91 protein-coding genes and 2 tRNA genes (1 of these 93 running past the window's edge) are annotated in these 115,343 nt (G+C 44.9%); 39 read left to right on the top strand and 54 right to left on the bottom strand.

Features of this window, described 5'->3' with window-relative positions; all coding sequences use genetic code 11:
* Positions 1 to 27, top strand: the 3' end of a protein-coding gene (locus QQ041_RS14150) for a YtjB family periplasmic protein (RefSeq protein ID WP_081090108.1). The gene continues 585 nt to the left of window position 1, outside the view; 27 of the gene's 612 nt are visible here — the last part of the coding sequence; the start codon falls outside the window, past its left edge; its stop codon occupies positions 25 to 27.
* A 190-nt stretch (positions 28 to 217) separates the two neighbouring features.
* Here QQ041_RS14150 and deoD read toward each other — a convergent pair whose 3' ends face one another.
* The 12 genes from deoD to QQ041_RS14090 all read right to left on the bottom strand — a co-directional run bounded on the left by deoD (position 218) and on the right by QQ041_RS14090 (position 11,543).
* The gene (gene deoD, locus QQ041_RS14145) at positions 218 to 937 is read right to left on the bottom strand and encodes a purine-nucleoside phosphorylase (RefSeq protein WP_017066980.1); all 720 of its coding nucleotides are present in this window, start codon (positions 935 to 937) and stop codon (positions 218 to 220) included.
* 65 nt (positions 938 to 1,002) lie between these two features.
* The gene (locus QQ041_RS14140; protein WP_285954268.1) at positions 1,003 to 2,223 is read right to left on the bottom strand and encodes a phosphopentomutase; all 1,221 of its coding nucleotides are present in this window, start codon (positions 2,221 to 2,223) and stop codon (positions 1,003 to 1,005) included.
* Between the two features lie 76 nt (positions 2,224 to 2,299).
* Complete coding sequence (gene deoA / locus QQ041_RS14135) at positions 2,300 to 3,628, bottom strand: thymidine phosphorylase (protein WP_285954267.1); 1,329 nt, start codon at positions 3,626 to 3,628, stop codon at positions 2,300 to 2,302.
* 254 nt (positions 3,629 to 3,882) lie between these two features.
* Positions 3,883 to 4,659: a deoxyribose-phosphate aldolase gene (gene deoC, locus QQ041_RS14130; RefSeq protein WP_010436196.1), complete on the bottom strand. Its 777-nt coding sequence runs from the start codon at positions 4,657 to 4,659 to the stop codon at positions 3,883 to 3,885.
* 529 nt (positions 4,660 to 5,188) lie between these two features.
* Positions 5,189 to 6,451, bottom strand: coding sequence for a NupC/NupG family nucleoside CNT transporter (locus QQ041_RS14125; protein ID WP_060982613.1), 1,263 nt, complete (start codon positions 6,449 to 6,451; stop codon positions 5,189 to 5,191).
* A 204-nt stretch (positions 6,452 to 6,655) separates the two neighbouring features.
* The gene (locus tag QQ041_RS14120) at positions 6,656 to 7,486 is read right to left on the bottom strand and encodes a TatD family hydrolase (protein ID WP_285954266.1); all 831 of its coding nucleotides are present in this window, start codon (positions 7,484 to 7,486) and stop codon (positions 6,656 to 6,658) included.
* Positions 7,467 to 7,622 (bottom strand): DUF5363 family protein, encoded by a 156-nt coding sequence (locus tag QQ041_RS14115; protein ID WP_285954336.1) that lies wholly within the window; start codon positions 7,620 to 7,622, stop codon positions 7,467 to 7,469. Before QQ041_RS14115 ends, QQ041_RS14120 begins: the two co-directional genes overlap by 20 nt.
* Before the next feature lie 105 nt (positions 7,623 to 7,727).
* Entirely contained in the window at positions 7,728 to 9,308 is a 1,581-nt protein-coding gene (gene prfC / locus QQ041_RS14110) for a peptide chain release factor 3 (RefSeq protein ID WP_061018717.1), read from the bottom strand.
* A 171-nt stretch (positions 9,309 to 9,479) separates the two neighbouring features.
* The gene (gene rimI, locus QQ041_RS14105) at positions 9,480 to 9,935 is read right to left on the bottom strand and encodes a ribosomal protein S18-alanine N-acetyltransferase (protein ID WP_285954265.1); all 456 of its coding nucleotides are present in this window, start codon (positions 9,933 to 9,935) and stop codon (positions 9,480 to 9,482) included.
* Positions 9,928 to 10,326, bottom strand: coding sequence for a DNA polymerase III subunit psi (locus QQ041_RS14100; protein ID WP_146490665.1), 399 nt, complete (start codon positions 10,324 to 10,326; stop codon positions 9,928 to 9,930). The genes rimI and QQ041_RS14100 overlap by 8 nt, the downstream gene beginning before the upstream one ends.
* A gap of 160 nt (positions 10,327 to 10,486) precedes the next feature.
* Positions 10,487 to 10,990 (bottom strand): GNAT family N-acetyltransferase, encoded by a 504-nt coding sequence (locus QQ041_RS14095; protein ID WP_285954264.1) that lies wholly within the window; start codon positions 10,988 to 10,990, stop codon positions 10,487 to 10,489.
* Complete coding sequence (locus QQ041_RS14090; protein WP_285954263.1) at positions 10,974 to 11,543, bottom strand: SCP2 domain-containing protein; 570 nt, start codon at positions 11,541 to 11,543, stop codon at positions 10,974 to 10,976. The genes QQ041_RS14095 and QQ041_RS14090 overlap by 17 nt, the downstream gene beginning before the upstream one ends.
* A gap of 216 nt (positions 11,544 to 11,759) precedes the next feature.
* Between QQ041_RS14090 and QQ041_RS14085 the strand changes: the two genes are divergently transcribed.
* From QQ041_RS14085 to QQ041_RS14075, 3 genes are all read left to right on the top strand, one after another.
* Positions 11,760 to 13,799, top strand: a complete 2,040-nt coding sequence (locus QQ041_RS14085) for a bifunctional diguanylate cyclase/phosphodiesterase (RefSeq protein WP_146490662.1) — start codon at positions 11,760 to 11,762, stop codon at positions 13,797 to 13,799.
* Positions 13,800 to 13,976: 177 nt separating this feature from the next.
* A complete protein-coding gene (locus tag QQ041_RS14080; protein WP_285954262.1) occupies positions 13,977 to 14,990 on the top strand; it encodes a peptidase U32 family protein in 1,014 nt (337 codons plus the stop codon).
* 18 nt (positions 14,991 to 15,008) lie between these two features.
* Positions 15,009 to 15,887: a U32 family peptidase gene (locus QQ041_RS14075; RefSeq protein WP_285954261.1), complete on the top strand. Its 879-nt coding sequence runs from the start codon at positions 15,009 to 15,011 to the stop codon at positions 15,885 to 15,887.
* 85 nt (positions 15,888 to 15,972) lie between these two features.
* Here the strand turns inward: QQ041_RS14075 and QQ041_RS14070 are convergent, their stop codons facing one another.
* The 17 genes from QQ041_RS14070 to rlmE form a co-directional block, all read right to left on the bottom strand.
* Complete coding sequence (locus QQ041_RS14070) at positions 15,973 to 17,310, bottom strand: MATE family efflux transporter (protein ID WP_146490661.1); 1,338 nt, start codon at positions 17,308 to 17,310, stop codon at positions 15,973 to 15,975.
* An 89-nt stretch (positions 17,311 to 17,399) separates the two neighbouring features.
* Complete coding sequence (locus QQ041_RS14065) at positions 17,400 to 17,807, bottom strand: MarR family winged helix-turn-helix transcriptional regulator (RefSeq protein WP_146490660.1); 408 nt, start codon at positions 17,805 to 17,807, stop codon at positions 17,400 to 17,402.
* A gap of 168 nt (positions 17,808 to 17,975) precedes the next feature.
* A complete protein-coding gene (gene nlpI / locus QQ041_RS14060; protein WP_061018730.1) occupies positions 17,976 to 18,899 on the bottom strand; it encodes a lipoprotein NlpI in 924 nt (307 codons plus the stop codon).
* A gap of 124 nt (positions 18,900 to 19,023) precedes the next feature.
* Positions 19,024 to 21,144: a polyribonucleotide nucleotidyltransferase gene (gene pnp / locus QQ041_RS14055; RefSeq protein WP_060982624.1), complete on the bottom strand. Its 2,121-nt coding sequence runs from the start codon at positions 21,142 to 21,144 to the stop codon at positions 19,024 to 19,026.
* Positions 21,145 to 21,522: 378 nt separating this feature from the next.
* On the bottom strand, positions 21,523 to 21,792 hold the full coding sequence (gene rpsO, locus QQ041_RS14050) for a 30S ribosomal protein S15 (RefSeq protein WP_010436144.1): 270 nt from the start codon (positions 21,790 to 21,792) through the stop codon (positions 21,523 to 21,525).
* Between the two features lie 218 nt (positions 21,793 to 22,010).
* Positions 22,011 to 22,964 (bottom strand): tRNA pseudouridine(55) synthase TruB, encoded by a 954-nt coding sequence (gene truB / locus QQ041_RS14045; protein ID WP_017059233.1) that lies wholly within the window; start codon positions 22,962 to 22,964, stop codon positions 22,011 to 22,013.
* Positions 22,964 to 23,377 carry a 30S ribosome-binding factor RbfA gene (gene rbfA / locus QQ041_RS14040; protein WP_017065964.1) on the bottom strand — a complete coding sequence of 138 codons (414 nt, stop codon included), beginning with the start codon at positions 23,375 to 23,377 and terminating at the stop codon, positions 22,964 to 22,966. Before rbfA ends, truB begins: the two co-directional genes overlap by 1 nt.
* Positions 23,378 to 23,511: 134 nt before the next feature.
* Positions 23,512 to 26,202, bottom strand: a complete 2,691-nt coding sequence (infB, locus tag QQ041_RS14035; RefSeq protein WP_146490658.1) for a translation initiation factor IF-2 — start codon at positions 26,200 to 26,202, stop codon at positions 23,512 to 23,514.
* A gap of 22 nt (positions 26,203 to 26,224) precedes the next feature.
* Positions 26,225 to 27,712, bottom strand: a complete 1,488-nt coding sequence (gene nusA, locus QQ041_RS14030) for a transcription termination factor NusA (RefSeq protein WP_017059230.1) — start codon at positions 27,710 to 27,712, stop codon at positions 26,225 to 26,227.
* Between the two features lie 35 nt (positions 27,713 to 27,747).
* The gene (rimP, locus tag QQ041_RS14025) at positions 27,748 to 28,203 is read right to left on the bottom strand and encodes a ribosome maturation factor RimP (RefSeq protein WP_004738265.1); all 456 of its coding nucleotides are present in this window, start codon (positions 28,201 to 28,203) and stop codon (positions 27,748 to 27,750) included.
* Between the two features lie 234 nt (positions 28,204 to 28,437).
* Positions 28,438 to 28,514: transfer RNA gene (locus QQ041_RS14020), tRNA-Met, on the bottom strand.
* 53 nt (positions 28,515 to 28,567) lie between these two features.
* Positions 28,568 to 28,652, bottom strand: a tRNA-Leu gene (locus tag QQ041_RS14015).
* 16 nt (positions 28,653 to 28,668) lie between these two features.
* Entirely contained in the window at positions 28,669 to 29,001 is a 333-nt protein-coding gene (gene secG, locus QQ041_RS14010) for a preprotein translocase subunit SecG (RefSeq protein WP_017059392.1), read from the bottom strand.
* 294 nt (positions 29,002 to 29,295) lie between these two features.
* On the bottom strand, positions 29,296 to 30,636 hold the full coding sequence (gene glmM, locus QQ041_RS14005; protein ID WP_060982626.1) for a phosphoglucosamine mutase: 1,341 nt from the start codon (positions 30,634 to 30,636) through the stop codon (positions 29,296 to 29,298).
* Positions 30,637 to 30,657: 21 nt separating this feature from the next.
* Positions 30,658 to 31,488: a dihydropteroate synthase gene (folP, locus tag QQ041_RS14000; protein ID WP_146490657.1), complete on the bottom strand. Its 831-nt coding sequence runs from the start codon at positions 31,486 to 31,488 to the stop codon at positions 30,658 to 30,660.
* Positions 31,489 to 31,576: 88 nt separating this feature from the next.
* Entirely contained in the window at positions 31,577 to 33,547 is a 1,971-nt protein-coding gene (gene ftsH, locus QQ041_RS13995; protein WP_146490656.1) for an ATP-dependent zinc metalloprotease FtsH, read from the bottom strand.
* A gap of 107 nt (positions 33,548 to 33,654) precedes the next feature.
* Entirely contained in the window at positions 33,655 to 34,284 is a 630-nt protein-coding gene (gene rlmE, locus QQ041_RS13990) for a 23S rRNA (uridine(2552)-2'-O)-methyltransferase RlmE (protein ID WP_017059396.1), read from the bottom strand.
* A 114-nt stretch (positions 34,285 to 34,398) separates the two neighbouring features.
* Here rlmE and yhbY point away from each other — a divergent pair, with 114 nt between their 5' ends.
* Positions 34,399 to 34,695: a ribosome assembly RNA-binding protein YhbY gene (gene yhbY, locus QQ041_RS13985; RefSeq protein ID WP_004738252.1), complete on the top strand. Its 297-nt coding sequence runs from the start codon at positions 34,399 to 34,401 to the stop codon at positions 34,693 to 34,695.
* A 126-nt stretch (positions 34,696 to 34,821) separates the two neighbouring features.
* Here the strand turns inward: yhbY and greA are convergent, their stop codons facing one another.
* Positions 34,822 to 35,295: a transcription elongation factor GreA gene (gene greA, locus QQ041_RS13980; protein ID WP_061018733.1), complete on the bottom strand. Its 474-nt coding sequence runs from the start codon at positions 35,293 to 35,295 to the stop codon at positions 34,822 to 34,824.
* A gap of 515 nt (positions 35,296 to 35,810) precedes the next feature.
* Between greA and QQ041_RS13975 the strand changes: the two genes are divergently transcribed.
* Both QQ041_RS13975 and dacB read left to right on the top strand, forming a co-directional pair.
* The gene (locus QQ041_RS13975; protein ID WP_285954260.1) at positions 35,811 to 36,839 is read left to right on the top strand and encodes a porin; all 1,029 of its coding nucleotides are present in this window, start codon (positions 35,811 to 35,813) and stop codon (positions 36,837 to 36,839) included.
* Between the two features lie 111 nt (positions 36,840 to 36,950).
* Positions 36,951 to 38,384 carry a serine-type D-Ala-D-Ala carboxypeptidase gene (gene dacB, locus QQ041_RS13970; protein ID WP_285954259.1) on the top strand — a complete coding sequence of 478 codons (1,434 nt, stop codon included), beginning with the start codon at positions 36,951 to 36,953 and terminating at the stop codon, positions 38,382 to 38,384.
* A 104-nt stretch (positions 38,385 to 38,488) separates the two neighbouring features.
* On the opposite strand, the gene QQ041_RS13965 is transcribed toward dacB, so the two are convergent.
* Both QQ041_RS13965 and tyrS read right to left on the bottom strand, forming a co-directional pair.
* On the bottom strand, positions 38,489 to 39,334 hold the full coding sequence (locus QQ041_RS13965; protein ID WP_285954258.1) for a magnesium transporter: 846 nt from the start codon (positions 39,332 to 39,334) through the stop codon (positions 38,489 to 38,491).
* A 417-nt stretch (positions 39,335 to 39,751) separates the two neighbouring features.
* Entirely contained in the window at positions 39,752 to 40,939 is a 1,188-nt protein-coding gene (tyrS, locus tag QQ041_RS13960) for a tyrosine--tRNA ligase (protein WP_017059402.1), read from the bottom strand.
* Between the two features lie 129 nt (positions 40,940 to 41,068).
* On the opposite strand from tyrS, the gene QQ041_RS13955 reads away from it, so the two are divergent.
* Positions 41,069 to 42,358 (top strand): peptidoglycan DD-metalloendopeptidase family protein, encoded by a 1,290-nt coding sequence (locus tag QQ041_RS13955; protein WP_285954257.1) that lies wholly within the window; start codon positions 41,069 to 41,071, stop codon positions 42,356 to 42,358.
* Positions 42,359 to 42,454: 96 nt separating this feature from the next.
* Here the strand turns inward: QQ041_RS13955 and QQ041_RS13950 are convergent, their stop codons facing one another.
* From QQ041_RS13950 to erpA, 3 genes are all read right to left on the bottom strand, one after another.
* On the bottom strand, positions 42,455 to 45,544 hold the full coding sequence (locus tag QQ041_RS13950) for an efflux RND transporter permease subunit (protein ID WP_285954256.1): 3,090 nt from the start codon (positions 45,542 to 45,544) through the stop codon (positions 42,455 to 42,457).
* Positions 45,545 to 45,554: 10 nt separating this feature from the next.
* On the bottom strand, positions 45,555 to 46,679 hold the full coding sequence (locus QQ041_RS13945; RefSeq protein ID WP_285954255.1) for an efflux RND transporter periplasmic adaptor subunit: 1,125 nt from the start codon (positions 46,677 to 46,679) through the stop codon (positions 45,555 to 45,557).
* Positions 46,680 to 47,022: 343 nt separating this feature from the next.
* Complete coding sequence (gene erpA, locus QQ041_RS13940; RefSeq protein ID WP_004734539.1) at positions 47,023 to 47,364, bottom strand: iron-sulfur cluster insertion protein ErpA; 342 nt, start codon at positions 47,362 to 47,364, stop codon at positions 47,023 to 47,025.
* A gap of 296 nt (positions 47,365 to 47,660) precedes the next feature.
* Here erpA and hemL point away from each other — a divergent pair, with 296 nt between their 5' ends.
* From hemL to QQ041_RS13870, 14 genes are all read left to right on the top strand, one after another.
* Entirely contained in the window at positions 47,661 to 48,956 is a 1,296-nt protein-coding gene (gene hemL / locus QQ041_RS13935) for a glutamate-1-semialdehyde 2,1-aminomutase (RefSeq protein ID WP_146490649.1), read from the top strand.
* 343 nt (positions 48,957 to 49,299) lie between these two features.
* Entirely contained in the window at positions 49,300 to 50,385 is a 1,086-nt protein-coding gene (locus QQ041_RS13930) for an AI-2E family transporter (RefSeq protein WP_285954254.1), read from the top strand.
* Between the two features lie 110 nt (positions 50,386 to 50,495).
* A complete protein-coding gene (rsmC, locus tag QQ041_RS13925) occupies positions 50,496 to 51,518 on the top strand; it encodes a 16S rRNA (guanine(1207)-N(2))-methyltransferase RsmC (RefSeq protein ID WP_146490648.1) in 1,023 nt (340 codons plus the stop codon).
* A gap of 216 nt (positions 51,519 to 51,734) precedes the next feature.
* The gene (locus QQ041_RS13920; RefSeq protein WP_285954253.1) at positions 51,735 to 55,124 is read left to right on the top strand and encodes a response regulator; all 3,390 of its coding nucleotides are present in this window, start codon (positions 51,735 to 51,737) and stop codon (positions 55,122 to 55,124) included.
* Between the two features lie 699 nt (positions 55,125 to 55,823).
* The gene (locus QQ041_RS13915) at positions 55,824 to 57,506 is read left to right on the top strand and encodes an ABC transporter substrate-binding protein (RefSeq protein ID WP_060982640.1); all 1,683 of its coding nucleotides are present in this window, start codon (positions 55,824 to 55,826) and stop codon (positions 57,504 to 57,506) included.
* A 169-nt stretch (positions 57,507 to 57,675) separates the two neighbouring features.
* Positions 57,676 to 58,662, top strand: a complete 987-nt coding sequence (locus QQ041_RS13910; protein ID WP_017633262.1) for an ABC transporter permease — start codon at positions 57,676 to 57,678, stop codon at positions 58,660 to 58,662.
* A 2-nt stretch (positions 58,663 to 58,664) separates the two neighbouring features.
* Complete coding sequence (locus QQ041_RS13905) at positions 58,665 to 59,690, top strand: ABC transporter permease (protein ID WP_146490646.1); 1,026 nt, start codon at positions 58,665 to 58,667, stop codon at positions 59,688 to 59,690.
* Positions 59,691 to 59,692: 2 nt separating this feature from the next.
* Positions 59,693 to 60,676, top strand: a complete 984-nt coding sequence (locus QQ041_RS13900; RefSeq protein WP_048658172.1) for an ABC transporter ATP-binding protein — start codon at positions 59,693 to 59,695, stop codon at positions 60,674 to 60,676.
* 87 nt (positions 60,677 to 60,763) lie between these two features.
* Positions 60,764 to 61,759: an ABC transporter ATP-binding protein gene (locus tag QQ041_RS13895; protein WP_060982642.1), complete on the top strand. Its 996-nt coding sequence runs from the start codon at positions 60,764 to 60,766 to the stop codon at positions 61,757 to 61,759.
* 97 nt (positions 61,760 to 61,856) lie between these two features.
* Entirely contained in the window at positions 61,857 to 63,578 is a 1,722-nt protein-coding gene (locus tag QQ041_RS13890; protein ID WP_285954252.1) for a glycoside hydrolase family 9 protein, read from the top strand.
* A gap of 2 nt (positions 63,579 to 63,580) precedes the next feature.
* A complete protein-coding gene (locus QQ041_RS13885; RefSeq protein WP_285954251.1) occupies positions 63,581 to 64,465 on the top strand; it encodes an N-acetylglucosamine kinase in 885 nt (294 codons plus the stop codon).
* A gap of 12 nt (positions 64,466 to 64,477) precedes the next feature.
* Positions 64,478 to 66,424, top strand: coding sequence for a beta-N-acetylhexosaminidase (locus QQ041_RS13880; RefSeq protein ID WP_285954250.1), 1,947 nt, complete (start codon positions 64,478 to 64,480; stop codon positions 66,422 to 66,424).
* A gap of 127 nt (positions 66,425 to 66,551) precedes the next feature.
* The gene (locus QQ041_RS13875) at positions 66,552 to 68,957 is read left to right on the top strand and encodes a N,N'-diacetylchitobiose phosphorylase (RefSeq protein WP_017066806.1); all 2,406 of its coding nucleotides are present in this window, start codon (positions 66,552 to 66,554) and stop codon (positions 68,955 to 68,957) included.
* 74 nt (positions 68,958 to 69,031) lie between these two features.
* On the top strand, positions 69,032 to 70,444 hold the full coding sequence (locus QQ041_RS13870; RefSeq protein WP_285954249.1) for a phosphoglucomutase/phosphomannomutase family protein: 1,413 nt from the start codon (positions 69,032 to 69,034) through the stop codon (positions 70,442 to 70,444).
* A 150-nt stretch (positions 70,445 to 70,594) separates the two neighbouring features.
* On the opposite strand, the gene QQ041_RS13865 is transcribed toward QQ041_RS13870, so the two are convergent.
* The 10 genes from QQ041_RS13865 to hrpB form a co-directional block, all read right to left on the bottom strand.
* The gene (locus QQ041_RS13865) at positions 70,595 to 71,623 is read right to left on the bottom strand and encodes an ABC transporter ATP-binding protein (protein ID WP_285954248.1); all 1,029 of its coding nucleotides are present in this window, start codon (positions 71,621 to 71,623) and stop codon (positions 70,595 to 70,597) included.
* Positions 71,623 to 73,248 (bottom strand): iron ABC transporter permease, encoded by a 1,626-nt coding sequence (locus tag QQ041_RS13860; RefSeq protein WP_285954247.1) that lies wholly within the window; start codon positions 73,246 to 73,248, stop codon positions 71,623 to 71,625. Before QQ041_RS13860 ends, QQ041_RS13865 begins: the two co-directional genes overlap by 1 nt.
* Before the next feature lie 245 nt (positions 73,249 to 73,493).
* Entirely contained in the window at positions 73,494 to 74,507 is a 1,014-nt protein-coding gene (locus QQ041_RS13855; RefSeq protein ID WP_048658180.1) for a Fe(3+) ABC transporter substrate-binding protein, read from the bottom strand.
* A 295-nt stretch (positions 74,508 to 74,802) separates the two neighbouring features.
* On the bottom strand, positions 74,803 to 76,032 hold the full coding sequence (locus tag QQ041_RS13850; RefSeq protein ID WP_146490638.1) for an ammonium transporter: 1,230 nt from the start codon (positions 76,030 to 76,032) through the stop codon (positions 74,803 to 74,805).
* Between the two features lie 27 nt (positions 76,033 to 76,059).
* A complete protein-coding gene (glnK, locus tag QQ041_RS13845) occupies positions 76,060 to 76,398 on the bottom strand; it encodes a P-II family nitrogen regulator (RefSeq protein ID WP_004738200.1) in 339 nt (112 codons plus the stop codon).
* A gap of 240 nt (positions 76,399 to 76,638) precedes the next feature.
* The gene (locus tag QQ041_RS13840) at positions 76,639 to 77,007 is read right to left on the bottom strand and encodes a YacL family protein (RefSeq protein WP_285954246.1); all 369 of its coding nucleotides are present in this window, start codon (positions 77,005 to 77,007) and stop codon (positions 76,639 to 76,641) included.
* 159 nt (positions 77,008 to 77,166) lie between these two features.
* Positions 77,167 to 79,755 carry a bifunctional aconitate hydratase 2/2-methylisocitrate dehydratase gene (acnB, locus tag QQ041_RS13835; protein WP_146490637.1) on the bottom strand — a complete coding sequence of 863 codons (2,589 nt, stop codon included), beginning with the start codon at positions 79,753 to 79,755 and terminating at the stop codon, positions 77,167 to 77,169.
* 272 nt (positions 79,756 to 80,027) lie between these two features.
* Positions 80,028 to 82,361 (bottom strand): patatin-like phospholipase family protein, encoded by a 2,334-nt coding sequence (locus QQ041_RS13830; protein WP_285954245.1) that lies wholly within the window; start codon positions 82,359 to 82,361, stop codon positions 80,028 to 80,030.
* A 38-nt stretch (positions 82,362 to 82,399) separates the two neighbouring features.
* Positions 82,400 to 84,799, bottom strand: coding sequence for a penicillin-binding protein 1B (gene mrcB, locus QQ041_RS13825; protein ID WP_146490635.1), 2,400 nt, complete (start codon positions 84,797 to 84,799; stop codon positions 82,400 to 82,402).
* Positions 84,796 to 87,234, bottom strand: coding sequence for an ATP-dependent helicase HrpB (hrpB, locus tag QQ041_RS13820; protein ID WP_285954335.1), 2,439 nt, complete (start codon positions 87,232 to 87,234; stop codon positions 84,796 to 84,798). Before hrpB ends, mrcB begins: the two co-directional genes overlap by 4 nt.
* 94 nt (positions 87,235 to 87,328) lie before the next feature.
* Between hrpB and sfsA the strand changes: the two genes are divergently transcribed.
* From sfsA to panC, 7 genes are all read left to right on the top strand, one after another.
* Entirely contained in the window at positions 87,329 to 88,054 is a 726-nt protein-coding gene (gene sfsA, locus QQ041_RS13815) for a DNA/RNA nuclease SfsA (protein ID WP_285954244.1), read from the top strand.
* A 135-nt stretch (positions 88,055 to 88,189) separates the two neighbouring features.
* Positions 88,190 to 88,636 carry an RNA polymerase-binding protein DksA gene (gene dksA / locus QQ041_RS13810; RefSeq protein WP_004738189.1) on the top strand — a complete coding sequence of 149 codons (447 nt, stop codon included), beginning with the start codon at positions 88,190 to 88,192 and terminating at the stop codon, positions 88,634 to 88,636.
* 179 nt (positions 88,637 to 88,815) lie between these two features.
* On the top strand, positions 88,816 to 89,691 hold the full coding sequence (gene gluQRS / locus QQ041_RS13805; protein ID WP_285954243.1) for a tRNA glutamyl-Q(34) synthetase GluQRS: 876 nt from the start codon (positions 88,816 to 88,818) through the stop codon (positions 89,689 to 89,691).
* 183 nt (positions 89,692 to 89,874) lie between these two features.
* Positions 89,875 to 91,230 (top strand): polynucleotide adenylyltransferase PcnB, encoded by a 1,356-nt coding sequence (pcnB, locus tag QQ041_RS13800; RefSeq protein ID WP_017059432.1) that lies wholly within the window; start codon positions 89,875 to 89,877, stop codon positions 91,228 to 91,230.
* Entirely contained in the window at positions 91,227 to 91,712 is a 486-nt protein-coding gene (gene folK, locus QQ041_RS13795; RefSeq protein ID WP_004735459.1) for a 2-amino-4-hydroxy-6-hydroxymethyldihydropteridine diphosphokinase, read from the top strand. The genes pcnB and folK overlap by 4 nt, the downstream gene beginning before the upstream one ends.
* 22 nt (positions 91,713 to 91,734) lie before the next feature.
* Positions 91,735 to 92,529, top strand: a complete 795-nt coding sequence (gene panB / locus QQ041_RS13790; RefSeq protein ID WP_285954242.1) for a 3-methyl-2-oxobutanoate hydroxymethyltransferase — start codon at positions 91,735 to 91,737, stop codon at positions 92,527 to 92,529.
* Between the two features lie 8 nt (positions 92,530 to 92,537).
* On the top strand, positions 92,538 to 93,428 hold the full coding sequence (gene panC / locus QQ041_RS13785) for a pantoate--beta-alanine ligase (RefSeq protein WP_285954241.1): 891 nt from the start codon (positions 92,538 to 92,540) through the stop codon (positions 93,426 to 93,428).
* Positions 93,429 to 93,532: 104 nt separating this feature from the next.
* Here the strand turns inward: panC and QQ041_RS13780 are convergent, their stop codons facing one another.
* From QQ041_RS13780 to QQ041_RS13770, 3 genes are all read right to left on the bottom strand, one after another.
* Positions 93,533 to 94,303: an ABC transporter permease gene (locus QQ041_RS13780; RefSeq protein ID WP_239833496.1), complete on the bottom strand. Its 771-nt coding sequence runs from the start codon at positions 94,301 to 94,303 to the stop codon at positions 93,533 to 93,535.
* Between the two features lies 1 nt (position 94,304).
* The gene (locus tag QQ041_RS13775) at positions 94,305 to 95,222 is read right to left on the bottom strand and encodes an ABC transporter ATP-binding protein (protein WP_146490628.1); all 918 of its coding nucleotides are present in this window, start codon (positions 95,220 to 95,222) and stop codon (positions 94,305 to 94,307) included.
* A gap of 314 nt (positions 95,223 to 95,536) precedes the next feature.
* The gene (locus tag QQ041_RS13770) at positions 95,537 to 97,168 is read right to left on the bottom strand and encodes a SulP family inorganic anion transporter (protein WP_285954334.1); all 1,632 of its coding nucleotides are present in this window, start codon (positions 97,166 to 97,168) and stop codon (positions 95,537 to 95,539) included.
* A gap of 286 nt (positions 97,169 to 97,454) precedes the next feature.
* On the opposite strand from QQ041_RS13770, the gene can reads away from it, so the two are divergent.
* Entirely contained in the window at positions 97,455 to 98,123 is a 669-nt protein-coding gene (gene can / locus QQ041_RS13765) for a carbonate dehydratase (protein ID WP_285954240.1), read from the top strand.
* 73 nt (positions 98,124 to 98,196) lie between these two features.
* On the opposite strand, the gene hpt is transcribed toward can, so the two are convergent.
* Positions 98,197 to 98,727 carry a hypoxanthine phosphoribosyltransferase gene (gene hpt / locus QQ041_RS13760; protein WP_017633235.1) on the bottom strand — a complete coding sequence of 177 codons (531 nt, stop codon included), beginning with the start codon at positions 98,725 to 98,727 and terminating at the stop codon, positions 98,197 to 98,199.
* Positions 98,728 to 99,064: 337 nt separating this feature from the next.
* On the opposite strand from hpt, the gene QQ041_RS13755 reads away from it, so the two are divergent.
* The gene (locus QQ041_RS13755) at positions 99,065 to 99,670 is read left to right on the top strand and encodes a LuxR/HapR/OpaR family quorum-sensing transcriptional regulator (protein WP_102319888.1); all 606 of its coding nucleotides are present in this window, start codon (positions 99,065 to 99,067) and stop codon (positions 99,668 to 99,670) included.
* Between the two features lie 191 nt (positions 99,671 to 99,861).
* Here the strand turns inward: QQ041_RS13755 and lpdA are convergent, their stop codons facing one another.
* The 5 genes from lpdA to ampD form a co-directional block, all read right to left on the bottom strand.
* Complete coding sequence (gene lpdA, locus QQ041_RS13750) at positions 99,862 to 101,292, bottom strand: dihydrolipoyl dehydrogenase (protein ID WP_285954239.1); 1,431 nt, start codon at positions 101,290 to 101,292, stop codon at positions 99,862 to 99,864.
* Between the two features lie 241 nt (positions 101,293 to 101,533).
* Positions 101,534 to 103,447 (bottom strand): pyruvate dehydrogenase complex dihydrolipoyllysine-residue acetyltransferase, encoded by a 1,914-nt coding sequence (aceF, locus tag QQ041_RS13745; protein WP_285954238.1) that lies wholly within the window; start codon positions 103,445 to 103,447, stop codon positions 101,534 to 101,536.
* A 26-nt stretch (positions 103,448 to 103,473) separates the two neighbouring features.
* On the bottom strand, positions 103,474 to 106,137 hold the full coding sequence (gene aceE / locus QQ041_RS13740; RefSeq protein WP_086711966.1) for a pyruvate dehydrogenase (acetyl-transferring), homodimeric type: 2,664 nt from the start codon (positions 106,135 to 106,137) through the stop codon (positions 103,474 to 103,476).
* A 62-nt stretch (positions 106,138 to 106,199) separates the two neighbouring features.
* Complete coding sequence (gene pdhR, locus QQ041_RS13735; protein ID WP_016768209.1) at positions 106,200 to 106,961, bottom strand: pyruvate dehydrogenase complex transcriptional repressor PdhR; 762 nt, start codon at positions 106,959 to 106,961, stop codon at positions 106,200 to 106,202.
* A gap of 483 nt (positions 106,962 to 107,444) precedes the next feature.
* Positions 107,445 to 107,993, bottom strand: a complete 549-nt coding sequence (ampD, locus tag QQ041_RS13730) for a 1,6-anhydro-N-acetylmuramyl-L-alanine amidase AmpD (RefSeq protein ID WP_132981888.1) — start codon at positions 107,991 to 107,993, stop codon at positions 107,445 to 107,447.
* A 133-nt stretch (positions 107,994 to 108,126) separates the two neighbouring features.
* Between ampD and nadC the strand changes: the two genes are divergently transcribed.
* The 8 genes from nadC (at position 108,127) to yacG (ending at position 115,228) form a co-directional block, all read left to right on the top strand.
* The gene (nadC, locus tag QQ041_RS13725; protein ID WP_285954237.1) at positions 108,127 to 109,017 is read left to right on the top strand and encodes a carboxylating nicotinate-nucleotide diphosphorylase; all 891 of its coding nucleotides are present in this window, start codon (positions 108,127 to 108,129) and stop codon (positions 109,015 to 109,017) included.
* Positions 109,018 to 109,271: 254 nt separating this feature from the next.
* A complete protein-coding gene (locus tag QQ041_RS13720) occupies positions 109,272 to 109,700 on the top strand; it encodes a prepilin-type N-terminal cleavage/methylation domain-containing protein (RefSeq protein WP_285954236.1) in 429 nt (142 codons plus the stop codon).
* On the top strand, positions 109,701 to 111,386 hold the full coding sequence (pilB, locus tag QQ041_RS13715; RefSeq protein ID WP_285954235.1) for a type IV-A pilus assembly ATPase PilB: 1,686 nt from the start codon (positions 109,701 to 109,703) through the stop codon (positions 111,384 to 111,386).
* Between the two features lie 15 nt (positions 111,387 to 111,401).
* Positions 111,402 to 112,631 carry a type II secretion system F family protein gene (locus tag QQ041_RS13710; protein ID WP_285954234.1) on the top strand — a complete coding sequence of 410 codons (1,230 nt, stop codon included), beginning with the start codon at positions 111,402 to 111,404 and terminating at the stop codon, positions 112,629 to 112,631.
* Positions 112,632 to 112,696: 65 nt separating this feature from the next.
* Positions 112,697 to 113,566: an A24 family peptidase gene (locus tag QQ041_RS13705; protein ID WP_017058945.1), complete on the top strand. Its 870-nt coding sequence runs from the start codon at positions 112,697 to 112,699 to the stop codon at positions 113,564 to 113,566.
* A 2-nt stretch (positions 113,567 to 113,568) separates the two neighbouring features.
* Positions 113,569 to 114,183 carry a dephospho-CoA kinase gene (coaE, locus tag QQ041_RS13700; RefSeq protein ID WP_285954233.1) on the top strand — a complete coding sequence of 205 codons (615 nt, stop codon included), beginning with the start codon at positions 113,569 to 113,571 and terminating at the stop codon, positions 114,181 to 114,183.
* Positions 114,184 to 114,209: 26 nt separating this feature from the next.
* On the top strand, positions 114,210 to 114,950 hold the full coding sequence (gene zapD / locus QQ041_RS13695) for a cell division protein ZapD (RefSeq protein WP_076655026.1): 741 nt from the start codon (positions 114,210 to 114,212) through the stop codon (positions 114,948 to 114,950).
* Between the two features lie 80 nt (positions 114,951 to 115,030).
* Positions 115,031 to 115,228 (top strand): DNA gyrase inhibitor YacG, encoded by a 198-nt coding sequence (yacG, locus tag QQ041_RS13690; protein ID WP_019823814.1) that lies wholly within the window; start codon positions 115,031 to 115,033, stop codon positions 115,226 to 115,228.
* The last annotated feature ends 115 nt before the right edge of the window (positions 115,229 to 115,343 follow it).

The raw sequence follows: 115,343 nt of genomic DNA, 5'->3' as shown, positions 1-115,343 counted from the left end.
TTGCTGCTCAAAAATGCTAGCTCATAGACATCTCGATTCAGCAGAAAAAGGACTCTGTATAGCAAGCTGCTAGCAATGTGAGAAATTCGACGGAGTTCTCGGTTGAGTTAACAACAGCCAATGACGTTAGTGCTAAATACAATAAAAAGCCCCGAAGCTCAGGCAGCAACGGGGCTTTTTTTTATCTGTTAACTTACCAAGCTAAGACAAATAAATATTATTCTTGGTCACCAAGCAACACTGAGTCTAATGCGATAACCATCATGTCGTTGAAAGTCGTTTGACGTTCATCTGATGTGGTTTGCTCACCGGTCTTGATGTGATCAGAAACAGTACAAATCGTTAGAGCTTTGGCGCCGTATTCAGCACATACACCATAGATACCTGCAGCTTCCATCTCTACGCCAACAATGCCGTATTTGTCCATTACTTCGAACATCTCTGGATCTGGCGTGTAGAACAACTCAGCCGAGAACAGGTTACCGACTTTTACGCCGACACCGCGAGCTTTGGCTGCATCTTCTGCCGCGCGCACCATCTTGTAATCCGCAATAGCTGCAAAGTCATGACCTTTAAAGCGAATACGGTTCACTTTAGAGTCAGTACATGCGCCCATGCCGATTACCACATCACGCACTTTGATATCTTCGCTCACTGCACCACAACTGCCGACACGAATGATCTTCTTCACACCAAAGTCTTTGATCAGCTCAGTCGCGTAAATAGAACAAGATGGGATACCCATACCATGTCCCATTACGGAAACCTTACGACCTTTGTAAGTACCGGTGTAACCAAACATGTTGCGAACGTCGCACACTTGAACCACTTCTTCTAGGAAGGTTTCAGCGATGTATTTAGCACGTAGCGGGTCGCCTGGCATTAAAACTACGTCAGCGAAATCACCCATTTCAGCATTAATATGTGGAGTAGCCATTGAAAATATCCTTAATCTCAAAACAAAAAAAGAAGAGAGAGGTTTCCCTCTCTCTTCGTTAACTATTATAGAAAGCTTATACCGTGTCCCATTGGCGATGTGCCAAAGTATGACGCTAAGCTTTGACCGATATCAGCGAAAGTATCGCGACGGCCTAAAGAACCTGCTGGAACCTTTTGACCGTAAACAATCACAGGGATGTGTTCACGAGTATGGTCAGTACCTGGCCATGTCGGATCACAGCCGTGGTCAGCCGTTAAGATAAGTACATCGTCTTCTTTCATCATCTCGATGATTTCATTGATACGACCATCGAAGTACTCAAGTGCCGCTGCGTAACCCGCAACATCACGGCGGTGGCCGTAAGCTGAGTCGAAATCAACGAAGTTAGTGAACACGATAGTGTTGTCGCCCGCTTCATTGATCGCTTCTTTGGTTGCTTCAAATAGCGCAGGGATACCTGTTGCTTTGGTTTTCTGAGTGATACCACAACCCGCGTAGATATCAGAGATCTTACCAATTGAGTGAACGTTACCGCCCTTCTCATCAACCAACTTTTGAAGAATGGTGGCTGCAGGTGGCTCAACAGAAAGGTCACGACGGTTACCAGTACGCTCAAATTGACCTTTACCTGGGCCAATGAACGGACGAGCGATAACACGACCAATGTTGTAGTCTTCGAGCTCTTCACGAGCAATCTGACAAAGGTCTAATAGGTTTTGTAGGCCGAATGTCTCTTCATGACAAGCAATCTGGAAAACAGAGTCTGCAGAAGTGTAGAAGATAGGCAAGCCAGTCTTCATGTGCTCTTCACCTAGGTTATCTAGGATTTCCGTGCCAGATGAGTGGCAGTTACCTAAGAAACCAGACAGGCCTGCACGCTCAAGGATGCGGTCAGTCAGTTCTTTTGGAAAGCTGTTCTCTTTGTCAGTGAAATAGCCCCAGTCAAACAGTACCGGAACACCTGCGATTTCCCAGTGACCTGATGGCGTGTCTTTACCAGAAGACAACTCAGCAGCGTGACCGTAAGCGCCAATGATCTCAGCGTCTACATCCATACCAGGAGCAAAACGACCTGTAGACTCTTTGTGAGCCATCGCTAGACCTAGCTTAGACAGGTTTGGCAGCGTCAGTGAACCTTTACGATCTGCATTGTCTGCAAGACCTTGGTCACAATGATCTGCGATGTGGCCCATAGTGTCAGAACCTACATCACCAAATTTGTCCGCATCCGCTGTTTCACCGATACCGAATGAATCTAAAACTAAAATAAATGCTCTTTTCATTTTCTTCACCAACTTATTGCTCTTTACACCAGAACTCTGTTTATCGGTATACGCTAGGCATACCGATATCTGTTATTTACACGTCTTCAGAACGAATCTGACGGTAAACGTCTGGCGTTGCTGTATATTCTCCGCCCACAGTGATTGCATTTTGTAATGCTGTTGCAGCTTCTTGCCACTGTTGTTCGTTGCGAGCATGAATCATTGCTAATGGCTTATCTTCACTTGTTACTTCACCTAAGCGAATGAAGTGATCAAAACCGACTGCGTAATCAATGCTGTCAGTTGCTACGCGACGACCGCCGCCCATACCAACCACAGCCATACCAATTGCACGAGTATCCATTGCTGATACCACACCGCTTTCTAGCGCGTACACTGGTTTAATAATGTCTGCTTTTTCTAGGTAGTTATCGTAGTTCGTTACGAAATCTGCTGGACCACCAAGGCCCGCTACCATTTTACCGAAACACTCTGCTGCTTTACCGTTATCCAGCACTGCCATCAGTTTTTCACGCGCTTCATCTGAATCTTTAGCTAGGTTACCCAGCACCAACATTTCAGCACACGATGCTAGAGTGATCTCTAACAAGCGTGGGTTACGATATTCACCCGTTAGGAACTGAACCGCTTCACGAACTTCCACTGCGTTACCCGCTGAAGAAGCCAATACTTGGTTCATGTCCGTTAGGATTGCCGTTGTTTTAGTACCCGCACCGTTTGCTACTGCAACGATAGATTTCGCTAGCTCTTCTGACGCTTCGTAAGTTGGCATGAATGCGCCTGAACCTACTTTTACATCCATCACTAGAGAATCAAGACCAGCTGCCAGTTTCTTAGATAGGATTGAAGCCGTGATTAGCGAGATGTTATCGACTGTTGCTGTGATATCACGAGTCGCGTAAACACGCTTGTCAGCAGGGGCTAGATCGCCTGTTTGACCGATGATCGCTACGCCAGCATCTTTAGTTACTTCACCGAACACTTCGTTAGTTGGTGTAATGTTGTAACCTGGGATAGATTCTAGCTTGTCTAGCGTACCGCCAGTATGGCCTAAACCACGACCAGAGATCATTGGAACGAAACCACCACATGCTGCCACCATAGGGCCAAGCATCAGAGAAGTAACGTCGCCAACACCACCAGTAGAGTGCTTATCAACGATTGGGCCATCAAAATTCATGTGGCTCCAGTCAATCACCATGCCTGAATCACGCATTGCACACGTTAGTGCGATACGCTCTGGCATGGTCATTTCATTAAAAAAGATTGCCATTGCGAATGCTGCAATTTGGCCTTCAGAAACCGTATTTTTAGCCACGCCTTGAATGAAGAAGTTAATTTCTTCAGCTGTTAAGACTTCACCGTCACGTTTTCTGCGAATAATTTCTTGAGGTAGATACATTAGTGCCTCCCAAACTCTAGTGAGTATGGTTTGTAGGGAAAGAGGTTATGTGGAGTGGCTTGACGCCACTCCATCAAACAGACTTGTTATTATCAATACTCTAAATATTTGGCGTTGCAGTTAGGCGACTATTCTCTTGAAAGAAAATCGAAGTTCATTCCTATGAACATAGAGGCTCTATGTGATTAGGACGGCCGGCGAACCGGTGAACTAACGCAGTCAACAACGCTGCGGCGTCAAATATGACGAGTAAATTAGTATGCTGCTGGATCAGCAGTTTGGTCTGTCACTTCTAATGTATTAAGAAGGTTCGTTAGTAGGCTTGAAGCACCAAAACGGTAGTGCATGTTGTCTGCCCACTCAGCGCCTAGTAGCTCATCAGCCATTGCTAGGTATAGTGCTGCATCTTCAGCAGTACGTACGCCACCAGCTGGTTTGAAACCAACTGTTTTAGCAACGCCCATGTCACGAATAACTTCAAGCATCATGCGCGCGTACTCTGGAGTCGCGTTTACTGGCACTTTACCTGTTGAAGTTTTGATGAAGTCTGCACCCGCTTCGATACAGATTTGAGAAGCTTTCTTAATAAGTGCTTCTTCTTTTAGTTCACCCGTTTCGATGATCACTTTAAGTGTGATGTCACCACAAGCTGCTTTACACTGTTTCACTAGCTCAAAGCCAACTTCTTCGTTGCCAGCAATAAGAGCACGGTATGGGAATACTACGTCGACTTCGTCTGCGCCGTACGCTACCGCTGCTTTCGTTTCAGCAACAGCAATTTCGATGTCGTCATTACCATGAGGGAAGTTAGTTACAGTCGCAATGCGTACTTCTGGAGTACCTTGCTCACGCAACGCTTTCTTAGCGGCTGGGATAAAGCGAGGGTAAATACAGATTGCAGCAGTGTTGCCAACTGCAGTCTTCGCATCATGACAAAGCGCGACTACTTTTTCAGTAGTATCGTCGTCATTTAGCGTAGTTAGGTCCATAAGTTTAAGTGCACGTAGAGCTGCTGCTTTTAAATCGCTCATTTCTATCTCCGATCAATATATTCAAATAGTTAACTACTTCGCCACCCATCCAGTATAGATGGATATTTTAGTAATGCTCAGTAGTCACAAATGAACGGACTTGGTTCCTTGAAGACTTGATAACTTTCGCTACCAATTGCAATCCTTGTCACCGCACAGTACCAGTTTGGTCTATGGCACAACAAATCAGTCATGTTGTGTCTAACATCTATAGCGTATCGCTAAGTTTGGCTTAATCCCAGAACAATAACCTTTGAACGAATCCAAGCGGTCACTTTCTTGCCAACAAGAGACATCCTATCCCTTAAGCTTATACATTATAGGTATCCATCAATAAATTGTAGTGCTCCTTAGAACGCAAACGGTTTGTATCTCAAAAAAACATTCTAGACCCATTATTGAATCCCAGCATCAGCTCATGCTCATACTCATACTCAAAATCACTAGGCCTAAAAACAAAAAAGCCCCGCAGCAATTTCTTGCTACGGGGCGATATTATTATGGCGTCTATATATCTAAATCTACTTGATTAGAAAGATAGGAAGAAGCCAGCAATTGTTGCTGCCATCAAGTTAGATAGAGTACCAGCAATAACCGCTTTAACACCCATACGAGCGATGTCGTGACGACGAGCTGGTGCAATACCACCTAGACCACCTAGAAGAATCGCAATTGAAGAAAGGTTTGCGAAACCACATAGTGCGAATGCGATGATAGCTTGAGTCTTCTCAGACATCACTTGACCAGTTGCTGCAACAACTTGAGCATTTTCACCAACGTAAGGTACGAAGTTTAGGTATGCAACGAATTCGTTAACAACTGTCTTCTGACCAATGAAAGAACCAGCGATAGTTGCTTCTTCCCATGGAACACCAATGATGAATGCTAGCGGTGCGAAGATCCAACCTAGAAGAAGTTCTAGAGTTAGGTTTTCCATACCGAACCAACCACCGATGCCACCTAGGATACCGTTGATTAGAGCAATTAGACCGATGAATGCTAGTAGCATTGCACCAACGTTAAGAGCTAGTTGTAGACCAACTGATGCGCCACCTGCTGCTGCGTCGATAACGTTAGCTGGTTTGTCATCGCCACCGTCCATTTCGTCAGCGATGTTGTCGTCTGGCGTATCTGTTTCAGGCTTGATGATTTTAGCGAATAGTAGACCACCAGGTGCTGCCATGAATGACGCTGCAACTAGGTACTCTAGAGGTACACCCATAGATGCGTAACCTGCTAGTACACCACCAGCTACAGAAGCCAAACCACCACACATTACTGCGAATAGTTCAGAGTTAGTCATTTTAGGAACAAAAGGACGAACAACTAGAGGCGCTTCTGTTTGACCAACGAAAATGTTTGCTGCTGCAGACATAGACTCGGCGCGAGAAGTACCTAGAGCTTTCTGAAGACCACCACCAAGAACTTTGATTACAATTTGCATTACACCAATGTAGTAAAGTACAGAGATAAGTGCAGAGAAGAAAATCAGAGTTGGTAGTACTTGGAAAGCAAAGATGAAACCGATACCGTCAACTGAGAAGTTAACTAGGCTGCCGAATAGGAAACCAGTACCGTCTTTACCGTAGTCGATCACGTTTGCTACACCAGCAGAGAAACCTGCAAGTAGATCACGACCCCAAGGGATGTAAAGTACGAATGCACCAAGTGCGAATTGGATAGCGAAAGCGCCACCCACTGTTCTTAGATTAATAGCTTTGCGGTTGTCAGATAGTAGTACTGCGATTGCGATCAGTGCAACCATTCCGACTAGGCTCATAAACAGGCTCATAGTTTATGACTTCCTTATTAGTTATTTATTGGCGTGTTACAAAATGGGGCTATAAAGCGGAGGCAATTATACTCATGCGACCACTAATAAAGTAATGCCGTCCTCACACTTTCGTACAAGATTCATGTACCATTCACACGCAAATGTGAGCTAAATCACAAGCCCAATGCAATTTACGCAAACGATAAACAAAAACCTTCGATTTTATTCACATATACCGAATGCGCGATGGCTATTTTGCCAAACTTGCGCTGCAATCGATTGCTTTGGCTCTTTTCTAAGCAAAAAAAGTTCATTTAAGATCGTAACTAAATGTTTGGAATGGTTAACATTTCCTTGGTTTCCATGCATGGGCATGTCAGGAGCATCCGTTTCCAATACCAAGTATTCAAGCGGCAATTTCGCGATGGTTGTGCGTGTTTTTTGTGCTCTTGGGTAAGTTATCGTCCCACCGACACCAATATAGAAACCGAGCTTGATCCACGCTAAAGCCTGCTGTTCACTCCCTGAAAAACCGTGAATCACACCTCCTAAGGTGAACTTGTGCTGCTTTATTAGCTCGATAAGTCGGTTGTAAGACTTCCTTTCATGGACAATCAAAGGCAGCTCAAACGCCTTCGCTAGCTCCATTTGTTGGATGAAAAAGCGCTCTTGTTTCTCTCGTTCAACGTCCATAAAAAAGTCGAGTCCGCACTCGCCTATCGCGACACATTGACGCATTTTAGAAGAGAGTAATTGGCGCAGCTCTTCAAATTGCACCTCATCCGCTTGCTCTAAAAAGTAAGGATGAAAGCCTAGCGCGTAATAAACGTTGGGGTAGGATTGCGCAATTTTCTCAAGCTTATGCCAGTTATTTTGACCTATAGAAGGGATGAGCAGCTTCTCAACTTGCGCTTGTTTCGCTTCTTTAAGGTAGCGATCAATACTTTGATCAAGTGTAGTTCCCTGATCAATTACAATATTTTGCTTAAACGCCTCAAAATCCGCATGGCAATGAGTATCAAACAGCGGAAAGTCACTTATTTGCTGTGTCATCTTTTCCATTCTCTGCTTTCTGGCCTTGCAGGTCACGACGATAAGGTACACAGCTACGCTTATTTTCAGGCGTTAAGCCAAGCTCTTCACACCACTTATCGTATTTCCTAACCCAAGCTTTTATCCAACCCAACATACTCATGCTCAAATCTCAGTCTCCATCCTCAGATAACACGTATTAAAAAACGCCTACTGCAGAACAATAGACGTTTTTGTTTAACTCGAATAGAGCTCGGAGAAATTAGTGCTCGCGCGTCGCTCGAAATTGAACTTCAGGGAAACGCTCAGAAGCTAGGTTCAAGTTAACCATAGTTGGTGCGATGTAAGACAGGTTGTCACCGCCATCTAACGCTAGGTTAGATTGGTTCTTACGTTTGAACTCTTCCAGTTTCTTAGCGTCATCACACTCAACCCAACGAGCTGTTGCAACGTTAACACCTTCGTAGATAGCTTCCACGTTGTATTCCGCTTTCAAGCGCGCTACAACCACGTCGAACTGAAGTACACCAACCGCACCAACGATCAAGTCGTTATTCTGCATAGGACGGAATACTTGTACTGCGCCCTCTTCTGAAAGCTGAACCAAGCCTTTAAGAAGTTGCTTCTGCTTCAGTGGATCTCGTAGGCGAATACGACGGAATAGTTCAGGTGCGAAGTTAGGAATACCAGCGAACTTTAGGCTCTCACCTTGAGTAAAGGTATCACCAATCTGAATAGTACCGTGGTTATGCAGGCCGATAATATCACCCGCGTATGCTTTCTCAGCTCGTGCACGGTCACCCGCCATGAAGGTTACCGCATCAGAGATACTTACGCTCTTACCAGTACGAACATGATTCATCTTCATACCTTGGTTGTAAGTACCCGAAACGATACGCATGAATGCGATACGGTCACGGTGTTTAGGGTCCATATTTGCTTGGATCTTAAATACGAAACCCGAGAACTTCTCTTCAGTCGCTTCAACATCACGCTCATTCGCTTGGCGTGTTTGAGGAGCTGGAGCCCATTTAGTTAGACCATCAAGCATATGGTCAACACCAAAGTTACCTAATGCAGTACCAAAGTAAACCGGCGTTAGCTCACCCGCTAGGAACAAGTCGTGATCAAATTCAGGACAAGCACCAATAACAAGCTCTAGCTCTTCACGTACGCTTTCCGCTAGATCAGCACCTACCGCTTCATCTAGCTCTGGGTTATCTAGACCTTTGATGATACGAACTTCTTGGATCTCGTGGCCGTGGCCAGATTCATACAAGATCGTTTCATCACGGTGAATGTGGTAAACACCTTTAAACTCTTTACCACAACCAATAGGCCATGAGATAGGAGCACAAGCCATACCTAGCTCGCTCTCTACTTCATCAAGCACTTCCATTGGATCACGGACGTCACGGTCAAGTTTGTTCATAAACGTTACGATTGGCGTATCACGTAGACGTGTTACTTCCATTAGTTTACGAGTACGATCCTCGACACCTTTCGCAGCATCGATAACCATCAAACAAGAGTCAACCGCAGTTAGTGTACGGTACGTATCTTCCGAGAAATCTTCATGTCCTGGAGTATCTAGTAGGTTTACTAGGCAATCATTGTATGGGAATTGCATTACCGACGTAGTTACCGAGATACCACGTTCTTTTTCCATCTCCATCCAGTCAGATTTAGCGTGCTGGTTAGAGCCACGGCCTTTTACGGTACCCGCTTTCTGAATCGCGTTTCCGAATAAAAGAACTTTTTCAGTAATCGTGGTTTTACCCGCATCCGGGTGAGAGATAATTGCAAACGTTCTACGTTTGCTCACTTCTTGTTGGAAAGACATAGTCGCCCTTTGCTGATCTAAAGCGTAAAAAGGGCAAGTAGATAATACTTGCCCTTGAATTCTGTGTGCGGATTATACAGAAAGCGTGTCACTTTCTAAAGGGTCAGTTTACACCCTATTTTGTGGCTAATTCTGTGGTTAGTTATTTAGTCGGCTAAAAACGTAACATGACTAGCTAAACGACATGAAAAGATAGCTCATAATGATCGCATCTTCGTTGCCTTGCTTGGTTGGGTAATAATTACGACGACGGTCTACTTCATTAAAGCCAGCCTTCTCGTAAAGATTAAAAGCATGCACATTACTTTCACGAACTTCCAGCCAAGCACTCTCGGCGTCAGCTTGTTCGCACATATCAAGGAAATATTCAGTTAACGCTTTCCCATACCCTTTGCCTTGTTGGCTTGGGTCTACCGCAATATTAAGTAACGTGACTTCACCAACGATGTTCTGGGCGAAGAAGTATCCGACTACTTGCCCATCGACTTCAAGAACATGATGACAAGCACCTCGACTATCGAGATCGCGAATCATGGTTTCAGACCAAGGGTGAGAATGCGCGGTCTGCTCTATCTGCCAAATAGCGTCTAGGTGTTGTTGTGAAGTCGGTAAAAATTGATTAGTCATAAGCACAAATTTGTTGCCATAAGTCGCGTCGATGTTGGTTATTACCATTGATGTCAGACAGTAATGGAGATTGAAGCGTTTTTGCATTCAGCTCTTGGGCAGACTCACACCCAGCAAACCATACCCATTCAACATCACCGAGTTCGATATAAGTTAGGTGTTGAGGCTGAACGTGTAGTGCCTGAGATAAATCAAGCTTGATACTCTTGAGTACACGCTCAAACATCACGGCGAGATCTTCCTGAGGTTTTTCAGGCGAAACCAAAAGTAACTTGCAATCACTCGCTAGCGGAGTCAGTTTAGATTCATAACCCGCCAAACGTTCTGGGTGACTAAGCTCCCATTGGCTTATGCCCATCTCTTGCAGGTATTGTGCGTGTGTTTGTGACATATCTAGCAGTTATAACCTTAGGTTGGTGGTGGGAGGCTTAATCAGAGCAAACTTTAAAACAGTCCATTAGAGTTGGGCTGATACTAACAAAAAATAAAGGAGCATCAAGCTCCTTTATTTAGACCAAATCAGTTTGCATCATATTGCGTTGGAAATAGCTTTATAACTCGTTGAACTCTGGGCTGTAAGCTACCTCGCCAGGACGCCCCGTAAGAGCACCTTCTACCAACTCAATCGCTTGAAAGGCGCCTTCTGGCACATCCCAAGTACAACTCAGGCCAAATTCACTTGCAGCTTTGAAACCAAAGCGACCGTAATAAGCTGGATCACCCAACACAACGCAAGCTGGATAACCGAAATCAACCAAAGTAGAAAACGCATCTTCAACCAGTGATGTGGCAATACCTTGATTGCGGAACTCTTCCTTCACGGCGAGAGGTGCAAGCCCTTGCCAGTTATGGTCTTCGCCATCAAGCGTCACAGGGCTAAACATCAGGTGACCAACCACCTCACCATCATCTGAACAAGCCACCAGCGACAAGGTTAAATGACTATTCTCACGTAAGCTCATAACCAAATTAGCTTCTGCATCCGTTTCAAAAACAGATTTCAATAAACGATCAATGACAAGTATATCTGCCGGTGCTTCAGTTCGAATAAGCATTCATTACCTCACTTTGTGTATCTGGGGATTGTACTCCCTTCTGCACAAAATCAGCTAATTGATTTAACAAAGTTTTCATAGGGCTCGGCAATACGTCCAAATCTACGCTATCCATCAAGTTTTTAACTTCTAAACCTAACTCGGTATCGCCCTCAATAGACAGTCTACGTTGGAAGAAAAGCGTATCTGGGTCTTCTTTACGCCCCGCAATCAACACAAGATCGTTAAGATTACCGCTAAAGCTTACATCTTCAGCCACCTCTTTATCAGCTACAACTAGTTGCTCATTTTTGTAGCTAATACACCAACTTAACCCCATATCTTTTATTGAGACTTTAAGCCACTTGTCTTCTAAAAATTCAAAGTCACCGTCATCTAAAGCTTCCTTAAAGACATTCTTAAGCGCCTCCAACAAGGCTCTTTTTTGTACTGTTTGAGGCAATAACTGGACTGGAGATCGCAAAATTGATGCGGCATTTTGAACTAGTTGAGTGCGAATCTTGTTTATCACGTGACTTATCCGTAACTTTGTCAATAATATGGAATACATCATAGATGATGTTGAGATCTCAGTTACTGTTATGTATCAAATTAACTTCTGTTTGATGCTCGACCTTTAATATCCTGAAAATCACAGTTATAGTAACTCAGGTAATGAGAATTACAGCGGTTCGCTGCACTCACAGGTAAATATCGATAGCTACACAAAAAGTAATAAATATTTATCGATAGTGAATATTCAAGCTCTTGGAGAATTGGTAGTACTTTGATGCCTCCCCAGCAACTACAACATTGGTTTACCCAGCTAACTGCAAACAGTCCGTTCTTTTTCGCAGTACTTGATGCTCAACATAACTATTTTATGGTGAATGAGCGTTACTGCGATATTGCTGGTTTGAGTCAAACAGAGCTTGTAGGCATGAATGACCGTCAAACATTGGGCGAGCAATTCTACCAGCACCTTAAACCTTACTATGAGCGTGCATTTAATGGCGAGTCGATTGAGGCCGAAGTCACCCTCAACGAAACCGATCTCGATACCAGCCTTCACTTCAGCCTGTCTCCGCTTACCAATGGCAACAAAACTGACTACATTGTCTTTCATGCCTTCGACACATCAGAAAACCAAGTACTCGTCCGTTCTTTAGAAGAATCTGAAGCAAAATTTCACAAACTATCTCACCTACTCCCAGACGGGTTACTGCTAGTTGAAAGTGACTACATCTTGTCATCCAACCCAGCTGCAGCGCGCTTGCTTGGCTTTAACTCCACCATAGAGTTAATTGGCGAAGAGTTGGGACGCCTATTTATCGATGAACAAACCAAAACAGTCTTCAATAATAAACTCAGCTCTATTATTTCTGAGTCTGGTTTGGTTTGCTTAACGGGTGCCCGATGCGGCTTTGAACGTAAGGTTCAGCTCAACATCGACTCTACCACCGTTCTTGGAAGTAACACTCAGTTGGTGCTTATTCAAGACGCACAAGAAACCGCAAAACAATATACATCGGCAAACAGTGAAGATGCCTACATCGATGCACTGACCAAGCTCTACAACCGAGTTGGGTTTACTAAGCGTCTTGAGCAATTCATTCACAACGATACGCCGGTTGTGATGCTTTACTTAGACATTGATAACTTTAAAAATATCAATGATTCACTTGGTCATCACATCGGTGACAAAGTGATTAAAGAGGTCGCCTCACGCCTTAAACGTTTACTGCCTCGTAAAGCCGTAATTGGGCATTTAGGCGGTGATGAATTTGGTATTATCCTGCCAGAACCCGAACATCAGCGAACACCTGAAATGCTCGCTGAAAAGATCATTTCCCTGATCAATCAACCTTTCGATCTTCACCATTTTAGTAAACGCTTAGCCTGCTCGATTGGTAGTGTGAGCTTTCCTCAAGACGGTACTGATGCTCGTATCTTGCTGCAAAATGCAGACACAGCAATGTATGAAGCCAAAGATCGTGGTCGCAATCGTCTAATCAAGTTCAACGAACAGATGAACAAAGAAGCGCGTATGCGACTGTGGCTGGAGATTGAACTACAAAAAGCGCTGCAACAGAATGGACTTGAGGTTTGGTATCAACCTAAGGTCAACGCACGAGATTTCACCATCAACGGCGCTGAAGCTCTAGTTCGTTGGAAACATCCTGTAGAGGGTTATATTAGTCCAGCGGCGTTCATCCCTGTAGCGGAGCGAGCCGGCCTTATCGAACAACTTGGTCGTGTGGTTATGCGTGAAGTATTTGCTACGGTTAAGCGCTGGAAGATGCAGGGAATTCTCCCTGGTCGTGTAGCAATCAACCTTTCTCCTGAACAGTTTGGAAATCCGAAGCTGATTGATTACATGGAAAAGCTGCTGCGTTCGACAGAGCTTGACCCAAGTGCGATTACATTTGAGCTAACGGAAAGCGCGGTGATGAGTGACAGTGAACACACACTGCAAATGCTCAACGCGATTAAAAAGCTCGGCTTCGCTCTATCGATTGATGATTTCGGTACCGGTTACTCATCACTATCTTACCTAGCTCGCTTCCCAATTGATGAACTTAAGATAGACCGTGCTTTCATCTCTGATATCGATACCCTACCAAAGCAAATTACTGTAATTGAAAACATCATCAACCTTGGTAAGTCTCTCGATTTAACCGTGGTTGCTGAAGGTGTAGAAACCAGTGAGCAAGCGACTCTACTGTCTAACCTCAATTGTAGTTCAATTCAAGGCTTTCACTTCTATCGCCCTCAACCAAAACAAGATGTCGAAGAGCTATTTGCCCAAAATCGTCGCCATAAGAACTAACAAGCCGATTCAAATATCTCACGTTCAAGCCAAGCCAACATGTAAAACGGTCACTCGTCAGTACCTCAAACGGAGTAAAAGCAGATTTATCCATCTAAACCTGCCTTACATCAATTCCGTCATTCACAATTCTTCATAAAATGCCCGCTTCAACTTAATTCTACTGGTAGTGAGCAAATGGAACTCTTATGCCCAGCGGGTAACTTACCTGCTTTGAAAACCGCCATTGATTGCGGTGCGGATGCTGTCTATATCGGATTCAAAGACGATACCAATGCCCGACACTTTGCAGGCCTAAACTTTGCAGGTAAAAAGCTCGATCGTGCTGTGCAGTATGTACATGACCACAACAAGAAAATTCATGTTGCTCTAAATACGTTTGCTCACCCAAATGGCTTCGACCGTTGGACCAATGCCGTAGACAACGCCGCTGCACTGGGTGTTGATGCGCTGATCATCGCAGACATCGCTGTGCTTGAGTACGCTGCAAACAAATATCCAAATCTAGAACTGCACCTATCGGTACAAGCATCTGCGACCAATGCGGCGGCTATCGACTTCTACCACAAAAACTTCAATGTTAAACGTGTCGTATTGCCGCGCGTATTATCAATTCATCAGGTTAAACAGCTTTCTCGTAACATCACTTCTGACGTTGACCTTGAAGTATTCGCTTTTGGTAGCTTGTGTATCATGGCAGAAGGCCGATGCTACCTCTCTTCATACATGACGGGCGAATCACCAAACACAGTGGGCGCTTGTTCTCCTGCGAAATACGTTCGCTGGCAAGAAACAGAAACGGGCCTAGAGTCTCGCTTGAATGAGATCCTTATCGATAAGTATGAAGCAGGTGAGAACGCTGGCTACCCAACGCTGTGTAAAGGCCGCTTTGAAGCCGAGATCGATGGTGAACGTAAGCGCTATCACGCACTTGAAGAGCCCACCAGCCTCAACACGCTATCCATGTTGCCTGAGCTTTTCGCTGCAAACGTTGCCTCAGTGAAGATTGAAGGCCGCCAACGCAGCCCTGCTTATGTAGAGCAAGTGACTCGTACTTGGCGCGCTGCTATCGATCGCTACTTAGCGAACCCAGAACAATACCAAGTTGAACAAGCTTGGAATGCGACACTGGCGAATGTATCTGAAGGTACACAAACCACGCTTGGCGCTTATCACCGTAAATGGCAATAGAGCCAAATGGAGAACTCAATGAAATACGCATTAGGCCCTCTACTTTATTTTTGGCCAAAACAAGACGTTGAAAGCTTCTATGAGCAAGCGAAATCAAGCTCTGCTGACATCATCTACCTAGGTGAAGCTGTATGTTCAAAGCGTCGAGAGATGAAAGCGAAACACTGGATGGACATTGCTAAAGAGCTGTCTGCTTCCGGTAAGCAAGTTGTACTCTCGACCATGGCATTGTTGGAAGCGCCAAGCGAAGTCAACATCATGAAGAAGTACATCGATAATGGTGACTTTGCGATCGAAGCCAATGATGTATCTGCAATTCAACTAGCTAGCGAAAGCAAAGTACCTTTCGTGGTCGGCCCTGCAGTAAATACCTACAACGCACGCACACTGAACCTGTTCTTGAAACAAGGTATGACGCGTTGGTGTATGCCGGTTGAGCTTTCTCGCGACTGGCTAAGCAACGTAATGACACAGTGCGAAGAGCTGAACATCCGCAACAAATTCGAAGTAGAAGTATTTAGCCACGGCTATCTACCGCTTGCTTACTCGGCTCGCTGCTTTACAGCTCGCGCAGAAAACAAAGCTAAAGACGATTGCGAAACATGCTGTATCAAGTACCCAACAGGGCTACAAGTAGAAAGCCAAGAAGGCCAATCAGTATTCAACCTTAATGGTATCCAGACACAATCAGGCTACTGCTACAACCTAGTCAATGATTTGCCAAACATGCACGACCTAGTTGATGTGGTTCGTTTAAGCCCACTCGGTATCGATACCTTCTCTGAAATCAATAATTTCAGAGCAAACGAGCAAGGTCAAAAACCGATGAAGATTGAAAGCCGCCAATGTAATGGTTACTGGCATCAGCTTGCAGGTTTAGACGTTAAGAACATTTAGTTCTTCGCATTGGACTAACCAGCAACAGATACAAAAAAGGTCTAGCATTCGCTAGACCTTTCTAATTCGACTTAAGAAACACAACCTATGCCGTCGCTGTTTCCATCGGCGAGGCATCGAGCTTCTTTAGGTCTTTGTAGAGCATTACCATCACCACCACACTTAGCGCGATGTTAGACAGTGGGTACGCAATCCAGATCCCCGGCACACCATACAACTTAGGCATAATGTACAAGAAAGGTAGTTGGATAAGCATATTACCTATCGTCACAAACATCGCTTTGCTGCCCTTGTTCACTGCTTGATAGTAAGCTCCTGCTACTACCAAGAAGCCATCCAGCGCCAGTGCAAACATGTGAAGTCGAATACCCAACACGGTGTACTCAACTAGCTGAGGTTCGTCTGAGTTAAATACTGATACAAACTCCCGTGGGAACGCGTTCAGAAGCAACACGAACGCCACACCAATCAATACCGAACTCATCATCGCAATCTTAAGTAGCTTACGGATATTCGCTTGGTTACGCGCGCCATGGTTGTAACTCACCAAAGGTTGCATACCGTTGGCGATACCTTCAGCTGTGAGATAATAAACCGTCACGATGTAACCCAAAATCGCGTAAGCGCCAATCATCAACTGATCGCCATATTGGGAGAACAAGGCATTGTGCAGCGCCACCATCATCGAACCATAAGCGTACATAAAGAAGCTTGATGTACCAATGGCGAAGATTTGTGGAATCACATCGAGCTTCAGTCTCAACTCATTCCAACGTAAACGTAGGTTTGCTCGACGTGAGAAGAAGTAAGCCAAGCCGAGACCCGTTACCACAAACTGGGCAATCGCTGTTGCTAATGCCGCGCCCATCAACTCCCAACCATAGAGGGCGATAAACAGGTAATCGAGTACGATGTTAATTACCGCACCAACGATCATCAATATGGTGGCGAGATTAGGGCTGTCATCATTGCGCAGTAAAAACGGCATCGCGATCGAACCTAGCGTGAAGACACCGGCACCAATCAGAATGTGTAGGTATTGCAGACCAAGCTCGTACACTCGCCCTTCAGCACCCTGCCAAAGCAAGAAGTTATCAGCAAACAAAAACAACAATGCCGAAACAATAGGCGTGATCGCTAACAGCAAGGTTAAACCCGTTGCTAAGATCTGCTTAGCGCCTTGAGTATCTTTTTCACCTTGGCGAATAGAGACCAGCGCACCTGTACCCACCCCCACTAACATACCAATACCGAGAATCGAACCAATCACAGGCCACGCAACATTGATACCTGCAAGCCCATCAGCTCCCACATAGCGGCCAATGAAGATGCCATCCACCACTTGATACAGGCCATTAACCAACATGGCTGCCACGGTAGGGATTGTGTATCGCCAAAACTGGCGACTAATTGAGTTACTCATTTTTTACTCTACTTTCATTTGTGAGTCGCATATCAATAAGATATGACTCGAAAAATTAGTTAACAAAGCTAACTAAATATCTAAATTATTTACTTCAAAGCCTTATTTAATAATAGATTTAGTTGTTGAGACTCTTGCTCAGACAAACGACTTTCCAGTATCTGTGCCATAACCTGATAGATCTTACTTTCTTCTTCCAAACCCACTTCTGCTTTATTGGTCAGTACTACTAGCTTAGATCTCGCATCTTCGAGCGAAGCTTTACGTTCAACAAGGCCCTTTCTCTCAAGCCTCTGAACCATAGTGGTCGCTGAAGGCTTGGTGACTTGCATCTCAATCGCAAGATCAGTTAATCGGATCGGTTCAGGAGATGCTTGAATAACCTTCAAATAGTCATACTCATTGAAGCTCAATTGACAAATAGGCTCTTCATTTACCTGAGTTCGCCATATCTTAGAGGCGAAGCGCTCAATCTTTTCTAAATTCTGGTTCAGCATATTCATCCAATCAAAGAACAACATTTAGTTAGCAAGGCTAACTATTTTAGTATTGTTTAAATTAAAAGCAATCAAAAATGAGCCCCCCTGTTTATAAAAAAAGAGCATAAAAAGGAGCATAAAAAAGCCGCTGACAGGCAGCGGCTTTACGGAATCAAGATGTATAGCTTACTTAGCGTTAGCTTCTTCTTCGGCCTCAGCCAACTTAACTTGCGCTAAGTGCTCGGCTTTAAGCGTAGTGAAGATACGACTTAGCTCTAAGAAAGAGTAGCGGTGCTCCACATATTCATACACGTTGAAAGACACTGACAACTTGTATAAAGAGATCGCATTCGCGTAGTCACCATTCATGTGGTAACGCTTAGCAAGGTAAAAGTATGTCTCTGTTAGGCGCTGCGCAAGTAAAGTGTTATCACGAGTACCGGTTAAAATCGCCTTGAAAGCCTGCTCTTCAGTAATGTCATCAAGCATAATCGCGACTAATACCCAGCCCCACTGCTCATCACGGCTCTCGTAACGTTTTTGTAAATCAAGCTTAGCTTGCTCTGGCGTGAGCTCATGCTGAATGATGTACAACCACAGAGCACGAAACGGATCGCTAGGATCATCGGCGTAGTGCTTCATCATTTCTTCGTTAGCTAAGTCGTAACGCTCGCCATAATAAAGCGCGATAGAGCGGTTTCTTTCTGCGTAAGAGTTTGCAGGATCAAGCTCTAACGTAGAATCAAAAGATTCATAAGCCGCATCAAACTCCCCTACCTGCGTAAAGTAAACACCCAAAAGGTTGAAGATATCAGGTTGAGCAGGGTTCAATGAAAGAGATTGGTTGAAGTCGAGACGCGCTAGATCACGCAGGCCAACACTGTCGTAGTAATTACCACGTTCAAACAGCATCTTAGCTCGAACTTCATCGTTCAAATCTGGGCGCTGTAATAGCTGACTAAGACGTGCAATTTGAACTTCTTGCTGAACGCTTGGTTGCAGTGGCACAGCCATCGGTGGATAAACCCAACGTGAGGTGTTATCTGATGTTGTCGCACAACCTGTTAGTACAAGCAGTAAACACATACTCGCGGTTTGAAACCATTTCACAAATAATTACTCCTGTTATGACCGCAATAAAAAAGGGGAGCGATATGCTCCCCTTTATAACATGCTTTGTTGACGATGGGTTAGAAATCACTAAAAAGCGATATCACCATCGACACACTGAGAATTACTCAGCTGCAGGTGCTTCGCCTTCAGCTGGCGTTTCAACTGCTTCTTTCATGCTTAGACGTACACGGCCTTGACGATCAATTTCAAGAACCTTAACTGGTACTTCTTGACCTTCAGTTAGGTAATCAGACACTTTCTCAACGCGCTTGTCAGCGATTTGAGAGATGTGTACTAGACCATCTTTACCAGGAAGAATAGTTACGAATGCACCGAAGTCAGCTAGACGAGCAACTTTACCTTGGTAAATGCGGCCAACTTCAACTTCAGCTGTGATCTCTTCGATACGACGGATTGCTTCTTTAGCAGCAGCGCCTTCAGTAGCAGCAATCTTGATTGTGCCATCGTCTTCGATTTCGATTGTAGTACCAGTTTCTTCACAAAGAGCACGGATAACTGCGCCGCCTTTACCGATAACATCTTTGATCTTATCAGAGCTGATTTTCATTGTGTGGATACGTGGAGCGAATTCAGAGATATCTTCACGAGCACCAGAGATAGCTTCATCCATTACAGAAAGGATGTGCTTACGTGCACCTTGCGCTTGGTTAAGTGCAATTTGCATGATCTCTTTAGTGATACCTTCGATCTTGATGTCCATTTGAAGTGCAGTGATACCAGCGTTAGTACCTGCTACTTTAAAGTCCATGTCACCTAGGTGATCTTCGTCGCCAAGGATGTCAGAAAGAACAACGAAATCGTCGCCTTCTTTAACAAGACCCATTGCGATACCCGCAACAGAAGCTTTGATTGGAACACCAGCATCCATAAGCGCTAGAGATGTACCACATACAGAAGCCATTGAAGAAGAACCGTTAGATTCAGTGATTTCCGATACAACACGAACTGTGTATGGGAATTCTTCAACAGAAGGCATTACTGCTTGGATACCACGTTTAGCAAGCTTACCGTGACCAATTTCACGACGCTTAGGTGAACCAACGAAACCAGTTTCACCTACACAGTATGGAGGGAAGTTGTAGTGTAGAAGGAAGTTGTCTTTCTTCTCACCCATTAGGCTGTCGATGATTTGAGCATCACGTTGTGTACCAAGCGTTGCAGTAACAAGTGCTTGAGTTTCACCACGAGTGAATAGAGAAGAACCGTGTGTACGTGGAAGAACACCAGTACGTACGTCTAGCGCACGAACCATGTCTTTTTCACGACCGTCGATACGTGGGTTGCCAGCGATGATGCGGCTACGTACTACGTTTTTCTCTAGAGAACCAAGCATGCCGCGGATTTCGCGCTCATCTAGGTTTTCGTCTTGTGCAATTAGAGCTTCAACAACGTCGTTCTTGATTGCGCCAACTTGCTCGTAACGAGCCATTTTCTCAGTGATCTGGTACGCGTCAGATAGACGTGTTTCAGCAAGTTCAGCAACTTGAGCTTTAAGCTCAGTGTTAACTGCTGGCGCTTCCCAGTTCCAAGCTGGAGTTGCTACTTCAGCAGCAAACTCATTGATTGCTTTGATTACAACTTGTTGTTGGTCGTGACCGTAAACAACAGCTGAAAGCATTTCTTCTTCAGATAGGTTATCTGCTTCAGATTCAACCATTAGTACTGCGCCTTCTGTACCAGACACAACTAGGTCTAGTTTAGAGTTTTCAAGCTCAGTATTTGATGGGTTAAGAACAAGTTCGCCGTCGATGTGACCAACACGTGCAGCACCGATAGGACCATTGAATGGAGCACCAGAGATAGCAAGCGCAGCAGACGTTGCGATCATAGTGATCATGTCCGGGTTTACGTCAGGGTTGATAGAAACAACCGTAGCGATAACTTGAACTTCGTTTTTAAACGCACTTGGGAAAAGTGGACGAATTGGACGGTCAATCAGACGAGCTGTTAGTGTTTCGCCTTCAGATGGACGACCTTCACGCTTGAAGAAGCCACCAGGGATTTTACCCGCAGCGTATGTACGCTCTTGGTAGTTAACTGTTAGAGGGAAGAAGTCTTGACCTGCAACTGCTTCTTTCTTAGCAACAACAGAAACGAATACTGATGTATCGTCCATAGTCGCCATTACAGCAGCAGTAGCTTGACGTGCAATTACGCCCGTTTCTAGAGTAACGGTGTGGTTACCGTACTGGAACGATTTTACAACTGGTTTTTCAAACATTGTATATCCTTAGCTCTAAAGTCAGACTTTAGATTAAGTGAATAATGACTCAAGATATTACCAATCGCGACTAGTGAAAAGGGACTTAGAATAGTGACTCTTTGTATGAGTTCATACGCCGAATTAAGACCAAATCCGCCTTTGAATAGTCGCGACCTATTGGCCGACATCTGTGACTGTAATCTCTTGAGAGGTTGATTGCCAAACGTTGAAAACGCTATAGGCGGGCGTAGTATAAACTATTTTTATTAGGAGAGATATTTCCTATCAGAAAAAGCCAGATGATATTCTGAGCATCCGGCCTAGCATTTTCTTACAGGCACAAAAAAAGGAGCATAAATGCTCCTTTTCTTCAAACTGTCTTTGCAGACATCGCTATTAGCGACGTAGGCCTAGACGCTTGATTAGGTCTTGGTAACGAGCAAGGTTTTTGCCTTTCAAGTAATCAAGAAGCTTACGACGGCTAGAAACCATACGTAGTAGACCACGACGGCTGTGGTGATCGTGTTTGTGCGCTTTGAAGTGACCTTGTAGGTGGTTGATAGAAGCAGTAAGTAGTGCTACTTGTACTTCTGGTGAACCTGTGTCGCCTTCAGATTGTGCGTATTCTGCAACGATTGCTGCTTTAGTTTCTGCATTCAGAGACATAATTCTCTCCTGATAAGAGTAAGTTTATATTTGTAGCAGCCAATCTCTGATTCAGCCGCTACGCGAGCCGAGGATTATAGGGAAGTTTGTCAGTTGGTGCAATAACAATCGAACCCATTAAAAACGAAAAAAGCGAACCACCTAAATTAGGCGTTCGCTTTCTGTCTTATTTGCTCGCTTTTCAAGGCTAAACACTAATACCTAATTCGGTTTCAGCGCTACGCTTGTGGCTCTTCATCTCTGAAAACAACCAAACGCTTCGGTGCAACTCGGCCATCTTCAGCAATCTGAGCAACGCCGACAAACAGCTTCTCTTCGCCACTTGTCATACGAACCGTACCTTCAGTTGGCGCACCAGCAACTTGAACTGGCATACCATGCTGAACTAGGTCAGTCAGTTCCGCGTTCAGGTTTACTTCTGGTAAATCTTCAACGGCAGTGTCCATTGGCATCAACAGTGGATCAAGCAGCTCTTTCGGTGCAATTTCTTGCGCCTGTGCTTGCTCTAGGATCTCGTTTAACTGCTCCAAAGTCACCATACGCTCATATGGGTACTTCGCTACACCTGTACGACGAAGCATGGTCACGTGAGCACCACAACCTAGCATTTCACCAAGATCGTCGGTAATTGTGCGGATGTAAGTACCTTTCGAACAATGCACTTCCATTTCAACTTCATCACCTTCAAAGCGAAGCAGTTCAATAGAGTACACTGTAATCTTACGAGACTCACGAGGAACCTCGATACCTGCACGTGCGTATTCGTACAAAGGCTTACCTTGATACTTCAATGCCGAAAACATTGATGGTATCTGATCGGTTTCACCCTTGAAGCTCGCAATGCAACGCTCAAGCTGTTCTTGGGTCACGTTAACATCACGCGTCTCAACCACTTCACCATCAGAGTCAGAGGTATTGGTACGCTCACCAAGCTTAGCAATAACAACGTAGCGCTTATCAGAATCTAAAAGAAACTGAGAGAACTTCGTTGCTTCACCAAGACAAATTGGCAGCATGCCAGTCGCAAGAGGATCCAGAGCACCGGTGTGCCCTGCCTTCTCAGCAAAGTAAATACGCTTTACTTTTTGCAGTGCATCATTAGACGAAATGCCAGTCGGCTTATCTAATAGAATTACCCCGTTGATAGGGCGACCTTTACGACGGCGAGCCATTACTCTTCGCCCTTAGACTGAGTTTCGTCAGTGCGGCCAGCTTCTTCTTGCTTACGCTTGTCGTCATTCAGAACTTCACTTACTAGGTTAGACATACGCATGCCTTCTACTAGTGTGTTGTCATAAGTAAAACGAACTTCAGGCGTTAGGCGGTGGCGAATACGCTTACCAAGAGCCATACGAACTGGCACTTCATGCTCTTTAAGAGCTTTAAGGCATGATTCAGGTGTTTGCTCACCAACACATAGAAAAGTCACGAACACTTTTGCGTATGCAAGGTCACGAGACACTTCTACGTCTGAGATAGTTACCATACCAATACGTGAGTCACGAACTTCACGTTGTAGGATAAGAGCAAGCTCTTTTTGAAGCTGCTGAGACACACGTTGTGTGCGGCTAAATTCTTTTGACATTTTCTTTTCTCACTTAGAAAGATGGGGGGCTTGGTAATTACCAGCCCCCCATGGTGTATTCAACAACCGATTACTTATTACCTTTACTAGTAATGTTAGTAACCTTAGTCAATATGTCGAGTCGTACAGACTGATTAGTCTAGAGTACGTTTAACCTCAACGATTTCGAATACTTCGATCTGGTCACCAACGCGAACGTCGTTGTAGTTCTTAACGCCGACACCACACTCGTAACCGTTCTTAACTTCTTGAACGTCATCTTTAAAGCGACGAAGTGACTCTAGTTCACCTTCGTAGATAACAACGTTTTCACGAAGTACACGGATTGGGTTGCTACGCTTAATCGTACCTTCAGTAACGATACAACCAGCGATTGCACCAAGTTTAGGCGACTTAAATACGTCACGAACTTGTGCAAGACCAATGATCTCTTGACGGAATTCAGGAGCAAGCATACCGCCCATCGCCTGTTTAACTTCGTCAATCAATTGGTAAATGATTGAGTAGTAACGTAGATCTAGGTTTTCGTTCTGAACCGTGTTACGCGCAGTTGCGTCAGCACGAACGTTGAAACCAAGGATGATAGCGTTAGAAGCTGCTGCAAGAGTTGCATCAGTTTCAGTAATACCACCAACACCAGAACCTACGATGTTCACTTTAACTTCGTCAGTTGACAGTTTCAGTAGAGAGTCAGCAATCGCTTCTACAGAACCTTGAACGTCAGCTTTAAGTACAACGTTAAGCTCAGCAACTTCGCCAGCCGTCATGTTCGCGAACATGTTCTCTAGTTTCGCTTTTTGTTGGCGAGCTAGTTTAACATCACGGAATTTACCTTGACGGTAGTTCGCAACTTCACGTGCTTTACGCTCATCACGTACAACAGTCGCTTCGTCACCTGATGCCGGTACGCCAGAAAGACCTAGAATTTCCACAGGGATAGATGGACCTGCAGTTTCGATGTCTCTGCCGTTCTCATCGCGCATTGCACGAACACGGCCGTACTCTTGACCACAAAGAACGATGTCGCCTTTGTTTAGAGTACCAGACTGTACTAGTACTGTTGCAACTGGACCGCGACCTTTATCAAGACGAGATTCAACAACAACACCAGACGCCATGCCTTCTTTAACCGCTGTAAGCTCAAGAACTTCAGACTGAAGAAGAATTGCTTCTAGAAGACCATCGATGTTTGTACCCTGTTTTGCAGAGATATGAACGAAGATGTTCTCACCGCCCCACTCTTCAGGGATAACGTCGTATTGAGCTAGCTCATTTTTAACGTTGTCTGGGTTTGCACCCTCTTTATCGATCTTGTTCACAGCAACAATCAGAGGAACGCCTGCCGCTTTCGCGTGCTGGATTGCTTCGATTGTCTGTGGCATTACGCCATCATCTGCAGCTACTACAAGTACAACGATATCTGTCGCTTGAGCACCACGAGCACGCATAGCTGTAAACGCCGCGTGTCCAGGAGTATCAAGGAAAGTGATCATGCCGTTGTCAGTATCTACGTGGTAAGCACCAATGTGCTGCGTGATACCGCCAGCTTCGCCAGAAGCAACGTGTGCTTTACGAATGTAATCAAGAGTTGAAGTTTTACCGTGGTCAACGTGACCCATGATAGTAACAACAGGAGCACGACCTTCAGCGATAGCATCGCTATCACGGTCAGCTAGTACTGCTTCTTCAAGTTCGTTTTCTTTACGTAGGATTACCTTGTGACCCATTTCTTCAGCAACAAGTTGTGCTGTTTCTTGGTCGATCACTTGGTTGATAGTCGCCATAGCGCCCATCTTCATCATTACTTTGATAACTTCAGTTGCTTTAACTGACATTTTGCTCGCCAGTTCAGAAACAACGATAGTTTCGCCGATAGCAACGTCAGATTTAGCAACAGTCGCTGACTTATCGAAGCCTTGCTGCATTGAAGTTGGTTTAGCAAGCTTACCTTTACCGCCACGACCACGTTGGTTACGACCACCACGGTTGTTTGTAGGTTGGTTAGCTGGAGCTGCTTTCTTCTTGCGACGACGAGGGGCTTTCTCATCTTTCTTATCTGCCGCATCTTCAGCTTCACGAGCGTAAGTAGAAGTAGTCACATGGTAATCCGCAGATTTCTCTTGCTCTTTCTTCTTCTTCTCTTCTTCAGACCAGCGTTCTTGGTTCTCTTCTGCTAACTTACGAGCTTCTTCAACAAGCTTAGCTGCTTCAGCTTCTGCTTTACGAGTTGCTTCTTGCTCTTGACGAGCTTTAAGTTCATCCGCTTCTTTTTTCGCTTGTGCGTTAGCGTCTGCATTTTTTGAATTCATGTCTTTTTTAGCCTTTTCAGCTTGTGCGCGTTGAGCCTTCTCTTCAGCTTCACGTTTTGCATCCGCTTCACGTGTTACTTTTTCTTCGGCTTCGCGCTGTGCTTTCTCTGCAGCATCACGTTTCGCTTGCTCTTCAGCATCGCGTTGTGCTTTCTCTTCCGCTTCACGATTAGCTACTTCCTCAGCTTCACGTTTCGCTTCATCTTCAATAGTGCTGCGCTTCACGTAAGTACGCTTTTTACGTACCTCTACTTGAACATCCTTACTCTTACCGCCTCCAGCGGCAACACTTAGCGTGCTGCGGGTCTTGCGTTGAAGAGTTAAACGAGTCGGTTCTGTTTCACCAGAAGTATCGCCGTGCTCCTTTTTAAGGTGCGTTAGCAATGTTTGCTTCTCTGAATCAGTCACTTGATCCGACCCTGATTTCTTCATGCCTGCATCAGCAAGTTGTTCAATTAAGCGGTCAACTGGCGTACCAATCTCTTCACTCAGTGCTTTAACTGTTAATTGTGTCATACCGCTTTCTCTCCTTGCTGAATTATTCTTCGTCGCCGAACCAACAGATGTTACGTGCAGCCATAATTAGCTCGCCTGCACGCTCTGCAGTTAGGTCTTCGATGCCTTCTAGTTCATCAACGCCTTGGTCAGCTAGGTCTTCCAATGTCGCAACGCCTTTTGCTGCTAGCTTGTAAGCCATTTCACGCTCAAGACCTTCAAGTGCAAGTAAGTCTTCAGCAGGCTCAACACCGTCGAAAGTTTCTTCTTTCGCTAGCGCTAGAGTAGTCAGTGCGTCTTTTGCGCGGTTACGTAGTTCTTCAACGATACCTTCGTCTAGACCGTCGACTTCAAGAAGCTCGTTTACAGGAACATATGCTACTTCTTCAAGTGTAGAGAAGCCTTCTTCAACAAGCATTTGAGCAAAGTCTTCTTCAATGTCTAGGTGCTTCATGAAGTTTTCAATAGAAGCTACTGCTTCTTCTTGGTGCTTCTTCTCTAGGTCAGCAACAGTCATTACGTTCAGTTCCCAACCAGTCAGTTGAGAAGCTAGACGTACGTTTTGACCGCTACGGCCAATTGCTTGTGCTAGGTTATCCGCTTCAACAGCGATATCCATAGAGTGTGCGTCTTCATCAACGATGATTGAAGCAACATCAGCAGGAGCCATTGCGTTGATTACGAATTGAGCCGGGTTATCGTCCCAAAGAACGATATCAATACGCTCACCGCCAAGATCGTTAGAAACAGCTTGTACACGTGCGCCACGCATACCAACACACGCACCAACTGGGTCAATACGTTTGTCGTTTGTTTTCACTGCGATTTTAGCACGAGAACCAGCGTCACGTGCAGCACCTTTAAGTTCAATTAGCTCTTCACCAATCTCAGGCACTTCAACACGGAATAGTTCAGCTAGCATTTCTGGCTTCGAACGAGTAACGAAAAGCTGGAAACCACGAGCTTCTGGTTTAACTGCGTAAAGAAGACCACGAACACGGTCACCTGGACGGAAGTTTTCACGAGGAAGTTGGTCATCACGAAGGATTACCGCTTCAGCGTTGTTACCTAGGTCAAGAATAATAGTGTCACGGTTAACTTTCTTAACTGCGCCAGTTACTAGCTCGCCTTCGTTGTCGATGAACTGTTCAACGATTTGAGCGCGTTCAGCTTCACGTACTTTCTGTACGATTACTTGCTTAGCCGTTTGAGTCGTAATACGGTCAAACGTTACTGATTCGATGTCATCTTCAATGAAACCGCCAAGTTCGATCTCTGGATCATCGTACTTTGCAGCTTCAATAGAGATTTCTTTTGTTGGGAATTCAACTTCCTCAACAGCTTCCCAACGACGGAAAGTTTCGAAATCACCCGTTTTACGATCGATTTCAACACGAACTTCAATTTCTAGTTCGCTTTTCTTTTTTGTTGCCGTTGCAAGCGCGATTTCAAGCGCTTCAAAAATACGCTCACGAGGAACTGCTTTCTCATTAGAAACAGCTTCTACTACCGCCAAAATTTCTTTGTTCATTAATCTAGCCTCTTAAGCTCTTCTCTCTAGGAGAACTAAAATTTAGGGATCAGGTTAGCTTTCGCAATATTGCTCAGGACGAATTCTTCTTCTTGTCCTTCAACCAATACTTTCACTGTCTCGCCTTCGATAGATTGGATATCACCTTTCCATTTACGACGGTTGCCGACAGCCATTTTCAAAACGATGCTTACCTCGTGACCAATAAATTGTTGGTAATGCTCTGCTTTGAACAGTGGTCTCTCTAAACCTGGTGAAGACACTTCAAGGTTATAAGCCACTGAAATTGGATCTTCAACGTCCATTACGGCACTTACTTGGTGACTAACTTCAGCGCAATCATCTACATTGATACCATTCGGTGAATCGATGTAAATACGTAGCGTTGAGTGCTCACCAGCACGAATAAATTCTAATCCAACTAACTCATAACCTGATGCTGCTACTGGAGCGTCAAGCATTTCAGTAAGTTGTCTTTCTAAACCAGTCATTTAACCACTCCAGAAACAAAAAAAGGGCTCAAAGCCCAATTTAAATTCCAAGCAAACATTATCTAAACGCATTTATAAATGCTTAGATAACAAAAAACCCCGTATAAGCCGGGGTTTTTGTTGCTGGACCCTTATATGTTAAGTGCCATCATATTCGATATCACACTTAACTCACAGTGAGGTTCACACTGTGCAAACTTGCTACCAATACAAGCTATATAATAGCATTGAAATTGGTTGCGGGAGCCGGATTTGAACCGACGACCTTCGGGTTATGAGCCCGACGAGCTACCAAACTGCTCCATCCCGCGTCCGACTTGTGAGCATTATACGCCCAACAAGATGTTTTACAAGTTTGTAAACATGGTGCCGAGAGAGGGACTCGAACCCTCACACCCTAAGGCACTAGCACCTCATGCTAGCGTGTCTACCAATTTCACCATCTCGGCATCAAATCTTTACAGATTATTGTGGAATTTCGTCGCCTTGCGCCGGAACTTCACTCACTGCATCATCAGCTTGTTGAATTACCTGACCTTGAGTCGGGTCAATCCATTGTGACTCAGTTTTATGTGTAGACATATTACCAAGCACTAAGCTAAGGATAAAAAATGTAGTTGCAAAAATTGCAGTCATTCGGGTAAGGAAATTTCCTGAGCCACCAGCACCAAACACAGTGTTTGAAGCGCCAGCACCGAAAGAGGCTCCCATATCTGCGCCTTTACCTTGTTGAATCAACACTAGGCCAATTACACCAAGCGCTGCCAACAGGTAAATCACAAGTAGAACTGTAAACATTTTTCCACCTATGTTCCTAATTGTTGAGCCAGCGCCGTTCAAAAAACTATTTTTCAGAACAAGGCTAGCGACCTCCTAACTGAAGGCCGAGCAATACTAGCGAATGCTACGTTGACTGACAAGGAGAATTTGCTAAAAAATAAGCCTTTACCAAGCGAATGGTCAAAAAAAGGTCAAAAGCGACACAAAACTCATTTACGTCTCTATTGACCGTTATATCTTTTGACCGCTATATAAGCCAATCACTTCTAATCACAGGCGCTATTCGTTGCGCCTGTTAAGTAAAAGGTTAAATTAGCAGTTTGCTTTTACTGCATCTGCAATCTTAAGCGCAGATGCTTGAACAAGCTCAGCATCTTCGCCTTCAACCATCACGCGTAGTAGTGGCTCTGTACCAGACTTACGTAATAGCACACGACCTTTCTCGCCAAGCTCTGCTTCTACTTCAACAACCGCTGCTTTTACCGCTTCTGCTTCTAATGGGTTTGAGTCTCCGCTGAAACGAACGTTTTCTAGAACTTGAGGGTACAACGTCATGCCTTGAGACAGCTCATTCAGAGTCATTTCGCTATCAACAACTGAAGCCAATACTTGCAGAGCAGCAACGATAGCATCACCCGTCGTCACTTTATCTAGTAGGATAACGTGACCCGAGTTTTCGGCACCGATCTTCCAGCCTTTAGCAAGAAGCTGTTCCATTACATAACGGTCACCAACAGCCGCACGTACAAACGGAATACCTAACTGCTTAAGGCCATTTTCCATACCAAGGTTGGTCATTAGTGTACCAACAACGCCACCTTTCAACTCACCACGGCGCAGGGCATCACGAGCAATGATGTAAGCAATTTGGTCACCATCAACTTTGTTGCCTAGCTCGTCAACCATAATGATACGGTCACCATCACCATCAAAGCCAAGGCCTAAGGCCGCTTTTTCTTCAAGTACTTTTGCTTGCAGAGCACGTACATCGGTAGCACCCACTTCATGGTTGATGTTAGTACCGTTTGGCTCAACACCAATCGCAATAACTTCAGCACCTAGCTCTTTAAATACAGCAGGTGCAATATGGTAAGTCGCACCATGAGCACAATCGACAACAATCTTCATGCCAGCAAGTGTCATCTGATTTGGGAATGTGCTCTTACAAAATTCAATATAACGACCAGCGGCATCGTTTAAACGTACCGCTTTACCAAGCTCAAATGAGTCAACACATTCGATCTCTTTATCCAATTCGGCTTCAATCGCCAACTCGATATCATCTGGTAGTTTTGTTCCCTCAGAAGAGAAGAATTTGATACCGTTATCGTAGTAAGGGTTGTGCGATGCAGAGATAACGATACCAGCTTCCGCGCGGAAGGTTTGAGTTAGGTAAGCAACGGCAGGTGTTGGCATTGGGCCAGTAAACGTAGCCTGCAGACCAGCAGCAGCAAGACCTGCTTCTAGCGCAGACTCCAGCATGTAGCCAGAGATACGAGTATCTTTACCAATGATGACTTTCTTTGTGCCCTGTTTCGCAAGAACACGACCCGCAGCCCAGCCAAGCTTCAGAACAAAATCAGGTGTAATAGGGTACTGGCCAACTTTGCCACGCACACCATCTGTGCCGAAATAACGTCTCTTATCAGACATAGTGATTTTCCTTAATTATGATTAGTGATTGTTATTCATCACTTCGATTATCTTCATCGCTTCCAATGTATCTTCAACATCGTGAACGCGAATAATTTGTGCGCCTTTCATTGCCGCGATAGTAGCGCAAGTGACGCTAGCGACCATGCAATCTGCCGGGGCTTTGTCTAATAGCTTAAAGATCATCGACTTTCTCGACATCCCCGCTAAGACTGGCAACCCAAGCGTGTGAAATTTTTCTAGGTGCGCTAATAGGTGGTAATTGTGTTCAATGGTTTTACCAAAACCAAAACCAGGATCTAGAATCAGCTGCTCTTTTGATATACCAACAGCTTCACACGCTTCCACCCTTTCTTTTAAAAAAGCTTCAACATCCGTTAGAACATCATCGTAATTTGGGTTAGCTTGCATGGTTCTTGGCTGACCTTTCATGTGCATCAGGCAAACTGGTACCTTAGCATTGGCGGCTGCTTCTAGAGCTCCGGGCTCTTGTAATGCGCGCACATCATTGATCAAGTCAGCCCCCGCTTCAACAGCTTGGCGCATCACTTCTGCTTTACTGGTATCAATAGAGATCCACACATCAAACTTGGCGCGAATTGCTTTAATGGCAGGGATAACGCGAGCGAGCTCCTCTTCTAAAGATACGTCAGGTGCTCCCGGACGAGTTGATTCACCACCAATGTCAATAATGCTAACACCAACTTGAATCATTCGCTCAGCTTGCAGTAAAGCATTATCTAATGAATTGAATTTCCCGCCATCAGAGAAAGAGTCAGGCGTGACATTGAGGATACCCATCACATGTGGGCGGTCTAAAACGAGCGTTTTATTATGTGCTTTTAATATCATGGAAGGCGGGTCTTAAAGGTAAAAACATCTTGGGCTATAAACAGAAAAACCCTGAGCGTACTCAGGGTTTTAATTTAAAGCTTAGCGATTAAGAATCTTTGTTTTGAGCATCGTCTGATTCAGACTTAACTTCTTCAACTTGCGACTCTTCAGCTTTTGGTTCGGCTTTAGTTTGCTCTTCTGATTTCGCTTCAGGTTTAGCTTCTTCCTTTGCAGGTTCTGCTTTCGCCTGATCACCCCAACCAGCTGGCTCACGAATGTCGTCTTTACGTTCCATCAAGTCATCAATCTGACCTGCATCAATCGTTTCAAACTTCATTAGCGCATCTTTCATCGAGTGCATGATATCCATGTTCTCTTCAAGAATTTGCTTCGCACGAGCATAGTTGCGGTCGATTAGAATACGAATTTCTTCATCGATCAGCTTAGTAGTATCGTCAGAAACATGTTTCGCTTGGCTCATGCCACGACCAAGGAAAACTTCGCCTTCTTCTTCAGCATATAGAAGAGGACCCAGTTTTTCAGAGAAGCCCCACTGCGTTACCATCTTACGAGCAATATCAGTTGCACGTTCGATATCGTTAGACGCACCAGTCGAAACTTTGTCTTTACCGTAGATAAGTTCTTCAGCAAGACGACCACCATACAAACTAGAGATCATTGATTCTAGATGTTGGCGAGACATGCTTACGCGGTCCTGCTCAGGTAGGTACATAGTGACACCAAGTGCACGACCACGTGGAATGATTGACACCTTGTACACTGGATCGTGTTCAGGTACCAGACGACCAACAATTGCGTGACCCGCTTCATGGTAAGCCGTTGACTCTTTCACTTCTTCAGACATCACCATTGAACGGCGCTCTGCACCCATCATGATTTTATCTTTAGCTAGTTCGAACTCAACCATAGATACATTGCGCTTGTTACCGCGAGCTGCAAATAGCGCCGCTTCGTTCACAAGGTTCGCAAGATCTGCACCAGAGAAACCAGGAGTACCACGAGCAATCAGAGATGGTTCAACATCACCCGATAGTGGCACTTTACGCATGTGCACTTTAAGAATCTGTTCACGACCACGTACATCAGGTAGACCAACCACCACTTGACGGTCAAAACGACCAGGACGAAGTAATGCTGGGTCTAGTACGTCTGGACGGTTAGTCGCAGCGATAACAATAATTCCTTCATTACCTTCGAAACCATCCATCTCAACCAGCATTTGGTTTAGTGTTTGTTCACGTTCATCGTGACCACCACCAACACCAGCACCACGTTGACGACCTACAGCATCGATTTCATCGATAAAGATGATACAAGGTGCCGCTTTCTTCGCTTGTTCGAACATGTCACGCACACGAGATGCACCAACACCAACAAACATTTCAACGAAGTCAGAACCAGAAATCGTAAAGAACGGTACTTTCGCTTCACCGGCAATCGCTTTTGCAAGCAATGTTTTACCCGTACCAGGAGGGCCAACCAACAGGATACCTGTCGGGATCTTACCACCTAGCTTTTGGAAGCGGCTTGGATCACGAAGGTAATCCACAAGCTCTTTCACGTCTTCTTTTGCTTCGTCACAACCTGCAACATCAGCAAACATCGTTTTGATTTGTTCTTCGCTCATCATTCGAGCTTTACTCTTACCGAAAGACATCGCGCCTTTACCGCCGCCGCCGCCTTGCATTTGACGCATGAAGAAAATCCACACACCAATTAGTAAGATCATAGGGAACCATGAGATGAAGATAGTGCCAAGCAGGCTCTGTTCTTCAGGTGGTGTACCCTGAACTTTTACGTTTTGATTAATTAAGTCATCAAGTAGCTTTTGATCATAAACAGGCATGTAAGTTACATACTTAGAACCACCACCACGACGTGTGAAAGTGATTTCGCTGTTATTGAACTGTGCGTCTTGAATCTGGCCTTGGCCAACTTCCTGTACAAACGTGGTGTAATCTACTGCTCTGCCGTTACTTTCTCCAGGGCCAAAGCTCTGGAATACCGACATCAACACTACCGCGATAACAAGCCACAGAATTAAATTTTTTGCCATGTCACTCAAGGTGTAAGCCTCTCGATAACTAATTGTAATTAAAGGTAGGGTACTACAGTTTGTAACCTGTAGCCATGTTGTTAACTCTCACTATTGGAAGAGAATCGTTAACCTTTGTAACCAGTGGCTACGATAAACACTTCACGAGATCGAGCTCGAGAAGAGTCGGGTTTTCTGACTTTTACTGTTTTAAACATCTCGCGGACGTCCTTAACGTATTGGTCAAACCCTTCGCCTTGGAATACTTTTACAACAAAACTACCATTGGTAGCTAGAACTTGTCGACACATATCCAAAGCTAATTCAACTAAATACATAGCTCTTGGCTGATCCACAGAATTGTTGCCTGCTATATTAGGTGCCATATCTGACATCACGACATCAACCATGTTTGGTTGTATACGCTCCAACAAGGCATCTAGCACTGCTTCTTCGCGGAAATCGCCTTGTAAAAAGCTAACACCAGCAATCGGGTCCATTGGTAACAAATCACACGCAATGATTTGTCCGTTGTCTCCAACAATCTTAGCAGCATATTGAGACCAACCGCCAGGCGCTGCACCCAAATCCACAATGGTCATCCCAGGAGACAGCAATTTATCTTTCGTTTGAATCTCTTCCATTTTGAAATAAGCACGTGAACGATAGCCTTTCTTTCTAGCTTCATTTGCGTACTTGTCGTCGAAGTGTTCCTTCAACCAACGGCCTGAACTGGCCGAGTGTTTCTGTTTGCTCATTGGATACCTAAATTGGAGGAAAGTACTAATTGCTGAATAAATTATAGTCTTCAGCTTTAGATGGCGTTAAAATAGGTTTTTTCAACCCTAATAGTAAAGAAAATTGGCCGCGTAATGAACCTAAGTACCAAACAAAAGCAGCATCTAAAGGGCCTAGCTCACAGTTTAAAACCTGTTGTGCTAATGGGCGCAAATGGACTTACTGAAGCTGTTCTAGCGGAAATCGAATTAGCTCTAGACCACCACGAACTGATCAAGATTAAAGTTGCATCAGAAGACCGTGAGACTAAGCAACTGATTATCGATGCAATTGTACGTGAAACTAAAGCTGAAAAAGTACAGACTATCGGTAAAGTTCTAGTACTATTCCGTCAGTCAGAAGCACGTAAAATCGAGATTCCACGTAAATAAGCGAGCTTAATATAAGCTAACTTCCACTAAGAGAAAGCCATAGCGCTTATCTTTTAGTGTAGCGTGAGAAACGAAAAAGGTCGCATTAAGCGACCTTTTTACTTATCAGAAACAAAGAAAATTCAATTAGATATATTCTACTTTGTCGATTTCGAAATCTTTATCGCCACCAGGTGTAGAGATAATAACCTCATCGCCTTCCATCTTACCGATAAGACCACGTGCAATTGGTGACTTCACAGAAATACGACCAGTTTTGATGTCAGCTTCATCTTCAGAAACGATCTGGTAGCGGAATTCTTCATCCGTATCGACATCGATCAAAGTTACTGTCGTACCAAAGATAATCTTACCCGTATTATCCATCTGAGTTACATCGATGATCTGAGCTAGCGATAGCTTATATTCTATATCTCGAATTTGAGCTTCACAGATACCCTGCTCTTCACGAGCGGCGTGGTACTCTGCATTCTCTTTCAAATCACCGAGTTCACGTGCTTCACCAATAGCTGCTGAAATAATAGGACGTAGCTTAAGTAGGCGATCTAATTCGTCACGTAGCTGCTGAGCGCCACGTACTGTCATTGGAACCTTTTCCATTTTTTACCTCTATGCCAAAGCTTTCTTTGGCCAACATAAATCCACCCAACATACTTATTGGGTGATAGAAACAAAACAATTTGGCTTAGTGTAAACAAACTTGATGGCTAAATCACCTTTATTCCACTTTGTCTTATAAAAGCTTTATCTAGCTCTAAATTACAGACATCACAAAAATGAATAATAACCTCCCCATCAATAAGTCAGCAATTGAATACCTAAAAAAAACAAAAACAAACCAAATAAATGTAGATCACACTTTTAAAATACAACTACAAAAACAACAAGTTAAGAATAAATCAACATAATAAAACAGTGTTCAGTTTTTCAATTTATATCATTTTACTAACTAGCTAAGGAACTTTAGGGGTAAAAAGTAACTCATGGATTGCACTGGCATTTTTTAGCGTTCTGACCTAATCATGGTTATGAAGCCTGATTAATACAGGCAAGACACTAAAAGGATTCAAATCCTTAATAAATACCTTTATGGACAGTAATTAGGAATTAATAACATGAACAAGACTATGATCGCGCTTGCTGTATCTGCTGCAGCTCTTGCTACTGGCGCTAACGCGGCAGAACTATACAACCAAGACGGTAACTCTGTTGAAATGGGCGGCCGTGCTGAAGCTCGTCTATCTCTAAAAGATGGCAAAGCTGAAGACAAAACACGTGTGCGTCTTAACTTCCTAGGTAAAGTTGAAATCCAAGACGGCCTATACGGTGTTGGTTTCTACGAAGGCGAATTCACAACTGCTGAAAACGGCGGCTCTACTGATAACAACGACGGCAGCATTACAAACCGTTACACGTACGCTGGTCTAGGCGGTACATTCGGTGAAGTAACTTACGGTAAAAACGACGGTGCTCTAGGCGTAATCACTGACTTTACAGATATCATGGCTTACCACGGTAACTCTGCTGCAGACAAAATCGCAGTAGCTGACCGTTCAGACAACATGCTTTCTTACAAAGGTCAATTCCAAGATCTAGGCCTAAAAGCAAGCTACCGTTTTGCAGACCGTGATGGTGTTGATGCTAACGGTGAGTTCACAGACAACGGTAAAGACGGCTACTCTCTATCTGCTATCTACGCAATCGGCGAAACTGGCGTTAAGCTAGGTGCTGGTTACGCAGACCAAGACCAATCTAACGAGTACATGCTTTCTGGTTCTTATGCTATCTCTGACCTGTACTTCGCAGGTGTATTCACAGATGGTGAAAAACAAACTACAGGTGTTAACTCTAACGACGCTGTAGACTACACTGGTTACGAATTAGCAGCAGCTTACACACTAGGCCAAACTGTATTCTCAACTACGTACAACAACGCTGAAACTGATAGCAAAACATCTGCTGATAACATCGCAATCGATGCTACTTACTACTTCAAGCCTAACTTCCGTGGTTACGTATCGTACAACTTCAACCTAATCTCTGAAGGTGACACGATCGGTACTACTAACAAGCTAACTAACGGCACAGCAAGCTCTGCTGACGCTGAAGACGAGCTAGCTCTAGGTCTACGTTACGACTTCTAATTCTGATTATCTAATTGATCAATTAGTTAATTGAGAATCAAAACGCCCGCTATCTAGCGGGCGTTTTTTATATCTGTATACTGAAAATATCAACCATCCAAGAAATCTTCTATGCGCCTTCTACCCACCCTACTTGTATGTGGTTTTTCCATTAGCATTTTCTCGACTAACACTTTCGCATATGCCCCTTTAGATAAATTGCCAGACGGTAGTAGCACAAGTTTAATATTGGAATCACTGAATGGTAATTCAAACGAAATGAAAACTAACAGTGACAGCCTTTACCCACCAGCCAGTACCTTAAAATTAGTCACGGCTTTGGCAGCTAAATTAGAGTTAGGTGATGATTTTCACTACACGACAAGTATTTCCCGTTCGAATAAGGATGTTGTGATCTCATTTAGCGGCGACCCAACACTACAACGAGAACACCTAAAAAGTCTTTTAGCTCAATACGCTAAGTCGCAATCTAAAACCATCGAAGGTAACTTGTATCTCGATAGTTCAGCTTTTACTGGCTATCAGCGAGCCGTTGGTTGGCCTTGGGACATTCTAGGGGTTTGTTACAGCGCGCCTTCGAGTGCGATGACACTGGACAGCAATTGCGCGCAAGCTTCTATTTATACAAAAGATAACGGCAGCACTCGGGTCTATATTCCGGCTCACTACCCGATAGACGTGACAACCTCTGCAGCCACGGTAACTCGCTCTGGGCAGAAGGCAACACAATGCGACTTGGAGCTCATAACGACACCAGATAACGCTTATAAGCTCTCTGGCTGCTTAGTTGAGCGTAAAAAGCCACTGCCACTCAAGTTCGCGATTCAAAATCCAGAACGTTACACCTATCAAGTCGTTACATCGCTTCTCAAAGAACTGAAAATAGAAGTAAAAGGTGATGTATTAGTTAGTAAAAAAAATAAACCTGGCAAGACCACGTTAGTCGCTAGTCACAACTCAGAAAAACTTCCTGAACTACTCGATACCATGCTCAAGAAGTCAGATAATCTTATCGCAGACAACCTAACCAAAACTCTAGGAGAAACATTTTATGTGCAACCGGGTAGTTTCAACAACGGCACTGAAGCGATAAAGCAGATACTACTAACCAAGGCCAATATCGACCTCAGTAAAGCACAATTGGTCGACGGTTCAGGGCTTTCTAGAAATAACCGAATGAGGTCGCAGACGATGGCGCAGGTACTTCGTTATATCTGGGAAAATGATCAGCAGCTCAACTTAATCGAGGCAATGCCTACATCTGGCACTGATGGAACGCTCAAATACCGTCAAAGCATGAGAAAAGCACCGATCCAAGGCAACATTGTTGCAAAGAGCGGATCTTTATATGGCAGTTACAACATGGCGGGATACGGATTAGATAAAACAGGGAATCCAAACTCTCTGTTTGTGCAGTTTGTCCGTGATTACTTCCCTGAAGAACAAGATCCAGACAAGCCAGTAGAAGCGCCAATCACCCAGTTTGAACGTGCTTTCTACAAAGATGTGGTCGAATTCAGTCAAACACAAAGTGAATATCAATAGTGGTTAACTTGTGTAAACGGTTAATTACCCGATAAAAAATGGCGCTGAAGATCTTCAGCGCCATTTTCATTTCTAACATGTATTTTAGCTATTTTTAGAAGCTTTTAAGCGATTCCTAGGAATGAGTTCACGACAGTGAAGTAGATCCACATCCCTGAGATATCCACTATCGAAGCGAGTACTGGACTCACTAACACCGCAGGATCAAGCTTAAATAGCCTAGCAACTATCGGTAACCCGCCTCCGAGTACGGTAGATATGGTCACTTGAATAAACAGCGCTACCGCAATCGCAAGGGCAATCATGTTGATATCATAACCACCTGTCGATTGGTTTTCGCTAAACAGCAAAATACGACCAATCATCACCACTGCAATCGCAAGTGCTAAGCAGATGGCGACTCTAAACTCTTTCCATAGAACGTTGGCCCATTGGCGCTTCTTCAACTCGCCAGTAGCCAAGGCTCTAATCACCAAAGTTGCAGCTTGCGTTCCTGTGTTACCACCCGCAGCAGCGATTACTGGCATATAAATCGCCAGAAGCACCAGTTGGCTAAGGATATCTTCATACTGAGCAATAATAAGCCCAGAGACAATACCTAGCAGTGCTAATGCAATAATCCAACCGATGCGCTGCCTAACGTGGCTCATTACTCCAGTAGAAAGATAGCCCTGCTGAGGTTCAACCTCTGAATAGATCAGCCCTAGTTGGTGAGCTAGATGTCGAGAGCGCTTCTCAAAGCCCTGCTCTTCTAACTCACTAAGTAAAGTCTGAATCGTACTAAGAGAGCATTGCCCCAGTACTAACACCGCATCTTCAAGCGGCATACGGTTCAAAAGGTTAATTTGTTGTTCACGTCCGTACTGTTGAAATGCATTCGATACAGCTTGGATGTCTTGCTCTGAATACAGAGCTTCAATAGATAAAAAAGCGTTGTTCATTACCGTCATGGCGAATCTCCCGATTGGCAAAGGTAACGACCATCAAAACAAATAGCATAGATTTATAGATTTATAGATTTATAGATTTATAGATTTATAGATTTATAGATTTATAGATTTATGCGCACCAAGAGCTTAAAGCTACTGGTGTGTCTACTTGTTAGAATCTAGTGTGTGGAAAAGAATGAGGGGGAAAAACAAAGATACCCTACCTGAACGGCAGGACAATAGATCAATACCGAGACAGGTTATTCTTCTCCATTCAAACTAGGAGGATGGTCGGTATTGTTCATAAAAATCTCCAGAATTACTGTCAATTTGACAGCGCGCATAGTGTAGCAATAGGCGTTTCAAAGTTTCGTCAATTTTAAGTCAATAAAAAAGGCATCCGTGGATGCCTTTGATTTCAATTATTGATATGCATTATTACTTAATAGTAATACGAGCAAACTTACGCTTACCTACTTGGTAAACCGCAGTACCTGCTTCAGGTACGAATTTGCTGTCTTCAATCTTCTCGCCTTCAAGCTTAGCCGCGCCTTGCTTGATCATACGCATCGCATCAGAAGTCGAGTTTACTAGACCCGCTTCTTTTAGAACGTTCGCAATTGGTAGACCTGCTTCGAATTCAAATTCAGGCATTTCATCAGGAACTTGGTTCTTAGCAAAACGGTTAACAAATTCTTGCTCAGCGGCTTCAGCATCTGCTTCACTGTGGAAACGCGCGATGATCTCTTTAGCAAGAAGCACTTTAACGTCACGCGGGTTCTTACCTGCATCAACGCCAGCTTTCAGTTCCGCAACTTCTTCAAGAGGACGGAAAGACAGTAGTTCGTAGTAACTCCACATTAGATCGTCAGAGATAGACATGATCTTACCAAACATCTCGCTTGGTGCTTCGCTGATACCGATGTAGTTGTGCGCAGACTTAGACATCTTCTTCACGCCGTCTAGACCAACAAGTAGTGGCATCATTAGTACCGCTTGTGGTTTTTGACCGGCAGCTTTTTGCAGTTCACGACCCATTAGCAGGTTAAACTTCTGGTCAGTACCGCCAAGCTCAACGTCGCTCTCTAGTGCAACAGAGTCGTGACCTTGTAGAAGTGGGTACATGAATTCGTGGATTGCAATCGGTTGACCACCAGCGTAACGCTTTTTGAAGTCATCACGCTCAAGCATACGAGCAACAGTTTGGTTAGAAGCAAGACGAATCATGCCTTCAGCACCAAGCTCAGATAGCCACTCAGAGTTGAAACGAATTTGCGTTTTCGCAGGATCTAGAATCTTGAATACTTGCTCTTTGTAAGTTTCAGCATTCTTCAATACGTCTTCACGGCTTAGCGGTGGACGGGTTGAGTTCTTACCTGATGGGTCACCAACCATTGCAGTGAAATCACCGATAAGGAATGTCACTTCATGACCAAGCTCTTGGAAAGCACGAAGCTTGTTAAAGATAACCGTATGGCCTAGGTGGATATCTGGAGCTGTTGGATCAGCACCCAGTTTAATGCGTAAAGGACGACCTTCTTTTAATTTAGCAATGAGTTCGTCTTCTGGAATCAGTTCTTCTACGCCACGTTTGATCTCGGCTAGTGCAGCTTCAATACTCGCCATTCTTGTTCACTCCCACAGATTTGGCAAAAATATAATAATTAGACATCTTACTTGAATAGCGATGTATTTTGAAACCAGTTACACTATTCCGTCGTCGATTTTCATAATATTTACAGAACGAACCGGAACATGTTGTCTATTTTTGCACGCCTTCCTATTTTGCACCGGGCTTTTATCGCATTTTTTAGTGCCGTAATTTTCGTCGCGATTTTCTTACTCCCCGACGTCAACAGTTTACGTGACGATACGGGCGCTTTAGTGGTGGGGAAACATTACCCACTGACTATCAATACATCCGCGCTTATGGGCTCAAGTGATGCGCCACCAACAGCTGTGCTCAATTGGGAAAAATATACCGTTCGTTCTGGCGAAAGCACTTCTGTTCTATTCGAACGTATTGGCCTCTCATACCGCTTGCTGATCACCCTACTTAATACCAACAATGATATTAAGAAGCAGCTGTCTAACCTAAGACCTGGTGATGTATTGCAGTTTGGCTTTGATGAAAACAACGACCTTATTCAGCTAAAACGACAGCTTAGTGCGTTTGAAAGCTTTAAGATCACTAAGTCTGGCGATTCGTTTTCCTCTAGTTTCGACAAGAAAGAGGTTGCCTACCAATACAATTATGCCGAAGCCGACATCACCTCGAATTTCTGGAACGCTGGCGTAAGCGCAGGTTTAACCGCAAACCAAATTATGGAACTGGCGGGCATCTTCGGTTGGGATATCGACTTTGCGTTAGATATTCGTAAGAATGACAGCTTCAAAATCTTATACCAAGAAAAAGTAGTTGAAGGTGAAGTGGTTGGTCGCGGTAAGATCATAGCAGCCGTATTCAAAAACCAAGGTGATTCATTTACCGCGGTATTAGATGATAAGAGCGGCAACTACTTCGATGAAAATGGTCGTGCAATGAAGAAAGCGTTCTTGCGCTCTCCTATTGATTTTCGTCGTGTAACATCGAACTTTAACCCTAACAGAAAACACCCAGTAACTGGTAAGGTTCGCGCTCACCGCGGCACTGACTACGCAGCCCCTGTTGGCACGCCTATCTGGGCTGCCGGTGACGGTATCGTTCAGAAGTCGGGTTACAACCAATTCAATGGTAACTACGTGTTCATACGCCACAGCAACACCTACATCACCAAGTACCTGCACATGAAGCGACGTATGGTGAAAACTGGTCAGCGCGTAAAACAAGGCCAAACCATTGGTACTTTGGGTGGTACGGGCCGAGTGACTGGCCCACACTTACACTATGAATTCTTGGTCAATGGCGTACATAAGAATGCGCGTACCGTGAAATTGCCTCAATCTAAGTCGTTAACCGGTAAGGCAAAAGCAACATTTATTGCGAACTCGGAGATTCGATTGAATAACCTAGAGCGATACGGCCAGTTACTAGCAACTAATTAGGCTACTAGTGACTAATTAGATTAATAACCATATAAACCAACGAAAAGAGCGCCCACCAAGGCGCTCTTTTTTATGTTCATCGAACCACTGTATCGACTATTCTTCTGGCTTCTTGTCTCGCCCTAGCATCAATAGGCAAGGCGTCAGTACCAAAGTTAGGACTGTCGCGAATGCTAAGCCTCCCGCAATTGCGGTAGCGAGTTGCGACCACCACTGCGTGCTCGGAGCACCGAATTCTATCTTTTGATTAATCAGGTCGATGTTCATCTCTAACACCATCGGCATCAAACCTAAAATAGTAGTGACAGTAGTCAGCATTACAGGTCTTAAACGTTGAACTCCGGTTCTTAGAATCGCATCTCGCTTATCCAAGCCTCTTTTAATCAACTGGTTATAGGTATCGATCAGCACAATGTTGTTGTTCACCACTATACCTGCCAGTGCAATCACTCCAATACCAGACATCACGATGCCAAACGGACGCTGGAAGATAAGCAAACCAACAAATACACCTACCGTCGAAAACAACACCGCACTAAGAATCAAAAACGCTTGATAGAAGCTATTAAACTGAGTAATCAGAATCAAAGCCATCACCGCCAGAGCAACCAAGAAAGCACTTTGTAAGAAAGCAGAAGAGTTTTCTTGTTCTTCATTTTGACCACGAATACGAAACTCGACACTACTTGGTAGACCCAACTCACTCAACGCTTGCTCGATCTTTGGCAACTCGAGAGCAAGGTTATAGCCCTCTTCCATATCACCCATGATGTTCACTACACGCTTACCATCAAGACGTTTGATCGTGTCTTGCTTATGGTCAGGGACTATCTGCGCAAAATTGGTGATCGGCACTAAGCCTGCAGGCGTTTTAACTCTCAGTTGGTCGAAGCGCCCGATATCTCTTTTATCATTAGGGTAACGCACCAAGATATCGACCTCTTCTGAAGAATCATCAGGCAGGTAATCACCAATCTTGAGACCATTGGTAACAAATTGAACGGTATTACCCACCAAAGTCGCATCAGCTGCAAAACGAGCGGCATCGTCGCGGCGAATATCCACCTTCCAATCGATGCCGTCTTTGCTTGCTGTATCGCTGATATTAGTCAGCGCTTGATTACCATCCGCCCAATGTCTCACAATTTTTGCGGCCTGATTCAGTTGCTCTGGCGTTCTTGCCGACAGCTCTATCACTAAATCATTCTCAACCGGAGGCCCTGCATCTGGAAACTTATATTCAATCTCAACACCAGCGTATTGATCGGTTTGTACCTTCAACTCATCAATGATCGCTTTAACACTGCGGCGGTATTGCCAATCAACAGGCGTAATCGAGATCAAACCAATCTGGTCGTCACCACCAGTGCGCGTATAAACGGTATCAAACTCATCATGGTTGAGCATCATCAGCTCAATATCACGCATGATGCCATCCTTTTCTTGGATAGAGAGATCACCATGTGAGCGGACTTTGACATTAAAGAATGGCGGATCAACCTCAGGGAAGAATTCAGCCCCAAGACCAGCTTTGGAGTAAGTAAATCCAACCGCAACCGCGAGCAGTATCGCACTACAAAGAATCTTAAAGGGGTGCTTAATCGCAATCGACAGTGTGTGGTAATACGCCTTAGTTAAGCCGGTGGCTTGTGAAAAGTCACCATTATGCAGTGCGACCATTCGAGCTTGGCTTTTAGACGATACGTATTGAGGTTTGCCAATCAAGCCGCCTAATACGGGCACAAATAACAGCGCCATGATCAATGAAGCAGTTAAAGTAGCGATAAGGGTTAACGGCAAATACTTCATGAATTCGCCCGTCACATCCGGCCAAAACAATAACGGAGCAAATGCCGCCAAGGTTGTCGCAGTAGACGCTGTTATCGGCCATGCCATACGTTTAGCTGCATCCCGGTAAGCGGCTTTACGTCCTTCACCTTCTTGCATTCGCCTGTCTGCAAATTCGGTCACCACAATCGCGCCATCGACCAACATACCAACCGCCATGATCAAAGAGAACAGCACTACAATGTTGACGGTTAAACCGAATACAGACAGCACTAGTAGCCCGGTAAGGAATGATCCAGGAATTGAAATTCCGACCAATAGCGCGGTTCGGACACCAAGAATGGCGATGATAACGATCACCACTAAAATGATGGCGGATAGAATGTTGTTTTGCAGATCATTGAGCATGATCTTCACATCTTTGGATTCATCCCAAGTGTACTTAACCAATAAGTTATTTGGCCATTCGGCTTGCTGTTGAGCGCCAGCCATTACGGCTTTCACTAACTCAACCGTTTCAATGATGTTTTCACCTGCGCGCTTCTTAATGTCCAAGACAACCGCGGATTTACCATCTAAGCGAGCAAAGCTTTCAGGATCTCGAAACGCTCGACGAACCGTGGCCACATCACCAAAGGTCACGACCTGCTTACCATCCACTTTAATTGGTAGCTCAAGCACGTCTTTTAGAGAGTTAAACACCGAAGGAACTTTAACCGAGAAACGACCATAGCCAGTATCGACAAAGCCTGCAGCAACCACTCGATTGTTTAACGCAATCAGGTTATAGATATCGGCTTGATCTAGGCTGTAGCTTTCCATTAAAAGAGGATCAACAATGATTTCAACAATATCTTCCCTGTCACCCGCTATATCGACCTCTAATATCTGACGATAACTTTCGAGTTTATCTCCCAGCTCTCGAGCAATTTGTACGATAGTACGTTCTGGTACAGTTCCAAACAGAACTACAGAAAGTACAGGCTGCTCCGAAGCAAGTGTCACTTCATTTACAACCGGTTCATCACTATCTTCTGGCAGTTTTGGCTTAGCCAGATCAACCGCGTCACGCACATCGGCCATCGCTTTGGTAAGATCGACGCCAACATTAAACTCCAACACAACAGAAGCGTGGCCTTCTGCAGCGGTTGCCGTCATCTCTTTTACGCCTTCAATCGACCTAAGCTCTTGTTCTATTGGGCGTACCAGTAAACGCTCCGCATCGGTTGGCGAGATCCCTTGGTGCCCTACTGAAACGTAGATAATTGGAATGGTGATATCTGGGCTAGATTCTTTGGGTATCGTGATATAGGTAATGATACCGGCGACAATAATTAACGCCAAAAGGGAGAGCATTGTTCGAGCACGAGACAATGCTGCATCAATAATTGAATACATCGATTGTCTCCTACTCTGCGGTTACGTTAGAGAGTTCAGCGCCTTGCTCAACAGCAATCACCGGATCACCATCACGCACAAAACCTTGCCCCACCGTGATGATATCGACACGCTGACCTAACCCCGTCAGCCACACTCCATCTTGCTCAGCTTTCACCAGTTGAATACCGACAAATTTCACGATTGGTGAGTCATCAATTGAAACCAAAGTTTTGACTCCAAGATTGCCCGCCTCATCTAGTGCCAACATGGCAGGTGTCACTTTGATAGCGTCTCTCGTTTCTAGATTGAGGGTTACTTCGGCACTGACACCAGCAGGTAACAGGCCATCGGAGTTATCGATTTCAATCTCAATTGGGAAGGTATTGGTTGAGGCAGAAGAGATTCGAGAAACATAACGTAAACGGCCTTCCGCTTCTTCTCTTCCCAGCAAGCGAACCAAGGTAGACTGATTAACTAACAAATGCTGGATATGACGTTCACTCACATCGGCTTCGATGACCAGAGGATCGAGGTCAATCACGCCCGCGACCGGATCGCCAACCCCAACAAAGTCACCAAGCTCCACCATCAAATCTTGAACCACACCAGAGAACGGGGAAGTAATTACCGTATTCTTTAAAGCCAACTCCGCATTGCGCATCATGGCTTTTGCTTCTGTTAACGAAGCCTCTGCTGTGGTGTAGGCGATTTCGCCTTGCAGCCCTCTTTTCTTCAGTGATTGCGCCGCTTTAAACTCTTTCTGCTTCAAGCGATATAAAGCTGAGGCTCGCTCAAGTTGAATCTCCAAATCACCCTTATCTATCTGGGCAATGGCTTGTCCTGCTTTAACCATATCCCCCTTAACAACATTCAATCTGACAATCTTGCCCGCGACTTCTGCACCTAGACGAGCATGCCTATCGGGCGCCGTTCTTCCATAGAGATCAATCGTTTTAAAGGTCGGTGATGAAGTGAAGGTTTGAAAGGAAACTTTAGCCAACGGAATTTCTGTCGCCTTTTTTTCAGGTGACTCTTCTGCTTGCCCTACGCCTAAACCAAGCCAGATCGACAACAACACGACTAGAGTCAGAGAAACTAGCCACGGCTGCTTAAGTTTCTGAAAAAGTGGTGAGTTAGGAAATAGAGTGGGCATAACAAATCCTTTTGTCCGATGTAACTAAGGTAAGCTAATTGGCTTAACACTGTTATGTGCAACTTCCATATGCACAGAGATAACCTTACCAGACCAAAACCAAACGAAGTTGGACGCTATCGACAGTTTAAAGAATATGCCGTGTACTAAAAATGAAGGAAATACTTTGAAAAATAATAGGTTAAATATCGAGGTAAGTACTGATTTCGATGAAAAAGCCAAGCGGTCGACAGTCAGGTTTAACTTACTACGGCTTTTTGAGGAGTCTATAACACAAAAACGCCGAACATAGGTTCGGCGTTTGCAGTGTTTCTAATATAGCTTTCAGCTTTTTCTGTTCAAGCTATACGCTAAATGAAGCACCACAGCCACATGTTGTTGTAGCGTTCGGGTTGTTCACAAAGAAACGTGCGCCTTCTAGGCCTTCTGTGTAATCAACCATGCCACCCATTAGATATTGTAGGCTCATTGGGTCAACAACTAGCGTTACACCGCTGTTTACAATCGTAGTGTCGCCATCATTTACTTTTTCATCAAATGTGAAGCCGTATTGGAAACCACTACAACCACCACCTGTAATGTATACACGCAGTTTTAGTTCTGGGTTTTCTTCTTCAGCGATTAGCGTTTGTACGCGGGTAGCTGCTGCATCAGAAAAAGACAATGGGATATTTACTTCGCTCACGACAACCTCTCTTATCTGTGTCAAAAACAACATGATACAAATCTAATTCGAGACCATAGTTGTTGAGTATTTTCTTATATTCTACTGATTATCTAATACCTGACTGAAACGTTCAAGTATTCACCACCGGATCGCCTCTTTTAGTGCAGTAAAGTAGTCAATATCGAGCAATTAAAACGTGTAACCACACAAAACAACCAGATTCGGGCGATTATATCAGCGAAAGCATTCCTAGTTGGATTATGGATAGGTACAATGCGTGCCAATTGGTCCGACAGTCAAAAGAGGATATATCAATGACCAAATCAGCAGAGCTGTACGAAAAAGCACAGCAAACTATTCCTGGTGGCGTAAACTCTCCAGTTCGTGCATTCAATGGTGTAGGTGGTTCTCCAATCTTCGTTGAACGCGCTGATGGCCCACTTATTTTTGATGCTGATGGTAAAGCGTATATCGATTACGTTGGCTCTTGGGGTCCAATGATCCTTGGTCACAACCACGTTGTCATTCGTGATGCTGTTATTGCAGCAGCTCAACGTGGCCTTAGCTTCGGCGCTCCAACCGAAACTGAAATCAAAATGGCTGAACTTGTCTCTGAGATGGTTCCATCAATGGAACAGCTACGTATGGTGAGCTCAGGTACAGAAGCAACAATGAGTGCAATTCGTCTAGCTCGTGGCTTCACTGGTCGTGACAAAATTCTTAAGTTTGAAGGCTGCTACCACGGTCACGCAGACAGCCTACTTGTAAAAGCAGGTTCTGGCGCACTGACTTTAGGTCAGCCAAGCTCACCAGGCGTACCGGCTGATTTTGCGAAACTAACGCTAACAGCAACCTTCAACAATCTAGATTCAGTACGTGAAATCTTCGCAGCAAATAAAGGCGAGATCGCTTGTATCATCGTTGAGCCAGTCGCGGGCAACATGAACTGTATCCCTCCTGTAGAAGGCTTCCACGAAGGTCTACGTGAAATCTGTGACCAAGAAGGTGCATTGCTAATCTTTGATGAAGTAATGACAGGTTTCCGCGTTGCTGAAGGTTGTGCTCAGGCTTACTACAACATCAAGCCAGATCTAACGTGCCTTGGTAAAGTAATCGGCGGCGGCATGCCAGTGGGTGCTTTCGGTGGTCGCAAAGAAGTGATGCAATACATCGCACCTACAGGCCCAGTTTACCAAGCGGGTACTCTTTCAGGTAACCCTGTTGCAATGGCTGCTGGCTACGCGTGTTTGAACCTTCTAAGAGAAGAAGGCAACGAAAAGCGTCTAGCTTCAAAAACTAAGCAATTAGCAAATGGCTTCAAGCAACTTGCTGACAAACACGGCATCCCAATGCTAGTTCACCAAGTTGGTGGTATGTTTGGTTTCTTCTTTACAGATCAAGAAACTGTGACGTGCTACGAAGATGTAACTAAGTGTGATGTAGAACGCTTCAAGCGCTTCTTCCACCTAATGTTAGATCACGGTGTTTACCTTGCACCTTCAGCATTTGAAGCAAGCTTTACTTCTCTTGCTCACGGTTCAAAAGAACTTGATGCAACACTAGAAGCCGCAGACCGCTCTCTTGCGATCATTGCAGCTGAAAGCAAATAATCGAAAGCACTTTATAAGTCGCTAACTGATTGAATTTAGGGCTGCATTAGGTGCGGCCCTTTTTTGTACGCCACGTTCATCAACTGTGAATATGGCAGCTTGCCTATCAGCCAACTAAGACCAAAATTGAACTAAAAACACCTAACGTTCCCAAAAAAGAAAAACCAACAGCATCAAGGTACCTAGGAACATTCTGAACCAAGGGATCTCTTTTTTTGTTTGCTGTTCTTCATCTTGGCATTTCTTATCTTTATTACAGCATCCCATTATCAAAACTCCTCATTGCTAACTCTCTGTTTTGCAGCCATTATAAACTTAGAACGCAAATATAGAGACCATTACCGTGTCAGAAAAAATTAGAATCAATTCCAGTCACTGGGTGATCATCATAGCCTTACTTGCGGCTGCTTATGCTTGTTACCTGCTTATCGAGCCGTACGTTAATTCAATTGTGATGGCTTTCATCATTTCACTGTTGATGTTCCCGATCCACGAGTGGCTTGAAAAGAAGATTCCGAATAAAGAAAACATCGTCTCTCTGCTGTCTTGTGTCATCCTGACTTTCATTATTGTGATTCCTTTATTAGCAGTGTTCGCAGCGATTGTGCAGCAAGGTTCTCTGTTCTCTCAGAACACTTACCAATGGGTGACACACGGCGGTATTCAGACTCTGTTTGAGCACCCTATCGTTGTTAAAGCACTGTCGTTCGTAAATAACTACCTGCCTTTTGATAACATTGAACCTAAAGCCATCGCACAGAAAGTTGGCGAATTCGCGACAAGTTTTGGTTCTAAGTTGGTTGGGATCAGTGCGAAAATCTTAGGTGATGCGACCAATTTCTTAATGGACTTCTTCTTGATGCTGTTCGTTTTGTTCTTCTTATTAAGAGATCACGACAAAATCATTAGTGTGGTGCGTCATATTCTTCCGCTATCTCGTAGCCAAGAAGACAAGCTTCTAACAGAGATAGAGCAAGTATCTAAATCAGCAGTAATGGGCTCATTCTTAACGGCCATCGCGCAAGGCTTTGCGGGTGGTTTAGGTATGTGGATTGCTGGTTTCCCTGGGTTGTTCTGGGGAACCATGATGGGCTTTGCCTCTTTCATCCCAGTCGTGGGAACAGCTCTCATTTGGATCCCTGCTGCGACATACTTGTTCCTAACAGGCGATACCACTTGGGCGATTTTCCTAACGGTTTACTGTGTAGCAATTGTTGGTTCAATTGATAACCTGCTACGTCCGTTGTTGATGCAAGGCAGTGCAGGCATGAATACCCTAATGATCTTCTTCTCACTGTTAGGTGGTATTCAACTGTTTGGCCTAATTGGTCTTATCTATGGCCCACTAATCTTTGCGATTACCATTGTCCTATTCAACATCTACGATGAAGAGTTTAAAGACTTTTTAAACCAGCAAGACAAGAGTTAATCAACAGCTCAGCAACTTGGTTGCCGAACGAGTATTAAACACTTCAAGCTTTGGTCGGATTATGCGAAAATCCGCCCTCATTTTTTGCTAACGATTCAACAGAGTATCCTATGTCAGCTTATATTGCCCCAAGCCAGATTGCTCAACGCCAACTCGCCTACTTTGAAGGCAAACATGTTTTAGTTGCAGGTGAGGCAGAAGACTTGTTCCCTGTTGAGTTAGCGAAACATTGTGAATCTGTCTCTGTATTTACGTCTAATTACAGCTACTACCGTCAATTGGAAGGCTGTAACACCATCCAACGTTTTTACGGTGCTGAGTTTACTGAAGAGACCAAAGCAGACTTAGTGATGCTGTATTGGCCAAAGGCCAAGGCAGAAGCAGAATTTTTGTTAGCGATGTTATTTGCCAAGCTAGGCAAAGATACCGAAATCGTCGTGGTTGGTGAGAACCGCTCAGGCGTGAAGAGCATCGAGAAGATGTTTACTCCTTACGGCAAAGTCGTTAAATACGATTCAGCACGTCGCTGCTCTTTCTACTGGGGTCAATGCTTCGAGCAACCACAAGCATTCAACCTACAAGACTGGTTTAAGACCTACACGGTTAACATTGATGAACAACCTCTGACGGTAAAAAGCCTTCCTGGCGTCTTCAGTCACGGTCAATTCGATGTCGGCAGCCAACTTCTGCTTGATACTCTGCCAAAACTAAAAGGCAAAGTACTGGACTTTGGTTGTGGTGCAGGCGTATTAGGCGCGGTAATGGCATCTCGTAACCCTGATATCGAACTAGAAATGTGCGACATCAGTGCATTTGCCGTGGCATCCAGCCAAGCAACCCTAGAAGCGAACGGTTTAACGGGTAAAGTCTTCGCTTCAGATGTCTATTCTGATACTGCAGAAGACTACCAGTTCATCATCAGTAATCCACCATTCCACTCAGGTTTGGATACTAGCTACAGTGCGACTGAGACCTTACTTGCTCAGGCTCCTAAGCATTTGAAACGTTCTGGTGAGATGATTATTGTTGCGAACAGTTTCTTAAAATACATTCCAATTATTGAACAAGCGTTTGGAAAATGCGCGACTCTAAATAAGACCACTAAATTCGCGATTTATCACGCAAGCAAATAGCCTACCTAACACAGCGCAGGGTCATTATCTGCGCTGTCTGTTCATATTTTTGTCAAAACTCTATAAAAATGAGCTTTTGCACACGCTTTAAATACCACTTACTTGTCAAAGTAAAAAAACTCGTTAATTTCGTTAAATTGGAACCCGTTAATTCTATTCTCTGTACTTGTTTTCGCCCCTTTTAGCAGTACATCAAAGGAAAGTAGTACCCAATTTATGTTTAGATTCTATCGTAAGCAGAAGTTTAAGCGCCTTCAAAATACCCTAATGCTGGCATTTCTTGTCCTCAGTATTACCCCAGTGACACTTATCGCGATGTTTTTCCTCCAATCGCACAGTCAGGATCTCCAGGAACAAAGCACCTCACACCTTGTTTCGGTTCGTGATACTAAGCAGCAGCAAATTGTCGATTACCTACAAGCCCAAGAATCCCAAGTGATGGGCTTTGTTCGCTCAGAATTGGCCAATGCCAGTGGCGGGCGATTTTATGGTTTGATCAATGCTTTCCAACGATTGGGGTTAGATATTGACGAGGCACGCAGTAATGCGCAGCAACGCTACATTCAGGGATCTGGCGATCAAATCAAAACGTCGATTCTTCCAGAGTCCAGTAGCTTTATTGGCAGCGAGCGTTATCGACTACTTCACAAGCGCTACCATAATGCTTACCTAGAGCTGCTTAAACGCTCTGATTTTGACGATATTCTCTTGGTTGATATCAACGGTAACGTCGCTTATTCCGTCTTTAAAAATGATGATTACGGCACCAACCTGCTGACTGGAAAATACAAGGACTCCAACCTAGGTATTACCTTTCAACGACTAGCGAAAGACGTAACCGACCGACGCAAATCTAACGAAGATTACACGCCGGTTATCGTTTCTGACTTTAAAGACGAGAACGGCAAGCAGACCGCATGGCTAGGCGCACCTATCGTTCAACAGGGCTACCTACACAGTTACGCGATGTTTAGATTGCCAATCAACGGCATTACTAAGCTGATTGCGGATCTCAACAAGAGTTCGAATATTCAAACACTACTTGTGGGTGATGATCACCTGCCGCGTAGCCTTGCTCATTCACAAGAATCTATCAACTTAAGCTTAGATGTTGTCGATAAAGCATTGGCTGGCGAAACAGCGGTTGGCACCTTCGACAACACCCTGAATCAAGCGATCATCGCAGCCTATACACCAATTGAACTCAAGTACGCGACTTGGGCTCTTGTTGTCGAGCTTCCGGAGAAAGAGGCATTTGCCCGTATTCATCAGTTAGAAAAGATCTTCGTGATAGTGATGTTAACCGCGATCATTCTGGTTGTTGTCGCATCGCACTATCTGTCTAACTTCATCACCTCACCGCTACTTAAACTGACGTGGGCAGCCGAGAAAGTTTCTGCGGGTGATCTTGATGAGACGATGATCAATACCGAACGTAAAGATGAAATCGGTCGTTTGGCGGTAAGCTTTGAACGAATGCAGCGCTCTATTCGTGAAAAGATGCAGTTGATCAAAAGCCAAAATGATGAGCTTGAAGACAACCTCAAGACCATTCAAAAGCAAAATGAAGAGTTACAGCTGGCTAACAAACTCAAAGATGAGTTCTTAGCGACCACCTCTCACGAGTTGAGAACACCACTGCATGGCATGGTTGGTATCGCTGAAGCACTGATATCAGGCGCGAATGGTCCTATTCCGGCTAACCAGAAGTACCAGTTAGATATCATCATCAATAGTGGTCAAAGATTGGCTACGCTGGTTGATGACCTGCTTGATTACCACAAGATGCGTTACGGCAGCTTGGACATTAAGAAGTCAGCCGTTGATTTGTCTGCAGCCACCAGCTTGGTCCTAGAGTTGTCTCATCACCTGTTGGGCAATAAGCCAATCCGTATTATTAACCAAGTGCCAAGTGATTTAGGGCTGGTTTCATCGGATCCTCAACGACTTGAGCAAGTAATGTATAACTTGGTCGGCAATGCCATCAAGTACACCTCAGAAGGTAAAATTGTTATCTCTGCCAGCGTTATCGACGACAACATTCGTGTACAAGTTGTCGATACTGGCCAAGGTATTCCAGCCGAGTATCTTGAACACATCTTTGAGCCATTGATTCAAGCAGGACAAGATGCGAGTAACTACCGCCAAGGTGCTGGGCTTGGATTATCGATCAGTCGTCAGTTAATTGAGTTAATGGGCGGTTCGCTGTACGTAAGTAGCCAGCCAATGCTTGGCACTACGTTTAGCTTTACCCTGCCCCTAGCTACTCAAGATGAGCTGGACAGTTACAACGAATCAGGTCACTACTCGCACTTCCAAGCACCTGATTTAATTGATAACAGCCAACAAGAAAACAGTGTTATCAGTGAAAACCCAGATGGTCCGTTACTGGTTATCGCCGATGATGAGCCGGTTAACCTGCGAGTATTAGACAGCTTCTTGAAGTTAGAAGGTTATCGAGTACGTACTGCATGTGACGGCCCTGAAACCATCGAGTTAATTGAAAAAGAGAAACCGGAACTACTGCTGCTCGATATAATGATGCCAGGTATGAGCGGCTATCAGGTTTGTGAAGCACTGCGTAAGCAATACGATCATGCTCAATTGCCAATCATCATGCTAACGGCACTCAACCAAGCAGAAGACCGTGTTCGAGGTTTCGAAGCGGGTGCCAATGACTACTTATCCAAACCGTTCAATAAACAAGAACTGGCGGCTCGAATAACAGCGCACCTATCAGCAAGTAAAGCCGAACAGAGGCGCCTTGAAAACGACCAACTGCAACTTGAGCTCAAACACCGAGCCATGGTTGAAGCTAATCTGTTGGAAACTCAAGGACGATTGCTAGAGCAGTTAGAATCGGCACCAGAGGCCATTATCTGTATTCGTGATGACCAACGTATTCGCTTTGCTAACGAAGCGGCAGCGAAGCTATTCAGGCGCGGTCAAGAACAACTTAAACGCTCAATGGCTGACGAGATCATCGCACCTAAATACCTTAAGGTGGAACAAGCACACTACTGCGGTGACATTGATATCTATATAGATGACACACGTCAGCGCATACCAAGTGACATCCTTAAGCTACCTGAAGGCTCAGGGCTCGACACCATGTATATCTTTAATGTAGGCGGTGGCGTTAACTCAAACCGTATTAATAACCTTGAGACCGCTGTTGAAGCGCTTTCTAGCTATGCATTTGAAGGTGATAAGGACAAACTGCAACAATTGAAAGAACTCGGTGGTGAGTTTACTCGTCTTGCAGATAAAGCCACTGGAGAAGGTAAAAACAAGCAAGAGTTAATGCGTGAGGTCTTAGTCGATGCGATGACTAATGCCATTATCTACTGGGAATCGGTGACTGGTGAAACCAAATTTGCTTTCGCCGAGAAGAGTGGCTTGTGGCGTGTCTACTTAGATCGCAGTACGTTGCAAACTCGAACGCTAGACAAATACCTACGCGTCGAAACCTTACCAAAAACACCTCGCTGGCGAACGGTATTGAGTTCTATCGAATTCATACTTGAGCACTGTAAAGAACAAACACCAGAGAGGACGCATATTGAGATGCTAAGGGATAAACTGCAGAAACTCTTGACCAGTTAAACCTGAACCAATACCTCCTTATTAGCCCACCTAGCGTGGGCTTTTTTGTGGGTATCATTCGTAATCAAAACACAAGAATGTCCATTCAAATACACTTCTTTCACGGTGTTAAACAAGCAAAATGACACGTTACTCAAGCTTAAACAATCACCTGCTCAATCGCTATTTAGAAGCTTATTCTTGGCTGAATTTCACAGTTCTCCGACTCTTTGTTGCAGTTTGAGAAGCGAGTCACAACAGAACGGCAGATTTAATTCTCTAGGGAAATTTAACGTAAAACTGGCAAGTGACCGAGATCTACAATTACATCAGCACACCTTAAGGCATTATAAAAAAAGGCTAAAAGAGTAAGTAAGCACTAACATTATGATGCCATTGCAAAATCAAATGCGAGTCACATCACCTTAACAATTGCGCACAAAAAACCACCAAACCACCCATTTTTGACGTTAATGACGTGGAGTTAAGTATTTTTAACGTTTTTGACGGGAAACGAGTTTGATTAATTCATCGATAAGGTGTTTTCTTACTCCTGCCAAAGGCCTACAGGCCACTCTTACCACTTCTCAGAATCAACGATGAATCTGGAGCAACGAAGAAGAGGTAGGCCTTTAACCAGAGTGTGTATCTACTAAACAATTTAGCGACAGATAACATTCAATCCATTAGTGAAATGAAAGCAAATAGTAAGGAACAGCTATGCTTGCCAATATAAAAAAAACAGCAATAGCAACAGCAATTATTGCAACTGCTACAACAGGTTTTGCATCAGTAGCAACTGCTGCAGAACGCAGCGAACTGACCGTTCACCCGAAAGAGTACACTACATTCGTACGTAACTTTAACCCGTACCTTGGTGCTACTAACCTACATACTACAACTGACTTCATGTATGAGCCGCTAGTAGTATTTAACGAAATGCACGGTAACACTCCAGTGTTCCGTCTAGCTGAAAACTTCAAGATGTCAGATGATCTGATGAGCGTTGTTTTCGACATTCGTAAGGGTGTTAAATGGTCTGACGGAGAAACTTTCTCTGCTGATGATGTTGTTTTTTCTTTCAACCTTGTAAAAGAGAAGCCAGAGCTTGACCAATCTGGTATCAACTCTTGGGTAACTTCTGTAGAAAAATTGAACGACAACCAAGTTAAGTTCACTCTAACAGAAGCAAACTCAAACGTACCTTACGAGATTGCTAAAGTACCTGTAGTACCTAAGCACATCTGGAAAGACGTTAAAGATCCATCAACGTTTACCAATGAGAACCCGGTAGGTTCTGGTCCATTTACAGAGATCGATACGTTTACAGCGCAACTATACATCCAGTGTGCAAACCCGAACTACTGGGATGCAGACAACCTAGATGTTGACTGTCTACGTGTTCCACAAATTGCGAACAACGACCAATTCCTAGGTAAAGTTGTAAACAGTGAAATGGACTGGACGTCTTCTTTCGTACCAGATATCGATCGTACATACGCAGCAGCTAGCCCTAAACACCACTACTGGTACCCGCCAGCAGGTACACAGGCATTCATCGTTAACTTCAAGCACCCTGATGCTGCGAAGCATGAAGCATTGAGCAACGTTGACTTCCGTCGTGCTTTCTCTATGGCTCTTGACCGTCAAACTATCATCGACATCGCATTCTACGGTGGCGGTACTGTGAACGATTTCGCATCGGGTCTTGGCTACGCGTTTGAAGCTTGGTCTGATGAAAAAACTCATAACAAGTACAAAGGCTTCAACACATACAACGCTGAAGGCGCGAAGAAGCTTCTTGCTGACGCTGGCTTCAAAGATGTAAACAAAGATGGTTTTGTTGACACTCCATCAGGTAAGTCTTTCGAACTAATGATTCAATCGCCAAACGGCTGGACTGACTTCAACAACACAGTTCAACTAGCGGTAGAACAGCTGAACGAAATCGGTATTAAAGCGAAAGCTCGTACACCTGACTTCTCTGTTTACAATCAAGCAATGCTTGAAGGTACATACGACGTAGCATACACAAACTACTTCCACGGTGCGGATCCATACACGTACTGGAACAGTGCTTACAACTCATCACTACAATCTGGTGATGGTATGCCTCGTTTCGCTATGCACTTCTACAAAAACGACAAGCTAGATGGTCTTCTAAACAGCTTCTACAAAACAGCTGATAAGAACGAGCAGCTAGACATTGCACACGGTATTCAGCAAATCATCGCTGCAGACCAAGTGACAATCCCTGTGATGTCTGGTGCTTACATGTACCAATACAACACAACTCGCTTCACTGGTTGGTGGAACGAAGAAAATCCAAAAGGCCGTCCAAACATTTGGGCTGGTATTCCAGAGCGTCTACTTCATGTACTGGACCTAAAACCAGTTAAATAAGTAATCGTTCAATCCTTGCGGCGTAACCTCTTACGCCGCTTATAAAAATCCCCACACTCTCAATTGAAAGTATGGCGCTAGTCGTCAGGGGATTTTTCGTTCCAAATTTCGCTAGGAGCGACCTGAATCCAGAAACAGGGAAACAATCTGGGTGAGTAAGGTGTGAGTTATGGGTTATTTTTTAAGACGTTTGTCATTTTATTTTGTCGCGCTATTAGTTGCTGCGACGTTAAACTTTATTATTCCAAGAGCAATGCCTGGTGACCCCGTTACCATGATGTTTGCGAACGCTTCTGTACAAGTTACTCCAGAGCGTATTGCTGCAATGAAAGAACTATTAGGCTTCGTTGATGGCGGTCTACTGGTTCAATACGTAGCGTACATGAAGAACATTCTTAGCTGGGAACTTGGTACATCAATTCAATTCTACCCACTTTCTGTAAACACACTGTTGGGTGGAGCATTCGGTTGGTCGCTTTTCTTAGCAGGCACTGCAGTTATTCTTTCTTTCTCGATTGGCTCAATCCTAGGTATTTTCGCAGCGTGGAAACGCGGCAGTAAATACGATGCCTTCGTAACTCCAGGGATGCTGATTCTACAAGCTGTTCCTCAAGTTGTTATCGCGATGATTGCACTATTTACCTTTGCAATTGGCTTAAAGTGGTTCCCAACAGGTTACGCCTACACCGCAGGTACTATGCCAGATTGGACAAGCTGGGCATTCATTAAAGATGTCGCTTACCACGCCTTCTTACCACTGTTCTGTGCTTCTGTTGTTCAAATTGGTGGCTTCCTAGTAAACATGCGTAACAACATGATCAACCTACTAGCAGAAGACTACATCACCATGGCGAAAGGCAAAGGCCTGAGCGAAAACCGAGTGGTATTCAACTACGCAGCTCGTAACGCGATGCTACCAAGTGTGACTGCTCTTTCAATGTCTCTAGGTATGGCAATCGGTGGTCAGTTAATTATCGAAATCATCTTTAACTACCCAGGTCTTGGCAGCGTACTTTTCAACGCAATTAACGCTCGTGACTACCAAGTACTGCAAGGTCAGCTGCTTATCATGACGCTATTCATGCTGTTCTTTAACCTAGTTGCAGACATGCTTTACGTTGTTCTTGACCCTCGTCTTCGTAAGGGTGGTAAATAATCATGAAAGACTTTCTAAAACTCATTTGGCGTAACCCGATGGCCCTAACAGGCGTCATCATCCTAAGTATTTTTATTCTTGGTGCTATTGCGGCTCCATTGATCACCAAACATGTACCAGACAAACGTACAGGTAACCCACACGAATACCCTGGCTTCGTCGTTAAGTCTGCACAAACGAACCCTGACGGCTGGGTTGCTCAAAACCTAGCAGACGACCGTCGCACACTTATCATGTCTAAGAAGGCAGACCATGTACTGGGGACAACTCGTATGGGTCGTGACGTTTGGTCACAAGTGGTATACGGCGCACGTGTATCTCTGGCTGTAGGTTTTGGTGCGGGCCTTACCGTATGTTTACTAGCAACGGTTATCGGCGTTTCTGCAGGCTACTTTGGCGGCCGTGTCGATGACATTTTGACAGCCGCAATGAACATCATGCTGGTTATTCCTCAATACCCATTACTGTTCGTAGTTGCAGCCTTTATTGGTGAGGCAGGGCCACTCACCATAACCTTGGTTATCGGCTTTATGTCCTGGGCTTGGGGCGCCCGTGTTGTTCGCTCCCAGACCTTAGCACTGCGTGAAAAAGAGTTTGTAAAAGCCGCTGAAGTTTTGGGTGAATCTTCATTCCGCATCATCTTCGTAGAGATTCTGCCAAACCTTATCTCTATCGTTGGCGCAAGCTTCATCGGTTCGGTGATGTACGCAATCATGATGGAAGCAACCATCTCGTTCTTAGGTCTTGGTGACCCTAACACAATCAGCTGGGGCATCATGCTTTACAACGTTCAAACCTCTTCATCAATGCTGATTGGCGCTTGGTGGGAACTATTGGCTCCTTGTATCGCATTAACACTACTTGTAACTGGCCTTGCTCTGCTTAACTTCGCTGTCGATGAAATTGCCAACCCGCAACTGCGTTCTCATAAAGGCATGAAGCGTTGGAAGAAACTAGCGGCACAAGACAAACAAGAACGTGAACCAGAACTACCACCACAAAATGCACTTTGGAGCGGAGATAAATAATCATGTCTGAACCACTAATTTCTATCCGCAACTTATGCGTGGATTACATCACAGAGTCTGGCGATGTTCGTGCGTGTAACAACGTAAGTTTCGACATCGCTCCAGGTGAAGTATTCGGCCTAGCTGGTGAATCTGGCTGTGGTAAATCAACGGTCGCTTTCTCTCTTATGCGTCTTCATAAGCCGCCCGCTTACATCAGTGGTGGTGAGGTTATTTTCAACGGTGAGAACATCCTTGAATACAGTGATGACCGTATGCAAGCGTTCCGTTGGAGCGAGATGTCGATGGTATTCCAGAGCGCGATGAACGCACTCAACCCAGTCCTACCAATGGAAGAGCAGTTCTGTGACGTAATCATGCGTCACACCAACATGACTCGTGAACAAGCTAAACAACGTGCTGAAGGTCTACTAGAAATCGTAGATATTCACCCGAGCCGATTGAGTGACTACCCTCACCAATTCTCTGGCGGCATGCGTCAGCGCTTAGTTATTGCTATCGCGTTGGCACTGAATCCAAAGCTGATCATCATGGATGAGCCGACAACCGCACTTGATGTGGTTGTGCAACGCGAAATCCTACAAAAGATTTATGCACTGAAAGAAGAGTTTGGCTTCTCGATTCTGTTCATCACCCATGACCTGTCATTGATGGTCGAGTTCTCTGACCGTATCGGCATCATGTACTCAGGTGAGCTAATCGAAGTGGCTAACTCTCAAGATATTCTAGAAAACCCTTACCACCCTTACACCAAAGGGCTGGGAAGTTCTTTCCCTCCACTGACAGGGCCAAAGACAAAACTAGCAGGTATTCCGGGCAACCCTCTGAACCTGTTAGAGATCCCTGAAGGGTGTCGTTTCCAAGCTCGTTGTGACCGTGTACATGAAACGTGTACCAAGGTACCAACCAAGCTGCGTTCTATCGACCCGGGACATTTGTCTAACTGCCACCTGTACGGTGACCCAATAGTACAAAGGAAGCTATAGCTTGCACGCTAACTCAGCGTGAATAACGAACAAGGCGGCTCGACCACCTAAAAACAAGCAAAGCGAATAAGGATTCTGGAGACAATTATGAGCAAAGATTTCGGTCAATTATTGGTTGAAGGCAAGAATGTCGTAAAAGACTTCCCAATAAGCAGTACCACAATTCAAACCCCAATGATGCGTGCGATTAACGACGTGTCATTCAAAATGTACAAAAGCCGCGGCCTAGCAGTGGTTGGTGAGTCTGGTTCAGGCAAGTCAACAACCGCAAAAATGATCGCAAAAATGTACGCACCTTCAGGCGGCACGATCGAATACAAAGGTCGTGATATCCAAGAGATCTCAAGCAGAAAAGATCTTATGCACTACCGTGAAGGCGTGCAGATGGTATGGCAAGACCCGTTTGGTTCTTTGAACCCAACGCACAATATCTTCCACCACATTGCTCGACCGCTGTTGATCCACAAGAAAGTATCCCCGGGTAACAAGAAAGAGTTAGAAGAACGCGTTTACGATCTTTTGGAGCAAGTGGGCTTAATCCCACCAAAAGAGACGGCGCAAAAATACCCTCACCAACTCTCTGGTGGTCAGCGTCAACGTGTCAACCTAGCTCGTAACATCGCGGTAGGTGCAGAGGTCGTTCTAGCGGACGAACCAACCTCAATGTTAGATGTATCAATCCGTGCAGGTGTTTTGAACCTAATGGAAGAGATGAAGTTTGAGAAGCAAATGTCTCTGCTTTACATCACGCACGATATCGCAACCGCTCGTTATATCGCGGAAGACCTATCGGTAATGTACGTGGGACACATGGTGGAATGGGGGGATACCGATGACGTTATTGCTAACCCTCAGCACCCTTATACCCAGCTACTGGTTTCAGCGGTTCCAGATCCTAAGAAATCGATCCATGAACAACTTGCTGGCAACAAAGGTGAGATCCCTCTTTGGACGCCAGTATCAGCAGGCTGCCCATTTGCAGGTCGTTGTACTCATGCAATGGACAAATGTAAAGAGCAGCTACCAGGGGTTACGCAACTAGCTGATAACCACTTTGTACGTTGTTACCTACACGAAAGCTAAGCAATAAAATCAAGTTAGGGTCTGCGGGCCCTACCTATTTATATCCAAAACATTCAAGTACCTAGCCAATAGAAACTAGGACTGTCGGAGAATATTGATGCTGTTATTGACCAACCATATTGGCTATGAATCCACAGGCCCCAAGCAGGCAATCTTACAAACTAAGAAAGCTCGCCTATCTAGCACAACGGCTTTACTCGTCTGTGCAGACAACCATATCACTGTCGGAAGTTTTGATGTGGTAAAACAAGGCCACGTAGCAAATTGGCATCAAGGGCAATTCTTCACTATCGACTTCAGTTCAGTCACTGAATCTGGTCGCTACTATCTACGTTTTGACAACCTGCGCTCTGAAGTATTTGAGATTGCTAGCAACCTATTAATGAACCACACGTTTTCTGATGTGCTTCATTACTTTAAGTCACAACGCTGTGGCGGTATTTTCGACAAGAAAGATCGACAAGCACAAATTCTCGGTACCGACAGATACGTCGATGTCCACGGTGGATGGTATGATGCATCAGGTGATGTCAGTAAGTATTTTAGCCACCTGTCTTATGGCAACTACCTAAACCCGCAACAGATTCCAATGGTCGTTTGGAACATGCTGAAAAGCGTGCGCTTAACCAGCGACGATCCGGACTTCCCTAAATTCTCCATGACTCGTCTAACGGAAGAAGCGCTATTTGGTGCTGATTTCTTAGTGCGTATGCAAGACGCGGCTGGATACTTCTACATGACAGTATTCGATAAGTGGAGCAAAGATATCAACCAGCGCGACATCTGCGCTTATGCGACTCAAGAAGGCCATAAATCAACAGACTTACAAGCAGGCCATCGACAAGGTGCTGGTGCAGCTATCGCAGCATTGGCAGCCGCTTCTGAGCTTGAAATCTCTGGCAGCTACTCGAGCGATACTTACCTTGATACGGCTGCTAAGGGTTACTGGCACCTAAAAGAGCACAACCTCCAGTATCTAAACGATGGTGAAGAGAACATCATCGATGAGTACTGTGCCCTACTCGCAGCCAATGAACTGTATCGCGTAACAAAAGACCAGCAATACCTATCAGAAGCAAGAACTTGGGCAACTCGTTTAATTTCTCGCCAACAGTCAGATGATTCATTTGAGCACTTCTGGTCAGCGAATTCTGATGGCACTCGACCATACTTCCATGCAGCCGAAGCTGGTCTTCCTGTGATTGCGCTATGCGAATACCTCGACAACGAAACCGATGATGAATTAAAAGAACAGGCTCGCACAGTTGTTGAACAAGCTTGCCAGTTCGAAATCAACATTACCGACAAAGTCACTAACCCATTTGGCTACCCAAGACAGTACGTTAAGTCTGTCGATGGTGATAAACGTGATGCCTTCTTTGTCGCTCAGCAAAACGAAACAGGTTACTGGTGGCAAGGCGAAAACGCTCGCCTTGGTTCAATCGCAACCATGGCGTACTTAGTTCAGCCACACATTCAAGATAGCGAACTTAAAAAGCGTTTGATCCAACTTTCGCAAAACAGCCTCGACTGGATCTTGGGCCTCAACCCATACCACATGTGCATGCTCGATGGTCACGGTCACAACAACCCTGATTACCTACCACAACTTGGTTTCTTCAATGCGAAGGGCGGTATCTGCAACGGCATCACAGCTGGTTTCGAAGATGAACAAGACATCGCGTTTAATCCACCAGCACAAAAAGACGACATGCTTCAAAATTGGCGCTGGGGTGAACAATGGATCCCTCATGGCGCTTGGTTCCTATTAGCAACCGCTGCACAGTTCAACTTCTTAGCACAAAGTAAGGAGCAATAATCATGACTCTTTACTTCATAGGTATTGATGGCGGCGGTACATCTTGTCGAGCTCGAATCCGAGATGACCAAGGCACACTCATTGGTGAAGCGAAAAGTGGCAGTGCTAACATCCTTTTAGGTGTCGATGTTGCAATGAGCTCAATTATTGATGCCATTACAAAAGCGGCACAACAAGGGCAACTAAACTCAAACCATTTTTCAAATATGCATGTTGGCCTAGCTCTGGCTGGTGCTGAGCAAAAATCAGCATGGCTCGACTTCATGGCACAAGCACACCCTTTCGCAAGCATGACATTAAATACCGACGCTTATGGTGCCTGCATTGGGGCTCACAATGGCCAAGAAGGAGCAATCATGATTGGCGGAACTGGCTCATGCGGCATCTACCTGCAAGATGGTGAGCAGCACGTGGTTGGCGGTCGTGAATTCCCAATTTCAGATCAAGGCGGCGGCGCGGTTATGGGCCTTCGCTTGATGCAACAAGTTCTGCTTGCTGAAGATGGCATTCGCAACAAGACACCACTCACTCAACACGTGATGAACCACTTTGGCAATGATGTTGATGCCATCGTCGAATGGTCCAAAGGCGCGATTCCAAAAGACTACGGTCAATTCTCGCCAGTGATTTTTCAACTCGCTAACGAGGGCGATGAGCTAGCTATCGAGATGCTCAAGCAAACCGCAGCTGATATCGAAATGTTTGTGCTAGCACTTCATCGTAAAGGTGCGGATAAGGTATGCCTGATGGGCAGTATCGCTGAGCGCATTCTCAACTGGCTATCACCACCAGTACAACAATGGATCGTTGAACCTCAATTTGACGCTATCGAAGGCGCATTGATGTTTGCCGGTAAACCACAACACAACTTGTATCAACAGGCTTAGCAGGGAAGTTATATGAACTATCGCATCGACTTAGCTGTTCTCTCTGAACAAAAAAATAACTGCCGATTTGGCCTTACGGTACATAACTTAAGTGATCTTGATGTAACAGATTGGTCACTGCATTTTGCGTTTGATCGATTCATCCTTCAAGAGAGTCTGTCGCAGGGCGAACTGACTCAAGTTGGCAGTTTTTGTTCGTTCAAACCAAGTTCGTCAGTGTTAAAGGCGAACAACCATTACTACCTTGAATTCAGCATTCAAAGCGCCCCATTCCGTTTTTATTCTGACGGTCTAAACGATGCCTTTATCCAAACGCATCACCAAGGCGAAACCTCAGTACTGCCAGTTGCGATATCACCCATTGTTCTGGCGTCACCATACCGTGAACGCAATCAGACACCTGAAGTGAACGCTGCTGAGATGGCATTAATTCCTCAGCCTAATCAGATCGAACTTCAGCAAGGTAGCTTCGCGCTAAATAGCGACTGCAGAATTGAGGTTCAATCTCATCTTGCCGATATGGCCGCCTCTTGGTTCCTGCAAGAATTGCTCTCTACCTTTGAGTTGGCTCTTTCAAACGCGCTTTCAGCTGAACTTTCAAAAGACGAAAGTGGCGACATTCTATTTCGTAGCAATCCGACATTGGACGAAGCCGAATACAAGCTAGCGATCACTGAGCAGCAAGTTATCGTAGAATCCGGCAGTCAATCAGGCTTCACCCATGCCGTCGCTAGCTTAATCCAATTGGTTCAACAACAAGATGCTGAGCACTTCTCTGTGCCATGTTGCAAAGTCGCCGATCAACCTCGCTTCAAATACCGCGGAATGATGCTGGACTGTGCACGTCACTTCCACTCTGTGGAGCAAGTGAAGCGCTTAATCAATCAACTAGCGCACTACAAATTCAACGTTTTTCATTGGCACCTAACCGATGATGAAGGTTGGAGAATCGAGATCAAGAGCCTACCTCAGCTAACTGAAGTCGGCGCATGGCGTGGACCTGACCATGCATTAGAACCGCAATACACCCACATTGCGGATAACTATGGCGGCTTCTATACGCAACAACAGGTTCGTGAAGTCATTGAATACGCAGAGCAGCGTAGCATCACGGTTATCCCTGAGATTGACATCCCAGGACACTGTCGCGCTGCGATTAAGTCACTGCCTGACATGCTAGTAGAGCAAGCAGACACCACACAATACAAGAGTATTCAGCACTACAACGACAACGTGCTAAATCCAGGTTTGCCAGGTACTTATCAGTTCCTAGATGCTGTGATTGAAGAAGTCGCAGAACTTTTCCCGAGCGAATTGATCCACATGGGCGCAGATGAAGTACCACCGGGCGTTTGGACCAACAGCCCTGCAGCTCAAGCACTGATGAAAGAGCACCAGTACCAAGACAGCAAAGACTTGCAAGGTCACCTGTTCCGCTATGCCGAAAATAAACTCAAGCAACTAGGCAAACGCATGGTGGGCTGGGAAGAAGCACAGCACGGCGACAAGGTAAGCAAAGAGACCATCATCTACTCGTGGCTCAGCGAAGAAGCCGCTGTCAATTGTGCTCGCCAAGGCTTTGATGTGGTACTGCAACCGGCACAATTTACTTATCTCGACATGACCCAAGATTATGCACCGGAAGAGCCGGGCGTAGATTGGGCTGCCGTTATCCCATTAGAACAAGCTTATACCTACGAAGCACTTGCTGAGATATCCGACACCGACCCAATTCGTAAGCGGATTCGCGGAATTCAGTGTGCTCTATGGTGTGAGATCGTCACCAACCAAAAGCGTATGGATTACATGGTATTCCCAAGAATTAGCGCTTTAGCTGAAGGATGTTGGACACATAAAAACAACCGAAACTGGCTAGATTACCTATCTCGCCTAAAGGGGCATCTGCCATTACTCGACAGACTCAATGTTGATTATCGCAACCCTTGGAAAGCTAAATAAAACAAACCAAAGCGACACTCACATCGAGTGATTGCTGACTCAAATTAAGGTGCTCAGTCAGATACGACTCAGCATCACTATTTAAAAATTAGCTGCATAGATGCAGTTTGTTAAAAAGGAAATGACAATGAAATACGGCTATTTCGATAACGACAATCGCGAATACGTCATCACTCGCCCTGATGTACCAGCACCTTGGACCAACTACCTAGGTACTGAAAAGTTTTGTACCGTGATTTCACACAATGCAGGCGGTTACTCGTTCTACAATTCTCCGGAATACAACCGTGTTACTAAGTTCCGTCCAAACGGCACATTTGACCGTCCAGGACACTATGTTTACCTACGTGATGATGAGACAGGTGATTACTGGTCTATCTCTTGGCAGCCAGTGGCAAAGAGCCTCGATGAAGCGAACTACGAAGTTCGTCACGGCCTGTCATACTCAAAGTTCAAATGTGAGTACAGCGGTATTACCGCAACGAAGACGCTATTCGTACCTAAAGGTGAAGATGCAGAAGTTTGGGACGTTGTACTAAAGAACAACACTGATAAGCCACGTACTATCAGCACTTTCTCGTTTGTTGAGTTCTCTTTCAGTCATATTCAATCAGATAACCAAAACCATCAGATGTCTTTGTACTCTGCGGGCACGTCTTACCAAGAAGGTGTTCTGGAATACGATCTGTACTACAACACTAACGACTTTGAAGGCTTCTACTACCTAGCTTCAACTTTCTCGCCAGACAGCTACGATGGCCAGCGTGACAACTTCCTTGGCATGTATCGTGATGAAGCGAACCCAATTGCAGTTGAAAACGGTAAATGTTCTAACAGCGCTCAAACCTGTTACAACCACTGTGGTTCTCTGCATAAACAATTCACGATTCAACCAGGTGAAGAAGTTCGCTTTGCGTACGTACTAGGTATCGGTAAAGGGAACGGCGAGCGCCTACGTGAGAAATACCAAGACACTGCAAATGTCGATGCAGCGTTCCAAGGTATCAAAGATCACTGGGACGAGCGTTGCAACAAATTCCAAGTTAAGTCTCCGAACGAAGGCTTAGACACCATGATCAACACGTGGACGCTATACCAAGCCGAAACCTGTGTGGTTTGGTCGCGCTTTGCATCATTCATCGAAGTTGGTGGCCGTACTGGCCTTGGTTACCGTGATACTGCGCAAGATGCTATCTCAGTACCTCATGCCAACCCACAAATGACCAAGAAGCGTATTATCGACCTGCTTCGCGGCCAAGTGAAAGCGGGCTACGGTCTTCACTTGTTCGATCCTGACTGGTTCGATCCAGAGAAAGCCGACGTTGAGCCATCAAAATCACCAACGGTTGTTCCAACACCGTCAGATGACGACAAGATCCACGGCATTGAAGACACCTGTTCTGATGATCACCTATGGATCGTACCAACCATCATCAAATACGTAATGGAAACTGGCGAGCACGACTTCTTTGACGAAGTGATTCCTTACGCAGACGGTGGTGAAGCAACGGTTTACGAACACATGAAAGCCGCACTGAACTTCTCTGCAGAATACGTTGGTCAAACGGGGATCTGTAAGGGTCTTCGCGCAGACTGGAATGACTGCTTGAACCTTGGTGGTGGTGAGTCATCAATGGTTTCGTTCCTTCACTTCTGGGCGCTACAAGAATTCTTAGACCTTGCTAAGTTCCGCAATAACGATGCTGATGTTGCTAAATACACAGAAATGGCAGCGAACGTACGTGAAGCGTGTGAAACACACCTTTGGGATGACGAAGGCGGTTGGTACATCCGTGGTCTAACCAAAAATGGTGACAAGATCGGTACTGCTCAACAAGCTGAAGGTCGTGTACACCTTGAGTCAAACACACTAGCAGTTCTGTCTGGTGCGGTTTCTCAAGAGCGTGGTGAAAAAGCGATGGATGCAGTGGATGAGAACCTATTCTCTGAATACGGCCTACACCTAAACTCTCCATCATTCGCAACACCAAACGATGACATCGGCTTCGTAACTCGCGTTTACCAAGGCGTAAAAGAGAACGGCGCAATCTTCTCTCACCCTAACCCATGGGCTTGGGTAGCAGAAGCGAAGCTAGGTCGTGGTGACCGTGCGATGAAGTTCTACGATGCACTTAACCCGTACAACCAAAACGACATGATTGAAACACGTTACGCAGAACCATACTCGTACGTGCAGTTCATCATGGGTAAAGATCACCAAGACCATGGCCGTGCAAACCACCCTTGGTTAACGGGTACTTCTGGTTGGGCTTACTTCGCGGTAACTAACTTCATTCTTGGTGTTCGTACCGGCTTTGAAGGCCTAACGGTTGATCCATGTATCCCGACTGATTGGCCAGAGTTCGAGGTTACTCGCCAATGGCGTGGCGCAACTTACAACATCACGGTGCAAAACCCGAATGCAGTAAGCAAAGGCGTTGCTTCTATCACTATCAATGGTGAGTCAGTTGAAGGTGCAATCCCAGTACAAGCAGAAGGCAGCGTGAACGACGTTGTCGTTGTTCTAGGCTAGTCACTCAATTTAACGAACAGCTCTTGTCTCAAGTCTTTACAGGCTTGAGACAATGAGACTAAAAGGATTTTCTAATGATTAAATTTGGTACAGGTGGCTGGCGCGCTTTCATTGGTGAAGAGTTCACCAGAGAGAACGTTCGCTTAGTAGCGCAAGCGCTCGCTAACATCATTAACAACGAAGATGCAGCCAAGAATGGTTTTGTGATCGGTTATGACCGTCGTTTCCTTTCAGATAAAGCGGCATGCTGGTTTGCAGAAGTATTGGCAGCGAATAACATCAAAGTAAGCTTCATTGATAAATTCGTTCCAACACCTATCGTGATGTTCCAAGCAAAAGAGATGGGGTGTACCTACTCAGCGTGTATTACCGCTTCTCACAACCCAGCAGACTACAACGGTATCAAGGTGTTCATTGAAGGTGGTCGTGATGCTGACGAGATCATCACCGAGAAGATCGAACAGCAAATCGCAACCCTAACTAACGAAGACGTTATCCGTGTCGATTTCGAACAAGCGTTAAATGACAAAGAGATCGAGATCATCAATCCGATGAACGACTTTGTGGATTCGATCATCAACTTTATTGATATCGATTCGATCAAGAAAGCCAACCTACGTGTGCTTATCGACCCTATGTTTGGCGTAGCAAAAAATGCTCTGCAAACAGTACTGATTAACGGTCGCTGTGATGTCGATGTCATCAACGATGGCAAAAACCCAGATTTTGGTGGCTTGATGCCATCGCCAAATGCCGCAACGCTCTATCGCTTGAAGCACTTAGTAGCCGCTGAAGGTTATGACATCGGTATCGGTACCGATGGCGATGCCGACCGCTTAGGCATTATCGATGAGAAAGGTCACTTCATTCATCCTAACGAAGTGTTATTGCTGCTTTACTACTACTTACTGAAATACAAAGGTTGGAAGGGCTCTGTCGTGCGTAACATCGCAACCACACACCTGCTAGATAAAGTGGCGGCTGATCACGGCGAGAAGAGCTTTGAGGTTCCGGTAGGCTTTAAACATATCAGCTCGCAAATGGAAGCCGATGACTCACTGATTGGTGGAGAAAGCTCAGGTGGTTTAACCATTCGTGGTCACATCAAAGGTAAAGACGGCGTATTTGCTTCTAGCTTGCTGGTTGAAATGATCAGCGTGACGGGCAAAAAGCTGTCTGAACTGCTTGATGAGATCTATTCCAAATACGGCTATGCCTACACCGCTGAAGGCGACTGCAAGTTTAAGCCTTCAGAGAAAGAAGCACTCTACACCAAGATCTATGTAGAGAAGCAACTGCCTGAATTTGAATACGAAATTGAAAAAGTCAGCTATGAAGATGGTGCCAAGGTGTACTTCAAGAATGGCGGCTGGGTAATTGCTCGCTTCTCAGGAACAGAGCCGTTACTACGAATCTTCGCAGAAATGGAAGATAAAGACACTGCAGAACGTGTTCTTCAAAAAGTGAAAGACTTCCTCTCTCTATAGGCTTATAGAGTGCAGCAGTTTTGTATGGGATTTAACAAATCACTGCCTTGTTAAAGCCTATAGGTGAAGAACTCTTGCCCAGTACTTTAATTAAAGTGCTGGGCTTTTTTATCGTGATTCTTGTAACGATTAGTATCGTGTTGTATCCCTTTAAAAAGCCAACACGCCTTTGGTATCGACTTTTACGTTTACTGGCATACCCACTTCAAGCGCTTCTGATGAGGTTGCCAACAACTTCTGACCATGAGCTTCAATAACATAGCGACAGTGGTCTCCCATAAATTGCTGTTCTAGCACTGAAATAGCGCTGTCTTGCTCATAACTTGCTTGGATCTGCTGTGGTCTTAGTAACAACGAACATTCCGATCCCACTTCAATCTGAGTTTGTGCTTTAGCTTCTATCAGGCCTAAGCTTGTTTCAAATTCATTTCCTGAAATACGCTGTGCATTCAGATAACTGCCACCACCCAGGAAATCAGCAACGAACTTACTCGAAGGGTGGAAATACAACTCAGATGCCGAACCATACTGTTCAATCACACCATGGTTCATTACAGCCATCTTATCTGCGAAAGCAAATGCCTCTTCGCGACTATGAGTCACAAAAATAGCGGTAACACCCTGCTTCTTAAAGATCTTACGAATTTGAGAAATCAGCTCATGACGAACTTGAGTATCGATGTTCGAGAATGGTTCATCTAACAACAGTAAGTCAGGTTTGTATGCCAAAGATCGGGCAATCGCAACACGCTGTTGTTGACCACCAGAAAGTTGATGTGGGTATCGGTCACCGAACTCATCTAAATGAACCAGTTCCAACATCTCTTGAACTTTCTCTTTCTTTTGTTGCTCAGAGAGCTCTTTAAGGCCAAAGCCAACATTCTGGTTTACCGTCAAGTGCGGAAACAGGGCGTAATCTTGGAAAATCATACCTATGTTTCGTTGCTCAGGTGGCAACCAATTATCGCTGTCATCGATAGTTTGACAGTTCAGGCTCATTACACCGCTACTCAATGGAAGTAGACCGGCAATCGCCTTAAGTAAGGTGGTTTTTCCGCAGCCACTAGCACCAAGAAGACAAACAATTTCACCATGCTCTACTTCTAACGAGAGCGCTTCCAAGATAGTTTGCGACTCATATTTACAAGTCAGATCTTTAATTGATAATGCACAACTCATTAGTGTTTCTGCTCCAAAGAACGGTTTACGATGATCAGAGGAATTAAACCCACCAACACCAATAATACAGCAGGCATTGCCGCCAATTCTAGGTGCTCATCTGAGGCATAGTTATAAACGTAAGTCGCCAATGTTTCGAAATTGAAAGGACGTAGCAACAATGCCGCATTCAACTCTTTCATTGATTCGATAAACACCAGTAAACCTGCGATCAACGCACCGCGTTTAATCAAAGGTAAATGAACACGACGTAACATCTGGTTGGTATTGCAACCCATAGTTTTAGAAGCCATATCCAATGAAGGAGAGATTTTACTCAAGCTACTTTCAACACTGCCAATCGCCACGGCAGAGAAACGCACGACCATCGCAAAAATAAGCGCAAACATAGAGCCAGAGAAAATCAGCCCCGGGCGCCCCCACTCCATCACTTTCGCAATATCATTGACTAAGTGATCCATAAACAGCACAGGCACCATCACACCAATAGCCAACACGGTGCCTGGAACGGCATAGCCCATCGAAGCGAGACGCATATAAGCCTGATTTTTCTTACTCGGGCTAACACGTTGATTGAAGTTAACAATCATCGCTACAATTACACCAATAATTGCCGCTACCACCGACACATAAAGGCTGTTAACCGCATACTCTCTGAATTCAGGCGTCCAACTTTGTGCAAAGTATTTGTAGGCATAGATCATCAACTGGCCTAGAGGGAATAAGAATGCAACGCACACTAATCCCCAGCACCAAAATAGTGCCAACCACTTCTTCCAACCGGACAGGTCGTAACGAAAGTCTTCACGACTGCTGAATTGATTCTGGAACAGTTTCTGTTTACGACGACTGTAGCGCTCTGAACTCAACAGTAGGATCACGATAACCAGCATAATTGCCGATATTTTCGCAGCAGCCGTTAAACTTGAGTAACCTAACCAGGTATCGTAAACCGCTGTCGTTAAGGTGTTGACTGCAAAGTAACTCACGGTACCAAAGTCACCAATGGTTTCCATTGCAACAAGCGATAGACCTACGGCCATTGATGGGCGAACAAGTGGCAACGAGATACGACGAAAACTTTCCCAAGGTGAGCATTTTAGCAACCGAGCTGATTGCAGTAAGGAGACGTTTTGCTCCATAAATGCCGCTCGGCACAGCAAGTAAACATAAGGATAGAGAACGAGAGACAGAACAATAATAGCACCAGATAAGGTTCTAATATCCGGGAACCAATACTCACCAGGTCCCCACTCAGTAAGATTTCGCAGTAGAACTTGAACAGGGCCAGCAAAGTCGAACCAATCGGTAAAAATATACCCGACAATATAGCCTGGCATTGCTAATGGCAGTACCAGCGCCCATTGCAAAACCCGCTCGCCCGGTATACGGCACATTGCCATAATCCAAGCAGACGGAATACCAAAAACCAAAGACAGGAACATGGTTCCGATGACTAAAACCACCGTATTGTAAGCATAGGTGGGCATCACTGTGGACATCAGATGAGAAAATAGCTCATCTGTTTCTCCAACAGCCGTCGTAAAAATCGCTAAGATCGGTAAAACCAGCAAGACAGCAATGACGCCGCTACTGGTGTTCCATAAATAATTCTTTTCTTTCATCGCCTAACTACAACGAGGCTTAATGAAACACAAATGCATTTGCAAATACATCTCATATCCTTTTAATGGTGGGGTTATTTATACCCATATACTGTAACGACTTCAAGGTGAGATGCTCATAACTCAAGGGATCAACAGCTAGCTTTGTATCAAAAAGTGATTTTCCAAAAACAAACAACCTCAAGTGACCGAAAATGGTGACTTGAGGTTGTCATTTTACTTGGGCCGAAGCCTACAGTAATAAATTAAAGATCAAACTTAACTTCGTCTAATAGTTTGATTGCTGCTGCGTGATGGTCAGCAATTTGGTCTAGAGAAATTGTATCTGCTTTGAATTCACCCCATGAAGCAACAAGCTCAGAAGGTTTAACATCAGCTTTCACTGGGTATTCATAGTTCACTTCTGCGTACATGCTTTGTGCTGTGTTACCCGATAGGAATTCCATTAGCTTAACGGCATTCTCTTCGTTTGGAGAGTATTTAGCCATTGCCATACCAGAGATATTCACGTGAGTACCCGTTGTCTCTTGGTTAGGGAAGTTAATGTAAACAGCGTCAGCCCAAGCTTTTTGCTCTTTATCGTTAACCATCTTGCCTAGGTAGTAGCTGTTACCAAGAGCAACATCACATAGGCCTTCTTTAATCGCTTTAACTTGTGCGCGATCGTTGCCTTGAGGCTTGCGTGCTAGGTTAGCTTTTACGCCTTCTAGCCACTCTTTCGTTTCAGCTTCACCTTTGTGAGCTATCATCGAAGATACTAGAGAAACATTGTATGGGTGCTTACCGCTACGCGTACAGATCTTGCCTTTAAATTCAGGCTTAGTTAGATCTTCGTAAGTAAACTCCTCTCCTAGACGACCAACACGGTCACGAGAAGAGTAAACGCTACGTGTACGTGTTGTTAGAGCGAACCACTCATTGTTTGTATCTTGGTATTGAGCAGGAATATTCTTTTCAAGAACTTCGCTTTCAACAGACTGAACTAAACCTTGTTTAGTTAGCTCAGATAGACGACTGATGTCTACAGTTAACACTACGTCTGCAGGGCTGTATTCGCCTTCTTGAGCTAACTTTTCTGCTAAACCTTTTTTAGCAAACTTAACGTTTACTTTAATGCCAGTCTCTTTTGTGAACTCCTTGAACATTGGTTCAACTAGGAAAGGTTGACGGTAAGAGTATACGTTCACTTCTTCCGCAGCCATTGCAGCAGGGGCAATGACACTACACGCTAGAGCTGAAAGTGTTAGCAGTTTTTTCATGGTAAAATCCTTTATATCGAAATGATAATCTATATCAGTTGCGTTATTATATTCATCAGTAACACAATTACAATGATGTCCGACAAAAAAATTGTTCGCTCTGCGTCATCAGCCTCGCACTTTTGTAACAATTCATTTCAAAGTGACCGCTTATTCTTGCGAAGAGTTGCCGGCTAGCTCGGTTTATCTACATCAATCAAAACTACTCGACCATTAATAACAAAACCCCACAACCAATGGCTATGGGGTTTGCTTTGTCCTGCCTAACCCGTTCAGATTAGACAAATACTATTGATTATTTTACTGATACAAATTCTGGGTAAGCGCCGACACCACAATCGTGCATGTCCATACCTTCTAGCTCTTCATCTTCACTAACACGAATACCGATTGTTGCTTTAAGCACTGCCCATACCGCTAGGCTCGCACCGAATACCCATGCGAAGATTACGGCAGCACCCAATAGTTGAGCACTAAACGTTGCGTCAGTATTACTCAGTGGCACTGCCATTAGACCGAAGAAACCACACACACCGTGCACTGAGATAGCACCAACTGGATCATCAATCTTAGCTTTATCTAAAGCGATGATGCTGAACACAACCAATGCGCCAGATACCGAACCAATTGCTACTGCGAATAGAGGTGATGGTGATAGAGGGTCTGCAGTGATTGCTACTAGGCCAGCTAACGCACCGTTAAGAATCATTGTTAGGTCTGCTTTGCCCCAAGTCGTTTTACATACTAGTAGTGCTGCGATTGCGCCTGCTGCAGCTGCTGCGTTGGTGTTAAGGAAGATTTGACCCACTGCTGTCGCGTTCTCGAAATCTGAAACCATCAGTTGAGAACCACCGTTGAAACCGAACCAACCAAACCAAAGAATAAATGTACCTAGTGTTGCAAGCGGCATGTTTGAACCAGGAATCGGGTAGATTTCACCGTTCTTACCGTATTTACCTTTACGAGCACCAAGTAGTAGAACACCAGCTAATGCAGCTGCTGCACCGGCCATATGTACAATACCCGAACCTGCAAAGTCACTGAAACCCGCTTCTGATAGGAAACCACCGCCCCAAGTCCAGTAACCTTCAACTGGGTAAATGAATGCTGTTAGTACTACCGAGAAGATAAGGAACGACCAAAGTTTCATACGCTCAGCAACTGCACCAGATACCACCGACATTGCAGTTGCAACGAATACTACCTGGAAGAAGAAGTCTGATTCTAGAGAGTGGTCTGCGCCTTCACCTTGAGTACCAATCAGAGTACCGAATGATGGCAACCAACCGCCTTCGCCGTTGTCGACATACATGATGTTGTAACCAACCACTAAGAACGCTGTACAAGCAATTGCGTACAAGCAGATGTTCTTAGTTAAAATTTCAGTGGTGTTCTTTGAACGAACTAGGCCAGCTTCTAACATTGCGAAGCCTGCTGCCATCCACATTACCAACGCACCTGAAATGAGGAAGAAAAAAGTGTCTAGTGCGTAACGTAGTTCCGTTACTGTTGTTGTAAGTTCCATATTAAAGTCTCCAGTCCTTGTAATTCTTTAAAGTGCTTCAGCATCCATTTCACCAGTACGGATTCGTACGGCTTGGCTTAGGTCATACACAAAAATTTTGCCGTCGCCGATTTTTCCGGTATGTGCCGCTTGGCTAATCGCTTCAACAACTCGGTCAACATTTTCAGCTTGGGTAGCAATCTCTAGCTTCACCTTTGGTAGGAAGTCCACTTGGTACTCTGCACCACGATACAATTCAGTGTGTCCCTTCTGACGACCAAAGCCTTTCACTTCAGAAACAGTCATACCTTCAATACCCACATCAGAGAGCGCTTCGCGTACATCGTCTAATTTGAATGGCTTAACAATGGCATTTATTAATTTCATATTCTTTCCTTAAATTCTTACTTAATCCGTTAATTCTCTTATAACAATCCAAGTAGCGTGCCAAAACATTAAGCACTTGATTTAAAACAACATATACATAATAGGACTATAAAAACGAAAAAGGCCGCACCAATATGGTGCGGCCTTTTCACTATCTTAATGCGTAATGCTCTTACTTGCTCCAGTTTTGGGCAACGGAGCCTTCAAAGCTCAGAATGGCTAACAGATAAGTGTTAGAAACTAGTAACCTAAAAAATCCATCCAGCGTTCGATGAGTAGTTCAAAGTCATCGATTCCACAGCTTGCTTGGCTTTCACAGTTATAGAAGTCGAACTCACTGCCCTCTTCCATTTCTTGCTCATGCGCTAACACGTTTTCTTGAATCGTTACTTCATCTTCATTAATCGCTAGGCTGATCTCTTTGCCAAGCAGGGTCACTTCATTGCTCAGATCCTGTCGAGATTGCTCAATAAGCGCCATCACATGATCTAATTTCAGCTTATCTTTACCAATCTCTTCTTGTAGCCAACGGCCAACGATCTCATGCCCCATACTGCATTTCACGTAGTACTCACCCATCAAAGTGTTTCTAGTAAATTCGAATTCCATAGTGGCTCCACGCAGTGACTGCTGACAGGGTTAAAAATGAGGCGAGAGTATATAGCGAAGTCATCAAGAGATCGAGTCGCTCGTCGTCCAGCATTCAGACATAAAAAAACGCCTTCTACGAATAGAAGGCGTTTAATCAGTTATTTAACCAGTCAGCGATTAAGCCGGCTCTTGGAAGATAACCGTATCTGCTTTTTCCGTGTACTGACCCATTTTATGGAAGTTCAGGTAACGGTATGTATCTGCAGCCGTTGCATTGATCTTATCAGCGTACTCTAGGTACTCTTCTTTCGTTGGAATACGACCAAGAATCGCACCTACCGCAGAAAGCTCAGCAGACGCTAGATAAACATTCGCGCCAGTACCCAAACGGTTCGGGAAGTTACGAGTAGAGGTAGACATTACTGTCGACTTGTCTGCAACACGCGCTTGGTTACCCATACATAGTGAACAACCCGGAGTTTCGATTCGAACCCCAGCACGACCGAAGATACCGTAGTAGCCTTCTTCTGTTAGTTGGTCTTTATCCATCTTAGTTGGCGGAGCCACCCAGAGACGAGTGCTTAGCGAGCCGTTGAACTCTTCAAGCATTTTACCTGCAGCACGGAAGTGACCGATGTTCGTCATACAAGAGCCGATGAACACTTCTTGAATCTCAGTACCTTGAACGTCAGATAGAAGACGTGCATCATCTGGATCGTTTGGTGCACATAGGATTGGCTGATCGATGTCAGCAAGGTCAATCTCGATAACGTGAGCGTATTCAGCATCTGAGTCAGCAGATAGCAATTCAGGGGTCGCTAACCACTCTTCCATTGCCGTGATACGGCGCTCAATCGTACGAACATCACCGTAGCCTTCAGCGATCATCCACTTAAGCATAACGATATTAGAGTTCAGGTATTCAGAGATAGACTCTTCAGAAAGCTTCACTGTACAGCCAGCTGCCGAACGCTCAGCAGATGCATCAGAAAGCTCAAACGCTTGCTCAACAGATAGGTGTTCAACACCTTCAATTTCTAGTACACGACCAGAGAATTCGTTGATCTTACCTGCTTTTTCTACCGTTAGTAGACCTTGCTTGATACCGTAAAGAGGAATGGCATGTACTAGGTCACGTAGCGTGATACCCGGCTGCATTTCGCCTTTAAAACGAACCAAGATAGATTCAGGCATATCAAGAGGCATTACACCCGTTGCCGCAGCAAATGCTACTAAGCCTGAGCCCGCAGGGAATGAAATACCTAGAGGGAAACGAGTATGCGAGTCACCACCTGTACCTACAGTATCAGGAAGAAGCATACGGTTTAGCCATGAGTGGATAACACCATCACCTGGGCGTAGTGAAACACCGGCACGGTTCATGATGAAATCAGGCAGCGTGTGGTGCGTGTTTACGTCAACCGGCTTCGGGTATGCCGATGTGTGACAGAAAGACTGCATGACTAGGTCTGCAGAGAAACCAAGACACGCCAGATCTTTAAGCTCATCACGAGTCATAGGACCAGTCGTATCTTGAGAACCGACTGTCGTCATTTTAGGTTCACAGTACTGACCAGCACGCACACCTTCAACGCCACACGCTTTACCAACCATCTTCTGAGCTAACGTGTAGCCTTTATCAGATGCAGATGGGTCGATTGGTTTAGCAAACAGATCGGTTTCTTCTAGACCTAGAGCGTCACGAGCGCGACCCGTTAGACCACGACCGATGATCAGTGGAATACGGCCACCAGCACGCACTTCATCGAGAAGTACTTTGCTTAGCTCAAAGTTTGAAATCACAGAACCGTTCTTGTGAACAACACCTTCGTACGGGTAGATATCAATGATATCGCCCATGTTCATGTCTTGTACGTTCAGTTCAATGGGTAGTGCGCCTGAGTCTTCCATTGTGTTGTAGAAGATCGGTGCAATTTTACCACCAAGACAAACACCGCCAGTACGCTTGTTTGGTACGAATGGGATGTCTTCCCCCATGAACCAAAGTACTGAGTTTGTTGCCGATTTACGTGAAGAACCAGTACCAACAACATCACCAACGTAAGCCAGTGGAATGCCATCTTTTTGCATTTCTTCAATTTGATTGATTGGACCAACGCTACCCTGTTCATCAGGAGTAATGCCATCACGTTCCATCTTCAGCATCGCTTTCGCGTGTACTGGGATATCAGGACGTGACCAAGCATCAGGTGCTGGAGATAGGTCATCGGTGTTAGTTTCACCAGTGACTTTAAATACTTTAACGGTGATCTTGTCCGCTACTTTATCTTTAGCTGTAAACCATTCGGCATCAGCCCAAGATTGAAGTACTTGTTGCGCTGAAGCATTGCCTGCTTTCGCTTTCTCTTCTACGTCGTAGAACGCGTCGAACATCAGTAGAGTATGAGACAGAGCTTTAACAGCGATAGGTGCAAGCTCAGCATCGTCTAGTAGAGATACTAGAGATTCGATGTTGTAACCGCCTTGCATAGTACCAAGCAATTCTGCAGCTTTTGCTTTACTTACTAGTGGAGAAGCTACTTCACCTTTAGTGATAGCCGTAAGGAAGCCAGCTTTTACGTAAGCAGCTTCATCTACACCCGGTGGAATGCGATTTTCTAGTAGGTCAAGAATGATTTCTTCTTCACCTTGAGGTGGATTCTTCAGAAGTTCAACTAGGCCAGCTACCTGCTCAGCATCTAGTGGTTTTGGAACAACTCCTTCGGCAGCACGTTCTTCGACGTGTTTACGGTAGGCTTCAAGCACGACTTTTTTCCTCTCATTGCGGTTCACTTCTTCCCTTCATAATTGTTAGTAAAATAAAGAAGTGAACATCCTTGGAAACTTGGCTCTCCATTGCCATTTTTGTCATTCAATTTGTATTGATGAGCGGCGTCATAGAGGCCAAACTGTGGGCGGTAGAATAGCAAATTTAACGTTAAATTAAAATCTTATCATTTTGACCAACATAGCAAGTTAAGACGAAAGTCCCACTATTTTTGCCTAATTACGCAGTAAAATGGCAGCTCTACGCATGATTATTTGTAGGAAGTACCTACAATCAAATACACCGAATCATAGTTATCTTCGGTTCGGCCATAAGCCAAAATGATCGGTCCTATTGGTGAATCGACACCCGCAAAAACGGAGCCCGCGGTGAACATTGGTGCTTCATCAAGTCTTAAATCATTGTTTGACCAAACACCACCATGTTCAATGGAAGCACCCACATAGAATGGTGACTCAAAGAGACCAAAGTCATTTTCAAACCACTTATAGCGGTAAATAAGACTCGTATAAGCTAAGTTCTGACCGATCATACTATTCCTAGGAATACCAGATAGGTTTAGGAAACCACCGAGCTCTTTGGGATCGATAGGAAAAACCGAGTTTTTGCTTTCTACGATACCGTAATCAAGCTTTGCGACTAAAGTATGCTTCTCAATACTTTGTGCCGCCATGAAATTAGCCGAAAACTCATAGACGGTATCGCTCTCCGAGATTAATTCCGAATTTTCGATAGACGAATCATTCTCAAAATCATCATGAGAGACAAGGTACTCCAAATCGACAAAATAACCTTCGGTCGGCAAACCAAAGTTATCTAATGTATCGAGTCGATAGCTAATGAAGCCGCCAATACGAGTGTACCCGCCATTACCAAGATAAGGCAGCGAAGATACCTCCACATCACCATCGGTATAGCGAGCACCAAATTTAAGTTCTTGCCACAAAGTGGGTTGATAACCTAATGCTAACTCACCCACATACTCTTTATAAGACATGGGAAAGTAGTTTTGAGTTACATCCAATGTAGGCTCTTCGATCTCATCAATATCAACGGGTAAATTTCTTTGTTGATTACTATAAGCAAGAGATGCCGACGTGAATAGCTTTTGACTTGAGAAGAATGGGGAAAAAAGTTCAGCCTCTATACGCTTATCTGTACCCATCTCAACGTTGGTTCTTAGTTCTGCACCGTGTGAGTTGATATCGGTAAAATTAGCAGATACACCAAGCGAATACTGGCTCTCTGTTGAAAAGTCATCTTCAAGGAAAAAACGGAAATTGAGGTAATTAGGCCCCCAAGATTTTTCGTTCACATCGACCTGAAGTTGATCTTCGCCATCGACATTTTCGAACTCATAGGTGATCAACTCAAATCGGTCTAAGGCATACAGATCTTGCACTTTTGATTCAATTTCACTGGTCTTCAGAATCTCACCAGAATCGAGGTTCAAGCGGTTCTCAATCAGCTTATCGGTGTAATGAGTATTATTGTTGATAACGACCCTATCGACGACAGTCTTATCGCCATGTTTCAGCTGCTTTCGAGCTTGCTGCTTATGATCGATATACTTCTGATAGTCTGCGTTAGAGAGTGACAGCTTAGAAAGCTCAGAGCTGTTCTGGATCGCTGCGTCATAACCGGCTTGGTAGGCACCCGGCATTTTATCGAATTCTGTCGTCTCCATTTGCCCAACATCAGGGCGTAAAAAAACATCATCATCCGTCAGTGTCTCAGCTTGCTCTTGAGTGCTGCGTTGGACCAGATAATTAGAAAGTTGGTTAGCTGCCGCTAGAAAATTCGTGAAGTCTTCTTTGCCTTTGTAATTGGTACTGATATCCACCGCAATGACAATGTCCGCTCCCATCGCTCTGGCAACGTCGACTGGCATATTATTGGTGACACCGCCATCAACCAGCATTCGACCATCTAGAGAGTAAGGGGGAAGCGCGCCGGGTACCGACATACTCGCCATCATGGCATCAACAAGGTGACCATGGTCGATGACCACCTCTTCAAGTTCGATGATGTCGGTTGCGACGGAACGGTATGGAATAGCAAGATGATCAAAAGAGTCGAGTGGAGATAGGTTACCTGTGGTCTCTCGCAGAATACGCAACATATTCTGACCTTGCACCACCCCTTTACTTGCTTTGATTTCGCCCCAACCTAAACCGAGGTCAGTGTTCAGTTGGTAGCGGTCTTCATATTCTTTGTCACGTACACGGCGATCACTACGGTTAACACGATCACGATAACCGCGATTCCAATCGACTGTATAAATAAAGCTCTCAATCTCGTCAGCGCTCATCCCTGTCGCATAAAGACCACCAACGTATGAGCCCATACTAGTACCAGTAATGTAATCAACCGGGATTTGCATTTCTTCTAGGGCTTTAAGCACTCCAATGTGAGCTGCACCTTTGGCTCCACCACCAGCAAGAACGACAGCAACGGTTGGCCTTTTATGAGCTTGTTCAGCCTGCTGAGGTTGATCAACCTGTGTCACGGTAGATGCAAACAGCTGAAAACTGATCACAGTACCGACAATGCCTAAGCCGCTCACCATCCAACGAGAAATCATTCTTTACACTATCCTTGTCATTCTTTTCTGTTACGACTTTACCACTGAAAAAGCTTCTTTAGCCACTGTTTTGGTTGACTTTCACAGCTCTTTTTAATCTTTCCACTTTCATCCCAAACCGGCAATTTAACGGCACCATCACAGTCAAATTCTAAAGCCCCTTGAGCGGTTCGAGTAAAACTTGCCGTCGCAATTCCATTAGGCCAAGGCAATATTAACTGCTCTGGTGTTCTCTGTTTCAAATAATCGGCATAAACACGTAACGCGCCACTGGAGCCCGTTAGTTTAGTTGGCTTATTATCATCACGCCCTAACCAGATGGTGGTAACTTCACGGCCATCAACACCCACAAACCAACTGTCTCGGCTGTCGTTACTGGTGCCTGTTTTACCGGCTAAACCAGCCCATGCAAACTGACCTTGTAGGAAGCGCCCCGTGCCTTCCGACACACCACGCTTCATCGCGTAGGTGGTTAGCCAAGCCGCTTGCTGGTCAACGCTCTGTGATACACGAGGAATCGACTGATACAGAACCTCACCATCATTATCAACCACCGAACGAAGCGCAGACAAAGGTGCGATACGGCCAGAGTTGGTGATGGTTTGGTACATCTGTGCCACCTGGAACGGAGTCAGTGAGAACGAACCCAAAAACATCGATGGCACTGGACGAATTTCATTCTTATCGACGCCCAGTTTTCCAATCGTATCGGAGACGCTATCAATGCCTAACTGCATACCTAAGCGAACCGTAGGTACGTTATAAGACTTAGAAAGCGCCACATACAAGGGCACATCTCCACGGAACTTACGATCGAAGTTTCTTGGGCTCCACACACTTCCTTTGCTGCCTTTCAAGCTTAATGGCGTATCCATCAATGTTGTCGCAAGTGTGTACTTATCAGGTTGTTCCAATGCGGTTAAGTAGATTGCAGGCTTAACTAAAGAACCAATAGGACGACTCGCGTTCAAGGCACGGTTAAAGCCATCGTAGCCAGTACGCTTACCACCAACCATAGCTCGAATTTCACCGGTATTTCTATCTACGGCAATAGCTGCTGCTTCCAGTTTGTTACCTGCGGTTTTCGATAAATCAGGCACCTTGCGTGCAATCGACTTCTCTAACTTGTCTTGGGAAACCGGATCCAGAGAGGTGAAGACTCGAATCCCTTTTTTCGCTTCAAATCGATCACCGACATACTTCTTAAGCTCAATATTGACTTGTTGGAAGTAAGCTGGCTGACGGCTAGCAATACGTGGATTGTCTTGAATATCCAAATCACGACTCGCCGCTTCTTCGTATTGTCGCGGAGTTAATATGTCTTGCTGCATCAATAAGCGAAGAACCAAATCGCGTCGAGTCTTGGCACGCTCAGGATAACGAACCGGATTGTAATACGAAGGTCCTTTCACCATACCCACCAACAATGCTAGTTGATCAATGCGGAGCTCTTGAATGGGCTGACCGAAGTACAAGCGAGACGCTAAACCGAAGCCATGGATCGCTTGCCCACCATTTTGCCCTAGGTAAACCTCATTTAAGTAAGCCTCTAGGATACGGTCTTTGCTGTAACGATGGTCCAAGATAAGTGCAATGTAAGCTTCACGAACCTTACGCCACAATGTACGTTCACTGGACAAGAACAGGTTTTTTGCCAACTGTTGTGTCAGCGTACTACCACCCTGTACCGTTCGCCCAGCTTTGACGTTAACGACCATTGCACGAGCGATTGCCAGTGGCGACACACCGTCATGTTGATAGAAGTTTCGGTCTTCGGTTGCTAATAAGGCATCAACCATCACTTCTGGGAATTGATTACGTTTTAAGAACAGGCGCTGCTCATCGTTACTTTTCTCAAGCATACCAAGCATTTTCGGTTCAACACGTAGGTAGCCCATGTCGCCTTTCTTCTCTAGCGATTGAATGCGAGTCAACTCGTTACCATTGAAATGCAGCATCACATGACGATCCGCTTCCGGTCCATCGACAAACTCGAACGGACGACGAATCATTTCAATCTTGGTTGAAGAAGAGGAGTATTCGCCCGGGTGACGAGGCGCATTCACCTTACGGTAATTAAGCACATCCAGTTCATTCTTAACCTGTGTCAAACTCACCGGAGTACCCGGAGACAAATCCAACACACGAGCATAAACAACGGTCGGCAAATCAAACAATTGGCCTTCAAAGCGCTGCTTGACCACCGAATCTAGGTAGATACCGACGAACAGCAGTAGCGCAGCCAAGGCTAAGCCCGCTTTCCACGCAATGCCCCAAAGGATCTTCAACCAACCTCGGTTACCCGTTTTTTTGGCTCTTGGTTTGGTCTTCTTCGCGGCGGCTCTCGGTTTTCGAGGCTTGGCTTTGGTCGCTGGTGACTTCTTTGCTGGCGCTTTTTTAGGTGGTGCCTTTTTTGGCGTTAACATTTTGGTCATCATCGGTTCAACTGTCGTTTGGTTTTAGTGGTTGCTACATGGTTAGCAGGATCATCGGGCCAAGGATGTTTTGGGTAACGGCCTTTCATCTCTTTTTGTACTTCTTTGTACGCGCCAGCCCAAAAGCCAGCTAAATCTTGAGTGATTTGCAGTGGTCGCTGCGCTGGAGAAAGTAACTCAAGCACGACTTTTTTACGACCTTGCGCTATCAATGGTGAGTCTTGTTCACCAAAGACTTCTTGCATTCGCACCGAGATCACAGGCTCCGATTGATATTGGTATCGAATCGCCTTTTTACTGCCTGTAGGCATCACGTAGTGAGTTGGTAACCATTGATCGATTTCTTGATTCAACGGCCAACCAAGGTAAGCCGATAGTGCTTGTTCAATGGAAACATTCGACAACCCTTTCGCTGACTTTATGCCATTCAAATACGGTGATAACCAAGTATCTAGATGTTCAATTAAGCTAGCATTATCCATCGCAGGCCAATCATGTTCTGGCATCCAAAGCTGAGCGCAACGTACGCGCTCAACTAGCTGCTTCGCGGCAGGCGTCCAATGTAAATGATCAAGCCCACATCGAGCGATATAATTGAGTAGCGCTTGGCTCGCCTGATTCGCACTCGGCTCTGGTAACGCTTTGGTGCTGATAATCAGTTTACCCAAAGAGACTCGCTGCTCGGCAACTAAGCGACCACGCTTTTCATCCCAATCCGCATAATCCGAACAGGCAAAGAGATTTGGAAACGCTTCTTCTAACTGCGCAATATCAACGGCGGTTGCCAAGAAAATCTGACTGGCTCGTCCTGTGCTGCGTATCAAATCAATCACCACGATGTAATCGTTATTCGCCAGTGGATCATCATCACGCACCTCAGCGCCGTGACCATTCGCAAGTAGGAAAGCACTACCGGTTGCGCTTCTCGCTTGAGCTATTCGGTCAGGGAATGCAAAACAAAGCACTAATGGTAACAATGATTCGTCAAGTTGTGACAAATCTACGTGATGATTGAGTTTGTTGGCGAGACTTTTCGCTCGCTGCATCACCACGCTGTTTTTCGAATGCTTTCTTTGTTTAAGCCGGTGCAACGAATGCTGAATATCAGTGACGTTGCGTTCAGGCTCTTCAAGTAAAGCGGCGGCGACAATCGCAGCATTCAGCAATGCTGGGCTGCCTTGTTGCGCTTTTATCAGCATGCTGACGATACGTGGTTCAAGGCCTAAACGCTGGGCCTGCTTACCTAGCGCCGTAAATTGGCCATTACTATCTAATAGCTCAAGGCTTTGCAGCAGTTGCTTGGCTTGTTCCACTGAAGCTTGTGGCGGAATATCTAGCCATTGCAACTCGTCTGCATTTGCAGCGCCCCACTGCGTCAATTCAGCCACCAGCGAAGAGAGATCTGAATGTAGAATTTCAGGCTCAGGTACAGCAGGTTGCTGCATCAGCTGCGTTTCGCTGTACAAACGAACGCACAAGCCCTCTTCAATTCGTCCCGCACGACCCGCTCGTTGCTCAGCTGAAGATTGCGAGATTTTCACTTGCTCAAGCTTAGTAATACCAGTTTTCAGATCGAACTTCGCCACACGTTCAAGCCCGGAATCGACCACCAGTCGAATACCTTCAATCGTCAAAGAAGTCTCAGCAATATTGGTGGCTAACACCACCTTTCGACGCCCTTTCTCTGATGGCGCGATCGCTTTCTGCTGTAGAGGAAAGCTGAGTTGCCCATACAAAGGACACACATCGATATCGCTAGAGAGTTGTTCTAGTTGCGACTCCACCTGCTTAATCGCAGACACTCCTGGTAAAAATGCTAATAACGAACCGGATTCCTTCTCCATCAAAGAGCGAATTACATTAGCCATTTTAGGGGCTAAATATTCATTAGTACTGAGAGGTTGATAACGGAAGTCGACCGGAAAAGTACGACCTTGAGATTCAACATATTTGGCATTCGGCAATAAAGACTGCAGCGCTTGTTGATCTAAGGTTGCCGACATCACAACCACTTTCAGATCATCACGTAGCGCCTCTTGGATCTCTAGACTAAACGCCAAAGCGGTATCGGCATGAATGCTGCGTTCGTGGAATTCATCGAAGATCACCATATCCACCCCGGTCAGTTCAGGGTCGGTTTGGATCATTCTTGTCATGATCCCTTCGGTAACGATCTCCAAGCGAGTTGCACTGCTGGTTTTAGATTCACCACGAACTCTAAAACCTATGCTCTCCCCGACCTTCTCTCCCAATTGGCTCGCCAAGTAAGTCGCAATATTTCTTGCCGCCAAACGCCTAGGTTCAAGCATGATAATTTTGCCTTGAACGGCATTGCTCTTAACCAGTTGTAAAGGGAAGAATGTTGACTTACCTGCACCGGGAGCGGCCTTTAGAATAAGTTGAGTGTGTGTTTCTACGCCAGCGAGCAGATCTGGCATCACAGCTTCTATGGGCAGTTGTGGCAATGGGAGAACCTTGTGGTGTAATGTTGGCAACATTGTACATAAAAACCTACTCGTCTAAATAAGTAATATGCACTTCAATCCTCCATTAGAGTCAGCGACTCTTATCAAACGCTATAAACGTTTTCTCACTGACATCAAACTTCCTGACGGCAGCGAGCGTACTATTCACTGTGCTAACACTGGAGCGATGACAGGGTGTGCGACCCCAGGTAACACCGTTTGGTACTCAACATCTGATAATGCAAAAAGAAAGTACCCAAACAGCTGGGAGATCTCAGAAACAGACAAAGGTCATCGTATTTGTGTAAATACTGCGCGGGCAAACCAGCTAGCAGTGGAAGCAATTGAAAATGGGACTATAGTTGAACTCTTAGGTTATAACGCGTTACGAACCGAAGTGAAATATGGCAGTGAGAATAGTCGCATTGATATTCTACTTGAAGATAACGAAAAGCCGCCTTGCTATATCGAAGTAAAAAGCGTCACTTTGCTCGACGAGCAAGAAACCCCTACTAAAGGGCAAGGCTTTTTCCCTGATGCGGTCACAACCAGAGGCCAAAAACATCTGCGTGAACTCACAGAAATGGTCGAATCTGGAAATAGAGCCGTACTTTTATTCACTGTTTTACATTCAGGTATTGAAAAAGTGTCTGCGGCACACCATATAGACGCCAAATATTCGTTATTACTAAAACAAGCACAAGACGGTGGAGTTGAAGTGCTTTGCTATAAAGCAGAGCTCAGCAGTACTCAAATACAACTAAAACAAGCTGTTGAATTTATCAATAGCTAAGCAAAGATGCTGAACTAATCACATTGATTGCAAGTTTGAATAAGAGTATTTGCCACCATTCGTTCTTTCTGCTATAGATACCCGCCTTAAAATTAGCTGCTTTGCAGTTGACTAGGTGTAAATAGGAGATGCTGTATGCCAGAATCTAAGAAAAAAGCGCTAGGCATCCTAGCCATCGCAGGTGTTGAACCGTACCAAGAGAAGCCAGGTGAAGAGTACATGTCACCTGAGCAAACGGAACATTTTACAAAAATTTTAGCAGCTTGGCGCAACCAGCTCAGGGAAGAAGTTGATCGTACTGTGCACCACATGCAGGACGAAGCAGCGAATTTCCCAGACCCAGTTGACCGTGCTTCTCAAGAAGAAGAATTCAGCCTAGAGTTACGTAACCGTGACCGTGAGCGTCGTCTTATCAAAAAAATTGAGAAGACATTAGACAAGATCGAAGAAGACGATTTCGGCTTCTGTGATTCTTGCGGTATCGAGATTGGCATTCGTCGCCTTGAAGCTCGTCCAACTGCTGATCTTTGTATTGACTGTAAAACACTTGCAGAGATCAAAGAGAAACAGATGCAAGGTTAATTCTTGCAGATGTAAAGAAAGGGAGCCTTGGCTCCCTTTTTTGTTTGTTATCCAAGCGAAGTATTTCACACGCTTGATAGTAAATAGCAGCTTTAAGCCTTAGTTCTACGCATTAAAGCTCTTGTTAAACGTCTTAAGAATCGGCTACTGCGGTACCATTTAGATTAGGTTGTTCACTCATGAATTATATCGGGCGCTTTGCACCATCACCGTCAGGTCCTCTTCATTTTGGCTCACTTGTTGCTGCTCTTGGTAGCTACTTTCAAGCGAAATCTAACCAAGGAAAATGGTTAGTTCGTATGGAAGACCTAGATCCTCCACGAGAAATGGCCGGCGCTGCAGACCTCATTCTTAAGACACTTGAGGCTTACCACCTATTTTGGGATGGTGAAGTCGTCTATCAAAGCCAGCGTCATGGCTTGTATCAAGCTCAAATCGATCAATGGGTCGCTGACAATCAAGCCTACTACTGCCAATGCACCCGCAAGCAGATAAAGGCTTTGGGTGGCTTTTACAATGGTCACTGTCGAGATGCAGGCTTAATCGATTCAGGTGAACAGGCGGTGCGCTTGCGCATGGATTTTCCTGTAGAGTCCTTTGATGATGTTCGCCACGGCACCATTCAAATCCCTAAAGCATTGGCTGAAGAAGATTTTATTATAAAACGCAGAGATGGATTGTTTGCCTATAACTTGGCCGTTGTCCTGGATGACATCGAACAAGGAGTAACAGAAGTAGTAAGAGGCGCAGACCTGATAGAGCCAACAGGTCGACAAATCAGTTTGTACAAGACGCTCAAGCAAAAAACAGTCAGCTACCTGCACTTAACATTGGCAACCGATGGCTTGGGGAATAAACTGTCAAAACAGAACCATGCCACCGCGATAGATATCGACAATCCAAAACCAACGTTACTCAACGCGATGCGATTCTTAGGTTTTGATATCCCGACAGCCCTTTGTGAGGCTTCAATGGATGAGATTTTATTGTGGGGCAGCCAGCAATGGAACGTCAGTCAGTTACCTGATAGTTTACAAAAAGAGCACTGTAATTAGCTCGAAACTCACGGCAAATAGCAAAAACGACACATAAAAATGCCATAACCAACCACTGTGGTTAAGCAGACGATGTTCTCAAATGGCTCGCGCTAGGCTATTATTAGCCGCAATTAAACTCTGCACTACCACTTTGGACTAAGAGAAAAACAAAGTTGGCGATACCTACTTTGTTCTAAACTAATGAATACAAATGACAATACCCCAAGCGAACAACGCGGATTCCACGAATTAGCTCTGAATATTTATACTCGTCAAGAGCACAATATTTCACGCAAGCAGATCAGCGACAACGCACTAAAAGTGCTATATCGCCTGAATGGTGCGGGTTTTGACGCATTTCTAGTCGGTGGTGGTGTGCGCGATATCTTATTAGGCTCTCAGCCAAAAGATTTTGATATTGCGACCAACGCAACGCCAGAGCAAATCAAACACCTCTTCAGAAACTGTCGCCTTATCGGTCGCCGTTTCCGCTTGGCACATATCATGTTTGGACGCGACATCATTGAAGTGGCAACTTTCCGTGGTCACCACCAAGAACCATCGAAAAACGTGTCTGCACAATCTAAAGAAGGCATGCTACTGCGCGATAACGTGTACGGCAGTGTTGATGAAGATGCAGAACGCCGTGATTTCACAATCAACGCGATGTACTACAACATTGCAGACTACAGCATCCACGATTACGCGGGTGGTGTAGAAGATTTAGAAGATAAACTGATCCGCCTGATTGGTGATCCAGAAACACGTTACCGCGAAGACCCAGTACGTATGCTACGTGCAATGCGCTTCGCCGCTAAACTGGATTTCGATATTGAAGAAGACACAGCTGACCCAATTGAAGAGTTAGCTCACCTCCTAAGAGATATCCCTGCAGCGCGCCTTTACGAAGAGTCTCTGAAATTGCTGCAATCAGGTCACGGTTTAGAAACCTACCACCTGATGCGCGAGTACAATCTATTCCAACAGATGTTCCCAGCGGTAGCTGAGCACTTCACAGAAGATTACGACTCTCACACTGAGCAGATGCTTGATTTGGTTCTCGATTCAACCGACCTTCGCATCGAAGATGGTAAGCGAGTAAACCCAGCATTCATGTTCGCAGCGATGCTTTGGTACCCAATGAACAAGCTGGCAGACAAACTTGTCGCTGAACAGGGTATGGCACACTACGATGCGATCATGGAAGCGAGTAACATCATTCTAGATCAGCAAGTAAAGTCTATTGCTATTCCTCGTCGTCACACCGCAACCATTCGCGAAGTTTGGCAACTGCAACTTCGACTGCCTCGTCGCAACGGTAAACGCGCTGTTCGCCTTATGGAGCTCAACAAGTTCCGTGCAGGCTACGATTTCCTAGAAATGCGTGGTGAGATTGAAGGTGGCGAAACCAAAGAGTTAGCAAAATGGTGGGAGCGTTATCAGACTGCAGGTCGCAACATGCGTCAAGCAATGGCTAACGACGTTGCAGCACCATCAAAGTCAGGCCATCGTCGCCGTAAGACTTACCGAAACAAAAAGAGTAAGCAATCCGAATGATAACTGCTTACATTGCGGTCGGCAGCAACCTTGCCGACCCAGTTAGCCAAGCAAATTTGGCTATCGAAACGCTAAAAAGCCTACCGCGATCAACGTTTATTGCGACCTCTCAGCTATATAGTAGCACTCCAATGGGGCCGCAAAATCAACCGGACTACATCAACGCGGTAGTCGCTATCCAGACCGAATTAACGCCAATTGAACTACTTGATTGCACTCAAAAGATCGAGTTAGAGCAAGGGCGCGTCCGTAAAGACGAACGTTGGGGTCCAAGAACCTTGGATCTCGACATTGTGTTATACGGCAATGAGGTGATCGATTCAGAGCGCTTAATCGTTCCTCATTATGGAATGAAAGAACGAGAGTTCGTACTCTATCCGCTTGCTGAAATCGCACCAAGTTTACAACTCCCTGATGGGACTGAGCTGACAGAACTACTGAAAATAGTAGATAAGAACGGGCTCAATGTTTGGCAACAATAGCCAAGCGCATTAAGGAAAACCAATGAAAAAAGTAACCATTAACGACCTGATCAAATGCAAACGTGAAGGCCGTAAATTCGCGACGTCGACAGCTTATGATGCGAGCTTTGCTCAATTATTCGAAAGCCAAGAGATGCCTGTACTGCTTGTCGGTGATTCACTGGGTATGGTTTTACAAGGCCATAACGATACATTACCAGTAACCGTTGAAGAGATTGCTTATCATACTCGCTCAGTGCGTGCTGGTAGCCCAAACTGTCTTCTTATGGCTGACATGCCTTTCATGAGCTACGCAACACCAGAGCAAGCTTGTGAGAGCGCAGCTACCTTGATGCGCGCTGGCGCGAACATGGTAAAAATCGAAGGCGGAAGCTGGTTGGTTGATACTGTGAAGATGCTAACAGAACGTGCGGTGCCAGTATGTGCACACTTAGGCTTAACGCCTCAATCTGTGAACATCTTTGGTGGTTACAAGGTTCAAGGTCGCGACGACGATCAAGCAGATAAAATGGTTGCTGACGCACTAGCGCTACAAAACGCAGGTGCTCAAATCGTTCTACTTGAATGTGTACCCGCTTCATTGGCAAAACGAATTACAGAAGCTTGTCACGTGCCAGTAATCGGTATCGGCGCAGGCAATGTTACCGATGGTCAGATCTTGGTTATGCATGACATGTTCGGTATTTCTGCGAACTACATGCCGAAGTTCTCTAAGAATTTCCTAGCAGAAACAGGTGATATGCGTAAGGCAGTAGCTCTATACAAAGAAGAAGTAGAGAGCGCACGCTTCCCTGATGAAGCTCATACAATCGCTTAGGAGTAAGTATGCAAACTTTTGCTGAAATAGCAGCTCTTCGTGAGCAGATTAAACAGTTTAAGCGTGATGGACGTACGGTTGCTTTTGTACCGACAATGGGAAACCTGCATGAAGGCCACCTAACTCTAGTAAAGAAAGCTCGTGAACTGGCAGACATTGTTGTGGTAAGTATCTTTGTAAACCCAATGCAGTTTGACCGTGCCGACGACCTAAACAACTACCCTCGAACGTTAGAAGCAGATTTAAGCAAACTGACAGGCGAAGGCGTTGAGCTAGTATTTACACCCACGCCAGATGTGATGTACCCAGAGGGATTAGACAAACAAACGTTTGTTGAGGTCCCAGGCATATCTCACATGCTTGAAGGTGCGTCTCGTCCAGGTCACTTCCGTGGCGTAGCGACGATTGTCACCAAGCTGTTTAACATTGTTCAGCCAGATTTTGCATGCTTCGGCAAAAAAGACTTCCAGCAGCTTGCTGTTATTCGCCAGATGACCACTGACTTAGCGTTAGACATTAAAGTTGTGGGCGTTGCGACTGTTCGTGAAATGGATGGCTTAGCAATGAGCTCTCGCAATAGCAACCTAACGATTGACGAGCGCCAACGAGCGCCAGTTCTAGCGCGCACTATGCGCTGGATCAGCAGTGCTATTCGTGGTGGTCGCGATGACTACGCATCAGTGATTGAAGATGCAACCGACCAGCTACGCGCTGCCGATCTTGAACCAGATGAGATATTCATTTGTGATGCGAAAACGCTGCAAGCGATCACTCCAGAATCAACTCAAGCTGTGATTCTAATGTCGGCTTTCCTAGGTAAGACTCGCCTTATCGACAACCAAGTTTTAGATTTGGTCACGGAAACCAAAGAAGAAGTGAAAGAAGAAGTAACTGAATAATCAGTTTCTGCTCCTAACGCAAAACATAAAAAAGGTCGATTATATATCGACCTTTTTCTTTGCCTGCGATTCAGGAGCATTAATAAATCCTGGATAATTACGTATTAGCTACGTAAGCCGATACCCTTAGTCACTAGGTAGTGTGCAATACCATACAACGCTACGATAAACACACCCAACACACCAAACGACGTCACAATACCCACATCAGACACACCCAAGAAGCCATATCTGAACGCGTTAACCATGTACACGATAGGATTCAACTTCGATACACCTTGCCAGAACTCAGGCAACAGGCTAATTGAGTAGAACACACCACCAAGATAGGTCAGCGGCGTCAGGATGAAGGTCGGAATGATCGAGATATCATCAAACGTGCGTGCGAACACCGCGTTAATCAAACCACCCAGAGCGAACACAACTGAAGTTAAAAATACCGTCGCAATGATCACGCCCCAATGGTCAACTTGTAGGTCGACAAAGAACAAAGATACAAACGTTACTATGGTACCCACTAACAATCCACGAACCACACCCCCCATTACGAAGCCAGCGATAATCACGTAATTAGGAACAGGTGCCACAAGCAACTCTTCAATGTTCTTTTGGAACTTAGCACTAAAGAATGAAGAAGCAACGTTGGAATATGAATTGGTGATCACCGACATCATGATCAGGCCAGGAACAATGTATTCCATGTAGCTAAAGCCGTTCATTTCACCAATACGTGCACCGATAAGATTACCGAAGATAATGAAATAAAGCGTCATGGTAATCGCAGGTGGAACCAACGTTTGCACCCAGATACGAGTAAAGCGATTGATCTCTTTGGTCAACAAACTGCAGAAAGCTGTCCAATATAGGCTGTACATATTACTTACTCCCCTCACGGACAATACTCACAAATAATTCTTCTAGACGGTTTGCTTTGTTACGCATAGAAAGGACTTTAACCTGTTGCTCGCTCAATTGAGCAAAGATGGTATTCAAACCTAGGTTCTTATCGATTTCGATTTCTAGCGAGCCATTAAGCATGACTTGGCTATTCACACCTTCAAGCTTAGGTTCTGTCGCGCCCTCTTCCAGATCCAGAATAAAGGTCTCAGCACTCAACTTGCCCAGCAGCGCTTTCATGGTTGTATTCTCAATCAACTCACCGCGATTGATGATGCCAATGTTACGACACAGCATTTCTGCTTCTTCTAGATAGTGCGTGGTCAAGATAATGGTAATGCCCTGCTTCTCATTGATCTCTTTTAGGAATTCCCACATTGAACGACGCAGTTCAATATCGACACCCGCAGTTGGTTCATCAAGGATCAACAAATGCGGTTCATGCATCAATGCACGCGCAATCATCAAACGACGCTTCATACCACCAGACAAGTTACGCGCACGTTCACCACGTTTTTCCCACAAATCGAGTTGAGATAGGTACTTTTTCGCTCGCTCTTTCGCCAATGCTTTTGGCACGCCATAATAGCCCGCCTGTTGCAACACGATCTGTTCAACGGTTTCGAACGGGTTAAAGTTGAACTCTTGAGGCACAAGGCCTAGGTTCTGCTTCGCCAACTCCAGATCGGTATCAATGTCGTAACCGAACACTTTAACCTTGCCTGAAGTTTTATTTACCAGTGAAGAGATAACACCAATTGTGGTTGATTTACCCGCACCATTTGGACCAAGTAGTGCGTAAAAGTCGCCTTTTTCTACTTGTAAACTAACGCCCTTAAGAGCCTCGAAGCCCCCAGCATAAGTTTTTCTTAATTGCTCAATTTCTAATGCATACATAGAGATAGACTGCCATTTGCTATAGATAAGATGTCGACGACCGAGCTTGAGGAGAGAGTAATGCTTAAAACGGCTAGCAGAAAACTAACCCAAACTTGTTTACTCGGCCATTTTGCAAACAAGTTTATCGTTGATTAACGATGAATACAAATATCGATTAATGCTTTCTTTTTAAAACAGTGGAAGTTCTAAGCTAACTAAAGACAATTAATATGTTCTATAAATAAAAAAATGCCGCCAAGTCATTCGCTTAACGGCATTTTTATCAGAACTAAATGAAGGACTGATTAATCAAATCAGTTCATCAATGAAACTTAGACGGACTCAAATTGGTGCTCGTCTCTCTCAACATAACTGGTTGCAGCCGTCAGCGCTTCGTATCTGAATCGGTAAGTATTGGACTCAGGAACCAAGTCAATCACATGGAACTTCTCAAGCTGCTGACGCGTATTCTCGTTTGGACACAACAAATACACCTCACATTGCGCATCTAGAGCATCCTTAATGGCATTCTCCAGCGCTAGACCAACGGTTACATCAATCATCGGAACGTCCGTTAAATCTAGAATCATCGCTTCATAGTCAGAGATACTCGAGTGCTGGCGAGAAATAGCCTTAGAAACACTGAAGATCATTGGGCCAGAAAGATAGAAGAACAGAACTTTACCATTCGCGCTATCGAGCAGCTGACGTTCACTATCAGTGAGTGGAATATCATCTTCATCATCTCCATCACTGATCGCCTTAACTTGTCTGGCTTGCTCTCGGCTCAATCTTTCAATAATCAGAATATTCGAGATAAAGACACCCAGCCCAACAGCAATAATCAGGTCAACGAATACGGTTAGCAACATTACGCCATACATAACGCCCATGCCCGCATAACTCACCTTGTGCGCACGCTGAATAAAGCTCCAATCGAGAATGTTGAAGCCCACATACATGGCGATACCTGCCAACACCGCCATAGGAATAGGTTCGGTTAAGCCACCCGCGACCAATACCACCAACGCCAGAACTAATGCACGAACAACACCTGATAGTGGAGAACGAGCACCTACTTGGATATTGGTGACCGTCCCCATAGTAGCGCCCGCGCCCGGCAAAGCGCCGAACAAGCCAGAAATCATATTCGCAATACCTTGGCCACGAAGTTCTTTGTCTGAGTCATGCTCTTTACGAGTCAGTGAATCTCCGATAACCGCGGTCAGAAGCGTATCAATACAGCCAAGAGTACCCAGTACTAAGGCATCAATAACCATGGTAGTAAACTGCTCAGCGTTGATCGTAGGGATAACGAGAGAAGGCAAACCGGCTGGAATTTCACCAATACGGCGAATAGAGTCAGTATCAAAAATAATGACTGACAAGAGCGTCACTGCAACCAAAGCGACCAGTTGAGCAGGCACATACTTACGGTACTTAGCTGGAAAACCGAAAAGAATACCGAGCGTCAATGCCCCTAAAAACAGTTCGCTCACTTTTAGGTTTGCTAGTGTATCTGGAAGCGCAGAGAGCGTGCCCATCACACCACCGGAAGGTGCAGCATGTCCTAATAAAGGGGACAACTGCAGAATAATTAGAATAACGCCGATGCCCGACATAAACCCGGAGATCACGCTATATGGCATCAAAGTAACGTATTTTCCGAGCTTTAATGTACCGAGTAATATCTGAAAAGCACCAGCCATCATTACCACGGTAAAGGTCATTGCCATTCCGGTTTCAGGATACTTGGCCACCATGCTGGTCATGACTGTTGTCATGATCACCGTCATCGGGCCGGTCGGCTCAGAGATCAGGCTGCTCGAGCCACCAAACAATGCCGCAAATAGGCCAACCATGATGGCGCCCCAAAGGCCAGCTTCCGCGCCCGCGCCAGAAGCAACACCAAATGCCAATGCTAAAGGCAACGAGATGATGGCTGTAGTGACACCGCCAAACATATCCCCTTTGAGATTGATATCCGTAAAACGACTTCCAAACAAAACACACCTTCCTGATGATGAAATGACAAACCTTATCACTTTAACAAATGTATCAAGTGTTCAGAAAGTGTTAATTCAATCACATTATTCATGTCTTATAACCGGATCATAGCTTCTACACTAAGTTAATGATTTTAACGACTAGTACACATCAGATGAGTACTATTTGACACAGTTTTTACGAGATTGAATTTGTAACATTGTGTATAGTTGAGATTCTTAATTAAGGGATGTAAGACGCAAAATGCCAGAGATTAAACAGCTTTTTGAAAACAACTCTAAATGGTCAGAAGAAATTCGCTCTCAACGACCTGAGTATTTTACAACGCTTGAAGAGGGTCAAAGCCCCGGTTTTCTATGGATAGGCTGCTCAGATAGCCGTGTTCCGGCCGAGCGTCTCACTGGTTTGTATTCTGGCGAACTGTTTGTTCACCGAAATGTGGCGAACCAAGTGGTTCATACCGACTTAAACTGCCTCTCAGTTGTGCAGTACGCCGTCGATGTACTCAAAGTTAAACACATTATTGTCTGTGGTCACTATGGCTGTGGTGGTGTTAACGCGGCGATTGATAACCCTAAACTTGGCCTTATCAATAACTGGTTACTTCACATCCGTGACAACTACCTAAAATACCGTAAGCAAATCGAGGGGCTGCCTCGTGAGCAATGGGGTGATAAGCTGTGCGAAATTAACGTCGCAGAGCAAGTTTATAACCTAGGCAACTCAACCATTATGCAAAGTGCGTGGGAGCGTGGCCAAGAAGTTGAAATCCACGGTGTGGTTTATGGTATTGGCGATGGCAAGCTGCAAGACCTTGGCGTACGTTGCTCAAGTAACGATACCCTAGAGAACAGTCACTTAGAGGCATTAAATAAGATCTTAGCAACGCCTCTGCTTAGTCAAAAAAGCTAGCCCCTTCCGTAATAAATACAAAAAGCCCGCATATGCGGGCTTTTTAATGACTTCTAACCGACAAGCGTAATGATTACTCTTGAGGTACTACCTTACCGATGTATGGTAGGTGACGATATTTTTGTGCGTAGTCGATACCAACACCAACAACGAACTCGTCTGGGATTTCAAAACCAATCCACTTTGTATCTACAGTCACTTCACGGCGAGAAGGTTTGTCTAATAGCGTACAAATTTCGATAGACTTAGGACCACGTAGGCTTAGAATCTCTTTCACTTTAGTCAGCGTGTTACCCGTATCGATAATATCTTCTACAAGTAGAACATCTTTACCTTGGATATCATCATCAAGGTCTTTCAAAATACGAACATCACGTGAGCTTTCCATGCCGTTACCGTAGCTAGACGCGGTCATGAAATCAACTTGGTGAGTTAAATCGATAGCACGAGCAAGATCCGCCATAAAGACAAAAGATCCACGCAATAAGCCAACTAAAACTAGATCTTCACTACCCTTGTAGTGTTCCGTGATCTGTTTGCCTAGTTCGTTCACTCGATCCTGAACTTCTTGCTCAGAGATCATGACTTCAACTGTATGCTTCATACTGCTCTCATTTTATTTGGTGATTGCGACGAATGTTGACAGTTTCGTCAGTTGTGTCGCTCAATTTTGTGCGTAAGTCTAGCACTGCTCAAATACCCACACCACCTTATGGTTCGAATTTACTGTCAGATTCTCAATGAAATGTGCGCTGGTGCCTTATCCAATACTCGTCTCCTTTCACATCAATGCTGATCACGCTTTATGTATCAAGTTTGATGTAACTGTCTATAAAACAAGCTGAAAGGATTGACCATTCGCATATGCACCATTACACTCATCTTGGCTTAAATAATAATAAAATCATTAATATAAAAATTTCGTTGGCAAGGAAAACAAAATGGACTCAATATCTAAGAGACCTAGAACTAGGCTTTCACCTTTAAAAAGAAAACTTCAATTGATGGAAATCGCTCTTGAGGTATTCTCTCGCCGCGGTATCGGTCGTGGTGGACACGCTGATATTGCAGACATCGCTCAGGTGTCTGTAGCAACCGTATTTAACTACTTCCCTACCCGTGAAGATCTGGTTGATGAAGTGCTAAATCACGTTGTACGCCAATTCTCTAACTTCCTTTCAGACAATATCGATCTGGATATTCACGCAAAACAAAACCTACATAATATTGCGACTGAAATGGTGACGTTAGTGGCTCAAGATAGCCATTGGTTAAACGTATGGTTCGAATGGAGCGCTTCAACTCGTGATGAAGTATGGCCACTGTTCGTAACAACTAACCGCACCAACCAAATGTTAGTACAAAACATGTTTAGCAAAGCAATTGAGCGCAGCGAAGTTTGTGACGATCACGACCCTAAACATCTAGCGAACCTATTCCACGGCATCTGCTACTCGCTATTCATCCAAGCGAAACGTGTAGAAACACCTGAAGAGCTTTCAAGCTTAACAGATAGCTACTTGAACATGCTGTGCATTTATAAGTAGATTCGAGTAAATAATTTAAGGGTTGGCCTACATAGGTCAACCCTTTTTTGTAGAATGAAATGTCTCTTAGCATCCCGAAGCGCAGCGAACTCGCATCTCGGAGTGAAACGTTACTGCTCTTTTCTTCAGACATAAAAAAGCCGCTGACGAATCAGCGGCTTTAAAAACATTAGCGAGTGGCTAAGAAAGAATTACTTCTTCTTTTTCACAGCTTTTTTGTTTGGAAGGTCAGTGATTGAACCTTCGAATACTTCCGCAGCTAGACCAACAGACTCGTGTAGAGTTGGGTGAGCGTGGATAGTAAGAGCGATATCTTCTGCGTCACAACCCATTTCGATTGCTAGGCCGATTTCACCAAGAAGTTCACCACCGTTAGTACCAACAACAGCACCACCGATTACGCGATGAGTCTCTTTATCGAAGATCATCTTAGTCATACCGTCTGCACAGTCAGAAGCGATTGCACGACCAGAAGCAGCCCAAGGGAAAGTAGCAACTTCGTAGTTTAGGCCTTCCGCTTTCGCTTCTTTCTCAGTCTTACCTACCCAAGCAACTTCTGGCTCAGTGTACGCAATTGATGGGATTACTTTAGGGTCGAAGTAGTGCTTCTTACCAGAGATAACTTCAGCAGCTACGTGACCTTCATGCACACCTTTGTGAGCAAGCATTGGTTGGCCAACAACGTCACCGATCGCGTGGATGTGAGGAACGTTAGTACGCATTTGCTTATCAACATTGATGAAACCGCGCTCATCAACTTCGATACCTGCTTTTTCAGCGTCGATAAGTGCACCGTTTGGAACACGACCGATAGCAACAAGAACAGCATCGTAACGCTCAGCTTCAGCAGGTGCTTTTTTGCCTTCCATTGAAACGTAGATACCGTCTTCTTTCGCTTCAACAGCTGTTACTTTAGTTTCAAGCATTAGCTTGAACTTGTTTTTAATACGCTTAGTGAAGACTTTAACGATGTCTTTATCCGCAGCAGGGATAACTTGGTCGAACATCTCAACTACGTCTACTTTAGAACCTAGAGAGTGGTAAACCGTACCCATTTCAAGACCGATGATACCACCGCCCATGATAAGCAGTTTCTCAGGAACTTCGTTTAGCTCAAGTGCATCCGTAGAATCCCAAATACGTGGGTCTTCATGTGGGATGAAAGGAAGCTTGATTGGGCGAGAACCCGCAGCAATGATTGCGTTGTCGAAGTTAACCGTTGTTGCTTCGCCTTCGCCTTCAACAAGAATGCTGTTAGGACCTGTGAACTTACCGAAACCGTTAACAACAGTAACGTTACGCATCTTAGCCATACCACCAAGACCGCCAGTTAGTTGGTCTACTACTTTTTCTTTCCAGATACGGATCTTGCTGATGTCCGTTTGTGGCTCGCCGAATACAACGCCGTGCTCTGCCATCGCTTTAGCTTCTTCGATTACTTTAGAAACGTGAAGAAGTGCTTTTGATGGAATACAACCAACGTTTAGACATACACCACCAAGAGTGCTGTAACGTTCAACTAGTACTGTTTCTAGACCTAAATCCGCACAACGGAATGCCGCTGAGTAACCAGCAGGACCTGAACCAAGTACAACAACTTGGGCTTTAATTTCTTTGCTCATTGTGACCTCTTGTAGTCATTATCCCTAACAGGCTGAGTAGATGTTCTTAAATTATTGGGCTTTCAAACAGGAAACATTTTACAGAGATGTTAACAGTGTGAAAGTAGCTTTAAGTTAGCCTGTGAGCTAGACAACAATTCCCTTCCGCTTTATGAGAAATGCGGGAAACTGTTCTCTAAAAATAGTCTTTATATAAAGAATTAAGGTGACCCGAAAGCCACCTTAATAATTACTTTCTCAATTACAGTACTAGACGACGAATGTCAGATAGTGCGCTGTTTAGGAAAGTAATGAAGCGTGCACCTTCAGCACCATCGATCACACGGTGGTCGTATGATAGAGACAGTGGAAGCTGTAGACGTGGTTGGAACTCTTTACCGTTCCAAACTGGCTTAATTTCAGACTTAGATACACCTAGGATACCTACTTCTGGAGCATTTACGATTGGAGTAAATGCAGTACCGCCAATACCACCAAGGCTAGAGATTGTGAAACAACCGCCTTGCATGTCTGCCGCTGTTAGCTTACCAGAACGTGCTTTCTTAGAAACAGCCATTAGCTCTTCAGATAGCTCGTAAATGCCTTTCTTGTTCACGTCTTTGAATACAGGAACAACTAGACCGTTTGGTGTATCAACAGCGATACCCACGTTTACGTACTTCTTAAGAATGATGCTTTCACCATCTTCAGAAAGAGAAGAGTTAAACGCTGGGAATGCTTCTAGCGCTTTAGCAACAGCTTTCATGATGAACACAAGTGGAGTGATCTTCATGCCAGTGTCTTTCTTCGCTTCGATTGCGTTCTGTTCTTTACGGAATGCTTCTAGCTCAGTAATGTCTGCGTTATCCCACTGTGTAACGTGAGGAATCATTACCCAGTTACGGTGTAGGTTTGCGCCAGAGATCTTCTTGATCTTAGAAAGTTTCTGAACTTCAGTTTCGCCGAACTTGCTGAAGTCAACTTTTGGCCATGGTAGTAGACCAAGAGCAGAACCGTCGCCGCCTTTGCCAGATGCTGCTGCACCAGACTCTAGACGCTTAAGTGCATCTTTAACGTAAGACTGAACGTCTTCTTTAAGGATACGGCTCTTACGACCAGTACCTTTAACCTTAGAAAGGTTAACGCCAAATTCACGAGCAAGACGACGAACAACTGGAGAAGCGTGCGCGTAGTCACCGTTCTCTTGGAAGTCGCCACCAGCTGGAGCCGCTGCAGGTGCTTCAGCTTTAGGAGCAGGTGCCGCCGCTGGAGCTGCTGCTTGTGCAGGTGCTGCAACAGGAGCTGCGCCTTCAACCGGAGTGCCGGCCACAACGAAAGTCATGATTAGAGAGCCAGTTGACACTTTGTCGCCAGCTGCAATCTTGATCTCTTTTACTGTACCAGCGAATGGTGCAGGAACTTCCATTGAAGCTTTGTCGCCTTCAACAGTAATTAGAGATTGCTCTTCTTCTACTGTATCGCCAACCGCTACCATGATTTCAGTAACTTCTACTTCGTCGCCACCGATATCAGGAACGTTTACTTCTTTCTCAGCAGACGCTGCTGGAGCCGCTGCAACTGGTGCTGCCGCCGCAGGAGCCGGAGCTGCTGCAGGTGCTGAACCAGCTACTTCGAATACCATTACTAGAGAGCCAGTAGAAACTGAATCACCAGAAGCGATCTTAATTTCTTTAACGATACCAGCGAATGGTGCAGGAACTTCCATTGAAGCCTTGTCACCTTCAACAGTAAGAAGAGATTGCTCTTCTTCTACTGCGTCACCGATAGCAACCATGATTTCAGTTACTTCAACTTCATCACCGCCGATATCTGGTACGTGAACTTCTTTCAGTTCGTTCGCAACAGAAGGGGCTGCCGCTGCAGGAGCTGCAGCAACTGGTGCCGCCGCTTCAACTGCTGGCGCAGCCGGTGCTGCTGCAGCACCTTCCGCTTCGAAGATCATGATAAGAGAACCAGTAGAAACAGAATCGCCTTCTGCTACTTTGATTTCTTTAACGATACCCGCTTGAGACGCTGGAACTTCCATTGAAGCTTTGTCGCCTTCAACAGTAATCAGTGACTGCTCTTCTTCAACCTTGTCGCCAACGTTTACAAGAATCTCAGTTACTTCAACCTCGTCAGCACCGATGTCTGGTACATTAATTTCGATTGTCATTGTATTTACCTACCTTAATGCCAGTCTTATGCGTATTGCGGGTTAGTTTTTTCAGTGTCGATATCGAACTTAGCAATTGCTTCAACAACTACTGATTTCTCGATGTCACCACGTTTAGCCAGTTCAGTTAGAGCTGCAACTACGATGTAGCCAGCGTTAACTTCGAAGTGACGACGTAGGTTTGCACGGCTATCAGAGCGGCCGAAACCATCTGTACCAAGTACTTTGTAAGACTCAGTTGGCATGTACGCACGTACTTGCTCAGCGTAGTTCTTCATGTAGTCAGTCACTGCGATTGCAGGTTCTTTACCAAGAACAGTCGTGATGTACGGTACTTTCTCTTCAGCTTCTGGGTGAAGCATGTTGTCACGCTCTACCGCTTGGCCGTCACGAGTTAGTTCGTTGAACGACGTTACTGAGAATACGTCAGATGCTACGCCGTACTCTTCGCTTAGAATTTCAGCGGCTTTACGCGCTTCGTTCATGATAGTACCAGAGCTCATTAGTTGAACTTTGCCCTTAGCACCAGCGTGAGATTCAAGCTTGTAGATACCCTTACGGATGCCTTCTTCAGCGCCTTCTGGCATTGCTGGCATTGCGTAGTTCTCGTTCATTACTGTTAGGTAGTAGTAAACGTTCTCTTGCTCAGGACCGTACATGCGACGGATACCGTCTTGCATGATTACTGCTAGCTCATAAGCGAACGTTGGGTCGTAAGAGATACAGTTAGGGATCGTGTTCGCTTGAATGTGCGAGTGACCATCTTCGTGCTGTAGACCTTCACCGTTCAGTGTTGTACGACCAGCTGTAGCACCTAGTAGGAAGCCACGAGCTTGTTGGTCACCCGCTAGCCATGCCATGTCACCAATACGTTGGAAACCGAACATTGAGTAGTAGATGTAGAACGGGATCATTGGTAGGTCGTTCGTGCTGTATGAAGTTGCAGCTGCAACCCATGAAGCCATAGAACCTAGCTCGTTGATACCTTCTTGAAGTACTTGACCAGACGTTGCTTCTTTGTAGTAAGAAACGATGCCTTTATCTTCAGGTGTGTATTCTTGACCGTGTGGGTTGTAGATACCAACCTGACGGAATAGACCTTCCATACCGAATGTACGAGCTTCATCACAGATGATAGGAACGATGTTCTTACCGATGTTTTTGTCTTTCAGTAGGATGTTTAGCGTACGTACATAAGCCATAGTTGTAGAGATATCACGCTTCTGTTCACCTAGTAGAGGTGCGAATGCGTCTAGCTCAGGAACTTTGAATTCTTGAGTGAACTTAGGCAGACGTGCTGGCGTGTAACCTTGTAGGGCTTTACGACGAGCATGTAAGTATTCGTACTCAGCAGAACCTTCTTCCAAAGTCAGGTAAGGAAGCTCAGATACTTTCTCATCAGAAAGTAGATCTTGTAGACCTAGACGGTCACGTAGATATTGTACGTGAGTCATGTCCATCTTCTTAACACCGTGAGCGATGTTCTTACCTTCTGCAGCTTCACCCATGCCGTAACCTTTAACTGTTTTAGCTAGGATTACTGTTGGTTTGCCACCTGTCTCTTTTGCATTGTTGAATGCAGCGAACAGCTTAGAAGAATCGTGACCACCACGCTTCAGTTCGAAGATTTGGTCGTCAGTCATGTCTGCAACTAGTGCAGCTGTTTCTGGGTACTTACCAAAGAAGTGCTCACGTACGTATGCGCCATCTTTAGATTTGAATGTCTGGTAGTCACCATCGATAGTTTCGTTCATTAGTTGAAGAAGCTTACCAGTAGTGTCTTTAGCTAGTAGAGAATCCCAGTTGCTACCCCAGATAACTTTAACAACGTTCCAACCTGCACCTTTAAATAGGCCTTCAAGTTCTTGGATGATGCTACCGTTACCCATTACAGGGCCATCTAGACGCTGTAGGTTACAGTTGATTAGGAAACATAGGTTATCTAGCTTCTCACGCGCAGCGAAAGAGATAGCACCACGTGATTCTGGCTCATCCATCTCACCGTCGCCTAGGAACGCGTATACGCGTTGCGCGGAAGTATCTTTAAGACCACGGCCTTCTAGGTACTTAAGGAAACGAGCTTGGTAGATCGCAGAGATCGGACCTAGACCCATAGATACTGTAGGGAACTGCCAGAACTCAGGCATCAGTTTAGGGTGCGGGTAAGAAGGGATACCTTTACCATCAACTTCTTGACGGAAGTTATCTAGCTGCTCTTCAGTTAGACGACCTTCAACGAATGCACGAGAGTAGATACCTGGAGAGATGTGACCTTGGTAGTAAACTAGATCGCCACCGTCAGTCTCGTTTGGAGCACGGAAGAAGTGGTTGAAACATACTTCGTAGAACGCTGCTGCTGACTGGTAAGAAGCCATGTGACCACCAAGGTCTAGGTCTTTCTTAGAAGCGCGCAATACGATCATGATTGCGTTCCAGCGAATAATCGAACGAATACGACGCTCAAGAGTTACGTCACCAGGGTAAGCTGGCTCTTGTGCTGCTGGAATTGTGTTGATGTAGTTTGTGTTGATGCCTGTAGCCATATCAACACCATCTAAACGCGCTTTATCTAGAACTTGTTCTAGTAAAAACTGTGCACGTTCTACACCTTCTTCACGTACTACTGACTCAAGAGCTTCTAACCAATCTTGAGTTTCCAGAGCATCAACGTCATGCTTCATGTCAGACATGGCGATCTATCCTTTTTGTTAGTTGGATTCTACTAAACACGTAAAAAGCCGAAGTATTACGGCTATTTACCCTGTTGAATTCGACGTAAAGAACGTTCGCGGCGCGATTCTTCTTTGGTCAAATCCAGCAATGTTTCTTCGATATAAGCTAAATGAGAGTGTGACATTTCACGCGCCTGTTCTGGCTGTCCTGAAACGATCGCATCTACAATGTTAGCTCGATGTATACTCACTTTCTCCACAACGTCTTTACGACGATGCAACAGCTTTAAATTCTCTAAGACGTTTTGTTCGAGTAACGGAGCCAAACTACGAACAATGTGTAATAACACCACATTGTGCGCGGCCTCTGTTAAAGCAATAAGAAAAGCCATCACCGCTGCTGATTCGGCTTCAATATCACCTTTATCTTGCGCGCCATGAATCTTTTCTTGGCATGCTTGAATACGAGCAAAGTCTTCATCAGTGCCACGCAATGCCGCGAAGTAAGCCGAAATCCCTTCCATCGCGTGACGCGATTCCAACAAGTCTAGTTGGGTTTCAGAATGGGAGGACAACAAATTAAGCAAAGGATCTGAAAAGCTTTTCCAGATATTTTCGCTAACAAACGTCCCCCCACCTTGACGGCGAGTAAGCAAGCGTTTTGCTTCTAAACGTTGTATCGCTTCTCGGATTGAAGGACGAGACACATCGAACTGTTTCGCCAGTTCGCGCTCAGGCGGCAGCTGCTGCCCAGGAGCCAGTGTTCCTTCCACTATCAACCTTTCTAACTCTTGTTCGATAACATCGGAGAGTTTTGGCTGACGAATCCTTTGATAAGCCATAGTTTGTTGTTCTTCTTTTTCTTCGCTGACAATTGGTAATACCAATTTTAAGTTGGGCAGAAATTAACATAATTAAAACGCTACTGTCCAGTGTAAAATTGACCTGCATCATAGAATGCAGGGTGAATTAACCGTGACTTAACAAATGAAATTTAAAACGGCAACCAAATTGGTCTTACCATTTACAGGGCTAATACTTTTGGGGAGGTTTCGTGCTAGAAAATTTCAGGATAAAAATGAATTGTTTCAGAAAGATTAGTGTCACTTGTTTAAAAATCAAACCAAACGCACATTTAGGATGGAAATCCTGTTCATAACCTTTAACAAATGGGCGTTTGATAAGCTCGTCACACTCTTGGTTTATTGCTGCTCTTCCCTCCACCACTTTCTTTACATAGCAACAACAAAAATTCACAAGTGGTTATGCTAAACGTTGATTAAGCAAGGCTCTGTAATTGGTAGAGCCATGAAGAAGGTGAGGAATTAGAAGCGCAATTTACCTTTAAATTTTGTCCAGTCGAAGACCAAACCTGGGTCTGTTTTGCGTAAAGGTGCTATGTATTGATGGCCAGTGATACGTTCATTAGTGATCTGAGGAAAGCTTGATACCAGTTTTTCCGTTAGCTCAGTCAAGGCTTGATACTGCTGCTCTGTATAGGCGACAAAGTCACTGCCTTCCAGTTCAATACCAATCGAGTAATCATTACACCGCTCTCTACCTGCAAAGCTCGACTGACCGGCATGCCAAGCACGGTCAAGAAACGAAACAAACTGAACAACCTCACCATCACGACGAATTAAGCAGTGTGCTGATACGCCCATTTGGTGAATCACCTTAAAAAATGGGTGTGCTGACGGGTCTAGATTACCTGTAAAAAACTGTTCGATGTAAGGCCCACCAAATTGACCCGGAGGCAAACTAATATTGTGAACCACCAGCAGAGAGATATCATCGACACTTGGTCTTGTATCAAAATATGGGGAAGGAACATGCCGAGCGTTGTCGTACCATCCATTGGAGCAGATCGTCATCTTGGTCTCACTTTCTTTTTTGCCAGCACATAGATTGTGACCTTGCCCATAGAGCAGTCGCGCTAGCCTCTTTAATTTGAAGTTAAGCAAGAGTATCATTCCATTCCCACTCCCTTTCAAGATTAGATTTGCGATGAAAAACACACATAACAGCCACCAACGCCTTGACTACTTAAAACAGCAACTGCCTCTAGAGATCACTCGTGCAGTCGCTGAGACCATCAAAGAAGATCTAGGTGGAACGTTAGATCCAGCGGCTGATATTACGGCAAGTCTAATCCCTGCAGACGCAGTCAACAGTGCAACCATCATTACCCGTGAGCACGGCGTGTTCTGTGGTAAAGCTTGGGCTGATGAAGTGTTTAAGCAACTGGGCGGTGAAGTGACTATCGAGTGGAATGTAGAAGATGGCGACAAGGTTGAACCAAACCAAACGCTTTGCACGCTAACAGGCCCAGCACGCGCGCTATTAACGGGTGAGCGTAACGCAATGAACTTCATTCAAACACTGTCTGGTTGTGCGACGGCAACTGCTATCTACGCAGACAAAATCAAACACACAGAGTGCCGTCTGTTAGATACTCGTAAAACTATCCCTGGTCTACGTAGTGCACTAAAATACGCTGTAGCGTGTGGCGGTGGCTTCAACCACCGTATCGGTGTTTTCGACGCTTACCTAATCAAAGAAAACCACATCATCGCTTGTGGTGGCATTGAGAAAGCTATCTCTACAGCAAAAGAGCTAAACCCTGGTAAACCTGTGGAAGTAGAAACGGAAAGCCTAGCAGAACTAGAGCAAGCGATCAGCGCTGGCGCAGACATCATCATGCTAGACAACTTCACCACAGATATGATGCGTGAAGCAGTTAAAATCAACGCTGGACGTGCAGCACTAGAAAACTCTGGTAACGTGACGCTAGATACCATCGCTGAGTTCGCTGAAACGGGTGTTGATTACATCTCTGTAGGCGCGTTAACTAAACACCTTAAAGCCATGGATCTATCAATGAGATTCAAAGCGTAATTTACTGAATAGTAAATAGTTTCCCTAAGGGCACTGTTGATAGCAGTGCCTCTTTTATTGCCTTAATTATCAGTATTTCAAGCAGTTATTTAAGTTGATCGCATAAATTTGCGTGCTATATGAAACACTGCACTAATAAATACTAAACCACTCGCGACCGCACCTGAACGCCATTCCACTTCCACATCTCGACTTCTATTCTTTCCATCAACCAGTGCCTGCACTGAAACAAACTAAAGAATGGAATGAGAAGAATGAATAACCAGAACAAAAGAACAAATCAGAAAGGTTTCACGCTGATTGAATTGATGATCGTGGTGGCGATTATCGGTGTATTGTCTGCGATTGCGGTACCTGCTTATAAAGATTATGTATCTAAAAGTGAACTAGCTTCAGGGTTCGCCACTATAAAATCGGTCTTAACCCCTGCAGAACTTTATGTGCAAGAAAATGGGTCTTTATCAGGAGCTCAACCTAGCGACCTAGGGGTGTCAGCTGGCGCAAATAGTTTAGGTACTATAGGGGTAACGTCAACTTCTACAGCAACAGCTATAACATTTACTCACGTAGACGGCGCCGTAGCTGGTTCTATATTTACATACACTAGAGATTCAGGTTCAGGTTGGACGTGTGCTCTGGTTCCTGTTCCAAGTAGTCTTGATGCTCCAAAAGGCTGCTCATAGGTGGTAACCAACCTCCCAACCATCCTCCGTCAGGCTGGATTACTTAGCCTGACTCAAGAACAAGCCGTGGCGGAACATGTGCAAGCTTCAGGTGTTTCGACACCTGAAGCTCTGCTCGTTCTTGAGCTCTTCACAGGTGATTCCTTAGCAAACAACATAAAAACCATTTTCGGTTTGCCGTTAGTGCAGCTTGCCAATGTTGATTATGAAGTCTTGTGCGACCAATTAGGGCTTCGCGAGCTAATCACCAAGTATCGTGCTATCCCGATTTCAGTCTCTAGCTCGACTCTCACACTCGCCTCTGCTGACCCGACCGATTTACAAGCGGAAGATGACTTTCGATTTGCGACAGGATTACAGATCGAATCGGTTGTCGCCAACCACTCCGAATTAGAAGGGGCAATAAGAAAACTGTATGGCCGATCTATTTCCGGGCAAGATTCTAAACGCAAAGAGATCACTCAAGATGAACTCGCCAATCTTGTTGAGGTCTCTGACGACGAGATAGCGTCGATTGAAGATCTCAGTCAAGATGACTCCCCTGTCAGTCGCTTTATTAATCAAATACTGGTTGATGCGGTACGCAAAGGTGCATCAGATATCCACTTTGAGCCCTATGAAGAACACTACCGAGTGCGCCTGCGTTGTGATGGCATCCTTGTTGAAATACAGCAACCCGCTTCCCATTTAAGTCGCCGTTTATCTGCTCGTCTTAAAATACTCGCCAAGCTTGATATTGCCGAACGTCGCCTACCTCAAGATGGACGTATAAAACTGCGCCTGAATGACGACCTAGCAATTGATATGCGTGTATCTACACTACCAACTTTATGGGGAGAAAAAATAGTACTGCGACTGCTTGATAGCAGCGCTGCCAACCTCGATATCGACAAGCTCGGTTATAGCGAAGACCAAAAAGCACTCTATCTCAATGCGCTAAAACGCCCACAAGGGATGATCTTAATGACAGGGCCCACTGGCAGCGGAAAAACCGTCTCCCTTTATACTGGCCTTAGAGTGCTAAACACTACGGAACGCAACATCTCAACAGCTGAAGACCCGGTGGAAATTAACCTATGTGGTATCAATCAGGTACAAGTGACACCTAAGATCGACTTTGGATTTGCTGAGGCGCTGCGATCATTTTTACGACAAGATCCCGATGTGGTAATGGTTGGAGAGATCCGCGACTTAGAAACCGCAGAGATAGCGATCAAAGCATCGCAAACTGGTCACTTAGTGCTTTCGACACTGCACACTAACTCTGCAGCGGAAACCGTGACTCGACTCGCTCATATGGGGATAGAACCCTTTAACCTAGCTTCATCACTGAGTTTGATTATCGCTCAACGACTAGCAAGACGATTGTGCAACCATTGCAAAGAAGTTGACGACTCACCGGACATATTTCTGCGTCACTCGATTCCTAACAGCCGAACCATCTACAAAGCTAATCCCCAAGGGTGTAATGAATGTAATCAGGGATACTCAGGCCGAGTGGGTATCTATGAAGTGATGCCTTTTACCGACAAGCTCAAGACCAGCCTTATCAGTCAACCCAATGCGCTAGCGATTGAAGATCTCGCGCGTCGAGAAGGCATGAGAACTCTGCAAGAGTCAGGGCTAGATAAATTGCTTGAAGGCACCACCAGCTATCAAGAACTGCAACGTGTTCTGTACCTATAACCGAATGGAGCACCAATGAGTAGCAAGTCCAAACAATCACAATTAAAAAGCTATCACTGGAAAGGCATTAATAGCTCAGGCAAGAAAGTGTCTGGGCAGACCTTAGCGCTCACCGAATTGGAAGTACGAGAAAAGCTCAAAGAGCAGCACATTCAGATTAAGAAAATCAAAAAGAAAAGCATCTCAGCCGTCACTCGTTTAACCCATAGAGTCAAAGCCAAGGACATCACTATTTTAACTCGGCAGCTCGCTACCATGCTGGCTACTGGCGTGCCTATCGTGCAAGCCATCAAGTTGGTCTCAGACAATCACCGCAAAGCAGAAATGAAATCGATTTTATCGCACATATGCAAAGGTGTAGAAGCCGGCACGCCAATCTCAAAAGCGATGCGAACTGCAAGTCGTCACTTTGATGACCTCTATACTGATTTGGTCGCGACAGGCGAACTCTCCGGCAACCTCGCACAAGTGTTCGAACGCTTAGCGACCTATCGAGAAAAAAGCGAGCAGTTAAAGTCTAAAGTCGTCAAAGCACTGATTTATCCTGCCATGGTGGTCACGGTAGCACTGACCGTTTCTTATTTAATGCTGACCATGGTGATTCCGGAATTTGAGTCGATGTTTTCAGGCTTTGGCGCCGACCTACCTTGGTTCACTCAACAAGTACTCTACCTTTCCCATTGGATGCAGACTTACAGTTTTTATACGGCTGTAGGTATAGGGCTTGTTGTCCTGATTATTTACCAACTGTGTCAGCGTTCCCACTCGTTCAGACTGTCTGTCAGTCGGCTAGGACTACGTTTTCCTGTTCTCGGTGGCATATTAGCCAAAGCCTCTATTGCCAAATTTAGCCGAACCTTATCAACAAGCTTTAGCTCTGGTATTCCGATTTTAATGAGCCTCAAAACCACAGCCAAAACCGCAGGTAATCTGCATTATGAATCAGCCATCATTGAAGTTCATCGAGAAACAGCTGCAGGCATGCCGATGTATATCGCAATGCGTAATACCAACGCCTTCCCCGAAATGGTGTTGCAGATGGTGATGATTGGTGAAGAGTCTGGCAACCTTGATGATATGCTCAACAAAGTCGCCTCGATTTACGAGTTTGAAGTAGACAACACTGTCGACAATTTGGGCAAGATTTTAGAGCCACTGATCATCGTGTTTTTAGGCACCGTGGTTGGTGGGCTTGTGGTTGCGATGTACTTACCGATCTTTAATCTTATGAGTGTGTTAGGATAGTTAAAGCAACTAAACACTCATGAGCAGCAATCTCTGCTCACTTTGATTAAGTGGTAAAGGACACTATGGAAGTATTTCACTACTATCCTTGGCTATTCCCCGTATTAGCTTTCATTTTTAGCCTTCTTATCGGCAGCTTCCTCAACGTAGTCATACACCGTTTACCGATTATGATGGAACGCGAATGGCAACAAGAGTGCTCGGAATATTTCTCTCAATATAAAATTCCAGCACCAGAGGGAAAGTTTAATCTCAGCATTCCTCGTTCAACCTGCCCGAAATGCAAAACCCAATTAAGAATCGTCGACAATATTCCAGTGTTAAGCTGGTTGTTCTTAAAAGGTAAGTGTCACAGCTGTGCCAATCCAATCAGCGCTCGCTACCCTTTGGTCGAACTGCTTACCGCAATACTTTGTACAATGGTTGCTAGCCACTTTGGTTTCAGTTACTACGCTATTGCTTTGATTTTTTTCACGTTTGCATTGATTACCGCAACCTTTATCGATCTCGATACTATGCTGTTGCCTGATCAAATTACCTTACCTTTAGTTTGGTCCGGTATCGCGTTAGCTCTGTTTAATATCAGCCCAGTATCGCTTCAAGATTCCGTGGTTGGTGCAATGGCAGGTTACCTAGCACTTTGGTCGGTTTATTGGCTGTTCAAGCTGTTAACAGGCAAAGAAGGCATGGGTTACGGTGATTTCAAGTTATTAGCTGCGCTTGGCGCTTGGCTTGGTTGGCAACACCTCCCAATGATCATTCTTCTATCCTCACTTGTCGGCTTAGTTTTCGGATTGATTCAACTTCGCTTGAAACAACAAGGCATAGATAAAGCCTTTCCATTTGGACCTTACCTTGCGATTGCGGGTTGGGTGAGTTTGATGTGGGGCAACGACATCATGGGCTGGTATTTCACTTCTGTACTAGGAATTTAACCATGGCAATCATTATCGGATTAAGTGGTGGTATCGCAAGTGGCAAAACCACCGTCGCTAACCTGTTCAATGAACACTTTAATATTGATATTGTTGATGCTGATATCGTGGCACGTGAAGTAGTCGCTTTGGGCAGTGACGGCTTAAAACAGATTACAGACCACTTTGGTGAGTCTATCTTGCTTGACGATGGAACACTCAACCGCAGCAGGCTGCGTGAGCTGATCTTCTCTGATCCTAAAGAGAAGCAGTGGCTCAATGATCTTCTTCATCCCATGATCCGTGACAAAATTGACAGTGACCTGTCTAAAATCACATCCCCGTATGGTTTATTAGTCGCACCGCTATTGGTTGAAAACCAAATGCAAGGCATGACCGATCGCGTATTAATCGTTGATGTGCCAGCAGAAGTGCAAATAGAACGAACGATGAGTCGTGATAATGTTTCTAGGGAACAAGTTGCATCAATTTTAAAATCACAGGCTTCAAGAGAACAACGCTTAGCAGTTGCAGATGACGTGATTAAAAACCATACTAAAAACCAAGAACTTTTGCCTCAAATCACAGATTTACATCAAAAGTATCTGGCAATCAGTGCTGTAGATGGGTCAGAATAGAACAATGTTGAATGAAGGTTTGCTCGATGATCACCCATAAATTTGAACATCCTCTAAATGAGAAAACACGCATCTACTTAAGAGTCGAATCACTCTTGAGGCAGCTACACTTGTCTTCTACATTTTCCGATGCTCAACAGTATCAACTCTTTTTCCGTTCCATCTTTGATCTGATTGAAATCTTCGAACAGATCCAACTCAAGAGCGAACTCGCAAAAGATATTGAGAAACAACGTGTAACCTACAAAAGCTGGTTAGATGTTGAAGGTGTCGATCAAGAGATGCTGACATCATTGCTTACTGACATTGGTAACATCTATCGTGATCTGATGCAGGCAGAGCGTTTCGGGCAATCACTTAAGGAAGACCGCTTTCTAAGTGCGATTCGCCAACGCTTTAATCTTCCAGGTGGCTCATGCTGCTTTGATTTACCCGCACTGCATTATTGGCTGCACCTTCCGCTCGATAAGAGAATGAGAGATGCTAAAGCTTGGATGGATAGCCTACAGCCTCTGTATGAAGCGCTAACACTATGGTTGAAGCTCACCAGGGAAACAGGGCACTTTAAAGAGCAAATCGCTCGTGCTGGCTTCTTTCAGAGCGATGCCGATGAAGCGAATATCCTTCGTCTTTCGATTCCAATGCAATACGGTGCCTACCCGATGATCTCAGGTCACAAAAACCGCTTTGCTGTTAAGTTCATGAGCTTTGAGACGGGGCAAGCTTGTACTCAAGATATCGAGTTTGAATTGGCGATCTGCAGCTAATCAGTTTCCTTTTATAGTTTGGCTTGAGTCCTCACTCGAGCCTAAACTCACTATTATTATCCCTCAAATTAAGAATCACTATGTCGAAGAAAATCACCATCGTTAAATGCCCTCAATGTAATACTGACGTTGAATGGGGTGAACAAAGCCCACACCGCCCGTTTTGCAGCAAGCAATGTCAGATGATTGATTTCGGTGAATGGGCAGACGAAGAAAACAGCATCGCTGGCGCACCAGACATGTCTGATAGCGATGGTTGGTCGGAAGATCAGTACTAAGATTCGAGATTCGAGATTTGATATGGCCCCTAAAAAGTAGACACAGGGGTTTAGTTGATTAGTTCAAAGTCCATGGGACTCACTCCACCTAGAGTCCCATGTCTTCTTACTGGAT

The organism is Vibrio sp. TMPB1044 (assembly GCF_030442075.1).
GTDB lineage: Bacteria > Pseudomonadota > Gammaproteobacteria > Enterobacterales > Vibrionaceae > Vibrio > Vibrio satsumensis.
Note: the sequence above shows the minus strand (reverse complement) of the source record. Positions and strands in the feature narration are given on the sequence as shown.

Excerpts from the sequence above, each read along its gene's own strand:
- deoD (WP_017066980.1), bottom strand. The coding sequence starts at position 937 with ATGGCTACTCCACATATTAATGCTGAAATGGGTGATTTCGCTGACGTA.
- QQ041_RS14140 (WP_285954268.1), bottom strand. The coding sequence starts at position 2,223 with ATGAAAAGAGCATTTATTTTAGTTTTAGATTCATTCGGTATCGGTGAA.
- deoA (WP_285954267.1), bottom strand. The coding sequence starts at position 3,628 with ATGTATCTACCTCAAGAAATTATTCGCAGAAAACGTGACGGTGAAGTC.
- deoC (WP_010436196.1), bottom strand. The coding sequence starts at position 4,659 with ATGAGCGATTTAAAAGCAGCAGCTCTACGTGCACTTAAACTTATGGAC.
- QQ041_RS14125 (WP_060982613.1), bottom strand. The coding sequence starts at position 6,451 with ATGAGCCTGTTTATGAGCCTAGTCGGAATGGTTGCACTGATCGCAATC.
- QQ041_RS14120 (WP_285954266.1), bottom strand. The coding sequence starts at position 7,486 with ATGACACAGCAAATAAGTGACTTTCCGCTGTTTGATACTCATTGCCAT.
- QQ041_RS14115 (WP_285954336.1), bottom strand. The coding sequence starts at position 7,622 with ATGTTGGGTTGGATAAAAGCTTGGGTTAGGAAATACGATAAGTGGTGT.
- prfC (WP_061018717.1), bottom strand. The coding sequence starts at position 9,308 with ATGTCTTTCCAACAAGAAGTGAGCAAACGTAGAACGTTTGCAATTATC.
- rimI (WP_285954265.1), bottom strand. The coding sequence starts at position 9,935 with ATGACTAATCAATTTTTACCGACTTCACAACAACACCTAGACGCTATT.
- QQ041_RS14100 (WP_146490665.1), bottom strand. The coding sequence starts at position 10,326 with ATGTCACAAACACACGCACAATACCTGCAAGAGATGGGCATAAGCCAA.
- QQ041_RS14095 (WP_285954264.1), bottom strand. The coding sequence starts at position 10,990 with ATGCTTATTCGAACTGAAGCACCGGCAGATATACTTGTCATTGATCGT.
- QQ041_RS14090 (WP_285954263.1), bottom strand. The coding sequence starts at position 11,543 with ATGATGTATTCCATATTATTGACAAAGTTACGGATAAGTCACGTGATA.
- QQ041_RS14085 (WP_146490662.1), top strand. The coding sequence starts at position 11,760 with ATGCCTCCCCAGCAACTACAACATTGGTTTACCCAGCTAACTGCAAAC.
- QQ041_RS14080 (WP_285954262.1), top strand. The coding sequence starts at position 13,977 with ATGGAACTCTTATGCCCAGCGGGTAACTTACCTGCTTTGAAAACCGCC.
- QQ041_RS14075 (WP_285954261.1), top strand. The coding sequence starts at position 15,009 with ATGAAATACGCATTAGGCCCTCTACTTTATTTTTGGCCAAAACAAGAC.
- QQ041_RS14070 (WP_146490661.1), bottom strand. The coding sequence starts at position 17,310 with ATGAGTAACTCAATTAGTCGCCAGTTTTGGCGATACACAATCCCTACC.
- QQ041_RS14065 (WP_146490660.1), bottom strand. The coding sequence starts at position 17,807 with ATGCTGAACCAGAATTTAGAAAAGATTGAGCGCTTCGCCTCTAAGATA.
- pnp (WP_060982624.1), bottom strand. The coding sequence starts at position 21,144 with ATGTTTGAAAAACCAGTTGTAAAATCGTTCCAGTACGGTAACCACACC.
- rpsO (WP_010436144.1), bottom strand. The coding sequence starts at position 21,792 with ATGTCTCTGAATGCAGAAACTAAAGCAGCAATCGTTGCAGAATACGCA.
- truB (WP_017059233.1), bottom strand. The coding sequence starts at position 22,964 with ATGGCTCGCCGTCGTAAAGGTCGCCCTATCAACGGGGTAATTCTATTA.
- rbfA (WP_017065964.1), bottom strand. The coding sequence starts at position 23,377 with ATGTCAAAAGAATTTAGCCGCACACAACGTGTGTCTCAGCAGCTTCAA.
- infB (WP_146490658.1), bottom strand. The coding sequence starts at position 26,202 with ATGACACAATTAACAGTTAAAGCACTGAGTGAAGAGATTGGTACGCCA.
- nusA (WP_017059230.1), bottom strand. The coding sequence starts at position 27,712 with ATGAACAAAGAAATTTTGGCGGTAGTAGAAGCTGTTTCTAATGAGAAA.
- rimP (WP_004738265.1), bottom strand. The coding sequence starts at position 28,203 with ATGACTGGTTTAGAAAGACAACTTACTGAAATGCTTGACGCTCCAGTA.
- secG (WP_017059392.1), bottom strand. The coding sequence starts at position 29,001 with ATGTTTACAGTTCTACTTGTGATTTACCTGTTGGCAGCGCTTGGTGTA.
- glmM (WP_060982626.1), bottom strand. The coding sequence starts at position 30,636 with ATGTCTGATAAGAGACGTTATTTCGGCACAGATGGTGTGCGTGGCAAA.
- folP (WP_146490657.1), bottom strand. The coding sequence starts at position 31,488 with ATGATATTAAAAGCACATAATAAAACGCTCGTTTTAGACCGCCCACAT.
- ftsH (WP_146490656.1), bottom strand. The coding sequence starts at position 33,547 with ATGGCAAAAAATTTAATTCTGTGGCTTGTTATCGCGGTAGTGTTGATG.
- rlmE (WP_017059396.1), bottom strand. The coding sequence starts at position 34,284 with ATGAGCAAACAGAAACACTCGGCCAGTTCAGGCCGTTGGTTGAAGGAA.
- yhbY (WP_004738252.1), top strand. The coding sequence starts at position 34,399 with ATGAACCTAAGTACCAAACAAAAGCAGCATCTAAAGGGCCTAGCTCAC.
- greA (WP_061018733.1), bottom strand. The coding sequence starts at position 35,295 with ATGGAAAAGGTTCCAATGACAGTACGTGGCGCTCAGCAGCTACGTGAC.
- QQ041_RS13975 (WP_285954260.1), top strand. The coding sequence starts at position 35,811 with ATGAACAAGACTATGATCGCGCTTGCTGTATCTGCTGCAGCTCTTGCT.
- dacB (WP_285954259.1), top strand. The coding sequence starts at position 36,951 with ATGCGCCTTCTACCCACCCTACTTGTATGTGGTTTTTCCATTAGCATT.
- QQ041_RS13965 (WP_285954258.1), bottom strand. The coding sequence starts at position 39,334 with ATGACGGTAATGAACAACGCTTTTTTATCTATTGAAGCTCTGTATTCA.
- tyrS (WP_017059402.1), bottom strand. The coding sequence starts at position 40,939 with ATGGCGAGTATTGAAGCTGCACTAGCCGAGATCAAACGTGGCGTAGAA.
- QQ041_RS13955 (WP_285954257.1), top strand. The coding sequence starts at position 41,069 with ATGTTGTCTATTTTTGCACGCCTTCCTATTTTGCACCGGGCTTTTATC.
- QQ041_RS13950 (WP_285954256.1), bottom strand. The coding sequence starts at position 45,544 with ATGTATTCAATTATTGATGCAGCATTGTCTCGTGCTCGAACAATGCTC.
- QQ041_RS13945 (WP_285954255.1), bottom strand. The coding sequence starts at position 46,679 with ATGCCCACTCTATTTCCTAACTCACCACTTTTTCAGAAACTTAAGCAG.
- hemL (WP_146490649.1), top strand. The coding sequence starts at position 47,661 with ATGACCAAATCAGCAGAGCTGTACGAAAAAGCACAGCAAACTATTCCT.
- rsmC (WP_146490648.1), top strand. The coding sequence starts at position 50,496 with ATGTCAGCTTATATTGCCCCAAGCCAGATTGCTCAACGCCAACTCGCC.
- QQ041_RS13920 (WP_285954253.1), top strand. The coding sequence starts at position 51,735 with ATGTTTAGATTCTATCGTAAGCAGAAGTTTAAGCGCCTTCAAAATACC.
- QQ041_RS13915 (WP_060982640.1), top strand. The coding sequence starts at position 55,824 with ATGCTTGCCAATATAAAAAAAACAGCAATAGCAACAGCAATTATTGCA.
- QQ041_RS13910 (WP_017633262.1), top strand. The coding sequence starts at position 57,676 with ATGGGTTATTTTTTAAGACGTTTGTCATTTTATTTTGTCGCGCTATTA.
- QQ041_RS13905 (WP_146490646.1), top strand. The coding sequence starts at position 58,665 with ATGAAAGACTTTCTAAAACTCATTTGGCGTAACCCGATGGCCCTAACA.
- QQ041_RS13900 (WP_048658172.1), top strand. The coding sequence starts at position 59,693 with ATGTCTGAACCACTAATTTCTATCCGCAACTTATGCGTGGATTACATC.
- QQ041_RS13895 (WP_060982642.1), top strand. The coding sequence starts at position 60,764 with ATGAGCAAAGATTTCGGTCAATTATTGGTTGAAGGCAAGAATGTCGTA.
- QQ041_RS13890 (WP_285954252.1), top strand. The coding sequence starts at position 61,857 with ATGCTGTTATTGACCAACCATATTGGCTATGAATCCACAGGCCCCAAG.
- QQ041_RS13885 (WP_285954251.1), top strand. The coding sequence starts at position 63,581 with ATGACTCTTTACTTCATAGGTATTGATGGCGGCGGTACATCTTGTCGA.
- QQ041_RS13880 (WP_285954250.1), top strand. The coding sequence starts at position 64,478 with ATGAACTATCGCATCGACTTAGCTGTTCTCTCTGAACAAAAAAATAAC.
- QQ041_RS13875 (WP_017066806.1), top strand. The coding sequence starts at position 66,552 with ATGAAATACGGCTATTTCGATAACGACAATCGCGAATACGTCATCACT.
- QQ041_RS13870 (WP_285954249.1), top strand. The coding sequence starts at position 69,032 with ATGATTAAATTTGGTACAGGTGGCTGGCGCGCTTTCATTGGTGAAGAG.
- QQ041_RS13865 (WP_285954248.1), bottom strand. The coding sequence starts at position 71,623 with ATGAGTTGTGCATTATCAATTAAAGATCTGACTTGTAAATATGAGTCG.
- QQ041_RS13860 (WP_285954247.1), bottom strand. The coding sequence starts at position 73,248 with ATGAAAGAAAAGAATTATTTATGGAACACCAGTAGCGGCGTCATTGCT.
- QQ041_RS13855 (WP_048658180.1), bottom strand. The coding sequence starts at position 74,507 with ATGAAAAAACTGCTAACACTTTCAGCTCTAGCGTGTAGTGTCATTGCC.
- QQ041_RS13850 (WP_146490638.1), bottom strand. The coding sequence starts at position 76,032 with ATGGAACTTACAACAACAGTAACGGAACTACGTTACGCACTAGACACT.
- glnK (WP_004738200.1), bottom strand. The coding sequence starts at position 76,398 with ATGAAATTAATAAATGCCATTGTTAAGCCATTCAAATTAGACGATGTA.
- QQ041_RS13840 (WP_285954246.1), bottom strand. The coding sequence starts at position 77,007 with ATGGAATTCGAATTTACTAGAAACACTTTGATGGGTGAGTACTACGTG.
- QQ041_RS13830 (WP_285954245.1), bottom strand. The coding sequence starts at position 82,361 with ATGATTTCTCGTTGGATGGTGAGCGGCTTAGGCATTGTCGGTACTGTG.
- mrcB (WP_146490635.1), bottom strand. The coding sequence starts at position 84,799 with ATGATGACCAAAATGTTAACGCCAAAAAAGGCACCACCTAAAAAAGCG.
- hrpB (WP_285954335.1), bottom strand. The coding sequence starts at position 87,234 with ATGCCAGATCTGCTCGCTGGCGTAGAAACACACACTCAACTTATTCTA.
- sfsA (WP_285954244.1), top strand. The coding sequence starts at position 87,329 with ATGCACTTCAATCCTCCATTAGAGTCAGCGACTCTTATCAAACGCTAT.
- dksA (WP_004738189.1), top strand. The coding sequence starts at position 88,190 with ATGCCAGAATCTAAGAAAAAAGCGCTAGGCATCCTAGCCATCGCAGGT.
- gluQRS (WP_285954243.1), top strand. The coding sequence starts at position 88,816 with ATGAATTATATCGGGCGCTTTGCACCATCACCGTCAGGTCCTCTTCAT.
- pcnB (WP_017059432.1), top strand. The coding sequence starts at position 89,875 with ATGAATACAAATGACAATACCCCAAGCGAACAACGCGGATTCCACGAA.
- folK (WP_004735459.1), top strand. The coding sequence starts at position 91,227 with ATGATAACTGCTTACATTGCGGTCGGCAGCAACCTTGCCGACCCAGTT.
- panB (WP_285954242.1), top strand. The coding sequence starts at position 91,735 with ATGAAAAAAGTAACCATTAACGACCTGATCAAATGCAAACGTGAAGGC.
- panC (WP_285954241.1), top strand. The coding sequence starts at position 92,538 with ATGCAAACTTTTGCTGAAATAGCAGCTCTTCGTGAGCAGATTAAACAG.
- QQ041_RS13780 (WP_239833496.1), bottom strand. The coding sequence starts at position 94,303 with ATGTACAGCCTATATTGGACAGCTTTCTGCAGTTTGTTGACCAAAGAG.
- QQ041_RS13775 (WP_146490628.1), bottom strand. The coding sequence starts at position 95,222 with ATGTATGCATTAGAAATTGAGCAATTAAGAAAAACTTATGCTGGGGGC.
- QQ041_RS13770 (WP_285954334.1), bottom strand. The coding sequence starts at position 97,168 with ATGTTTGGCGGTGTCACTACAGCCATCATCTCGTTGCCTTTAGCATTG.
- can (WP_285954240.1), top strand. The coding sequence starts at position 97,455 with ATGCCAGAGATTAAACAGCTTTTTGAAAACAACTCTAAATGGTCAGAA.
- hpt (WP_017633235.1), bottom strand. The coding sequence starts at position 98,727 with ATGAAGCATACAGTTGAAGTCATGATCTCTGAGCAAGAAGTTCAGGAT.
- QQ041_RS13755 (WP_102319888.1), top strand. The coding sequence starts at position 99,065 with ATGGACTCAATATCTAAGAGACCTAGAACTAGGCTTTCACCTTTAAAA.
- lpdA (WP_285954239.1), bottom strand. The coding sequence starts at position 101,292 with ATGAGCAAAGAAATTAAAGCCCAAGTTGTTGTACTTGGTTCAGGTCCT.
- aceF (WP_285954238.1), bottom strand. The coding sequence starts at position 103,447 with ATGACAATCGAAATTAATGTACCAGACATCGGTGCTGACGAGGTTGAA.
- aceE (WP_086711966.1), bottom strand. The coding sequence starts at position 106,137 with ATGTCTGACATGAAGCATGACGTTGATGCTCTGGAAACTCAAGATTGG.
- pdhR (WP_016768209.1), bottom strand. The coding sequence starts at position 106,961 with ATGGCTTATCAAAGGATTCGTCAGCCAAAACTCTCCGATGTTATCGAA.
- ampD (WP_132981888.1), bottom strand. The coding sequence starts at position 107,993 with ATGACGATCTGCTCCAATGGATGGTACGACAACGCTCGGCATGTTCCT.
- nadC (WP_285954237.1), top strand. The coding sequence starts at position 108,127 with ATGAAAAACACACATAACAGCCACCAACGCCTTGACTACTTAAAACAG.
- QQ041_RS13720 (WP_285954236.1), top strand. The coding sequence starts at position 109,272 with ATGAATAACCAGAACAAAAGAACAAATCAGAAAGGTTTCACGCTGATT.
- QQ041_RS13710 (WP_285954234.1), top strand. The coding sequence starts at position 111,402 with ATGAGTAGCAAGTCCAAACAATCACAATTAAAAAGCTATCACTGGAAA.
- QQ041_RS13705 (WP_017058945.1), top strand. The coding sequence starts at position 112,697 with ATGGAAGTATTTCACTACTATCCTTGGCTATTCCCCGTATTAGCTTTC.
- coaE (WP_285954233.1), top strand. The coding sequence starts at position 113,569 with ATGGCAATCATTATCGGATTAAGTGGTGGTATCGCAAGTGGCAAAACC.
- zapD (WP_076655026.1), top strand. The coding sequence starts at position 114,210 with ATGATCACCCATAAATTTGAACATCCTCTAAATGAGAAAACACGCATC.
- yacG (WP_019823814.1), top strand. The coding sequence starts at position 115,031 with ATGTCGAAGAAAATCACCATCGTTAAATGCCCTCAATGTAATACTGAC.